This window comes from Sphingomonas sp. TF3 (assembly GCF_003985085.1).
Lineage (GTDB): Bacteria > Pseudomonadota > Alphaproteobacteria > Sphingomonadales > Sphingomonadaceae > Sphingomonas.
The window spans coordinates 1-99,728 of the sequence record NZ_RWKS01000016.1; the positions used below are offsets into that span (position 1 = coordinate 1).

Below are 99,728 nucleotides of genomic sequence, written 5' to 3' on the forward strand. Positions count from 1 at the left end.
CTTCATTGTTGCACGCTATGCTTGCAGCATGACCCACAACGCTGAACTGGAAGCCGGGTCTTCGTCGGTATTCATCCGGTCGGCGCTGCCCATGTTAATAATCAGCGTGTGGGGGATGATGTCCCTGACCGCGATATTCACTGATACCGGCCAAGAACTTTATCTCCCAAAGAGCTTGGAAAGCTGGTCCTATGTGATTGGTACCGGCCTAGGCTTGTTGTGTCTCGTTCGCGGCCTTCGTCAGCGGCCGCTCAATTTCAAGCTTGCCACGACTACCGTAATATTTTCAATTCTGACCGCCGCTATCTGCTCGATGATGACGCTGGGCGTCCTGCTTCGTATCCGCGAGGCGATTGTCTTCCGGGGTGATCATCTGGTCACCTATGGAAGTGAACTTCGTGTCTGGAGCGCATCAATCAGTCATGGTCGGGGCGGGCCCAACTATAACATCGTCCTTCGTGACTATCCTGGCATGTTTCAAATCCCCGAAAACGATTATCTTTTGGCATTTGGCGCAGTAGAGCGCCTCCATCCTGACGGCTATTGTCTAAGGATGATCGTTCAACGCGCCGGCAAAGCGGCACGCTTCATCGCCAATGACGGCTATTCGTTGCCTGGAGGAAGTCTCCAACGCTGTCCAGCATCTGTTGGCTGATCTCTTACATGCCTCACGGCTAAGTCTGAACGGCCGTTTGTTTTCTCCAAACACCATCGTTTTCGAGAAAGGCGGCAGTTTGGCAATGTCGGCTATTGCCGCCTGCCTTTCCGAAAGCGGTCGGGCTGGAATCCACCAAACCCAGCCGTTCGAGAGCCGAAGCAACAATCACCCCACGGGCAACCTAGCCTGTCCTACATCCCCGCATTGTGCCACGCTCGCGGCATGCCACGCACCGTCCGTTGCCCACGCCACAGCGCCGCCGTACCTGTCGCCCCCTTGCGCGGGGCGCAAAAGAGCGGGGACGTAGCGTGGACTTTGTGGACTTCCGCACCCGACTCGCCTGCGGCCGATCCTGTTCGGCGCGATGCTGGCACGCGGGAAGCAGTGTGCACGCTCGCCCTGGCCAGTCGGCTTCGTACACTACGCCCCACCCGTCACCCCGGCCTTGTGCCGGGGTCCACCGGTGTCCGCTACGATCGCCAGCGAGAGCGCGGCGCGGTGGATGCGGGGACAGGCCCGGCATGACGGTGGCGGTGACGGTGACGGTGGCGGGGACGGCGCGACAGGCGGGTCGCGTTGCGCTACGGGCGCACCCACATCTTCACACCGCCGACCCAGGTCTGCTCAACCTTGGTCGCGCGCAGTTCGGTCGGCGAGGCGAGCAGCGGGTCCCGATCGACGATGATGAAATCGGCGCGCTGCCCGACGCCCAGCCGCCCGAATTTGTCCTCGGCAAAACCGGCATAGGCCGCCGCGCCCGTAAACGCCCACCACGCCTGCTCGCGCGTCACGCGCTCTTCGGGCCGCCAGCCACCAAAAGGCTGACCATCGGCGTCCTGGCGGGTGAAGGCTGCAGCCCAGCCCGCAAACGGATCGGGCTTTTCGACCGGATAATCCGACCCGAACGCCAGCGTCGCGCCATTTTTGAGCATCGAGCCCCAGGCATAGGCACCGCTCAACCGATCCGGCCCAAGCCGCGCCTCCGCCATAGTGCGATCACTGGTCTGGTGCGTCGGCTGCATCGAGGCGACGATGCCGTTCTTGCCGAAGCGCGGCAGATCGGCTGGGTCGACGATTTGCGCATGTTCGATCCGCCAGCGCCGATCGCCTTTATAGGTGTCGACCATGTCGTCGATCGCATCGAGCACTTCGGCATTGGCGCGATCACCAATGGCGTGGACCGCGACCTGATAATGGTCGAGCGCGGCGCGACTCATGTAATTGCGCAGCACGTCGTCCGAGAGGAAGCCAGCGCCCGATTGCCCGGGGGCGTCGCTATACGGCTTTTTCAGCCATGCCCCGCGCGACCCGAGCGCGCCATCGGCATAGAGCTTCACGCCGCCCATGCGCAGCTTGTCGCCATAGAGCCACGGCGTCGGCCCTGCCCCGCCGATACGGATGGCGGTGTCCACGCCCATGGCGTAGCTCATGATGCGCACGCGCAAATTGCCCACATCACCGACACGACGATAGGCAAGCCAGTCGTCCATGCCGGTCCCCATATCGGCGGTCGCGGTGATGCCATAGCTCAGCAAAATGTCCTGCGCCTTCAGGAAGGCGAAATCGCGATCCTTGGGCAGTGGCTGCGGCACGACCTTTTCGACCAGCGCCTGCGCCGCGTCGACGAACACGCCATTGGGCTGCAGGCCGGTCTTTTCGATGCGGCCGCCGGGGGGCGATACCGATTTGGCGGAAATGCCGGCCGCCTTCAGCGCCGCGCTATTGCCCCAACTGGCGTGACCATCGGCGCGCGACAGCCAGACCGGGCGATCGCCGACCACGGCATCCAGATCGGCCGCAGTCGGGAAGCGACCGAGACCCCACACTTCCTGGTTCCAGCCGCCGCCAATGATCCACTTTTTGTCGGGATTGGCCGCCGCATAGGCCGCAATCCGCGCCTTCGCCTCGTCCAGCGACTTGGCCGCCGACAGATCCAGCTCAAGCGCGCGAAAACCCAGCTCCATCACATGGCCGTGCGCGTCGATGAAACCGGGCAGCAGGACTTTGCCATGTTCGTCGGCGCGCCAGTCCAGCTTGACCGGGCGCTTCTCATTATCGGCGAGCAGCTTCACCACCTTGCCATCGGGCGAAATCAAAACGCCGGTGAAGCGCACCACCTTGCCATTTTGGTCGAGCGTGATGCCGTTGACATTGTCGACCAACGCGTCGGCAAACGCCGTCGTCGGCAGCGAAAGTGCGGCGAGAAGAAGCGCTGCACGGCGGGCGAAGGGGGAGCTTTGCATGGACACGGCGATAAGCAATGTTCCTTCGCCGCGCCAGATGGTCTAGGCGCGCTGCCAACTCCGTTCGAGCCGCGCATCGTGTGGCCCTGTCATTCGCGTGACGCGGAGCAAAGCAGATCAGCCCTTGGACACGTCCAGGGAAAACGGAAGATAGAATGGCCACGCACACCCGCCCCGCGCCCGAAACCCTCCCCGTCACTCTGGCCGATGTCCAGGCCGCTCACGCGCGCATTGCCGACCAGATCGTGCGAACCCCGACCTTCATCAGCAAGACGCTGTCGGAGCTGACCGGCGCAACGGTGTATCTGAAGTTCGAGAACCTCCAGTTTACCGCCGCCTATAAGGAGCGCGGCGCGCTCAACACGCTGCTGCAATTGCCTGCAGGAACCAGCGGCGTGATCGCCGCATCGGCTGGCAATCACGCGCAGGGTCTGGCCTATCATGCCAACCGGCTCGGCATTCCCGCTACCATCGTGATGCCAACCAACACGCCGACGGTGAAGGTGACGCAGACCGAAGGGCACGGTGCTACCGTCGTGCTATTCGGCGACACCTTCGACGCCGCTTATGCGCATGCGCGCGAGCTGGAGGTGGAGCGCGGGCTCACCTTCGTCCACCCGTTCGACGATGCGCGCGTCATCGCAGGCCAGGGCACCGTCGCGATCGAAATGCTCAAAGATGTGCCCGGCATCGATACCTTCCTCACCCCGATCGGCGGCGGCGGGCTGATTTCGGGCATGGCGGTGGTCGCGGCGGCGGCCGACCATCCGATCGAAGTCATCGGCGTCGAGGCCGAATTGTTCCCCTCCATGTATAACCGCATCAACGGCACCGACATGCCGTGCGCCGGCGACACGCTCGCCGAAGGCATTGCCGTCAAGGAACCGGGCGCGATCACGTCGAACATGGTCCGCGCTTTGGTCGATGACATCGTATTGGTCAGCGAACGCAGCCTGGAGCAAGCGGTCAGCCTGCTGCTGCAAATCGAAAAGACCGTGGTCGAGGGTGCCGGAGCCGCAGGCCTTGCCGCCTTGCTGCAGCATCCCGAACGTTTCGCGGGCAAGACTGTCGGCGTCGTCCTGTGCGGCGGCAATATCGACACGCGTTTGCTGGCCAACGTCCTGCTCCGCGACCTGGCGCGGTCGGGGCGACTGGCGCGACTGCGCATCCGCTTGCAGGACCAGCCCGGCGCACTGTTCAACGTCGCGCGGATTTTCGATGCCGAGCGCGTCAATATCATCGAAATCTATCACCAGCGCGTGTTCACCACGCTGCCGGCCAAGGGGTTGATCACCGATGTGGAATGCGAAACCCGCGACCGTGCGCATCTCGATCGGTTGATCGCCGCGCTCCGCGTCGGCGGCTATGAAGTGAGCACCGTCGAACTGGCGTGACGAGTGGAATCGGGCGTGCGACCAACCGCACGCCCCGGCCTTCCGCAACGGACCTCAACACTGCATTATAGGTGGATCGCGCACGGTCCGTCGTTTTCGGCGTCGCGTTAACCACCATTGTTGGTAAAGCCGCTTTTCATCACGTTCCATCCGATTCATAACGGGGCCACGAGCCGCCACAGCGACGGCGCGCTCCCTGGTTCAAGGAACGATACGCGGTGACAGCGCCATTTCGCTTTCCAAGGTTTTTCGTCACCAGCCCTTCGCCGTGCCCGTATTTGCCCGACCGGCAGGAACGGAAGGTCTTTACGGAGCTTCGTGGGGAACAAGCTGGCGACTTGAACGATGCGCTGAGCCGCATCGGTTTCCGCCGCAGTCAATCGGTTGCCTATCGACCGAGCTGCGCGGGCTGTTCCGCCTGCGTATCGGTTCGGGTGGTGGCCGCCGGTTTTGCCCCCAACGCCACCCAGCGCAAGCACCTGCGCCGGAACGCCGATCTGGAAGTCGCCGCCTGCCGCCCATGGGCAACCGACGAACAGTATCAGTTGCTCCGACGTTATCTCGCCGCCCGGCATCCTGGCGGCGGCATGGCGGATATGGACGAGGGCGATTATGCCGACATGGTCGAGCATTCGCCCGTTAACAGTTTCATCGTCGAATATCGCGAGCCATCGATACATGGTGAACGCGGCAAGCTGATCGGTGCGTGCCTGACCGACCAGCAGGCCGACGGGCTTTCGATGATCTACAGCTTCTTCGATCCCGAGCATGCCGAGCGCCCGGGACTCGGCACCATCATCATCATGGACCACATCCTGCGCGCACGCGCGGCGGGCTTGCCCTATGTCTACCTTGGCTATTGGGTTAAGGGGTCGCAGCGCATGGCGTACAAGGTCCGCTATCAGCCGATCGAAGCGCTCGGCCCGAGTGGTTGGTCCCTGTTGGTCGACGAAGAGGCGACTTACCGGCCACCGGCCGAACGCCATGCAGTCTCGGATCACCTCGCCAGCGCCCGCTGATCCTGGCGGTCGCTGACGCTATCCTATTGGCCGCTGCGATCGACGTGGAGATCGACGTCCAGCATCTCCTCACCTTCGCCAAGCCGAGACCCGGCCACCGGGGCGGCTCCGGCCGAATCGAGCGCTACTGCCACTCGGGCATAGGCTTCGTCCGCGCTGAGGCCGGTACATGGGTCAAACGCGACCCAGCCCAATCCCGCCACATGCGCCTCCGCCCAGCCGTGGGGAGCCGGACGCCCGGCTCCAACCACACAAGCCGGGCTATACCCTGAGACATAGCGGGCCGGGACGTCGAGCGTGCGCGCCGCCGTGATGAAGACCTGCGCCATATCGCGAGCACTGGCCTCCCCTTGCGAAAAGGCTGCAATCGCACTCCGCCCGGCCACCGCGCGCCCGCGATCGAGCGCGAAGCGGCGATGGACGGCAAGGTTCAACGCATGAAGCCGGGCAACCGGATCTGGCTCCCGAATTGCTCGCGCGAAGGCGACAATCTCTGCATCAGGCGTCGTCAGGGGCGTGGTCCGGAGAAACACTGCGGGCGGTAACGGCTCATGCGCGCCATGGACGACCCCGTTGGAGGGGTTGGTCAGCACTTCGCCGGACACTGCAATTTCGATGCTTTCGATCGGCCCTTCGACATAGAGCATCGTCGTGCGATTGCCGAAGCCGTCGCGGCCGTGCCGCAGGCGGGCATCGCAATCGACATGCAGGTTCCAGCTCGCGACGGATTGGTCATGCGTGCCATCGGGAATCAGGCGGAGCAACTGCGTCAAGCGCGCCTGCGGGCTGGAAAAGCGATAGGTCGTGCGATGATCGACCGACAGCCGCATCAGGTGAACTTGAACTGGCGGCCGACCGCCATGTGCAATTGGTCGTTTTCGGCAATGAAGCCTTGCAGAAACTGGTGCAGCCCCTGCGCGATCACGTCGCCCGAGCGCAGCCGTTGCAGGCGCTGCTGCCGCGCCCGTGCCATGCGGTCGGCCTCGCCGTGGAGCCCGGTGCGCTTGGCAAGCAGATTGAGGATCTCGACCGCTTCCTCGACCGACGCGGCGAGACTGCGGGGGAGTTCGGGCCGGGCGATCAACAAATCGATGACGTTCGCCGGTCGCAGGCCTTCGGAATAGAGCCAGCGATACGCCGTGACAGCCGACACCGTCTGCAGGATGGTTGTCCATTGGTCGCGATCAACCACGCCACCGACGCGTTCGCCCTCGGGCAGCAGGATGTGATATTTCACATCGAGCAGGCGGGCGGTATTGTCCGCGCGCTCAATTGCCTGACCAAGGCGGATGAACCACGTCGTCTGGTTGCGCAACATACGATGGACCGCGCCTTCGAAGCCGCGCGTTTCCGCCTTGATCGCCTCGACGAGGTTGAGCGTCGCCATCGCCCCGCCCTGCCCCTGCGCACCCGGACTGGTGCGGTGGTCGAAAATCAACCAGGCACGGTTGATCCCGGTCCAGGCTTCCTTGGTGAGGGCGGTGCGGACCGCGCGTGCATTGTTGCGGGCCATGTCGATCGATCGGACCATCGACCCCGGGTGGCTGGAATCGAGCGTAAGAAACCGCGCGACATGCGCTTGGGTAATCGACCGCCCGGTTTCGGCAAAGGCGGCGTCCGTTTCGGTCACTGCCAGCGCCGACGCCCAGGCCGCCTCCCCCGCCGGACGCGGAGACAGGACGTCCAGGCGGACCGTCGCCTCCACCAGACGCGCGATGAAATCGGTCCGCTCGACATAGCGACCCAGCCAATAAAGCGATGAGGCGGTACGGCTCAGCATCGGCCACCCGCCTTCGCCGACGTGCGCGTCCGCGCCGGGCTCACGCGGCCTGCCCCTGCGATTGGGTCAGGAACTCGGCAGGCTGCACGCCGTCATCCATCAATACGAAGCTGTCTTTCGTGCCCCCGCCCTGCGAGGAATTGACCACTAACGATCCTTCCTTCAGCGCAACCCGGGTCAGGCCGCCAGGCACCACTTGAACGCCCTTCGATCCGGTCAACACGAATGGCCGGAAATCGACATGGCGCGGCGCAAGGCCGATTTCCGTCATCGTCGGCACCGTCGACAGCGCCAGCGTTGGCTGCGCGATATAGCGGTGCGGCTCTGCCATCAGGGCGGCACGAAACGCCTCGATCTCGGCCTTGGTGGCCGTCGGCCCGACGAGCATACCGTAGCCTCCCGAACCATCGACCAGTTTCACCACCACATCCGCCAGATTATCGAGCACGTATCGAAGCGCCTGCGGCTCGCGGCACCGCCAGGTTTCGACATTGGGGAGTTTCGGATCCGCTCCCGAATAGAATTTCACGATCTCGGGCATGTAGGAATAGATCGCCTTATCATCGGCAATGCCATTGCCCGGCGCGTTCAAGATCGCGACATTGCCCGCCGCATAAGCCGCGATCAGCCCCGGCACCCCCAGCATCGAATCCGGCCGGAACACCAACGGATCGAGATAGTCATCGTCAATGCGACGATAGATGACATCTACCTTCACGCGCCCCGCGATCGTGCGCATCCAGACGATATCGTCATCGACCACGAGATCGGCCGCCTCGACCAGTTCAACCCCCATCGAGTCCGCCAGGAAGCTGTGTTCGTAATAGGCCGAATTATAATGTCCCGGCGTCAACACCACGCACACCGGCGCGGCGACGCCCTGCGGCGCGACCGATTTCATCGTCTCGAGGAGGCGATCGGGATAGGAATCTACGGCGGCGACGCGAAAATCGCGAAACAATTCGGGACACAGTCGCAGCATCGCCTCGCGATTTTCCAGCATGTAGCTGACGCCCGAGGGCGTGCGCGCATTGTCCTCCAGCACGAAGAAATCGTCGGGCCCGGTTCGCACCAGATCGATCCCGCAAATATGCGCCCATACGTCGTGCGGTGGTCGGATACCGGCAATTTCGGGCCGGAACTGCGGATTGCCGAAGATCAAATCCGGCGGCAGCACGCCTTCGGCCAGGATCCGACGCTCACCGTAAATGTCGTGCAGGAATGCGTTGATCGCCTCAACGCGCTGCACCAACCCATCCGAAAGCCGCGCCCATTCGCTGGCGAGGAAGATTCGCGGCACGATGTCGAACGGGATGATGCGTTCGCTTGCATCGCTATCCCCATAGACCGCAAAAGTAATGCCGAGTTGTCGAAAGGTTGCTTCGGCCGACTGTTGCCGCCTGCGCAATTCCGCATCGGGCGTGCTCTCGATCCAGTTCCCAAGCGCGGCCAATTCTGCGCGGGGCGTGGCCGACCCAGCCTGCCCCATGATTTCATCAAACGCTGACCGCATCCCCATCTAACGGTAAAGCCCCCAAAACGCCGCGGGTTCCATGCTGCGACGGATTGCTGCGCCGCACAAGGGGGCAAAGCGTCAGCAAATACCGATTGGTTTCTGACAGCGAAGCGTTCGTTCAAATTGAGTAGAACGACTCTGATGCCAAATCCCGTTTTTCGTGTTACTCGCTTACCAACGACATGGACGAGGGAAAGCCCGTCTTCGGGATTAGCGATACCGTGCCAAAATTCATGTTGCTTCATGAACACTGCGGAACATGTGATCCGTGCAATATTTTGGAAGATCTCCCCATTAAAACTATGCGCGCTTCCCACGAACGGAGACTTGATGACATCGCATTCATGGCGGTGTCGTTACTTGACTGCAGCTTGGCGATGATCACCGACGCCAGCGAAAACAAGCGCGTACTCGCATGTGCCGTGCGGGGCGACGGCGAGAATTCATTTGCGATCAATGACGCGCCGCAGCGGTGGCTCGACCCGGTAGACGCCGAGCGGGTCGGCCTTCTCTTTTATTGCGGCTTCCCGCTCCGGACCGCGGCGGGCGACAATATCGGCCACCTTGGCGTATACGATGTCGAACACCGCAAGGTTGGGCAGATGGAGCTCGACATGATGCTGCGGCTTTCGCGTATTGCCGCTGCACTTTTGGAAAGCGTCGGCGGTGCGTTAACAGCTGACCTTGTCGATTAGACCCAACAGGTGCTGGCCCCGCCGCGTGATCAATGCACCGATCACCCGCGGCTCTGGATCGGCACCAAGTACCATGGCATCGTAAGAAATAAATCCGTGGTCGTTCAGATATTGAACGGTATGCACGAAGTCGCGATCCGTAACGCCTCCTGACGCAAGAGGAAGTGCGCCCGGCAGCAGCATCGCAGAATTCGGCCAACGGTCGGTCAGCGCACTCAGCACCTCGCGCGCAAGGGGTGCAGCATCATGGATCGATGTCAGGCCTTCGGTCATACCACGAACCCTAAGCCCCGTTCGCCCGCATTAACGAACGTTAAGGTTGGGTGAAAATGCGCGGGAAAGGTTAAAAAAGAGTTAACTGAGCACGACACCTGCAACCCCACATCCACAAAACAATAAATGCGATATAGTAATGCAAATCATCGTGCTGGATGATAGGCAAAAAACGACCATGGTCGCCGTACTTTATATCGCACTATTTCGTCGGTAGACTGGCAAGCAGAGCAGAGGACAAAACTTGCGGCAGCACCTGTGGCTGGCCCGTTCCAGGACCATAATAAAGATATAGCGGCACGCCCGCCCGGTTATGCGCTTCGATAAAGCGCCCCATCACCGGATCACCGTTGGTCCAATCTCCAATTAACACCGCAACATTGTGCGCAGCGAAAGCGGCACGGGTAGTGTCGGTTTCGATTGCCGCTTTTTCATTGACCTTGCACGTGAGGCACCAGTCAGCGGTGAAGTAAACGAAAACAGGCCGCCCGGCCTTGCGCAAGCTCTCCAGCCGGGCCTCGCTAAACGGCTCCGCACCCCCCGGCTGCGCCGCAGTGGTGGCGGCCCGGTCCGGATGGCGTCCGTTGACAGACCAGGCACCCACGATAGCGACGCCGAGCAGGAGCAGTGTCGTCACGACACCAAAGCCCAGCCCCGCGCGCTGCCGTTGCCCCGCCACCCACAACACGATCGCGAGAGCCAGCGTGAACACGAGTCCCAGAGCAAGGGCATCGACCCCGGCCTCTTTGCCCAATACCCAAGCCAGTGCGATGGCGGTGAGCCACATCGGCACCGACAAGATGCGCCGGAAGGTCTCCATCCACATCCCCGGCTTGGGCAAGCGCTTGCGCAGCGCAGGCACGAAACCGAGCGCGAGAAACGGCAAGGCAAGCCCAAGCCCAAGCCCGGCGAACACCGCCAAAGCGGCCGGCCATGGCAGAACCAGCGCCGCGCCCAATGCTGCGCCCATAAAGGGTCCGGTACAGGGCGTCGCAATGAAGGCAGCCAGCGCGCCAGTGGCGAAGGCACCGCCCGCCCCACCGCTGCGGTTGACGAACGCTGGGGTGGGAATTTCGAACAAACCGCCCAAGTTGAGCGACAATGCCACGGTCAGCAGCAGGAGCAGCACAATCGCGCGCGGATCCTGCAACTGGAACGCCCAGCCCACCGCCGTACCGCCTGCGCGCAAGGCCAGAATCGCCGCGCCCAAACCAACGCAGACTGCAACCACGCCGCCGGTATAGGCCAAGGCTTCATGCCGTGCCGCGCGCTCGTCGAGATGACCCCGCGCCAGGCTCAGCGCCTTGAGGCTCAGGATCGGAAAGACGCACGGCATGATGTTGAGGATCAAGCCGCCCAACATTGCCCCGGCAAAGGCAATCGCCGTCGCCAGCCACACATTGTCCCTCGACGCGGACGCCGTCGAGGCAACCGATGCAACGTTGCCCGCCGCTGCCGTGACCAATAGCCCCTGTTGCGCACCGATCTGCAACACGCCCTTTAGCGACGCTGCGCCCGCGCCAGCGGCCGCCTTGGTTTCCACCACCAGCCGGTCGCCATCCCGCACCACGCTCTGCGGCTTGGCATAGTCGATCATCCCGGGCGTAATCGGGTAAAAATAGGCGTCCTTCGCTACCGCCGCTCCCGCCGGATACGGGATGGCGATGCGAATGGTGCCCCCGGCAATCTGAAAAACACTTTTCGCATCGAGCGGCCGCGGAACGGCGCGGTGCCACGCATCGAACTGCGCCTGCGCTTGCGCGGAGATCACCCCGTCGCCAACGGTCAGTGCAATCGCCAAATCCGCCGTCTCGGGGACGCACACCGTCGCCGAGCACACCAGATAATTGACATGCAGCTTGACCGGCAGGGCCGTCCCCTGCGCCAGTCCTGCAGGCACGCTGAGCGTGACCAGCGGTGCATAGGGTTTGTCGAACACGTAGTTCATCAAATCGGCCACCACGAGCCGTCCGGGCACGGGATAGCTCGGGTCGCTGACGGTCACGCCCTTGGGCAACGACCAGTCCAATTTGGCAGGGAAGCCCGCGTCGCCGGGATTTTCCCAATAGCCGTGCCAGCCTGGTTGCGGGACCGTGGCCAAAGCGAGCGTCACGTTGGACCCGGCGGCCGGATGCTCGGTCTCAGCCACCAGCGTCATCGTGAGATGCCGCCCTCCCAAGCCCGCATCGGGGGCTGCGGGCTCGGCTTGCGCCGCGCTCAACCCCAACACCGCCACCACCGTCACCATCGCGTAATGAAACCAGCGCATCGACCATCCTTGTAGCTCGCGCGCACCAAGGCCATAGCAGCGCGCGCGGTCAAGCCTGTCGATAGCGGAGATTATCATGAAACGGTTCGTATCAAGTCTTGCCCTGTCGATAGCGCTGCTTAGCGCACCAGTCGCGGCCAAGGACGCACCGCCAGCACCACGGACCGCCAATGCTGCCCCGCCCAAGCTGATCGTCGTGATCTCGGTCGACCAATTTTCCGCCGACCTGTTCGGGGAATATCGCAAATCCTTCACCGGCGGCTTCGCCCGGCTGCAGCAGGGTGGCGTGTTCCCGAGCGGGTATCAAAGCCACGCCGCAACCGAAACCTGTCCCGGCCATTCGACGATCCTCACCGGTTTCCGCCCCGAACATACCGGCATCATCGCCAATAACTGGACCGACCTTTCGGTCGCCCGCGCCGACAAGCAAGTCTATTGCGCCGAAGACGAGACGGTGCCCGGTTCGACCTCGGCCAATTATACCGTGTCCGACAAGCATTTGCTCGTCCCCACGCTTGGCGAGCGGATGAAGGCGGCCAATCCTGCGGTGCGCGTCGTGTCGGTCGCGGGCAAGGATCGCGCGGCAGTGATGATGGGCGGCCATACTGTCGACGAGCTGTGGTGGTGGAACGGCAAGGCTTTTGTCAGCTATGCCGGTCGCGCCACTCCCGCAGTTGTCGTCCGCGCCAATGAAGCGACCGCTGCCAATATCGCCCAGCCACAGGCCGCGCTGGAGGTCCCGGAGGTGTGCAAGGCACACGACCGCGCAGTGCCCGTTGGTGCAGGCAAAACCGTAGGGGCGGGGCATTTCGAGCGGGCCGCAGGCAGCGCCGGTGCCTTCCGTGCGTCCCCCGCCTTTGACGGTGCGATCGTCGCGCTCGCAGCGGGCCTGGTGCAGGATATGAAGCTCGGCCAGGGCCCGACCACCGACATCATTGATGTCGGAGCGTCCGCCACCGACTATATCGGCCACACTTATGGCACTGAGGGTGCCGAGATGTGTATCCAGCTCCAGCAGCTTGACGCGACCCTCGGCTCGTTCTTCAGCGTGCTCGATGCGACCGGCGTCGATTACGAAGTCGTGCTGACCGCCGACCACGGCGGCAACGACATCCCCGAACGCGAAATCGACGCCGGACTGCCCAACGCGGCCCGCGCCACCGTCGCGCTCGCGCCCGCCGTCGTTGGCAAGGAAATCGGGGCAAAGCTCGGCATCGCCAAGCCGGTGCTGTTCGGCGATATACCCAATGGCGACGTCTATATCGCCCAGGACATTACCCCCGCCCAGCGCAAAGCCGTGCAGGACGCCGCGATCGCCTATTACAAGGCCAACCCGCAGGTCGCCGAGGTCTTCACGCAAGCGCAGATCCTCGCCATGCCAAGCCCCAAGGGACCGCCCGAAAAATGGACGCTGCTGGAACGTGCCCGGGCATCGTACAAGGTTGGCCGGTCGGGCGAATTGATCGTCTTCCTCAAACCGCTTATCACCCCGATCCCCGATCCGACCAAAGGCTATGTCGCGACCCATGGCAGCCCCTATGATTATGATCGGCGCGTACCGATCCTGTTCTGGCGGAAGGGCATGACCGGTTTCGAACAGCCGACAGGCGTCGAGACGGTCGACATCCTGCCGACGCTCGCGCACCAGATCGGCCTCACGCTGACGGGCCCGAAAATCGACGGCAAATGCCTCGATCTGGCGGCAGGCGGAGTGCCCTGCCGCTGATGGACAGGAGCGGGGCCGAGCTGGCGACGATCCGCGACCTGGATCGCTATTGGGCGGAGGCAACCTTTCGTGCGCCGAGGAGCCTTTCCCGGATACAAGCGCGGATCTTGCTCGACGTGCTTGGCCTTGGCGTCGAACAGACCTCGGTCTACCTTGGCCACCAGCCCGATTACGCGACCTTTCAGGCATGGGTACTCGCAACCGCGGGGCCGCCCGATGCCGATCGGGTGGAGCGTTATCACGCCTGGCTCGATAACGCTCCGCCGCCCCACGCGACGGCGGAGCGCCTCGCCAGAGTCGAGGCAGCTCCGGATGTGCTGGATGCGGACGACCTTGCGCAGTGGGACGCACTCGGCTTCGTGATTCTGCGCGGCGCGCTGTCCCCGGACGAGGCCAAGGCGTGCGAAGCACTGTTATGGCAGCAAGTCGGGGGAACGCCCGATGATCCGACGAGCTGGTATGCTCCCCGCACGAACGGCATCATGGTGCAATATTTCCAGCATCCCGCCCTCGACGTCGCGCGCACCGCGCCGCGCGTGCATAAGGCCTTCGCTCAGCTCTGGGGCACGGCCGATCTGTGGATGACGGTCGACCGGATGAGCTTCAACCCACCCGAGCGCCCAGGCTACACCTTTCCCGGCCCGCATCTGCACTGGGACGTCAGCCTCGCCCAGCCGATCCCGTTCGCGACGCAGGGCATTCTCTATTTGACCGACACGCGCGCCGATCAGGGCGCGCTACAGCTCGTCCCCGGCTTCCACCACCGCTTTCCCGACTGGCTCGATGCACTGGGCGACGCCGATCCGCGTCTGGTCGATATTGGCGCGGAAGCAATCACCATCCCCGCTGCTGCGGGCGATTTGATCATCTGGCGACAGGATTTGCCGCACGGTGCCAGCCCCAATGCGAGCGACCGCCCGCGCATGGCGCACTACGTCAATATGTACGCGCCAACCCTCACGTCGCACCCAGTCTGGCGTTAGCGCACCTCGTACAGGCGGATCCCCGCGCCCAGCCGGTTCGCCCCCACTGCCAGTTGCTCGCCGCTCATATTGGCGACGAAGGCGGGGTTGGTCGGGGCGTTGGGCGCAAGGCTCGCATCATTGCCCTCCACGCGCAGCCCCGCCGAGGGGTAGGTCTTGGCCTCGGCCGACACCACGATCATCCCCGAATGGTTTTCCTTATTCGGCCCCTGGACGAAGGTGTTGCGGGTGATCAGCCCGGTCGCGCCCTCGGGCAGGTCGATCATGTAATTGGTCTTGCGGCCCTGCGTATCGTCGAAGCTGTTGTCGGCGATGGTCACCTTGGGCACGCGCAATTTGACGTAATGCCCGCCGGTGCCGCGCTCGAAGCGCGAATTCGTCACCACCACCGATCCGCGATTGGCCAGATAGATGCTGTGCGAACAGCTCGGGCTCTCATCACACTGGCCGAGCCCGGCAAAGGTCGAATGGTCGATCGAGATCTTCTGCGCGACCGGCTCCCCGCCGAGAATGCCTTCCTGGCTGTCGAGGAACATCGCGTTGCGCACCACCAGATCGCCCATTTCGGTGCGGATGCCCGCGCCATTGCCATCGGCGACGCGCATCTTGCGGAACACGATGCCATCGACGGTCGAGCCCTGCCCGCGCAGCACGAACGCTGCCTTGCCCTCGCAGGTCGTGCCCTCGAAGATCGCGGTGCCCGGCGTCACCGCCTTGAAGGTGATATGCCCGCCCGCCTGCACGGTGCATTGGTGATAGACCCCCGGCGCGATCAGGATCGTAGCCGTCCCCATCCGCACCGATTGCACCGCCTCGTCGATCGTCTGGAAGCCTTGCCCCGTCTCGGCAATGGTAAACGGCGCGCGCGCCTGCTGCGCGGCGGCGGGGGTGACGAAGGCAAAGGCGAGCAGCGGAAGAATGCGGCGCATGAGTCAGGGCTCCTTTGCGGGGTGGGATGCCCGCCCGCCCGCCGCAGGGGAAGGTATATTGAGGGTTAACCAGCGAGCGCGGCGCGCTTTTCAAAGACCACCTCGACGCCTATGGAGACTGCGATTCGGGGGGAACAGCATGCTGACCGAGACCACCCAAGCGTTGCCACCACGCTATGTCTCGCCCGCCGGGCCGCCCTCGGCTTATGCGATGCTCACCCGCGCGCTGTCCGATCCGGCCTCGGTCATCTCCGACGCAATCTATTCCGACTGGTCGCTGAAACTACCGGGGCCGCGCTCGCCCGTCGTGGTGTCGCACCCGGATGCGGTGCGGCAGGTGTTGCTCGACAAGGACGGCGCATTCGGGCGCAATCGACAGTTGCGTCTGCTGATGCGCCGCGCCTGGGGAAAGGGTCTCGCCGCCGCCGAGGGGGAATCCTGGGCGCGCCAACGCCAGGCCGCAGCGCCCGCGTTCAAACCGGCGGCGGTGCAGTCCGCCGTCCCCGCAATGGCCGCAGCGGCCGAACGAGCTGCGAGGTCCTGGTCGACCGAAGCGCCGATCGACGTGTCGGTCGCCTTGGCGCGGATCGTCACGGAAATCGTGATGAGCACCTTGCTAACCGGGCTGGACGATGCCGATCTGGATGCGATCGCAGCGGATGTCCCGCCCTTCATCCGTGCCGCGGCGCATTTCGGCTTGCTCGATCTGCTGCCGGTCCCGGATGCGTGGATTGACCGGCTCCGCGGCATGGGACGCGGGGGCCCTGAGCAACGCTTGCGTGCGGTGGCCGCGCGCCTCGCCGCTGCGCGCGCCACGCCGCCCGATCGCGTGCAGGATATTGCAGCGCTGATGCGCGGTGCCGGGCCGCTCGCCGACAATCTGCTAGGCTTCCTCCCCGCCGGGCTGGAGACGACCGCGCAGGCAGCGGCTTGGGGCCTGTATCTGCTGGCGCTCTACCCGGAGTGGCAGGAAGCGGTGTATCGCGAAGCGCTCGCGGCCGATGCGACGGACCCGACCCTGCCGATCGGCCGCCAGGTCGTGCAGGAAACGCTGCGTCTCTATCCGCCCGGCCCCATTCTGGTGCGCGCGGCGCTACGGCCCAGCGAATTACAGGGCCACCGGCTCCATCCCGGGCAAGTCGTAATCCTGCCGGTGTTCGCGATCCATCGCCATCGCCAGCTGTGGGATCGCCCCGATGCGTTCGATCCCGACCGCTTCGCGCCCGGTGCCGCCTATGATCGCGGCGCATTCTTGCCCTTCGGCGCCGGGCCACGCCTGTGCATCGCCGCCGCCTTCGCGCAGACCGAGATCGCCGTGATGATGGCGGTGTTGCTGCGCCACTTCCGCTTCACGCCCGCCGCGCCCGAGCCAGTGATCAGCCTGAAGACGACCACCCATTCGCTGACGGGCCTGCATGTGATCGCAACGCCACGGCGCGGCTAGATCAATCCAGATTCGGCCGCAGCCAGCGCGTTGCGGTGGCGAGGTCAACCCCGCGCCGCTCGGCATACTCCTCCAACTGGTCGGGCCCGACGCGCGCCACGCCGAAATATTCGGCTTGCGGGTGCCCGAAATAGAAGCCCGACACCGCCGCCGTCGGCAGCATCGCGAAGCTGTCGGTCAGCGTGATACCGGTCGCCTCGGTCGCGCCAAGCAGCTCGAACAGCATCGGCTTTTCGCTATGATCGGGGCAAGCCGGATAGCCCGGTGCCGGGCGGATGCCGCGATACTGCTCACGGATCAGCGCTTCGTTGGTGAGTTGCTCGCCCTCGGCATAGCCCCACAAGGTGGTGCGGACATGCTGGTGCATCCGCTCTGCAAAGGCCTCGGCCAGGCGGTCGGCCAGTGCCTTCAGCAGGATGTCCGAATAATCGTCATTGTCGGCCTTGAAGCGCGCGAGATGCGCCTCGATGCCGTGCCCGGCGGTGACCGCGAAGCCGCCGATCCAATCGCCATCGAAATCGATGAAATCGGCCAGGCACATATTGGCCCGCCCCTCGCGCTTGGCGATCTGCTGGCGGAGGAAGGGCATGCGCACAGCTTCTCCCCTCCCGCTTGCGGGAGGGGTTGGGGGAGGGGCTGGTGTGCCATCGGACGGACCGTTCGCGGACAGCCCCTCCCCTAGCCCCTCCCGCAAGCGGGAGGGGAACACAATAACATCATCCCCTTCCCGCCGGCACGGCCACAGCCCCGCCACGCCCTTCGCCGTCAGCCACTTCTCCGCAATGATCTGGTCGAGCATCTTCTGCGCATCCGCAAACAGGTTGCGCGCGCTTTCCCCGACGATTTCGTCATCAAGGATCGCCGGGTAATTCCCCGCCAATTCCCAGGCGCGGAAGAATGGCGTCCAGTCGATCAGCTCGCGCAGGTCGGCGAGGTCCCAATCCTCGAACACATGCACGCCGGGCTGCTTGGGTGCGCCCGGCTTCAACGTCATGTCCGCGACAAAGCCATTGGCGCGCGCGGTCTCGATCGGGATCAGCTCGCTCTGCCCCTTATTGGCGCGCGCGATGCGGACCGCTTCATATTCGTCCGAGGTCTTCTGCACGAATTCGTCGCGGATCGTGTCGCTGACCAACGTCGAGGCGACGCCAACCGCACGGCTCGCGTCGAGCACATGCACCACGGGCCCCTTATAGGCAGGCGCAATGCGCAGCGCGGTGTGCACCTTGGAAGTGGTCGCCCCGCCGATCAGCAGCGGCATCGTCATGCCAGCGCGCTGCATTTCCTCGGCCACCGTCACCATCTCGTCGAGCGACGGCGTGATCAGCCCCGACAGGCCAATCATGTCGGCGTCATTCTCGTTCGCGGCCTTGAGGATGTCCGACCAGGGCACCATCACCCCCATGTCGACCACGTCGAAACCGTTGCACTGCAACACCACGCCAACGATGTTCTTGCCGATGTCATGCACGTCGCCCTTCACGGTCGCCATGATGATCTTGCCCTTGCCGCGCGCGCCTGGCTCCTTCGCCGCCTCGATGAAGGGCAGCAGATGCGCCACCGCCTTCTTCATCACGCGCGCGCTTTTCACCACTTGCGGCAGGAACATCTTGCCCGATCCGAACAGGTCGCCGACGACGTTCATCCCGTCCATCAGCGGCCCTTCGATCACCTCGATCGGACGCGCGAAGCCCTGGCGGGCTTCCTCGGTATCCTCGACCACATGCAAGTCGATGCCCTTGACCAGCGCATATTCGAGCCGCTTGTTGACCGGCAGGCCGCGCCACTCCGCCGCCGCTTTCTCGGCCACCGCATCGGTGCCCTTGAAGCTTTCCGCCATCGCGATCAGCCGCTCGGTCGCGCCCTCGTCGCGGTTGAGGATCACATCCTCGCACGCGGTGCGCAACTTGGGGTCGATCGCGTCGTAAATGTCGAGCTGCCCGGCATTGACGATCGCCATGTCGAGCCCGGCGGGGATGGCGTAATAAAGGAACACCGAATGCATCGCGCGGCGCACCGGCTCATTGCCGCGGAAGCTGAACGACAGGTTGGAGAGGCCACCCGAGATATGCGCGTGCGGGCAGCGCGCCTTGATGTCGCGACACGCCTCGATGAAGTCGACCGCGTAATTGTTATGCTCCTCAATCCCCGTCGCCACCGCGAAGATGTTGGGATCGAAGATGATGTCCTCCGGCGGAAAGCCGATGCCCATCAGCAAATCATAGGCCCGCGCGCAAATTTCGAGCTTGCGCGCGCGCGTATCGGCCTGGCCGACGGTGTCGAACGCCATGACGACGACGGCGGCACCGTATTGCATGACCTTCTTGGCCTGGGCGAGGAACTGCTCTTCCCCTTCCTTCATGCTGATCGAATTGACGATCGGCTTGCCGCTGACGCACTTCAGCCCGGCCTCGATCACCGACCATTTCGAGCTGTCGACCATGAACGGGATGCGCGCAATGTCGGGCTCGGCGGCGATCAGCTTGAGGAAGGTGACCATCGCATATTCGGCGTCGAGCAGACCCTCATCCATGTTGATGTCGAGCACCTGCGCGCCACTCTCGACCTGCTGCCGCGCGACTTCCACCGCCGCCGGATAATCCCCCGCCATGATGAGCTTCTTGAAGCGGGCGGAGCCGGTAACGTTGGTGCGCTCGCCGATGTTGACGAACTGGGCGGTGGAGGTGGTGGTCATGGGTGTTTTTTCTTCTTCTCCCTCTCCCCGCTGGCGGGGAGAGGGTCGGGGAGAGGGGCAGTATTGGGAACGGGCCGTCGATCACTGCCCCTCTCCCGCCTTCGCTTCGCTCGGCACCCTCTCCCCGCACGCGGGGAGAGGGAGAATTGTTATGCCGCCATCGTCATCGGCTCCAGCCCGGCCAGCCGGGTCACCACCGGCGGCACCGGCATCACGCGCGGTGCGAGCCCCGCCACGCCCTCGGCAATCGCCTTGATGTGCGCCGGCGTCGATCCGCAGCAACCGCCCAGGATGTTGACCTGGCCCGCGCTCGCCCATTCGCCGACCAGCCCCGCCGTCGTCGCCGGGGCTTCGTCATATTCGCCCAGTTCATTGGGCAGCCCGGCATTGGGATAGACCATGATGAGGGTATCGGCGATGCCCGCCAGCGTGCGCACATGCGGGCGCAACTGCTCCGCGCCGAACGAGCAATTGAGCCCGATCGTCACCGGCTTGGCATGGCGCACGGCATGCCAGAACGCCTCGACCGTATGCCCCGAGAGATTGCGGCCAGAAAGGTCGGTCAGCGTCATCGACAGCATGATCGGCACATCGCGCCCCAGCGCCTCTCCCGCTTCCAGCGCCGCCATGATCGCCGCCTTGGCGTTAAGCGTGTCGAACACCGTCTCGACCAGGATGAAGTCCGCCCCACCCTCGATCAGCGCATCGGTCTGTTCGCGGTACACGCCCTTCAGATAATCGAAGTCGATCTCGCGAAAGCCCGGATCGTTGACGTCGGGGCTGAGCGACAGCGTCTTGTTGGTCGGCCCGACGGCCCCTGCAACAAAGCGCGGGCGGCCGTCCTTGGCCTGATATTCATCCGCCAGCCGCCGCGCGAGCCGCGCGCTCTCGACATTGATCTCGCGCACCAGATGTTCGGCGGCATAATCCGCCTGGCTGATGCGGTTGGCCGAGAAGGTGTTGGTCTCGGCAATATCCGCCCCTGCTTCGAAATAGGCGCGGTGGATCGCCTCGGGCACCGCCGGCTTGGTCAGCGCGAGGATGTCGTTATTGCCCTTCTGGTCCTTGGTCAGGCCCAGGTCGCCCGCATAATCCGCCTCCGACAGCTTCCAATTCTGGATCTCGGTGCCGAACGCGCCATCGGTGATCAGGATGCGCTTGGCCGCTTCAGCCAACAGGGTTTCTCGTGCCGTCATCGTCTAATCCTTCTCCCCTCCCGCTTGCGGGAGGGGCAGGGGGAGGGAATGTCTCGGGAGGGACCTGACAGGCCCTCCCCTAACCCCTCCCGCAAGCGGGAGGGGAATGTGTTACGCCGCCGCAGCCGCCGCCACGGGCTTAGCGCGCAGGCCCAATAGGTGACATATAGCAAAGCTCAGCTCTGCGCGGTTGAGCGTGTAGAAATGGAAATTGCGCACATCGCCCGCATACAGCTTGCGGCACAGTTCGGCGGCGAGCGTCGCGGCGATCAGCTGCCGGCTGGCGGGATGATCATCAAGCCCCTCGAACAGGCGCCCCATCCACGGCGGCACCACCGTGCCGCACATCGCCGACATGCGCACGATGCTCTGGAAATTGGTGACGGGCATGATGCCGGGCACCATCTCCGCCGTGATCCCGGCCGCCGCCGCCCGATCGCGGAAACGGAAAAAGGTTTCGGGCTCGAAGAAGAATTGCGTGATCCCGCGCGTCGCGCCTGCATCCAGCTTGCGCTTGAGATTGTCGAGATCGTCCGCCTGGTCGCGCGAATCCGGGTGGCATTCGGGGTAAGCCGCGACCGAAATCTCGAACGGGTGCAGCCGCTTCAGGCCAGCCACCAGATCGGCGGCATTGGTATAGCCTTCGGGATGCGGGACAAAGCCCCCTGCCCCCGGCGCATCGCCGCGCAACGCCACGATATGGCGCACGCCCGCTGCCCAATATTGCTCGGCAATCTCGTCAATCTCGGCGCGCGACGCCTCGACGCAGGTCAGGTGCGCTGCCGCCGCCATGCTCGTCTCGCGCTCGATCCGCGCGACCGTGGCGTGGGTGCGGTCGCGCGTCGTGCCGCCCGCGCCATAGGTGACCGATACGAAGCTCGGGCCGAACGGCTCCAGCGTGCGCACCGTCTCCCACAGCGCCTCTTCCATCTTCTCGGTCTTGGGCGGGAAGAATTCGAACGACACCGCCGCATCGCCTGCCAGATCCGCGAACAGCGGGGCCTCGAGCGCGCGCCGCGCCTCCTCGAGCTGGTTCACCGAAATCGTCATGCCGCCATCGCCTTATGTACCCCGGAACGCTGGGCATCGCGTTTGCGCGCGAGCCATAATTTCACCGTCAGTTCCCCGCCTTCCAGCCGCTCGGTCCGCTCGGGCGCGAGATCGGCGGCGGCGAACCATGTCGCCATTTGTTCATCGGCAAAGCCCAGGCGGGTATGCCCGTCCTTCGTCCGCAACTCCTCGCGGTCGTGCGCCGCGAAATCGGCGATCAGCAACCGCCCGCCCGCCTTCAGCACGCGCGCCGCCTCGGCGATCGCCGCACCCGGCTGCTGCGCGAAGTGCAGCACATGGTGCACGATCGCCACGTCCGCCGCGCCATCGGCCAAAGGAAGCGCATAGAGATCGGCCTGCCGCAATTCCGTATTGTCCAGCCCCCGCTCGGACAGTTTCGCGCGCGCCAGCCGCAGCATTTCGGACGAGCGATCGATCCCCAGCGCCTGCTCGGCGCGTCCCGCAAACAATTCCAGCATCCGCCCGGTGCCGGTGCCGATGTCGATCAACTGGCCGATCGGCGCATCGCCCAGCACCGCCGAAATCGCCGCCTCGACCTCGCTTTCGGCGATATGGAGCGAGCGGATCGCGTCCCACTGTCCTGCATTGGCCTCGAACCACAAAGCCGCCGAGGCAGCGCGATCCGCACGCACCGCCGCCAGTCGCGCGGAATCGGCCACCGCCCAATGATCGGGCTGAAGCGCCGCCCACGAATCCAGCGCCTCCAGCACCGGGCCGACGGTGGTGCCGCCGCCCAACGCTACGAACACCCAGCTGCCCTCCTTGCGGCGCTCGGCCAGACCGGCATCGCACAGGATTTTGACATGGCGGCTGACGCGCGGCTGGCTTTGCCCGAGCACCTGCGCCAATTCACCAACCGATAGCTCCATAGAGCGCAGCAGGGCCACGATGCGCAGCCGGGTCGCGTCGGCAAGCGCGCGAAAGATGTCGAGAGCGATGGTCATTGGCGGCAACATATAAAGATATCTTTATATGAGGTCAACGCGCTTCGAGCCCTTCCTCCCGCGCGATATGCGCGTCCCGTGGCGGGCCGCCCCTAGCCCTTTAGAACGGCTTGAGTGCAACAAGATCAGCCAGATGGAGTTGAAGGGGCAACGCCCATCCTTTACCGTTGCAGTCCATCTTCCGAAAGCCAAGGGTAATCACGATGACCAAGTCGCTCGCCATTCTGCCACTGGCTGCTCTCCTCGCATTCGGCGTATCCGGCTGCAGCCCGAAGGCGCAGAACGAGGTTTCCGAGGCAGCAAACGCCGTTGCTGCCGACGCCAATGCGACCGCAGCGCAGGCTGTCGACGATACCGACGCCGCGCTCGGTGCCGCCGAATCGCGGATCGACAATGCGGGCGCGGTGCTCGGCAACAAGGCCGACCGGGTCGCCGACAAAACCGGCGCAGCATTGAAGGATGTCGGCAACGAGATCCAGGATTGATGCGGACGCCCTTGCTTTTCGCGCTGCTGTTGCTGGCGGCTTGCTCGGGCAAATCTCCCTCCGGTGCAACCGCAGGGGAAGACAAGGCGCTCGACACGGCCGCCGCCTCGCTTGACGCCAATAGCGCCGACGCCAATGCCGCGATCATCGTCGATGACGATGAAGGCGGCAACGAAACCGACTCCGGGGACCACTGATCATGACCACTCTACGCCGCCTTGGCGCGACCGAACTCCATATCGCGCCGCTCATATTGGGCGGAAACGTCTTCGGCTGGACCGCCGACCAGGACACCAGTTTCGCGGTGCTCGACGCGTTCGTCGCGGGGGGCGGCACGATGATCGACACCGCCGATGTCTATTCGGCGTGGGTGCCCGGCCATAAAGGCGGGGAATCGGAAAGCGTGATCGGTGCCTGGCTCAAAGCGAGCGGCAAGCGCGAGCAAGTGCAGATCGCCACCAAGGTCGGCATGCTGCCGGGCGACGGCGGCGAAAAACTCGCCCCTGCGCGTATCGCAGCGGCATGCGACGCGTCGCTCCAGCGGCTGGGGGTGGAGACGATCGATCTCTATTTCGCGCATCAGGATGACGATGCCGTGGCGCAGGAGGACGCGCTCGCGGCCTTCGCCAAGCTGATCGACGCGGGCAAGGTACGCGCGCTTGGTGCGTCCAACTTCCACGCAGCGCGGCTGAAATCGGCCAATGACGCCGCCACCGCCCACGGCCTGCCGCATTATCATGTGCTGCAGCCCGAATATAATCTGGTCAGCCGTCACAAGTTCGAAGGCCAGCTTCAGGATTATTGCGTCGAACATAATATCGGCGTGGTGCCTTATTACGGCCTCGCCTCGGGCTATCTGACCGGCAAATATCGCAGCGCCGCCGATTTCGGAAAAAGCGTGCGCGGCGGGCGGATGCAGGCGTTCATGGATGGGACCGGCCCTGCCGTGCTTGATGCGATGGACGCGATTGCCGAGGAAACCGGTGCTTCACTGGCGCAGATCGCGCTGGCCTGGCTTGCCGCCCAGCCCGGCGTCACCGCACCGATCGCCAGTGCCACCAGCGTTGCGCAAGTCGAGGAGTTGATCGGGGCGATGGACCTGACGCTCAGCACCGACCAGATCGACCGGCTGACCAACGCGGGGGTGTAAGCCCAACCCGTTGCCGTCACCCCGGCCTTGTGCCGGGGTCCACCGCTGCGCGCGGATAACGGTTCAGAAATCCGTGCCAGGGTGGGTGCCGGGACGAGCCCGGCATGACGGAAGAGTAGAACCCCGCTGCGGCAAAGCCGCGTCGTCGGACGGGGCTGCAGGCCCCGCCGGCCGGGCCTGCCGCGGGCGCGGCGGAGCTTTGCTCCGCCTGCTGCGTCAGGCCGCGAACTGGTTCATCGTATTGTGCGCGCCACCGGCCTTCAGCGCCGCTTCGCCCGCGAAATATTCCTTGTGATCGTCACCGATGTCGCTGCCCGACATGTTCTGGTGCTTCACACAGGCGATGCCTTCGCGGATTTCCTTGCGCTGCACGCCCTTCACATAGCCGAGCATCCCCGCCTCGCCGAAATACTCCTTGGCGAGATTGTCGGTCGACAGCGCCGCGGTGTGATAGGTCGGCAGCGTGATGAGGTGGTGGAAGATCCCGGCGCGCGCTGCGGCATCCTTCTGGAAGGTGCGGATACGCTCATCGGCTTCATCGGCCAGCGGCGTGCCGTCATACTCGACCGACATCAGCTTCGCGCGATCGTAAGCCGACACGTCCTTGCCCTCTCCCGCCCAGGCATCAAACACTTGCTGGCGGAAGTTGAGCGTCCAGTTGAACGACGGCGAATTGTTATAGACCAGCTTGGCGTTGGGCACGACCTCGCGGATGCGGTCGACCATGCCCGCAATCTGCGCGATGTGCGGCTTCTCGGTCTCAATCCACAGCAAGTCCGCACCATGCTGGAGCGAAGTGATGCAGTCGAGCACGCAACGGTCCTCGCCGGTTCCGGGACGGAACTGGAACAGGTTGGACGGCAGCCGCTTCGGCCGCAGCAGCTTGCCATCACGGTTGAGGATGACGTCGCCATTGCGCGCGGTCGCCGGGTCGATCTCCTCGCAATCGAGGAAGCTGTTATACTGGTCGCCGAGATCGCCCGGTTCCTTCGACACAGCGATCTGCTTGGTCAGCCCCGCCCCGAGCGAGTCGGTGCGCGTGACGATAATGCCATCCTCAACGCCGAGTTCGAGGAAGGCGTAGCGACAGGCGCGGACCTTCGCGAGGAAGTCCTCGTGCGGCACGGTCACCTTGCCATCCTGATGCCCGCACTGCTTCTCGTCGCTGACCTGATTCTCGATCTGCAACGCGCACGCGCCCGCCTCGATCATCTTCTTGGCGAGCAGATAGGTCGCCTCGGCATTACCGAAGCCCGCGTCGATGTCGGCGATGATCGGCACGACATGCGTCTGATAGCCGTCGATCGCGTTGAGCAGACGATGCTCGTTGACTTCGTCGCCAGCAGCGCGGGCGGCATCGAGCTCGCGGAACATCATGCCGAGTTCGCGCGCATCGGCCTGGCGCAGGAAGGTGTAGAGTTCCTCGATCAGCGCCGGAACACTAGTCTTTTCGTGCATCGACTGGTCAGGCAGCGGCCCGAATTCGCTGCGCAACGCGGCAACCATCCAGCCCGAGAGGTACAGATAGCGACGCTCGGTCGATCCGAAATGCTTCTTGATGCTGATCATCTTCTGTTGGCCGATGAAGCCGTGCCAGCAGCCCAGCGACTGCGTGTATTTGGCCGGATCGGCGTCATACGCCGCCATGTCGCGGCGCATGATCGCGGCGGTGTAGCGCGCAATGTCGAGCCCGGTCTGGAAACGGTTCTGCACCCGCATCCGCGCGACGCTTTCGGCGTCGATGCCGTCCCAGGTGCCGTTCTGGCTCTGGATGAGTTTGGCGGTGTGGGCGATAGCGGTCTGGTAGGTCACGGCGAACATCCTCATCGGCTGCGATGTGGATGATGTAGGCAAGTTTACAGAACTATTTGACCAAGAATCGTCATAAATTGGCGTTTCGCTGTTAATTAGCGAGATACATTTTTGTAATTATGAAATATATTTACAACCCGTCAGTCAGGGCGATCTTGGATCACGCTCGGCGTCGGGCGCCCCCGTACATAGGCCTGGGCCGGGCTTGCGATGGGAAAGCCCGCCGCCGTCGCCGCCGCTAAAATGCGCCGGATATTTTGATAACTGCCGACACTCACCGCGACGCTACTCGGCAAATTGAGCCACTCCTCCGAAACCAGCAAACCACCGCGCGCCTTTTTGACCCGACCGTCGGCCACCAGCCGCTCCACCCGACGCTGCACCGTCGCGTATGGAAGGCGCAGGGTACGAGCCAGCGCACTCACCCTGAGCGGACGACGCAGCGAATCGGGCGGGACGCGGAATTGATCCGCGTAACGCCGGGCCAATTCGGGATCGTAGGTATAGGCGCGGGCGTTTGCGCACAGGATGGTCGAATACAGAACAAGATTGATCCATTCCTGGTGCAACCCCCGATTGTTATCGGCAACGGCGAGCATGATGTCGGCAGCAGCCCGCACCCCGACCGCCGGATGATACAGGCTCGTCACGCGCTGCGACGGCATCGGCAGGTCGAATGCCTGCAAATCCTCGACCAGCCTGACAAAGGCATCGTGCGCCGTCATCGACATTTCGACCATTTCGGGGCGTTGCAAGCCACTGGCAAGCGCCACCACCCCGCTTGGCGTGCGCGCCACCACCTCTTGCGCGATCAGCGCATTGACGTGGCGACGCACGGTCTCGAACGGACGTGAAAGCGATGCCGCCAAGGAATTGATCGAGATCGCGCGGGAATCGGGCGGATCGGCGGCGGAGTCCATGCCGTCGATCGGGGTTGCCGCACTCTGACGCGCGATCAAGGTGAAGATCACAAACCGATCCAGATCCCCGTCAAAGCCGCGCAGCCCCGCCTGGACAATGGTCGTCTGCATCTCGGCCAGAAAACGGGTAACCAGCCGTATCGGCGGAACCGCCCCGAAATCGCTTTCCGCCTCTCCCATGATCGTGCCTCAGTCCCCGCCAAAGGTAAACGCGCTCACGCCGCGCTCGCGCTCGTTGATCGCCAATGCTCGACCGACCGGCGGCAGCGATCGCTGCGGACAACCGCCGCGCCCACATGCGCGGCAGCCAAGCCCGATCGGCGTGGCCTCCCCCTTCAAGTCGAGTCCCCGCGCCACCACCAACGTACCGGCATGCTCCGCCGCCACGCCCAGCCCGACCGCGAATTCCGCCGGCACCGCGCCGTAGCGCCGCCCCTGCGGCGTAACGGTCCGCGCCATCGTCAACCAGCGTGCACCACCCTCCAGCTCGATCAATTGCACCGCCAGCACTCCCGGTCGATCGAACGCGGCGTGCAACCGCCATAGCGGGCAACGCCCCTCCGACTCCGCCAGCGGCGATCCGCTCGCCCCTGAAAAGCGCTTCGACACCTGCCCGGCGCGATCGATCCGCACCAGGAAAAACGGCAGCCCGCGCGCACCAATGCGCTGCAAAGTGGTCAGCCGATGCGCGACCTGCTCGAATCCGGCGCCGAAGCGGCGTTGCAGAAGTTCAATATCGTATCCCGTCGCCTCGCACGCGCGCAGGAAGCGCGCATACGGCATCATCAACGCCGCCGCGAAATAGCTGGCAAGGTGGCGGCGATACAGGCGTTCCGCGTCGCGATCGGTAAAGCCTGCCCCCTTGGCCAGCCCATCGATTTCGCCACGCGCCTCGATCTGGGCGAGTTGATAGGCCGCCCCGAACACGCGCGACGCCGGGTCGAGCATTTCGGAGAGCTGCAATTGCCGCGCGTGGAGATCGGTGCGGCGCAGCAGATCGGGCATGACGTCCACCGGCAATACGCGAATGGTGAGCTGATGCTTCACCCGCAACCGCTCGGCAATCGCTCCATAGAGATCGCCCGCGCCGAGGCGCAATTCATCGGCAAGCCCTTCCGCCAGCGCATCCAGATCGGCGAAATGGCCACGCCATCGTTCAATTTCGCGGCGCACCTCGGCAATCGGATCCGCCGCCCCTGCCTCGGCCGAGCCCGCCGCCCCGATCCGGTCGAACGCGCGCGCAAACGCTTCCGCCCCGCCCGGTGCGCCCGCCAGCCATTCCTCGATTTCATTACGGTCGATTTCCAGGTCGGCGAACATCGGGTCGGCGAGCCGTCGCCGGAGTGCTGCCTCCCCCCCGCCGGGTTCCCCCGCCGCCAGCGCACGCGGGTCGAAATCGAAACTCTCCGCCAGCTTGACGATCAACGATGCCGATAAAGGCCGCTGGTTCTTTTCGACCAGATTGAGGTAGCTCGGGCTGATCGTCAGCATTTCGGCCATGGCCGCCTGCGTCAGTCCGGCCTGCCGTCGCAAACGACGGATAGCGTGCCCAGCGAACAATTTGCGATCGGCCATGCTTCTGCGTCCCTCACGATGCGGCGCGCCCCAAGGGAGCCCCCCGATCATCATGCCGCAACCTGTCATATATTTACAAGGGGACTCCGAATTTACGCAGATAAGTAACGCCTTTACCGAATGGCGGGCGCATCCCCCCTGTTCGGCGCGGGTCTTTCCTCTCTATTGCGCCGTCAACGGATCGGCAGCTTGTCAAAAGCTCGACCGTTCGCAGAGGCTTGAGAGTTTCCTGGGGAGGAAAGGATGCCCGCCATGCACATGCGTGGCGGGCATTTCCTATTCTACTTCCTCATTGCTGCGACGAAGACGCTTTTGCAGCAGCCGAATCAGCGTGACGATACCAATCGTTGCCCATGCAATGTTGAGCGTGGTCGAGGGCCACGCCCCGTGCCAGCCGCTATTCAAAACAAATCCGGCCGCACCGACGACGTTCATCCATTGGAACGCTGCCGACTGGCCGGACAGTTTGCCGGTCGAAACCAGCAGATAGGAAGCGAGGATGAGCAGCGCCGCTGCCCATCCAATCGCCTCGATCGCCGTCGTCACGACAGCATCGGCATTACGCCGCCAGCTTGCGCAGCACGTACTGCAGGATGCCGCCGTTGAGGAAATATTCCAGCTCGTTGACGGTATCGATCCGGCAACGCGTCAGGAAGGTTTCGACCGTGCCATCGGCGCGGGTCAGCGTGACCTCGACATCCTGGCGCGGGCGGATGTCCGCGACCTTCATGATCGTGAAGCTTTCCGAACCGTCGAGCTTCAAGGTCTTGCGGTCGACACCCTCGGCGAACTGCAGCGGCAGCACGCCCATGCCGACCAGGTTCGAGCGGTGAATGCGCTCGAAGCTTTCGGTGATGACAACGCGCACGCCGAGCAGATTGGTGCCCTTCGCCGCCCAGTCGCGCGACGAACCGGTGCCATATTCCTTGCCCGCGATGACGATCAGCGGAACGCCGTCTGCCTTGAAGCGCATCGCCGCGTCGTAGATCGGCATCGTCTCGCCCTTGTACGAGGACATGCCACCCTCGACGCCGGGGACCATCTCGTTCTTGATGCGGATATTGGCGAAGGTGCCGCGCACCATGACATTGTCGTTGCCGCGACGTGCGCCATAGGAGTTGAAGTCGGCGCGCGCGACCTGACGCTCCATCAGCCATGCACCCGCCGGGCTGTCGGCCTTGATCGAACCGGCCGGCGAAATGTGGTCGGTCGTGATCGAATCGCCCAGGATGGCGAGAGGACGCGCCTCGACAATGTCCTGCACCGGTGCCGGGGTCATCGACATGCCCTCGAAATAGGGCGGGTTGGCGATGTAGGTCGATGCAGGCGGCCACGCATAGGTGTCCGAACCGACCACATCGATCGCCTGCCACTTCTTGTCGCCCAGGAAGACGCTGGCGTAGCGCGACTGGAACATGCCGCGGTCGATGTTCGCGTCCATCACTTCACGGACTTCGGCGTTGGTCGGCCAGATGTCCTTGAGGTAAACGTCGGTGCCGTCGGTCGCCTGGCCGATCGGGGTGGTGGTGAAGTCCTCGGTCACCGTGCCCTTGAGCGCATAAGCGACGACCAGCGGCGGCGAGGCCAGGAAGTTGGCGCGCACGTCAGGCGAAACGCGGCCCTCGAAGTTGCGGTTGCCCGACAGCACCGAGGCGGCGACGATGTCATTGCCGTTGATCGCCGCCGAAATCGGCGCAGCGAGCGGGCCCGAGTTACCGATGCAGGTGGTGCAGCCATAGCCGACCAGGTTGAAGCCGACCGCGTTGAGGTCTTCGGTCAAGCCAGCCTTGTCGAGATAATCGGTCACGACCTGCGAGCCGGGTGCCAGCGAGGTCTTCACCCACGGCTTGGGCTTGAGGCCGAAAGCATTGGCCTTGCGCGCGACCAGACCGGCGGCGACCAGCACCGACGGGTTGGAGGTGTTGGTGCAGCTCGTGATCGCCGCGATCACCACGTCACCATCGCCAATGTCATGGTCGCGGCCTTCGACCGGAACGCGCTTGGCGGTGGCGTGGCTGTAGACCTTGGCGAGATCGGCGTTGAAGGTATCGTCGACCTCGGTGAGGATGACCTTGTCCTGCGGGCGCTTGGGGCCAGCAAGCGACGGCACGACGTTCGACATGTCGAGCTCGAGCGTGTCGGTGAAGACGGGGTCCGGCGCATCCGCCAGACGCCACATGCCCTGCGCCTTGGCATAAGCCTCGACCAGCGCGATCTGTTCATCGGTGCGGCCGGTCAGGCGCAGATAGGTGAGCGTCGCGTCATCGATCGGGAAGAAGCCGCAGGTCGCGCCATATTCCGGTGCCATGTTGGCGATCGTCGCACGATCGGCGAGGCTCAGTGCGTCGAGGCCGGGGCCATAAAATTCGACAAAGCGGCCGACCACGCCCTTGGCGCGCAGCATCTGCGTGACGGTCAGCACCAGATCGGTCGCGGTGATGCCCTCGGCGAGCGAACCGTGCAGCTTGAAGCCGACGACTTCGGGGATCAGCATCGACACGGGCTGGCCGAGCATCGCAGCTTCCGCCTCAATCCCGCCAACGCCCCAGCCGAGCACGCCCAGGCCGTTGACCATCGTCGTGTGGCTGTCGGTGCCGACGCAAGTGTCGGGATACGCGATCGTCCTGCCGTCCGGCGACACCGACGACCACACCGCCTGCGCGATGTTCTCGAGGTTCACCTGGTGGCAGATGCCGGTGCCAGGGGGCACGACCTTGAAATTGTCGAGCGCCTTGGAACCCCATTTCAGGAACTCGTAACGCTCATTGTTGCGCTGATATTCGAGCTCGACGTTATCCTCGAACGCCTTGGGCGTGCCGAACTCGTCGACCATCACCGAGTGATCGATCACGAGGTGCACCGGCACCAGCGGGTTGATCTTGGCGGCATCGCCACCAAGCTTGGTGATCGCATCGCGCATCGCCGCCAAATCGACTACGCAGGGCACGCCGGTGAAATCCTGCATCAGCACGCGCGCGGGGCGATACTGGACTTCGCGGTCGGATTTGCGCTCCTGCTGCCAGTCGATGATCGCCTGCAGATCCTCGGTGGTGACGGTAACGCCATCCTCAAAGCGCAGCAGGTTCTCGAGCAGCACCTTCATCGAGAAGGGCAGACGGCTGATATCGCCGAGCTTTTCCGCGGCGGCAGCGAGGCTGAAATAATCATACTGCGCGCCGTTCACGTCGAGCGTGGTGCGAGTGCCGAGGGTATCCTGGCCAATGGCGGTCATATGCAGCGGGTCCTTCCCTATGGGGCCTAACGGGGCGCGGCGGGGAGGCGGCGAAAAGCCGCGCGGGCGCGCCCAGTATGGGCGAATGCAAGAGTCGCGAGGGGCGATAGCAGCGAGGGGAAGCTTGGGGAAGGGCACGAGGCCACGCCCAGCGTCTAAAAGGTTGCGCGCTGAGCGATCGATCCCCCGCTCGCCCCGCCGTCCTCAACGCCGTCCTTAACGCTGCATTGCCTTATGATAGATCATGGCGGGGGGGCTGCTTTGCTGGTAGGAGCGCCGGACGACACGAGCGCGCCGGCGCGCTTTGGTCCGAAGTGGGGTAAAAGCGTGACAGAGCAAGCACTCGTCCTGGACGATCGCGTAGTTGCAGCCGATGCTCCTGTTGAAACGGCTCCACTCGAAATCGCGAACCCCGCCGCGCTGTCCGGCGCTTCCATGGCCGCGCTGGCGGCGACGCTGGCGCTTGCCGCGTGCGGAGACGGCGGAAGCGGCGGCGGCGCCACCGGAGGCTCCCCCACCCCCACGCCATCGACGCCCACACCGACCCCGATCGGAGCGGCCGCCGCCAGCCGCTTTCTGGGCCAGGCGACGCTCGGTGCGACCAAGGCGGAGATCGCAAACGTGCAGTCGGCCAGCTACGATGGCTGGCTGACCGCGCAATTCGCGCTGTCTCGGTCGACACGCCACTGGGACTGGCTCGTGGCCAATGGCTATTCGGCCGCAACCTTCATCAATTCGCTGGCGGGGTTCGACCAGACGATCTGGCGGCAAATGATCGTCGAACCCGATCAGTTGCGCCAACGCGTCGGCATCGCGCTGTCGGAAATGTTGGTGATCGGCGTCGACGCGCTCAACCTCAACTGGAAGCAGTTTGCCGGCGCGGCCTATTTCGACGTGCTGCTCGACAATGCCTTTGGCAATTTCCGCACGCTGATGGGCGCGATCACCACCAATGCGGCAATGGCGACTTTCCTGACCTTTCTCGGCAACCGGAAGGCAAACCCTACCACGGGCTCTCAGCCCGACGAAAATTATGCGCGCGAACTGATGCAGTTGTTCACGCTCGGCCTGTATCAGCTCAATCCCGACGGATCGGTCAAAACAAACGCGGGAAAGCCGCTCGAAACCTATGGCCCAGCCGATGTATCGGGGTTGGCGCGGGTATTTACCGGACTCAATTTGGCATCGTCCGACAGCACGACGCCGGAGCGTTACCGCGTGCCGCTGGTCATGACGGCGTCGCAGCACGAAACCGGTGCATCGACGTTTCTCGGCACGACGATCCCGGCGGGAACCGAGGGAATGGCCGCCGTCAACCTCGCGCTCGACGCGATCTTTGCGCATCCAAACGTCCCGCCCTTCGTCTCCAAGCAATTGATCCAGCGGCTCGTCACTTCCAACCCCTCGCCCGCTTATATCGGACGGGTATCCGCCGTGTTCGCCGACAATGGAAAGGGCGTTCGCGGCGATTTGAAGGCCGTGATCCGCGCGATCCTGCTCGATACCGAAGCCCGCGATTCTGCGGCCTTGACCAGCGCGACCGCTGGCAAGTTACGCGAACCCGTGCTGCGGCTGGTCGGTTGGGCACGCGCCTATTCCGCGACGTCGCCGTCCAATGCCTGGGCGATCGGCGACACGTCGAACCCCAATTCGCGGCTCGCCCAATCGATCGGACACAGCGCGACGGTCTTCAATTTCTTTCGTCCCGGCTATGCACCGCCCAATACCGCCATCGCCAGCGCGGGGCTGGTCGCGCCGGAATTTCAGATCACCAACGAGCTGAGTGTCGTCGCCTATATCAATTACATGCAGGCGCTGATCGCCAATGGCACCGGCGACTTCAAGGCGGACTACACCACGATCCTGACGCTCGCGGCGGACAGTCAGGCGTTGATCGACGAGGTCAACCTCGTGCTCGCCAATGGGCAATTGAGCAGCGCGACGGTTGCGGCAATCAAAGCCGCGGTCGACAGCATCGCCAATACCGGTGCGACCGGCCCCAGCAACCGCGTGATGACCGCCATTTTGCTGACGATGGCCTCGCCCGATTATCTGACCTTCAAGTAAGGATCGCGCCATGACCAGCGACCAATCCCGCCGCGCCTTCCTCAAACGCTCCGCCGCGCTCGGACTGGCAGGCAGCGCCATGCCGTTCGTCACCAGCCTCGCCGCGATCGGCGAAGCTGCTGCAGCCGTTACCAGCGATTACAAGGCGCTGGTCTGCGTGTTCCTCTATGGCGGTAACGATTACGCCAACACGTTGCCGCCCTATGATCAGGCGAGCTACGCGCTCTATCAGGCTGCCCGCAGCAACATTGCGCTCGATCGCGCGGCGCTGGCCGCCACCGTGCTGAATCCCGCGACCGCGCTTGCCGGCGGCAGACAATATGCGTTGGCTCCGACGCTGTCACCGCTGCTGCCGCTGTTCAACGCAGGAAAAATGGCGGTCGCGCTCAATGTCGGCACGTTGGTCCAGCCGACGACCAAGGCGCAATATAGCGCCAATTCGGTGCCACTGCCGCCGAAGCTGTTCAGCCACAACGACCAGCAAAGCTATTGGCAAGCCTCCAACCCCGAGGGCGCGACCTCGGGCTGGGGCGGTCGCATCGGGGATCTGCTCCAAAGCGGCAATGGCTCGGCGACGCTGACCTGCATCAACGCCACCGGCAACGCTGTATTCCTGACCGGCAAGACCGCGATCCAATATGCGGTTGGCACCGGTGGGCCGATCGCATTGTTGAACAATGGCTCAACCCTGTTCGGGTCGAGCACGGGCGCAAGCACGCTGCGCACGCTGATGGCCGCGTCGCAAACCAACATCTTTCAGGACGAGCACGCCAAGATCAGCAAGCGCGCACTCGATACCTATGCCCAGGTCAATGCTGCGCTCGCTAGCGCGCCTGCCGCCAATTTCCCGCTTTTCCCCACGTCCAACAGCCTTGCCGATCAGCTCAAGATCGTCGCGCGGCTCATCTCGGTCTCGTCGCAACTGGGCGCCCGGCGGCAAGTGTTCTTCGTGTCGCTTGGCGGGTGGGACATGCATGATGCGCTGGTCGCCAATCATCCCACTCAGACCACGCTGCTCGCAAACGCGATGCGGGCCTTTTACGACACAACCGTCGCGATGGGCGTGGCCGACAAGGTAACCACTTTCACCGCCTCCGATTTCGGGCGGACGCTGGTGTCGAACAACGACGGATCCGATCACGGCTGGGGCAGCATGCATTTCGTAATGGGCGATGCTGTACGCGGGCAGCGCTTCTATGGAACGCCGCCCGCAATCGGCAATGGCACGGTCGACGACGTCGGCCAGGGCCGGCTGCTGCCGACGATCGCGGTCGACCAATATGCCTCGACGCTCGCCAATTGGTTTGGCGTTTCCGCGACCGACATGCGCACGGTCCTGCCCAATATCGGCAATTACAACAGCTCGTCGTGGAACCTAGGGTTCGTCTGACGGACGGAATCAAAGGAGCGAGCCTAAGGCGGCAGTTGCGCGTTTGGTGATTAACGCCCAGCAACGGTCGCGGCGGCAACAGGAGATTCGCATGCGCAAATTCGTGATCGCGGCAACTGCATTGACAACATTCGGCCTCACCGGCTGCGATACGCAAAAGACTGTCGCCGTCGGCGCGTCAGTCGCGGAGGGCGCGCATGCGGTGGCGCAAATCCGCACGCCGGACGGTGCCGATGTCGGTCGCGCGACCGCGACCGAAGTGACGGGTGGCCTGCGACTGACGCTCGATGTGCACGATCTCACGCCCGGCACGCATGGGGCACATGTGCATACCGTCGGGCGCTGCGACGCCCCCGACTTCGCCAGTGCAGGTGGCCATTGGAACCCGGCGGGCACCAAGCACGGCTCGATGAACCCCCAGGGGCCGCATGAAGGCGATCTGCCCAATCTCATCGTCGGCGCTGGTGGGCGCGGGACGATCGGCATCTTGCTGCCCGGCGCAACGATGGCTGGGCTGCTCGACACCGATGGCTCGGCCATCGTCGTCCATGCCAAGCCGGACGATTTGATGACCGACCCGTCGGGCAATAGCGGGGCGCGGATTGCCTGCGGGGTCTTCAGCGCGGGCTGACGCGCGCCTAGGCGATCACCTCTCCCGCAGCGCGCGCCCGCGCCTCACGATTGGCTTCTGCCCGTGGCACCAATCGATACGCTGCGATGGCCGCGCCGATCGTGATCGGTGCGGTCAGCAGCAGCGAAAGCACGCCGGTGGTAAGACTGCCCGACAGGGTCGAAACGCGCCCGGCAATATAGGGGCCCATCGCCAGGCCAAGCAGCGTCGTGCCGATGAAGAACGCGCCCGTTGCGGTGCCACGCATGCGCGGCAATACCAGATCCTGCATCGTCGCCCCTGCTGCACCCAGCGCCGTACTCGAACACGTTGCCGCCACCAGTAACGCGGAGACGAAGATCGAAACGTCCCCGCTGCGAAACGCGATGACGATGAAGGGCAGCGGCACGATCGCGCCGAACAGGATGACCATGATCCGTCCCGCCGGAAAGCGCCGCCGTAGTCGGTCAGCGACAATGCCGCCCACCGTCACCCCGACAAAACCCCCAAAGGCCAGCGTTCCGCCGATCCACCCGCCGGCTTGTTGGATCGTCACACCCAAGGTGCGCATCGCATAGGGTGCCGCCCACAGGCTGACGCCGTAGCTGACAAACGCGTTCAAGCCATAGGCAATGACGACACAGAGAAATGCCGGATTGGCGATCACCAGCGTATAGGTCGGCAAATCGCGGCGCTTCAGCGCGCTGGCCCAGGAAAAGACCGCATATGCCCCTAGCCCGACGGCAGTCCATTGCGGCCACGGTTCGCCAAAGTGGCGCAACACCGCGATCGCGCCTGCCACCACGCCAAGCGCAAGCACGTTGATCGCCAACGACCGCCCCCCGCCACGCGCCGCGCCAATCAGCGTGAACGGAGGCACGATGGTGAGCAGATCGGCCAGCAAGGCGCGGAACGGGGCCGGATGCCGTTCGGGCGGCGGCAGTCCCTCCACCGCACCGCGCACTGGCTCGCGCAGTGTCGCGACCAGCAGCGCTAACAGTAAGCCCGGCAGCCCCACGGCGATGAACGCGGCTTGCCACCCGTGCAACCCCAGCGGTCCGCCGGCCGGATAGGTTGCGTTCCAGCGATGCACGACGAGCCCTGCGATGCTGAGCGAAACCCCGCCTCCGACATAGAGGCCGGACGAGTAGATCGCGAGCGCGGTGGCACGCAACTTCTTGGGAAAATAGTCGGAAATCAGGGAATAAGCCGACGGGCTTGCCGTCGCCTCGCCAATGCCCACGCCGACTCGCGCCGCAACCAGCATTCCTCCCGAGCGCGCAAAGCCGGACAGCGCGGTCATGCTCGACCACAGCACCAGGCCTGCGGTCATCAACCGAACCCGGTGCCAGTTATCCGCTAACCGGCCGAGCGGGATGCCGAACAAGGAATAGAACACCCCGAACGCCGTGCCATATAGGAAACCAAGATCCTCATCTTTCAAATGCAGGTCGCGCTTGATGTCTTCGGCGAGGATCGAGATGATCTGCCGATCGACAAAATTAAGCACGTAGACCAGGAAAAGAATGCCGAGAACGTAATATGCATAGGCTGACGCGCGCGGCGGCGCGATGCCCGGTGGGGTCGCCATTCGATCAATCCTCTCGGCAGTTTCTGCTCTGCTCGGCAGCCTAGCAGAGCATACCGAGATTACGAAAGTGCTTTCACGTTGGGGCCGCATTCCTGTCGATCGGTCGTCGGCGATCTGCGCGACGGCGGGATCGCACGGTTGCGGGATTGGCTTGAAAACCGCGCTGTAAAGGCCGATATTGCCGTCATCTGACATATGGTCGGTGTTTAGGAGCTTCTCGCAATGGCAAACTGGTCTGATCCCCGTCCGAATGCTTCGGCGTTCCCGGCGGCTGGGACCGTCGGCACGGCGGCATTCGATGCCGGCCTGCGCAGCTATATGCTTTCGGTTTACAACTACATGCTGTCGGGCATCCTGTTGACCGGGTTGGTCGCCATGTTCTTCTCATGGGGCGGCCTGGATTCGCCTGCGGCGCACATTTTGATCGGTGGCGGTCCGCTCGCCTGGATCATCATGCTGGCACCCTTGGGCTTCGTTTTCGCCATGAGCTATGGGGCCGCCCGCATGGCACCCGGCACGCTGCAGGCGATGTTCTGGGGCTTTGCGGTAGCGATGGGCCTGTCATTGTCGACGGTGTTCCTGCGCTACACCGGCACGTCGGTTGCACAGGCCTTCTTCGCGACGTCGGCCGCTTTTGCGGGGCTTAGCCTTTACGGCTACACCACGAAGCGTGACCTTTCGGCGTTCGGCACCTTCCTGGTCATGGGGTTGGTCGGCCTGATTGTCGCAATGCTGCTGAACGTGTTCTTCCAGTCAGGCCCGCTCGCGCTGGTTATCAGCATCGTCGGCGTTCTGCTGTTCGCTGGTTTGACCGCTTATGATACCCAGCGCACGAAGAGCGTCTATGCCTATGTCGCCGGAACCGAAGACGAGCAGCGCACGGTGATCATGTCGGCGCTGACCCTCTATCTCGACTTCATCAACATGTTCCTCTTCATCCTGCGGATGTTCGGCAACCGCAACTGATCGACGCGATACGCGACGCACCGGATCTGTCCGGTCTGGGCCCGATAGAATGTCTATCGGGCCCTTTCTTTTGCCGAAGGGTCCGTGATGCGCCTCTCGATCGATGTGACGTTGAATTATGCGATCGACGGTGCCGCCGACGTGCTGTTGCTGATCGAAGCTGCAAAAGGCCCCGATCAGCGCCTTTTGACGCAGGATTTCACGGTGTGGAGCAACACGCCGTTACGCGCGGTGCCCGGCGAAGAGGGTATTGGACAACGGTGCTGGCTTCACGCGGAAGGATCGTTTCACGCCGAATATCGCGCGACCGTGGAGATCCTGCGCCAACCGCGCGATTTCGCCGAGTTGGGCGACACGCCGATCCGCTTGATGCCGCCCGAAACCATCCCCTATTTGCTGCCTAGTCGGTACTGCGAATCCGATCGTTTGGAAGGCTTTGTCGAACAGGAATTTGGCGGGCTGTCGGCAGGCCCATTGGCGAGCGCGCTGGTCGATTGGGTGGCAGGCCACCTCACATATGCCAGTGGCACCTCCAGCGGCACGACCACCGCGCTGATGACCTTTGCCGAACGCCGCGGCGTCTGCCGCGACTACGCGCACCTGCTGGTGGCACTCGCGCGCGCTGGCGGCATTCCGGCCCGGTGCGTATCCGCCTATGCCCCAGGCGTCGACCCGCCCGACTTCCATGCCGTCGCCGAATTGTGGATCGATGGCGACTGGCATCTGGTCGATGCCACGCGCATGGCATCCAGCGCCGAACTGGCCCGCGTTGCGGTTGGCCGCGATGCCACCGACATCGCTTTCATGACGGTGTTTGGCCGCGCCACGATGAACCAGCAGCGCGTGACCGTCACCCGCCTGCCCTGACGGAACACTGTCCGCGCTCCGCTCGTTTCAGAGCCATTGCAGTCAGGAGAGCGACGATGCCGCACGATACCAAAATGATCGACGAGAAAGCGCTCGACAGCTTGTCGATCGCCCCGGGAAGCCCCGAAGAGAACGAACAGATCCATCATCCGCGCCAAAATGCGGGCCAGGACGAGTCGATTGCCAAGCGCCTCGAGCGCGATCCGACCAGCCCGGACGCGGTGCTCGATAACGCGCTCGACGAATCGATGGACGCTTCGGATCCTCCTGCGACGACCAAACCGGGCGATAACGGCGCGGCCCCCAAATCGTCCGGCTATGATCAGGACGCGGAGGCCGCGATTATCGCGGATCGCCGATAATCCTTAGCGGCGGTCCCGCTTCGCCTAAAAATGTTGCGCGATCGCCGCACCTTTCAGAATTTTCCATCATTGGACCAGATTCGCCACCTCGCGTGTTGCGCTGCAACAAAATCTATGGTCGCTTACTACTATTGGACGATCGCGCGTTAACCATGGAGTAAGCCACGAAGCGCATGATCGCCCAACTGCACTTTTTGGGCGCGGGGTGATGTAATGGGTTCTCGAATGAAGCCGGCGAATGGTGCCATGACATTGGCGGAAATGAAGGAGTTTGCTGGCTTTTCGTCGGCAACGCAGCGTTATGTCCGGCGCTCTCTGGACATCGGTCTCGACCGAGATGACGCGATGGCACGCTGGTCGAGGGACGTTGTCGAAGCGGCGAGCATCCGCGCCCAAGTTCGCGTCTACACACGCCTGCCCGACATCCGCGCAATGATCCCGGACGACAGTGGCCTGGATTCGGTGGAGCCGCTTTTCGCGCCGCTGCTGACCATTACGGCCTTCGATCTGGGCCAGGGGCGGCTGACGACCTTTTCCGCCTATCGCTTTCTGTACGAGCGCCTGGTCGGTGCGGAAATTCGTCCGTGGCTACCCGCAGCCTTCTGTGCTGCCGCAGCGCTGCCGCATCTGCATCCCGACCTGCGCCGCAAATTGCTGCAGTCGATCAGCGAGGCGGCGGCGACCGCGTCGGGCTGGTCGAACCGCCAGCCAGCCTTTTTCCCGAAATGGGTGGAAAAGGTCGATATTACCGCCCTGCCCAACTGATCCTGCCCAATGGATCATCGGCGCGGTCCAACCGGACCGCGCCGCACCTCATTTGTAAGCGGTGACACGGCCCTTCTGGTCGAGCACGTACAGCGTATTGTTGGACACGACCGGCGGCAGCGTGAACGGGGCCTTGGACTCAATCACCGTGCCGACCTTGCCATTTTCGACCGACGCCGAGACGATCTGACCGAGCGAATTGGTCAGCACCAGCCGCCCGCCCGCCAGCACCGGACCGAACCAGGTGACCGGATTGGCCTTCTTGCTGTCCTTGATCGTGCCGTCCTTCTTGCGCTTCTCGCTCTTGAAATGCTGCAACTGACTGATCCAACGGACCTTTCCGGTCGCGCGAGCGAGGCAAACCAGACGAGCATCGTCCGTCACCAGGAACACCCATTCGCCGGCCACCCACGGGGTGGAGATGCCAGCGAAATTCTGTTCCCACATGCGCTGGCCCGAGACGATTTCGAGCGCGACCATACGCCCGCCCTGCCCGACCGCGAACACGACACCGCGATCGATGACGGGATCGGCGTCGATGTCCGCCAGCGACGACACCGAAGTCGAGATGGTCGAACGCGACAGCGCGTCCTGCCAGAGCGTGCGGCCATTCTCATAGCGATAGGCGTTGAGCTCGCCCGACGAGAAGCCCGCCACCACGGTACCCTGGCTGACGGCCGGCGCGGCCACGCCGAACACGCCTTGCGTCTCGATCGATCCCGACTGCGTCCATACGACAGCGCCATCGGCCTGCGACAAGGCGTACAGCTGGTTGTCCTGGCTCAGAATATAGACTTGGCCATTGGCGACGGTCGGCGCGCCGCGCAGCGGGGCACCCGGCTTGACGCGCCACAGCACCTTCCCGGTCGCGGCTTCGAGCGCGACGACATCGCCCAGGCCATCGGTCGCAAAGACCTTGCCATCATCGAAGCTCACGCCGCCGCCAAAGCGTGCGCCGCGCGTCTTCTTGTCGATCTTGCCCTTATGCGTTTCGGCGATGTTGGTGGACCAAGCAGCCGCCCCCGTCGTCGACGAAAAGGCGTGAATCGTCGCATCGACATCGATCGCGTAAAGGCGACCGTCAGCGACGACCGGTGCCGCGCCGAGCCGCTGACGATTGCTGCCGCCGTCAATCGAGGCGCTCCACGCACGCGACAAGGACGAGCCGAGGCTCAACTGGCCAAGCGACTTGGACGCGCTGCCACCGGGCTGCGCCCAGCTGTCATTGGGGGCTGCGGGCGGCACAAGCACATCGACGCCGGCAATGGTCTTGTCGGCGAGAACGTCATGCTCGCCGGCCAAGATCGCGATGCGCTGTCCCAGCACCGGCGTCTTCTTCTTGCCCTTCATCGAGGCGCAGCCGCTGAGCGCGACAGCAGTCACGGCCACGACGAGAAAGCGGTTGGTCATCTTCATTGCGATTTCTGTTCCTTAGCCTCGGTGACGGCATCCACACCCAATACGCCCGCCATCTGAACCGCGCGTTGCCGCAGAGTCTCCTCCGTGGTCGGATCGCGCGCGATCTGACCGTACAGCACGCCCGCGAGATCCCGCCGATTCTGGCGGAGATAGGAAATCGCGACAAGCTCTCCGGCATTGCCGAACCAGGGATTGCCCTTAACAGCGATCCCGCGCAGCCGCGCTATGACGACGTCAGGCTTCAGCGAGTCAAACTCGGCAGTGGTCTGGCGGATCAACGCGACGTCGCGGAGCGGCTGGCCGATCGACGTATCGCCCGCGACCTGTGCGAACTTCGCGGCGGCCCCGCGCAAATCCTGCTTCTGCAACAGCAAATCGGCTTGGCTCATCAACGCCAGCGCGCGGTAGCCGCCGATATTCGAGGTCGCCAGCGTGGTCAGCTTGGCATTGGCCGAATCGATGCGGTTGCTGCCCATGTCTTCATAGGCCTTTGACAGTGCTTCGCCCTGCTCGCCCGCGACCGATTGCTCATGCGATTGCCACAGCAACCACCCGCCAAAGCCAAAAAGCGCGAGCAATACGACGGCAATGGCGGCGATGCCGTAGCGCCGCGCGGCCTTGGCCAGTTGATCGCGACGCAGTTCCTCGTCGACTTCACGCAGGAATGCGGCATCGGTATTCGGCGGCACAGCCAAGGGGGAAACTCCATCGGATCAGGGCGGGGAGGCGCGGACCTTAGCCGCGCCGGAAGACAAACAAAAGCGCTCAAAAAATCGGGCGGAACTCCTAAGCGGCGTCAGTCCTTTGGGGCATAGATTTGCTCGGCACCGGGGAAGGCGCGCGACCGGACATCCGCCGCATAGGTTTCAACCGCGGCGGAAATACGGCCTGCAAGGTCATCGAATTTCTTGACGAAGCGGGCTGTGCGATCGAACAGGCCGAGCATATCCTCCGCCACCAGCACTTGCCCGTCACACTGCGCCGAGGCACCGATGCCGATCGTGGGACAGGCCACCGCATGGGTGATTTCAATCGCGATCGGCTCGACCACGCCCTCGATCACGATCGCAAACGCCCCGGCCTCCGCGACGGCGCGGGCGTCGGCGACGATCTTGTCCGCTTCGGCCTTGCTGCGCCCGCGCGCGCCATAGCCGCCGAGCGTGTTGACCGCCTGCGGCGTGAGCCCGACATGGCCCATAACGGGAATACCGCGTTCGGAGAGGAATTTGACGGTGGGGGCCATTGCCTGCCCGCCTTCGAGCTTCACCGCCGCCGCGCCGGTCTGCTTGAGCAGATACGCAGCACTTTCAAACGCCTTTTCGGGCGAGGCCTCGTAGCTGCCGAACGGCATGTCGACCACCACCACCGCATGATAACTGCCGCGCACCACCGCCGCGCCGTGCGCCGCCATCATCTCCAGCGTGACCGGCACGGTGGAGGGCAGGCCGTACACCACCTGTCCTAGGCTATCCCCCACCAGCAACATGTCGCAATGCGGATCGAGCAATTGCGCGGTGCGCACGGTGTAGGCGGTCAACATCACCAGCGGCTCCGCCCCCTTGCGCGCGCGGATCGACGGCACGGTGAGGCGCTTCATCGGCGCGGGGGTCGGGTTGGCGCGACTGGTCGCGGTGTCGAGGGTGAAGGTCGTGGACATGGCCCAACCGGGTAGCCGATCGCGCGACGCCGCGCCAGCTTTCGATATTTCGAACGTTCTATAAAATTGACTCTATGTAAAATATTATTTACCTAAAGTTCATCGAGTCGTACAGGAGGTTGACAGTGTTTTTCATGAGAACTGCCGCAAAGTCTGCGACGCTGGTTGGCAAGGCACCCAGCGGATCACGATCGATCGCGATGCCCGATCGTCGCCGGGGGAACTGACATGGCATTTCGCGAAAAAACGGCGTGGCTGACGCTTGCCTGTATGCTTGTTGCGTACAGCGTCTATTTCGGCTGGGTTCTGCTGGCACCCCACGGCCCCGATCCCCGCCCGATCACGATCGTGTGGTGGTTCGGCGGCATAACCGGCGTACAGGTCGTCGTCGTCATCATCGGCAGCATCCTGCTCGCGGTTCAGGCGAGGCGGGAGGCGCAGGCCCGTCCCGACGAGCGCGACCGCGCCATCGCCCGCCGTGGCGCGAGCACAGGCTATTATGTGCTGATGGTCGGGATGATCCTGGTCGGCGTGGTGATGCCTTTCACCGATTCACGCTGGAAGATCGTCAATACGGCCTTGCTCGCCTTGGTGATCGCGGAGACCGTGCGATATGGCATCATCGTTGCCAGCTATCGCCGAGGCTGGCATGGCTAAACCGCTGATTACCAATCACATCCGGCTGTTGCGCTTCATGGCCGGGGAAATGACGCAAGCCGAGCTGGGCGAGAAGATCGGCCTGACGCGGCAGACGGTTGCGGCAATCGAGGCCGGCAAATACTCACCGACGCTCGAGGCCGCGTTTCGCATTGCGCAGGTGTTCGGCAAGCCCCTGGACGAGGTGTTCCAATGGGAGGGGTGACGGGCGCTATTCGACCGTGACGCCCTTCCAGAAAGCGAAGCGGTCCTTGATCTCGGCGGCCTTCGGCTTGGGGTCGGGATAGAACCACGCCGCATCGGCGTTGCGTTTGCCGTCGACCACCAGCGACTTGTAGCTCGCCTCGCCCTTCCATGGGCAGAAGGAGTGCGTGTCGCTGGCTTCGAAATAATCGGCGACGATGCTGTCGGCGGGGAAATAATGGTTGCCCTCGACCACCACCGTATCCTCGGACTGGGCGATCACGGCCCCGTTCCAGCGTGCAGTCGGCATGGCGGTCTCTCCTTAAGGCTTGAGAGTCATTAGATAGGTATCGGGCTTGAACCCCGCCAGCAGCACAGCGTCGGATTCGAGGCCAGATTCGAGAATCGGGCGTTTGATCGCCGAGGGCTTGGCGAGCATGATCGCAATCGCCTTCTCGGCATCAAGATCGGTCTTGTCCCCCTCGGGCAGCGCACGGAAGGTCTGGCCGCCTCGGTTGAGCACCACCTCCCACCCAAGCCGATCGACCCAGCGGCGCAGCGCCACCTCATCGACACCCTGCTTCTTATAATCGTGAAACGCATAGTCGACGCCATGCTCGACGAGCCATGTGCGCGCCTTCTTGACCGTGTCGCAATTGGGGATTCCGTAGACGGTGGCTGGCATGTTGGTCTCGTGGCTTGTTGCGAGGAATGCTGTGCTCTTAGCTGGGGATGGCGCGCAATGCAGCCGGTTTTGGCGCGGCCCGAACCGGCGTTGAACTTCACCGCAAACACGCCGGAAACTCACAGGCGTTCACCTTATCCGACGTCGGAATCGGCGCGCTCCTCATCCTGAAGCTAACGCACCTTGGACAAGGAGATCAGCTTATCCACGATCATTTCATGGTCAGATGTCCCAAGGTGGCCGAATTTTCCCGCTTGCAACGTCCTGCGTCCTACAAATTCTATTGCGTAAAGGTGGGTCGCGAACCGTTCATTCGGTCTCGCCCGCTGCACGCCATCTTCATCCAGCCAAATACTTGCCCCGGATGTGTCCGAGAGACAGTCCGGGGTTTCACCAACGCAAAATTTCGAGTCTTCCAGCCCGTAACGCCAGAACCCCCGCCAGCGGCGGGCCGGCGTCATACTATAACACTGATCCACTTGTTCAGGGATAGCCTCGAATCCACCGAAGCGAAGTAGGTCGAGACAGCGCTCGGTCATCCCGGGCTCTGCCGCCCGTATCTCCGCGATCTTGGCGTCGGAAAGCTTCGGTTTCGGCTGTCGACATGCGGTAGCGGCGCTCAAGAGGGCCATAAGCAAACAAAGCCGAGGCCATTTCCAAGTCACGTGCAATAGTAAATCGAATAGCGAAAATCGACAACGCGTATCTTCGATCGAGAGCTGACATTCACTCTACTCACCGTGGCACGTCACAATTCGTCGCCTTCCTCCGCCAGAAACCGCCCCAGCACCACGACATCCTGCCGCGCCAGCCCGAACGCTTCGTAAAAGCCGAGCGCGGCGGTGTTGTCGCCGCGGACCATCAATTGCAGCTTGGGCGCGCCACGCTCGCGCAGCCAGCGTTCCGCCGCCGTCATCAGCGCGCGCCCGAGGCCGGAGCGGCGTGCTGCGGGCGCGACCGCGAGATAATAGACCCAGCCGCGATGGCCGTCGAAACCGACCATCGCGCTGCCGGTGAGGCCGCCCTTACCGCGTGCCACCAGGACGCTCGACTGCGCCTCCCGCAGCGCGAGCGCGAAGTCGCTGGCGGGGTCGTTCCACGGGCGGGTGAGGCCGCAAGCGTGCCACAAAGCGATCACGGCGGGGGCATCTGCGGCGGTGGCGGGTTCGATCTCGGGTGTCATGGGGCCTGTCATGCGCGGCGGTGGCGCTGCGTCAAGCATTGGGCCGTGGCGGGCGCTGAGAGGGGTGCTTAGACACGCTCAGCACGAACGGGTGGAAGGGGGGCGCGAACGGTCGGGCACAATCCCCCCTGTGTGGCACTCCCCCACTCCCGTTCGCCCTGAGCCTGTCGAAGGGCCCTCGCCACACACGCAGACCATCCTTACGGCGAAGGTGCTTCGACACGCTCAGCACGAACGGAGGGAGAAGCACAGGCGACGCCCCTCACCCAGCCCTGCGCACCACATCGATGATCGGGCCTTGCGCCCCCGCCAGCACGCGCGCTTCGATCCCGTAAGCCGCGCGCAGCACGTCCGGCCTCAGCGCGTCGACGGGCGCGCCGTCGGCCAGCACCGCGCCCGCCGCCAGCACCACGACGCGATCGGCTAGGCGCAGCGCCATCGTCAGATCGTGCAGCGTCACCACCACCCCGGCCCCGGCCAGCGCCATCACGCGGAACAGCCCCGCCACGTCTAGCTGATGCGCGGGGTCGAGCCCCGACAGCGGCTCATCGGCCAGCAGCCATTCGGGCTCCCCGGCCAGCGCGCGGGCGATCAGGACGCGGGCGCGTTCGCCGCCCGACAAGCTCGTCACCACGCGGCCCGCAAAGTCGCTGACCCCGGCCAGCTCCATCGCCTGAGTCACCGCCGCCGCATCGGCACTGCCGCCACCGCGCGCGCCCAGAAAGGGAATGCGCCCAAGCCCCACCAACGTCCGCGCACCCACCGCCCAGGCGATTTCCGGCGTCTGCGGCAAAAAGGCGAGCCGCTGGGCGAGCGCGCGCGGCGGCATGGCGGTGACCAGCTGACCGTCGAGATGCGCCGCGCCGCTATCGGGCGTGCGCAGCCCGGCGAGGCAGGCGAGCAAGGTCGATTTGCCCGCGCCATTAGGCCCGACGATCGCGGTCACCTGTCCCGCCGCGAGCGTCAGGTCGATGCCCGCCAGCACGCTGCGCCCGCCCAGCGTCACCCGCACATCCTGGCACGACAGCACGCTCATGCGATCCTCCGCCGGAGCGTTAGCAGCAGCGCCAGGAAGAACGGCCCGCCCAACGCCGCCATCGCCACGCCGAGCTTCACCTCGCCCGCCGCCGGAGTCACGCGCACGAGAATGTCCGCTGCCAGCACCAGCACCGCGCCGCCGAGCGCGCTGGGGGCGAGCAATGCCCCCGGCCGCGCGCCGACCAGCGGGCGCAGCACATGCGGCACGACCAGCCCGACAAAGCCGATCACCCCGCTCACTGCCACCGCCGCGCCCGTCGCCAGGCCCACACCCAGCGCGAGCGTCCAGCGTGTCCGCGTGAGCGAAATGCCGAGCGAACGTGCGCCCGCCTCGCCCAGCGTAAGCGCATCGAGCGCGCGGCCCGTCGTCAGCAACAGCGCGGCCCCGGCGAGGATGAAGGGGGCGGCCAGCCGCACTTCATCGACGCTGCGATCCTGCAGCGATCCCATCAGCCAGTCGACGATCTCGCCCACCGCCCAGGGGCTCGGCGCGAGGCTCAAAGCGAGCGAGATGCCCGCACTCGCCACGATATTGAGGATCGCGCCCGCCAGCACGAAGGTAACGAGGCTCGACCGGCTGCCCGAGAGCAGCAGCAGCAGCCCCACGCCGATCAACGCGCCCAGCATCGCCGCGCCGGGCAGCACCCAGATGCTGGCGAGCGTCGCGCCATAATAGAGCGTCAGCACCGCACCCAGCGCCGCCATCGCCGACACGCCGAGCACGCCGGGATCGGCCAGCGGATTGCGCGTATAACCCTGCAGCGCTGCGCCCGACAGGCCAAGCGCCGCACCGATCAACATGCCAAGGATGGTGCGCGGCACCCGAAGATCGGCGATGATCGCCCAGCGCGGATCGCTGCTCGCGACATTCCAGGCCGACAGCGGCACCCACACCCGCCCCGCAATCAAACTGAGCCCCGCCAGCACGGCGAGCAGCACCAGCAGCCCGGCATAGAGCGCGATCCGCCGCAGCATCATGCCCCAACCACGCTTTGCCGCGCGCGCACCAGCGTGGCGAGCGCCGGGATCATCACCGGCCCTCCGCAATAGAGCAGCCGCTCGGGGAACACCGCGCGCCGCATCCCGCCGGCGACATGCGCCAGCGCCGGATGCTGCATCACCCGCTGCGCCCATCCCGGCGCGCCCGCGCTGGCCTCGCCCGACAGCAGCAGTTGCGGCGGATCGGCGACCAGCAGTTCGAGCGGCACGTTGCGCGACTGGGTGAAGCCATAGCGCGTGATCGCGTTGCTGAGCCCTGCGCGGCGCATCAGTTCGTCCATCAGCGTCCCCGGCCCCGAAGCGAAGCCCCCGGCCATGAACACCAGCGCCGAGACGGCGCGCGTGCCCGGCGGCGGCGCGGCGGCGCGGAGCGCGGCCTCGATCCGCGCGACGATGCGCTCGCCGCGCGCGCTTTCCCCCACGGCGCGCGCGACATCGCGGACTTGGGCGATGCTGGTGGCGATGGTTTCGGGCACATCGAACAAAGCGGTGTTCAAGCCGCTGCGCGCAAGCGTCTGCCGCGTCGCCAGCGGCATCAGCTTTGCGCCCAACACCAGATCGGGCGCGAGCGCGATCACTTCCTCCGCGCTCTCATAGGTTTTGGGCAGCGTGCGCGCGAGGGCTGCGATGGTCGAGCCATTGGCCTCGCTCGCCCAATGGCTGAGCGCCGCGATCCGGCGGCGGTCGACCAGTTGCACGAGGATGACATCGAGGCAGGGGTTGAGCGAGACGATCCGTTGCGGACGGGCGGGCGTGGGCGCGGCGGCGCACAGGGTTGCGGCGCACAGGCCGGTGACGACGGCGCGGCGCGACGGCGCGATCGGTGCTGCCCGCGAGGAACCGGGGCGCGCATGGGCAATCACTACATCCCTACTCATCGACCCCCCGCTCCTCCGCGCGCAACGATCGCGCTGTCCGGCGAAGGACGGGAAGCGCACGATACCAGTGCACCTGCGCTTTAGCCCCCACCTTTATCAAACGAAATCGTTCTGCCGCGAACGCAGCAGAACGCTCGTGGTCAATAAGGCGGTGCCACCACCGCGCGTTGCCGCGCCGCCGCATCCGCCCACCAGGTCAGATCATCAGCGAACCGGTCGAACCCCGCTTCCAGCGCCGCACCGCCGCCCCCGATCGGCTGCGCCGCGGGGTCGAGCGTTGCACTGATAGGCCCAATAGAGAGAGTGCTCGATACCACGACCATGCCCATTTCCGCCAATGTCGGGTGCCAAGCCTGCGCGGCGCGCACCCCGGACAACCGCCCCGCCGAATAGCTGGCGATCGCGGCGGGACGCCAGAACCATTCCTCAAGGAAATGGTCGGTCAGGTTCTTGAGGCCCGGCTGCACGCCCCAATTATATTCGCCTGTGACGAACAAAAAGGCGTCGGCTTCACGGATCTTGGCTGCCAGCGCAGCCATCGCCGACGGTGCCTCAGCGGGGGTATATTCCTTATACATGCGATCGAGCATCGGCAGCCCGACCGCCTTTGCGTCGATCAATTCGGCGTCGACCCCGCGCGCCTGAAAGCGTCGGACGAGATAATCCGCAAGGCGAATGCCCATACGGTCGGAGCGGTACGAGCCATAAAGGACGAGCAGCTTCTGCATCGCCCCGCTCAATCGAAACGCGGAGCAGCGGGCGGATCGCTGGCGGGGAAACTTTCCTCGAGACCTTCGTCGATCAGCTCTTCCTCATGGTCCTCGGCCGGCACATCGGGCGTCGAGTCGGGGTTGGGGTCAGGGTCGGACATCGAAGTTCCTTTCACGGCGAACATAACCGCACAACGCGGCGCGATCTTGGATAGACGCAACATCCGCGCACGAAAAAGCCGGACGGGGTACCCCGTCCGGCTTTTTTTCTCCTGCGAAGGACCGTGGTTCAGCGACGGGCGTCGAGGCTCCACGCTCCGCCACCCAGCGCGATGACGTTGAGCAGGCCACCGGCAATAGCGACGTTCTTGAAGAAGTGGATGAACTGGTTCTGGTCGCCAAGCGCGCTGTGGAAGGCGAGCGCGGTCGCGATCGCGAACACCGCCAGCACCGACGCCACCAGACGCGTGCGATACCCAAGGATGAGCGCCACACCACCGAGCAATTCCACGACCAGCGCGATCGCCAAGCCGACTTGCGGCAAGGGCAGGCCGACCGACTGGATATAACCAATCGTGGCGGCGGGCGCGGCGAGCTTGGACAGACCGCTGAGGACGAAGATCGCGGCAATCGCGGTACGGCCGACGAGCGGAAGCGCAGCGGCGCTGGTCGAGGGGCGGGCAGTTGCACCGAGTGGTAGGGTAGCCATGGGAAATCTCCTTTGGGGCGGACCAATCCCGCCGTTGCCGCAAAGATGGCACTGCCCCTCCCCCTCAACCAGTGGAATAAAATTGTATCGTTCGTTCGAATTATTAGAAATGTCGGCTGCGCGCACGAACGGGTGTCGCAGATAGATGCTGGTCGCATCACGGCGATCCAAGACCGTTCTCGCCAATGTGGCTAAACAGAGCTCATGGGAACGCTATTCAACAATTTGGAACGTTCTGACCGATTTTATACGTCTGCCGCTGACGTCGTGAATTCGCCATCTCTTGCCGGGTCGCCACAGGAGGTTCCGATGTCGTCTTTGCTCCCACCGCCCGTCCTCAACAATCGCGAATGGTCTGACGTCGCCGACGCGCTGCGCGAAGCCGATGCCTGCGGATGTGCGCCGCACTTCTTCCGCAAGCGCAGCGCCGATGTGGCCGCCGATCCGCGCCGCGAGGCGGTCCGCCGGTTCGTCTGCACGACCCGCCGCCGCTGCACCCCGGCCCGCGACCTCGCGGATGGCCTGTCGACCCATGGTTTCAACCCAGCGCAGATCGACGCGATCGCGCTGCTGTCGCTTTGAAGGGATCGTAGCATGGCCACAGCCACCGCCCGGATCGGCACAGAATTCTACCGCACCGCGATCACGACCGGGCACCATATGCTGACCGCCGATGAACCCGCCAGCCGTGGCGGCGCAGACGCCGGCCCCGCGCCGTACGACCTGCTGCTGTCCGCTTTGGGGGCCTGCACCGCGATCACGCTGCGCATGTATGCCGATCGCAAGGGCTGGCCGATCGAAACGCTCGACGTGGCGCTGCGCCTGGTCGGCGGCCCAGATGGCAACCGTGTCGAACGGCTGCTGACGATCGTCGGGCCCGACACCGCCGCACAGACCCGCCTGGCCGAGATTGCCGAGCGCACCCCCGTCACGCTGACGCTGAAAAGCGGCATCGCGATCCACACCACGCTTTCCACTCCGACATTGTAAGAAAGGTTCCTCCCATGACCATCACCGCGACCGCAACGCCCGGCAAATCGCTGATTTCGCCTACCGACCACACGCTCGTACTGATCGATTTCCAGTCGCAAATGGCGTTCGCCACCAAATCGATCGGTGCCGAATTGCTGCGCAACAATGCAGCACTCATCAGCAATGCCGCCAAATCCTTCAACGTGTCGACGATCCTGACGACGGTTGCCGAAAAGAGCTTTTCGGGCCCGATGTTCGACGAGATCAAGGACGCATTTCCCGGCCAGGCAATGCTCGACCGCACCAGCATGAACACGTGGGAAGATGCCGCCGTGATCGACGAGGTCAACCGCATCGGCAAGACCCGCATCGTGTTCGCCGGGCTGTGGACCAGCGTTTGCATCGTCGGTCCCGTGGCCTCGGCGATCGACCAGGGCTTCGATGTCTATTTCATCGCCGATGCCTGCGGCGACGTTTCGCCCGAAGCGCATGAGCGCGCGGTTCAGCGAATGATCCAGCTTGGCGCGACGCCGATGACGTCGGTGCAGTATCTGCTCGAACTGCAGCGCGATTGGGCACGGGTGGATAGCTATGAGTCGACCACCGCCATCGCCCGTAAATGGGGCGGAGCCTATGGGCTGGGCATCACTTACGCCAAGACGATGTTCGGGGCTTCCGAAGGCCAGCACGGCTGAGGATGGCGCGTCGGGGCGGGTCCCAAGCCCCCCGCCCGCCCCGATGCTGCAGGCTTTACCGCTCCAGCAGGAAGTGACCTAAATGAAGCCATATCTCATCTCGCTCGCCGTCGGCTTGCTGGTTGGGCTGATTTACAGCCTGCTTGGCGTGCGTTCGCCCGCACCGCCCGCCATCGCCCTGGTCGGGTTGCTCGGCATTCTCGTCGGCGAACAAGTCATTCCGCTCGTCAAGCGCGTCAGCTCGGGCGAAGCGGTTGCCTTCCTGCGCGCCGAAGCGGCCGAACATGTCTTTGGCCGCCTGCCCGGCGACCACCCCGACCAGGACGCATGAACGACCTCACCCGCCGCCAGACGATCGCCGGGGCGGCGATCGGCACCTTTGCCGCCCCGCTTTTCGCAAGGATTTCGCCCATGCCCCCCACCGACCTCATCCTCGTCAACGCCAAGGTCACCACGCTCGACCGCGAAAACCCGCAAGCGCAGGCGATCGCGATCCGCGACGGGCGTTTCCTGGCGGTCGGCAGCGAAGCGGAGGTGCGCGCCGCCGCCCCGCACGCGAGCGTGATCGATGCCAAGGGCCGCCGCATCATCCCCGGCCTGATCGACAGCCACATGCACATCATCCGCGGCGGGCTGAACTATAATATGGAGCTGCGCTGGGATGGCGTGCCGAGCCTTGCCGACGCGCTCGCCATGCTCAAGCGCCAGGTCGACATCACCCCCGCGCCGCAATGGGTGCGCGTGGTCGGTGGCTTTACCGAGCATCAATTCGCCGAAAAGCGCTTGCCGACCATCGCCGAACTGAACGCGATCGCGCCCGATACGCCGGTGTTCATCCTGCATCTGTACGACCGCGCGCTGCTCAACGCCGCCGCTTTGCGCGTCGTCGGCTATACCAAGGACACGCCCAACCCACCGGGCGGCGAGATCGTGCGCGATGCGGCGGGCAACCCGACCGGCCTGTTGCTGGCACAGCCCAATGCGACGATCCTCTATTCCACGCTCGCCAAGGGCCCCAAGCTGCCCCCCGAATATCAGCTCAATTCGACGCGCCATTTCATGCGCGAGATGAACAGCCTTGGCGTCACCGGCGTGATCGACGCGGGCGGCGGCTTCCAGAATTACCCCGATGATTATGCGATCATCGAGCAGTTGCACGCCGACGACCAATTGACCGTGCGCATCAGCTACAATCTGTTCACGCAAAAGCCCAAGGAGGAGCTGGCCGATTTCAGCGGCTGGGTGAAGCAGGTGACGCCCGGCCAGGGCGACGACAGCTATCGCCACAATGGTGCGGGCGAGATGCTGGTCTATTCCGCCGCCGATTTCGAGGATTTCCGGGTCGAACGCCCGGACATGCCGGCAAACATGGAGGGCGACCTCGAACCCGTCATCCGCTTGCTCGCCGAACATAAATGGCCGTGGCGGCTGCACGCCACTTATGACCAGACGATCGGCCGCGCGCTCAATGTGTATGAGAAGGTCGCGCGCGACATTCCCTTCACTGGGATCAACTGGTTCTTCGACCATTGCGAGACGATCAGCGACCGCAATATCGACCGCATCGCAGCCCTCGGCGGTGGCATCGCGATCCAGCATCGCATGGCCTATCAGGGCGAATATTTCGTCGAACGCTATGGCGCAAAGGCCGCCGAGCGCACTCCGCCAATCGCCAAGATGATGGCCGCCGGATTGCCGGTCGGGGCGGGCACCGATGCGACGCGCGTCGCCAGCTATAACCCCTGGGTGTCGCTCAACTGGCTGGTGACGGGCAAGACCGTCGGCGGCCTCGGCCTCTACCCCGGCGTCAACCGCCTGAGCCGCGAAAAGGCGCTGCGGCTGTGGACGCATGAGAACACGTGGTTCTCGAACGAAGTCGGCAAAAAGGGGCAGATCAAGGTCGGCCAGCTTGCCGATCTCGCGGTGCTGTCGGCCGATTATTTCAGCGTGGCCGAAAGCGAAATCCCGCATTTGCGGTCGGTGCTGACCGTGCTCGGCGGCGCGGTGGTCTATGGCGAGGGCGACTATGCGCCGCTCGCCCCGGCCTTGCCCCGGCCGATGCCCGATTGGTCCCCGGTCGCGACCTTTGGCGGCTATCACCGCACCCCCGACACCGCCGCCAAGCTGGCGAGCGCCTGCGGATGCGCGAGCGGTTGCGCGGTCCACGGCCATGACCATGCCGCAGCCCTCGCCACCAGCGCCCCCACCGCCGACGTCCAGACTTTCTGGGGTTCGTTCGGCTGCGGCTGCTGGGCCGTCTGATGCTTTTCCCACGGAGACACGCCATGAAACGCCTGCCGCTCTTCCTCGCCGCGCTGATGCTCGGCACCGCCCCCGTCGCCCCTGTCGCCCCTGCGCTGGCGCGCGAAGCCGTCACCGCCGATTATGCCGTCGGCCCGCAATATGACACGACGCACGTCTATGTCGCGCCCGAGGATTTCGATCGCTTCGTCACCAGCCTGATCGCTACTTTCGGCGGCACGACGACCAAGAAGGGCGCGTTTCAGGTCACCCCGACCACGAGCAAGACCTGGTCGCAACTGGTGCTGACCCAGGCGGGGTCGGTGTCGGTGTTCGGCTTCACCACGCCCATCCCCTACCCCTTCGGGGTCGAGCGTAACGGCTATCTGGTCAGCGACATGGATGCGGCGGTCGATGCGGCCGTGGCATCCGGCGCGGCGCGGCTGATCACCACCTTCCCCGATCCGATCGGGCGCGATGCCGTCGTGCAATGGCCGGGCGGCGTGAACATGCAGCTCTATTGGCACACCACCAAGCCCAATTATCCCACGCTGGTGACCGTGCCCGAAAACCGCGTCTATCTGACCGCAGACCGTGCCGATGCCTTCGTCAAAAGCTGGACCCGCTTTGCGCACGCCAGGACGGTGTCGGATGAGAAGGCCGCGCCCGGCGTCGAGATCGGCCAGCCGGGCACTGCCTATCGCCGCATTCGCCTGACCTCGGGCTATGGCGACATGACGGTGATGGTTTCCAACGGCCAACTGCCCTGGCCCTATGGCCGCGACATGACCGGCTATGCCGTTGCGGACCTTCCCGCCACGCTCGCCAGGGCGCAGGCGGCGGGCGTCGAGACGCTGGTCCCGGCGCATGCCGAAGCCGATCGCCAATCGGCGATCGTGCGCTTCCCCGGCGGCTATATCGCCGAAATCCACAGCCAGACCGCGCGATGACCGGGCACGAAACCCCACGCTTCGTCACCGCGATCCTCGATTGGCCACCGACCTGGTTCGTCGTGCGGCTGGCGTTGCTCAGCGCCTATCTCATCGGCGGCGTGGCCAAGCTGGGCAACTGGCCCTCGGCGGTGGCGGAGCAAGTGCATTTCGGCGTGCATCCGCCCGAACTGACCGCAGCGCTGACGCTGCTGGTCGAACTGGTCGGATCGATGCTGATCCTTTGGGGGCGTTTCGTCTGGCTGGCGGCGGGCGCGCTGGGCGTGTTCACCTTGCTTACCGCCTTCATCGCCAGCCCGTTCTGGGCGATGCAGGGGCAAGCGCGCTTCATCGCGACCAACGACTTTTTCGAGCATCTCGGCCTGGTCGCCGCGTTCGTTATGGTGGCGATGGTCGCGGCGCGGCGGCGCTGAGGTGCGCCGCGCCGGTGTCCTGGCCACGTTCGCGCTCGTCACCGTCAGCCCGGCGGCGGCGCAATCGAGCGACGCCTGGAAACCCCCGACGCTGACCACGACACGCTATGACGAGGATTGGTCCACGCTCGCCGACCCCGCCCAACGGACAGGGCATTGGACCGAACAGTTCAACTATATCCCGCTCGGCACCGACAGCTACGCCTCGACCGGGCTCGAGTTGCGGTTGCGCAACGAGACCTATCACAACAACCTCTGGGGCGGTGCCCCGGCCCCGAATGACAGTTATCTGTGGTTGCGCGCCATGCCTTATGCCGATCTGCATGCCGGGCGGGTTCGCGCTTTCCTCGAGCCGATCGCTGCCTATGCGATTGGCGTACGCCCGAGCAATTCGCCGATCGACCAGACCCGCACCGATCTGCTGCAGGGCTTTGTCGACGTGCGGCTGGGCGAGGCGCATACCGGGGACCAGGACGCCATCGGCCTGACGCTGCGCGCCGGGCGACAGATGCTGTCGCTCGGCACCGAGCGGATGGTCGGCACGCGCTACGGCCCCAATGTCCCGCTCGCCTTTGATGGATTTCGCGGACTTGCCTCGCTTGGCGGCGCGACGCTCAGCCTGATCGCCGTGCGCCCGGTCGAACCGGGCCTCGGCAGTTTCGACGATCGTCGTTCCCGCACCCGCGCGCTGTGGGGGGCCTATGGCTCGGTCAAACGCCCACGCAGCGGGGTCGATCTCTACTATTTGGGCTATCGCAACACCCAGGCGACCTTCGGCGGCGTGACGGCGCGCGAGCTGCGCCACAGCATCGGCGCGCGCTGGTTCGGCGATGTCACCACCTGGCATTGGAATGTCGAGGGCGTCGCGCAATTCGGCCGCTTCGCCGATGGCTCGATCGGCGCGTGGACGCTTGGCAGCGAGGTCGGGCGGCACTTCCCCAAGATCCGCTTCGCCCCCGATCTGCAAGTCCGCCTCGATTATGCGAGTGGTGACGGCAACCCCAATGACCACCACCTGGGCACCTTCAACGCGCTCTTCCCCAAGGGCAAATATTTCGGCGAGCTGTCCCCGGTCGGACCGTACAATCTGATCAACCTCAACCCGCAAGTGTCCGGCACATTTGGCAACGGTGTCACGGCGAGCCTAGCCGGCATGGCCTATTGGCGTGCCTCGCTGGCGGATGGGGTGTATGATATTCCTGGTCGGCTGATCCGCGCGCCGGGCACGTCGCGCGCGCGCTTCATCGGCAAGGAGATCGAAGCGACGGTTGCATGGCAGGCGACGCGCGAGCTGAGCTTTTCCGCCTCGCTCTCCGCCTTCGCGCCCGGCACCTTCATCCGCGAGACAGGCCCCGCGCGGACGATCACGATGCTGGGTCTTGAAAGCGACTTCCGTTTCTGAAGGATGATGACAATGGCCACCCCCACGCCTCCCCAACCCGCTCTGTTGCCGCCGCTGTTGCTGTTGCTCTCCTTCACCACCGGCCTGGTCGATGCGACCAGCGTGCTCGGCCTGGGCAAGGTGTTCACGGCGAACATGACCGGGAACATCGTGTTTCTGGGTTTTGCCGCGGCGGGCACGCCCAGCTTTACCGTCGCGCCCTATCTGATCGCGATCGCCACCTTCATGCTCGGCGCGTTCCTCGCCGGGCGCACCGGGCGCTTCCACACCAACCGCCCGCTGCGCCACTGGCTGCTCTGGTCGGCGCTGATCGAAGCGGTGCTGCTCGTCGTCGCGGCCGTCATCGCGATCGGCTTCGATCCGGCGACGCTGACGCCCGAATGGCAGTTGTTTGCGATCATCGCGCTGACGGCGGTCGCAATGGGCTACCGCAACGCCACGATCCGCCAATTGAAGGTGCCCGACCTGACGACCACGGTGCTGACGCTCACGATCACCGGCCTCGCCGCCGATTCGACGCTGGCGGGCGGCAGCAACCCCAATTGGGCGCGGCGAATCGCGGCGGTGGTGGCGATCTTGCTGGGCGCTGCGCTCGGTGCGGTGCTGGTGCGATACGGGCTGGCTGTGCCGCTCGCAGTGGCCGGGGCGCTGATCCTGGGCGGGACGATCGCCTGCACGCTGCATCCCGATGCGGGCAAGCCGCTGGGAGCGTGAGCCACGCTCACACGTCGGGAACGCCCGGAAGCTCGGCATCCTCGCGGCCCTGCGCGACGAACTGGTCGAGCAGCCAGGATGCCGCCGGGCCGGGCGGCACGTCACGCCGCCAGATGCCGGAGAAGCGATAGATCCCGCCCGGCTGTTCGGGCATGGCCAGCCGCACCAGCGTCCCCGCGACCAGATCGCCCGCGATCAGCGGCAGCGGCATGTTGCCCCAGCCGATCCCCTCGCGCAGCAATTCATGTTTCGCGCCGAGATCGGCCAGCCGCCAGGTGCGCGGGCTCATCACCGCAAAGTCGCGCCCCTCGGTCAAGGGCGAGCGATCGGTGAGCACGAGTTGCACGAAATCGCGCCCTGCGCCGGGCAGAATCGGCGTCATCCGCGCGAGCGGATGGTCGGGCGCGGCGACCGGCACCATCTGCACCGATCCCGCCGTCACCGCTTCGATCCCCACACGCCCCGCCGCCAGCGGTCCGGAGATGCCGACCACCGCTTCCCCATCTTGCACCAAAGCGACCACTGCTCCCAATGCCTCGACATGCAAGCGCAGCGTGACCGTGGGGTAAGCGGCAGCGAAGGCGCGCAACACCTTGCCCAGCCGCTGCGCGGGCAGCATCACGTCCACCGCCAGATGCACCTCGGCCTCCAGCCCGTCGAGCAGCCCCTTCACCTTGGCGCGAAGACCGTCGATGCCCTGCGCCACGCTGCGCACCTCGGCCAGCACCGCGCGCCCGGCCTCGGTCAACTTCGGCTTGCGCGTGCCTTCCCGGTCGAACAGCAGCACGCCCAATTGCGCCTCGAGATTGGCGATGCCATAGCTGATGACCGACACCGCGCGGTTGAGTTTGCGCCCGGCAGCGGCAAAACTGCCGGTATCGACCACGGCCAGAAACACGCGGAGCTGGTCCAGGGTTGGCGTACCGGGATTGTGCATATCAACTTTCTCGAACGTTTCGATGCACTTTATCCGACTGAGCAGCGAAGTCGAGCCGCTCTATATCCCTGTCATCGACGGACGGACCGGCACCCTGCCAGTCCACCGCAGCACAGGAGTTTGCGCCATGATCGACCTTCGCCCTTATGCCAGCCTCGGCGGTGCCAATCACGGTTGGCTCGATGCCAAGCACCATTTCTCCTTCGCCAATTACTACGACCCGGCGCGCACCAATTGGGGCAATTTGCGGGTGTGGAACGACGACACGATCGCCCCGCAGACTGGCTTCCCGCCGCATCCGCATCGCGACATGGAGATCATCACCTATGTCCGCGAAGGCGCGATCACGCATCAGGACAATCTCGGCAATCTCGGCCGCACCGAGGCGGGCGACGTCCAGGTGATGAGTGCCGGCACGGGCATCACCCATTCCGAATATAATAAGGAGGATATCACCACCAGGATCTTCCAGATCTGGATCCAGCCGACGCGCGGTGGCGAGAAGCCAAGCTGGGGTGCCCGCCCCTTCCCCAAGGGCGATCGCGCCGGACAGTTCGTGGTGCTGGCGAGCGGCTTTGCCGAGGATGGCGATGCGCTGCCGATCCGCACCGACGCCCGCGTTGTCGGTGCCACGCTCAAGGCGGGCGAGACCGCCGAATATCCGCTCGGCAAGGATCGGCGCGGCTATCTCGTCCCCGCGACGGGCGCGATCGAGATTGACGGCGTGCGCGTCAACGCCCGCGACGGTGCGGCGATCCGCGATGAAGCGGTGCTGCGGGTAACCGCGATCGAGGATAGCGAGATCGTGCTGGTCGACGCCGCCTAAGGAAAGATGGCCGCCGGGGTTGCTGCCCCGGCGGCCATTACCGGCGGTTAGAATGCGGCGGAAACGCTGAACACCACCTTGCTGCCCGCAATCGACGATCCGTTCTTGGTCGAGGAGAAGTTGGGCAGCAAATAGGCCGATTTCGCGCGGCTGATGTCGGTGTCGACATAAGCGACGCCCAGCGTCACCGGGCCGACCACATAATCGACCCCCAGCAGCCAGTCCCAATAGCTCCCCGTCGGTGCCACGCTGGTGCCATTCGGCCCCAGTCCCGGATTGCCCTTGGAATAGCCGAGATGCGCCTTGGCGGTGACGGGCGTGCCCGGAATGCCCGCGCTGCCATCGCCCCACAGATAGAGATTGTCCTGGGACTGCCCGCGGCTTTCGGCCGTGTTGGAGAAATTGCCCAACGCCTTCTGCTTTGGCGCATAGGCGACACCCGCCAGCAAGGTTGCAGGACCAAGCGTGCCGCTCACTTTGACATAGGGTTCGGCGAAATCGGTGAGAGCGGCACCTCCGGGATACATGTACCAGGTCAGCCCGACATCGATCGTGCCGCCAGCGAGCGGGCGCTTATAGCCGCCGACCAGATCGAGCTCGAGATTGGCACCGCCAAAGGTGCCCCAGCCGGCAAGGTTCGAGGCCCAGGTGCTGGCGTAGAGGCCACTTTCGTGGGTGACGGTGATGCCGCCCTGCAGCGCGATCTGTTTGTCGGATTGGGACACGCCCCGGAAGCGATAGTCGGAGACGAGCGCGACGCTGCCCGATACCTTGAACGGCGGTGGCGGTGCGGTGTCTCCGCCCGTGTCCTGCGCGACGGCGGGGCTGGCGATCAGCGCGAGCGCGGCGGCGAACGTGAATCGATACATGGGATCCCCCTTTGAAGTGGTGGTGGGTTCCCGCCCGCGGTCCGGTGCCGCCGCTCCTCTCATCGCCGGATTGGGGGATGCGATGGGGAGCGGTCGACCTCGGGAGTTCTGGTGTAGCGTCGCGGTGGTGCCGCGATCTTGCCGCTTTGTAACGAAGCGTTGCTTGCTACGCGGTCATCGTGGCGAGCTTGTAGGACGCACCGGTCAATTCGACCGGATGCCCGGCCGCACGCCGCCGCGCGAGCCACTCCTTCATCAGCTCGGCGCAGGTGTGGTCGACCTTGGTCAGCCGCGATACGTCGAGGCAAGTCGGCCCGTCCATCGGCAGCGCATCCAGCGTGTCCGACAATTTGGGCAAGGTCACGAAGGTCGCGCTGCCCGCCAGCGCCATGCAGCGCCCTTCAGTCTCATCGGGCATTTCGACCTTCAGGCCCAGGCGACGCACATGCGGCACCAGTTCCAGCAGTGAAAGCGCAATGCCGACCAGCACGCCGGTCAACAAATCTTCCGCGACCACCACGACCAAGGTCACCGCCCAGATCAGCGCTGGCAACACGCCATAGCTGTGGAACAGGTGACGGACGTGCGCGAGACTGACCAACCGAACCCCGGTCACCACCAGGATCGCGCCCAGCGCCGCCATCGGGATTTCGCGCAGCAGCCACGGCAGCAACGCGACGAAGCCCAGAATCCAGATTCCGTGCAGCATCGTCGAGAGCCGCGTCGTCGCGCCCGCCTGCACGTTGGCCGAGCTGCGCACGATCACGCCGGTCATCGGCAAGGCGCCCGCCACGCCGCACAGCAAATTGCCGATGCCCTGCGCGCGCAGTTCCTTATTGTAATCGGTGCGCACGCCATTGTGCATCCGGTCGACCGCCGCCGCCGACAGCAGCGTCTCCGCGCTGGCGATGAAGGCGATGGCAAGCGCTGCGACGATGATCGACGGGTCGATCCACTTGGCCAGGAAGTCCGGCGCGGGCAGCGCGACGGCGGCGACGATCGATTGCGGCACATCGACGCGGTCGATCGTGAGGCCGAGGCTGAACGCGGTCAGCGTGCCGACCATAACGCCGACGAGCGCTGCTGGCACTTGCTTCAGCGCAGCCGGGCGGAAGCGTTCCCAGCCCAGCATCGCCGCGATCGTCAACAGGCCGATCATGAACGCCTGTTCGACGCCCGAGACGTTGGTCGCCGACAACCCGAACAAACGGCCGGGAATGGCGAGCAGATTCTGGATGCCGCTCGGCAAGGGCCGCGCATCGAACAGCACGTGGAACTGGCCGACGACGATCAGCACGCCGATCCCGGCGAGCATGCCGTGGACGACGGCGGGCGAGATCGCACGGAACCAGCCGCCGACCTTGAGGATGCCGGCAATAAGCTGGATCAGCCCGGCGAGAATCAGGATCGGTCCCAGCGCCGACAGGCCCTTGTCACGGACCAGCTCGAACACGACGACGGCAAGGCCAGCGGCGGGGCCGCTGACCTGCAAGGGGGAACCGGCGAGCGCCCCCACGACGATGCCGCCGATGATGCCGGTGATCAGGCCTTTTTCAGGCGGCACACCAGACGCGATGGCGATGCCCATGCACAAGGGCATCGCCACCAGAAACACGACGATCGACGCGGTAAAATCCCGCGAAGCCACTGCCAGCGTCGGCAATTTGAAACCGGCGAAGCTCATTCAGCCGCCTCCAGATAGGATACGCCCGAAGCAAGGCGCTGCTGCGCGGGCAAGGCGACCGGCATCGGGCGATCGTCGCGGATCTGCTCGAAGCGCCCGGTGCCGCCGTCGAGCGCGAACACCGCGCCCTGGTGAATGTCGAAGAACCAGCCGTGCAGCGCCAGCTCGCCGCGCGCGATGCCCGAGGCGACCGCCGGATGCGTGCGCAGATGCGCGATCTGCACCACGACGTTTTCCAGCGCCGCCGCGCGCACCTGATCGTGGCCGTCAAGATCGGGATAGGCATCGCTCACCACCGAATGCGCCGCATGGCTATGGCGCAACCACGCCGCCACATTGGGCATGGTTTCCAGCGACGACGGGTTCATCAACGCCTTCATCGCGCCGCAATCGGAATGACCGCAGACGATGATGTCGCGCACCCCCAGCGCCATGACGGCATATTCAACCGTCGAGGTCACACCGCCATTGGCGTTGCTGAACGGGGGAACGATATTGCCGGCATTACGGCAGACGAACAGATCGCCGGGGGCGGCCTGCAGAATTTCCTCGGGCACCACGCGCGAATCCGCGCACGACACGATCAGCGCTTTTGGCCGCTGGCCGTTGACGGCGAGGTTCGCGTAGAGCGCGCTCTGATTGGGGAACACCGACTTCTGAAAGTCGAAGACGCGACCGATCAGCTCGTTCATGAACCTGGCTCCTGCTTGCACCGCGCGGGGGCTGCGCGGGCTTCACAGGATCAGATACGAACTGCGTTTTGCTGCAACGCGGCACTTTTGTAAGGAAGCGTTTCCGATCAACGTGGCAGGCGGATTTCCGCACGCAGGCCGCCTTCGGGCAGATTGGTGAGGCGTAGCGCGCCGCCTTCTAGGTCGACCAGTCGCACCACGATCGCCAGCCCCAGCCCCAGCCCCAGCGTATCGCGCCGACGCGCGGTATCGAGCCGGACGAACGGCTCCAGCACGCTCTGCAAGGCGTCTTCCGGAATACCCGGCCCGTCATCCTCGACCCGCAAAATTACGTCACGCGCAGTGGCGGAGAGCGCGATCGTCACCACCGATCCGTGGTGCAGGCCGTTCTCGACCAGATTGGTCAGCGCGCGCTTCATACCGAGCGGTCGGAAGCGATGCTCGAGATGCGATGGGCCCACATAATGCACCTCGCGCCCGTGATCCGCAGCATCGTCGGCCAGCGTCGCGCACAGCACGGCGAGATCGGCCAGCACGGGTTTTTCGGGGTCATCCTCGCCACCGAGAAAGGCAAGCAGCGATGCGACCATGGCATCCATCTCGGCCACGTCGCCCAAAATTTCGTCGCGGAGCGGCTCGACCGAGACGCCCTCCGCGCGCAACCGCAGCCGCGCCAGCGGGGTGCGGATATCATGCCCCACCGCCGCCAGCGCCTGGGTCCGATCGGCGATCAGTTGCTGGATGCGCGCCTGCATCCGGTTGAACGCGGTGATGACGCGGCGCACCTCGCCCGGCCCCTCCTCGACCAAGGGCCGCGGCTCGGCGGTGCCGAAGCGGTCCGCCGCATCCGCCAATTGCCGCATCGGGCGCAGCGTCCGCCCGATCAGCGCACCGCCAAGCACCATCACGCCGCCCGCGATGGCGAAGGCGATCAGGATGCGACTATACGATTCGTCCAGGCTGTCGATCGGCTCAACCGTGCGGAAATGCAGCCAGCTCCCATCGGGCAGCGCACTCGCCCCCGCGACATAGGCATCCTCACCGATCGTATCGAGGTGGAGCCGCAAATCGCCTGAGCGCAGCACCGGTTCCCAGCTGAGCACGCGCGCGCGCATCTGGGTAAGCGCGGGGTCGGTCGGCGCGGGCGCGGTGGCGCTCCATGCCATCGTGTAATGCGGGGTCGACAGGCGCCGCGCCATCGCCGGGCGCTCGGCCACTGGCGTATCCATCGTCAGCCGCCGCGCGATCACCAGATGTTCGGCCAGCCGCCGCCCGACATCGTCGCGCACCGAAAACTGGCTGGCGCGCTCGTACAGCACGGCATTCATGGTAAATTCGACGAGCATCGCGAGCAGCAGGATCGCCACGACCCGCCCGATCAGCCCGAGCGAGGGATGCACGAAACGCCTCAAGAACGCTCGACCGTGGTGTTGAACATATAGCCGACCCCGCGCACCGTCACGATCGGCGGCGCGCTGCCCTCGGTCGTCAGCTTGCGGCGCAAGCGGCTGACCAGCACGTCGACGCTGCGATCGGTGCTGTCCCCCATACGCGTGCGCGACAGTTCGATCAGCCGTTCGCGCGCGATCACGCGGCCGGCATGGTCGAGCAGGCTGACCAGCAGATCGAACTCCGCCCCGGTCAGATCGACCACCGCGCCGCTCGGTGCCTGCAATTCGCGCCGCGGCAAGCTGACCGTCCAGCCGTCGAAGCGGCGCACGCCTTCCTCGCGATCCTGCGTGTCGCGCGGGGCCTCGGTCCGGCGCAGCACGGCGCGGATGCGCGCGGTCAGTTCGCGCGTGCCGAACGGCTTGGCAAGATAATCGTCCGCCCCCAGCTCCAGTCCGACGACACGATCGGTTTCGCTCGCGCGGGCACTGATAAAGATGATCGGCACATTGCTCTTCTGCCGCAAGCGCCGGCACAGCTCGATACCGTCAGTGCCCGGCAACATGATGTCGAGCAGCACCAGGTCGACCGGCCCGGCGTCCATCGCCAGCCACATTTCGGGCGCGGAGGCGGCGGGGCGGACGGTATAGCCATGCTCCTGCAACGCCCGCGTGGTCAGCGTGCGTAGCGCGGGGTCGTCCTCGACCAGGACGATAGTGGGGGCAGTCGTCATCGGCGTGGGGTCAGGCAAGGTTTCATGTGTCCGTTTCGGTAGGGACGCGCTTCAGCAGCGTCAACGCACACAGCGGTCCGAGCGATCCTACCCCGATCCCCAGCAACATTTCGTCACACAACAGCCAAGACCCGGCACGATTGCGATCGCACCCACGACATGCCGCCCCCCGGTCGTGCCGGGGAGCGGCCGTCATCTTCACGCCGTGGCGTGGACCTTGGCGACGCTCGGCACCAGCGCGAGACCGATCGGACCTTCCCCGGCATACATCATCGTGCCGTTCAGGTTCGCACCGTCGCCCTTGGCGCTGATCGCGACGACGCCCTGCTTGCCGCGGCAGCCGAGCACCCATTCACCACCCGGATGCCAGGGTGCGTCGTTGCCGCCCCATTGGTTCACCACGCTGTAGGTGTTGGCCATCGTGCGCGTGCCGCGGAAGCCGATCGGACCTTCGCCCTTATAGGTCATCGTACCCGTCAGCGTCTTGCCATTGTCGTGGCTCGACACTTCGAGGCCAACCACTGGCTGGTCCGGCCGGCACCCGATCACCCACTGGCCGCCCTGATGCCACGGAGCCCCGCTGCCGCCCCATTGATTGGTGGCGTTGAAGGCGAGACCGGGAGATTTGGTGCCCTTGACGCCGATCGGGCCTTCACCCGAATAGGTCATCGTGCCCGTCACCGTCTGACCGTCCTTGGACGTCAGGTCGAACGCCACCGCATTCTGGCCATCGCGCGCGCCGAGCAGGAACAGGCCCGCATCGTGCCACGGGGCGTCGTTGCCACCCCATTGGTTTTCGGCCTGGTAGCAATTTTCGGTCACGCGCGTTGCGCGCAGGCCGATCGGCCCCTCACCCTGATACGTCATCGTACCGGTGAAGCTCAGTCCGCCATCGCCGGATTGAATATGGAGTGCGGTGGGCAATTGGTCTGCGCGGTTTCCGATGTTGAGCACCCCACCGTCGTGCCACGGTGCGGACGAACCGCCCCACTGATTTTGGATATTGTAGACGGTCATAGTCGACATCCTTTCCTAGGGTTACGGATTAAAACCGATTTTTATCGCTTTTTTAAAAAGGTCACGCGTTAACGCCACGGGCTATGCGATAGCCGTGGGATATCAAATATACTCTATTTGAAGCGGACTGGCCTGCCGATATCACGAGTCGATCAAGCACGTATTAATTACAGCATATTCGTATTTCGCTCAAGTATATTGTCCGATCTATAGGCGATCTTATTGACGGCCTATTGCGTCAGAGCGATGCGACGACGCCGGGCCGCGACCAGTCTCGCCGCCGCTGATTGTCCAGTAAATGGTCGGCCCCGCATCCGCGCCGACACCCCCGACTGCGCGATCCTCTCGGGGTACGCTCCTTCTACACATTGGCGTCACGAACCAAGGATCGGGAAAGTGGACCACGCCACACCCTCGCAAACGGCCACGGCCGTCACGCAATCTGGTGTGTTGGTTATATGGCACACTTCTCGCATGGACTCCGAAGCGGGCGGCGGCAAATCCATGCCCCGGTCGCTTGGAGATCCGCCATGAGCCTGACCGCACACCTGATCGCACTCGCCGCCGTCGCCGCGTCACCGCACTCTGCGCCACGCCGAAGCACCATCACCGAAACCTACCGGGTAACCTACAAAGCGGACCGAGATGTCTATTGCATTCGCTTCTTCGCCGACGCGTCGCCCGCCGACCCGCGCCCGGGCACGCCGCCCGACCCGTGCCGCACCCGCGCCAACTGGGCGAAGGACGGCGTTCACATCACGGATCCGCAACGCACCGCCGCGCCCCTTTGAGACTGGGCCGGAACGACGGTGCGGCTGGTTCGCCTCGCAAGATCAAACCGCCGCACCGCCCCCAACCTTTGCGTGTCTCGCCAGCCGCAGCGCCGCCAGCGCACCGAAGCACGCCAGTTGCGCCGCCAGCACCGCCAGCGCACCCGACACTTCGCCAAGCGTCGCACCCATCTGGTTGAGCGGCACGAACAGATGGGTCGCGGGCGTCACCGGGATCGTCCACGCCAACGCCTGCACCCATAAAGGCATCGCCACCAGCGGCCAGGCGAAGCCCGACAGGAACACAAACGGGATCGAGGTCGGGATCAGCAACTTCAGCGCATCGTCGCCGTTGCGCACCAGGCTGCCGACCAGCATCCCGAGCGCCGCCACCGTGGCCGCAAACAGCGGCACCACCAACACCAGCGCCGGGATATTCCCGCCATGGGGGATATCCTGCAGCCAGAATACCAGCCCGAAATACAGCCCGCCCGCCAGCGTCCCGATGGTGGCGCAGCCCGCCCACACCCCGGCGAAAGCGCGCGCGCCCGGCACCCAAAGCCCCTTGCGCCGCCGCTCGGCAATCAGCCGCGCCACCGCGAACAGCAGCGTCTGTTCGAGGATGACATTGGCGACCGCTGGAAAGACATAGTCGCGATAGCCTTCGGTGGTGTTGAACAACGGCCGGGTGACGACCGACACGTTCGACAAGGCCTGGATTTGCGGCACCCCGGCAAGGCGCTGCTGCACGGTCGCGGTGATCGCACCGGCGATACTCTTGCCCACCGCCTCGGCGCGCAGCAAATACGCGCCGTTCAGCCACAAGGCGATGCCGGTGCCGGGCCGCGCCTGCATCAGCCCGCTCGCCAGCCCGCGCGGCAGCAGCAACACGCCCTCCACCTTACGCGCCCGCACCAGCGCCGTGGCGGTCGCCATGTCGGGCGCTTCCTCGGCAATCGTTACCTCGGGCGCGGCGTCGAGCTGACGCACGATCGCGCGCGACAGCGCGCTATGATCGGCATCGACCACCACGATCGGCAACCGCTCGACCACCTGATGGGCATAAGGCGCAGGATAGTAAAAGGCGTAGAACAGCACCGAGATCACGGCGACCGCGACCAGATCGCGCGTGCGCAGGATCTCCAGCAGTGCGCCTTCGAAAGCCTGGCGAAAGCTCATGCCGCGCGCCGCATTTGCCGGCGGATCACCAGCAGCGCCGCGCCGCCCGCGACCAGCGGCACCAGCGCCAGCACCGCCGCCTGCCGACCCCAGGTCGCGAGGCTAACCCCGATCGTCTGATCCATCTCCAGCGCCACATAGTGCGTCAGCGGCAGCACGCTGCTCCACACCCGCGCGAACAGAATACCGCCGTTGAGCGGCAACGACGCGCCCGAATAGGCCAGCGCCGATCCAGCATAGATCACACTCGCCGACAGGCTCGTCGCGACTTCGCCCGTCAGCGCGATCAATAGCGCCGACATCGCGGCGGTGGCGGTGAACAGCAGCACTCCGCCAACCGCCACCAAGACGATCTCGCCGCCGAAGCGATACCCCTGCCCCAGCGTCAGCCACAACAGCCACAGGCACAGCCACAGCGTGCCGATCACGACATGCGGCAGGAAACGCCCGACCAGCGCCGCCGCAGGACTGCCGACCCGCCGCGCCCACACGGCCAGCGATCCGTCCTCCAATTCCCGCCCCAGCGATGCCGCCGTCGTCACCGCGATCAGCAGATGCAGCAGCGCCGGGCCGATCAGCAGCCCGAGATACCATTCCAGGCTCGCGCCGGGATTGCCGAGCACGGTCACCTCAACCCCCGGCGGCGGCGCGTGGAGCAAGGCGGCCCCACTCAAACCGGACTGCGCAAGCGCATGACGCGCCAGTTCGGTGGTGACCGCCAATTGCAACCGCGTGGAGGCGAGCGCGCCGGTCGACAGAAACGCCGTCTGGTAGAAGATCTCGACCGAGCGCGGCGCGGCGCGGGCGCGGCCATCACCCAGCCCGGCGGGCAGCACCACCACCGCCACCGCCTGTTCGCGCCGCACCGCCGCGAACGCCTCGGCCAGATCGCTGCCGACACCGGCCACACGCACCGTATCCGACGCCGCGATCGCGCGGATCACCGCGCGCGACACGGCGCTGTGGTCCTGGTCGACGATGCGCACGCCCAGCCCCTGCGGCACGCCCGCAAACAGCATCCCGCCCATGACGAGCAGGAACAGCAGCGGCACCAGCGTTAGCAGCGCCAGATCGAAGCGATCGCGCGCCAGATGCGCCAGCTCGGCCCCGAGCGCGCGGCGCAGCCCGATCATCGCGGCCAGTCGAACAGCACGCTCATCCCCGGCCGCAGCCCCGGCACGCGCTCGGCCGGGCGCAGCTTCACCGAAAAGGAGCGCACGTCATAGCCGCTCGACTGGCGTGTCGCGCGGATCGTGGCAAATTCGGCCTCGGGCGCGATATAGGCCACGCGGAAACGCACATCGCGGTTGAGCGCGGGGACGTGCCCCGTCAGCACGCGCCCCACGGCCAGCCCACCATATTGGCTCTCGCGCACCGTGATCGCGACCCAGGGATGATCGATGTCCGTCACTTGATAGGCGGGCAGGATCGGACTGACGATCTCGCCCGGTTGCAACAGCTTGCGCGCCACTTCGCCCGCGATCGGCGAGACCAGCTTCGTCTCCGCCACCAGCGTCTGCGCGGTCGAAAGGCCCGCCTCGGCGATGCGCACCTGCGCGGCGGCGGCTTGCTTGTCTTCGCTGCGCGTGCCCGCCAGCGCTTTCTCATATTGCAGCCGCGCCGCCTCGGCCGAACGCATGCTGCTGTCGCGCGCGGCATGCGCCTCGTCGCGGCGCTGCGCGGCGATCACGCCCTCGGCATAGAGCGTATCGGCGCGCTTGCTCGATGTGGCGGCGAGGTTCGCGGCAGCCTGCGCCGATTGCCAGATCGCGCGCAGCGACCCGACATCCTCACTGCGCGCGCCCGCTTGCGCCACCGCCTGCAGCGCCCGCGCGGTATCGAGCGCGCCTTGCGCCTGGCGTTCGGCATTGCCGAGTTCGGGGCTGGACAGCGTCGCCAGCACTTGCCCCGCCGCAACGCGCGCGCCCTCATCGACCAGCAGCCGGTCGACCCGCGCCAGTGTCTTGGTCGCGACATTGACGCTGTCGGCCTCGACCATGCCCTGAATCTGTTCCGGCGCCGGGCGGCTCGCGAGAAACAGCCCGACCACAACGATCACCGCGACCACCGCCAGCCCGACATAGAGCAGGATGCGCGCGCGGCGGCTGGGGGCCGGGGTTTCGGATGCGGTATCGGTCATTGCCCGGCTCCATAGACAAGGCGCTGGTCGGCGCGCGCGAGATAGCCGCTATATTCATCCAGCCGCCCGGACGACGCCAGCAGCCCGGCCAGCGCCAGATCATATTCATAGGCCACCGAAATGCGCTGCGCCTCGGCCGCATCCAGCGCCGCCTGCGCCGCGATCACCGGCGTCGCCGTCCCCTCGCCCTCGCGAAACGCGACCGTCTGCACCCGCAGATTCTCGCGCGCGGCGGTGATGCTGCTGTCGAGCAGCACGAACGACCGCCGCGCCGCCTCGACCAGATTATACGCGCGCATCGTCGCGCCGGTCGCGGTCTTGCGCGCTTCGGCGGCGGTGTCGGCGGCAGCAGCGGCGGTCGCGCGCGCGGCGTCCTCGCTATGCTTGCGCCCGATATTGGAGAGGATCGTGTAGCGCACGCCAACGCCGACGGTCCAATCGGGTTCGATCGGCAAGGCATTGGATTGGTTGAAATTATATTCGCCAAACGCATAAGCCTGCGGCAGCCGCTGCGACCGCGCCAGCGCCACGCCCGCATCGGCGACTTGCCGCCCGCCATCGGCGGTGCGCGCCTCGGGCGCATTGCCTTCATTGCCGAGAAACGCCTGTGCCGGCGCAAGCGGGCGCGTCTGCACGAACAGCGCCGTGGTCGGCGCGACGCCCGTCTCCAGATCAAGCAGCCGCGCCAGATCGTCGCGCGCGCTGGCATAGGACAGATCGGCGCGCTGATAGACGCGCTCGGCGGTGTCGCGCGCCACCTCCACTTCCAGCGTGCGCGCGTGGGGAATGACGCCCGCCGCTTCCAGCTTGCGTGAATCCGACAGCACCGCGTCGAGCGCATCACGGCTACGCCGCGCGGACTCGAGCAGCCCGGCCGCCGCCTGTTGCCCGAAATAAGCGCGGATCAGGTCGATCCGTGCGAGGTTGAGCGCCTGCGCGCGCCGCCCCTCGGCCATCGCCACCCCGCCTTGCGCCGCGCGCTGGATCGCCGGGATCGCACCGCCGGTATAGAGCGGCAACGCCCCCTGCACCGTCGGGCGCAGCACATCGTCGCGGAAGCGATAGCTGAGCTGGTCGGGGATCGCGTTGAACAGCCCCGGCAGCGCCTGCGACAGCCGCCCGCTAATGTCGGCGGCGATCTGCTGGTAAGCGGGCGGCACGCTCGCGGGCAGCGCCGCCAGGAACGTCTGCGTGTTGCCCAGCGTCGTCGCCTTGGGGCCGCTCACATCGACCGACAGGCTCTTTTGATATTCGAGATATTGCACCGATGCGGTGACGATCGGCCGGTGCAGCGTGCGCACCGCATCCGCCGCCGCGCGCGCCGCCTCGACACCGTGATCGGCGGCGCTGATGGTGTGCGAGCTGCGATCATAGCGCGCCTGCGCCGCATCGAAGCTGAGCGCGGTCTGCGCGGAAGCACCCGACGCACCAGCCGATATCAGCGCAACCGCGATCGGCCATCGCCCGATTCCTGCCATGCGCCCTGCCCCCGAAGCCATTGGTCGAGGGTAGCGCATACCAACGCGCCAAAGGCGACGCCATGTCTAAAAGCCAAGGCCTTATGTCAGCGCCTCGCCCCGCCCGACCGTCGCGCCCGCTGCGCGCGGATCGCCGCGACCAGCGCGCGGTGGCGGCTGCGCTCCACCCGCACGGAGGCAGCGACGCGCTTGCCCTGCACGATCAGCACCAGCCCGATCAGCGCCAGCCCAAAGGCCGGCAAAGCGAGCAGACTGCCGCCATCCAACCGATCGGCGAGCCCAATGCCAGCGGCGAACAGGAAGGCGACCGCCCCGACCCCGCGCCACGCCAGATCCCGCTGCGTCATGCCGCTACCGCCGGTTCGGCGATCAGCGTGCGCCCGGCGCATTCCACCGCATGCACGGCATCGCAACTGCACCCCGCCGCGCCGTGCCACAGCACGATGTCGGCGGGGAAATCGGCCTCGTCGCCAAGCGCGCTCGCCAGATCGCGCGTCTCGAAGGTCAGCCCGATCGCCGGATCGCGCACCCCGTTTGCCGCGACGCGCGCGCGCTCGACCAGCGCCTCGGCGTCATCGATGCCCAGCACCTCGATCGCGGTGAAGCCCAGCATCCGCGCATGCCGCGCCGCGCACAGCAGCAGCGTACCCGTGCCGCAATCGGTATCGATGATGCGCACGCTGCAGCGTTTCGTCGCCCGCAAGGCCGACAAGGCCGCGGCGACCGCGGGCCAGCGCGCATCGCGGCAACGAAAGCGGGGGGCTGTGGCCGCGCGACGCGGCTGCGTCCGCAAACGCCGCCGGGGGCCGCCAATGCTATGTTCGGGAAGGTGGGTCATGATGGCAGCGGAATGCACCCTCGTGCCGTAAAAAGTCCCCGGCGATCGCACCCCATTCCCGTGAAGAATCCATAAAGCGCGCCGATCGAAAGCCCCCACGCCGCCCGCGATTGACAATGCTGCAGTGCGGGAGCAATCGCCCGACGTCGGCCGAATCGCCGACACTCAGGATCAAACAAGCAAATGCCAAGCGACAGTAGTCGACAATATGCGCCGTCGGGGGCGCCCGGCCGAGCCTGATCCGATCAGTCTCGCCCCGGGTGGCCGTCGACGGCCGCCCGTGTGAGGTGAGACAATGCGTGAGATGCCCCAGATTGCCCGGGGTGTGCGGCCCTTTTCGCGCTACTGGCGCGTCACGACGCCGAGCTGGGCCGACGCCATCGCTTTCCTGCTGCTCGCCGGACTCGGCGTGCTCATCGTGCGTGGCGCCGAGGGCGTCGCGCAGCCGCTGTCGCAGCTCCGGCTCGATCCGGTCGCGCTCGATCCATGGAACCTGCCCGCTTATGCTCTGCGCACCACGCTGCGCATGTTTGCGGCGCTTGCCGCGTCGCTGGTCTTCACCTTCGTCGTCGCGACGCTCGCCGCCAAGAGCAAGCGCGCCGAGATGGTCATCGTGCCTGCGCTCGACATCCTGCAATCGGTGCCGATCCTAGGCTTCCTGACCTTCACCGTCACCTTCTTCATGGGGCTGTTTCCGGGGCAGCAATTCGGCGTCGAACTGGCGGCGATCTTCGCCATCTTCACCAGCCAGGCATGGAACATGGCGTTCAGCTTCTACCAGTCGCTGCGCTCGGTGCCGAGCGACCTGGAGGAAGTGTCGCGCGGTTTCGCGCTGTCGCCGTGGCGGCGCTTCATCCGCCTGGAACTGCCGTTCGCCACGCCGTCCTTGGTGTGGAACGCGATGATGTCGATGTCGGGCGGCTGGTTCTTCGTCGTCGCGTCCGAGGCGATCAGCGTCGGCAACACCCGGATCATGCTGCCCGGCATCGGATCGTGGCTGGCACTGGCAATCGACCGGCAGGATTTCCACGCGGTTGGCTGGGCCGTCGCCGCGATGGCGGTGGTGATCCTGCTCTACGACCAACTCGTCTTCCGCCCGGTCGTCGCCTGGGCGGATCGCTTCCGCTTCGAACAGACCGCCTCGCAGGACGGCCCGCAAAGCTGGGCCTATGACCTGTTCCGCCGCACCAAGTTGCTGCCGGTGCTGTTCGCCCCGTTCACCGCGCTCGGCCGCTTGCTGATGGCGGTCGACCGCCGCCCCGCCCGCGCCGGGCGATCCGAACGCCGCGAGACGCGCAGCCCGCTCGGCCAGATCCTGTGGCTGGCGCTGGTCGCCGCCGCTTTGCTCGCCGCCGCCTGGCTGGTGATCGGCTATGTCGCGCATCATCTGATGTGGCACGATGCCTTCACCGCCTTTGGCCTTGGCCTCATCACCATGGCGCGCGTGCTGGTGCTAATCGCGCTGGCGAGCCTTATCTGGGTGCCGATCGGCGTGTGGATCGGCCTGCGCCCGCGCTGGGCGGAACGGTTGCAGCCGGTCGCGCAGTTCCTCGCCGCCTTCCCCGCCAACGTGCTGTTCCCCTTCGCCGTGATCGCGATCGTGCATTGGCATTTGAACATCGACATCTGGCTGTCGCCGCTGATGGTGCTGGGCACGCAGTGGTACATCTTGTTCAACGTCATCGCCGGTGCCAGCGCCATCCCCAACGATCTGCGCGAGGCGGCGGGCATGTTCGGGGTCAGCCGCTGGCAATGGTGGCGCACGCTCGCCATCCCCGGCATCTTCCCATATTATGTCACCGGCGCGCTCACCGCTTCGGGCGGATCGTGGAATGCCAGCATCGTCGCCGAGGCGGTGTCCTGGGGCAGCGAGCGGCTCGAGGCGCACGGCCTTGGCACCTATATCGCCAGGGCCACCACCGCCGGAGATTTCCCGCGCGTGACGCTGGGCATCGCGGTGATGTCGATCTTCGTGATCGGCTTCAACCGCTTCCTGTGGCGGCCGCTTTATGCCTATGCCGACCGCCGCCTGCGCCTCGCCTGACCTTCGACCTTCAAGAGACTGGACCCGGACCATGGCCACCCTCGCCCGCACCGCCACCGCAAACACGCTGCTGAAAGTCGAACACCTCACCCACCGCTACGGCAAGGTCGGCAGCGGCGGTCTGCTCGTGCTCGACGATGTCGACCTGACGCTGCGCGAAAATGAAGTGGTCGGGCTGCTCGGCCGCTCGGGCTCGGGCAAATCGACGCTGCTGCGCTCGATCGCCGGGCTGATCCGCCCCGATGAAGGATCGATCGACTTCGTGCCGGACGAAAGCGGTGCCGCGCCCAGCGTCAGCATGGTGTTCCAGACCTTCGCGCTCTTCCCGTGGCTGACGGTGCTGCAAAATGTGGAACTGGGGCTGGAGGCGCAGCGCGTCCCCGCCGAGGAACGCCGCACCCGCGCGCTCGCCGCGATCGATTTGATCGGGCTCGACGGCTTCGAAAACGCCTACCCCAAGGAATTGTCGGGCGGGATGCGCCAGCGCGTCGGCCTGGCGCGCGCGATCGTCGTCAACCCCTCGCTGCTGCTGATGGACGAGCCCTTTTCCGCGCTCGACGTGCTCACCGCCGAGACGCTGCGCACCGATCTGCTCGATCTGTGGGCGGAAGGGCGCATGCCGATCAAGTCGATCCTGATCGTGACGCACAATATCGAGGAAGCGGTGCTGATGTGCGACCGCATCCTCGTCTTCTCGTCCAACCCCGGCCGCGTCGCCGCCGAGATCAAGGTCGATCTGCCACAACCGCGCGACCGGCTCGACCCGCCGTTCCGCGCCCTGGTCGATGACATTTATGCCCGCATGACCGCGCGCGCCGCACCCGAACCGGCGCGCGACGGCGTGTTCCCCGGCACCGGCATCCAGATGGTGCTGCCGCGCGTCTCGACCAATTCACTCGCGGGGTTGATCGAGGAAGTCGATGCCAGCCCGTTCAACGGCCGCGCGGCGATGGCCGATCTCGCCGACCAGCTCCAGCTCGAAATCGACGATCTGTTCCCGATGGCGGAAACGCTGCAATTGCTGCGCTTTGCCGAATTGCAGGGCGCGAATATCCAGCTCACCCCCTCGGCCCGCCGCTATGCCGAGGCCGATGTCGACACGCGCAAGGCGCTGTTCGCGCAAGCCCTGCTCGCGCACGTTCCGCTCGCGCAGCACATCAAGCGCATCCTCGACGAACGCGCCGGCCACGCCGCCCCCGCCCGCCGCTTCCGCGACGAACTCGAAGACCATATGTCGCCCGATTATGCCGAGGAAACGCTGCGCACGGTCACCCTGTGGGGCCGCTATGCCGAAGTCTTCGCCTATGACGAAGATGACGACCGCTTCTCGCTGGATGACGCGGTATGAGGGTGAGGAGGGGTGGTGCGAGAGGGCTCGCCGAGGTGAGGGTCCGGACTACCCGGTCAAGCGGATCGCACTAGCGACCAGCTTACGCCGTTCAGTGGTAAGCCGCAAATGGCCGCATATGCTAGGTTCTGCCATTCGCCTCGTCGGACTAAAGGAGGCTAAGTTGCTGGGGGGGCTCGTTGAGCGAGGCTCGAAACAGGTTCTGTTTCGTGGCTGCATTTCTGAAGAGCCGATAGGTCGAGATATTCGGGCGGCCCTTTACGAACTCGGCCAACCGCCGCTCCGCCTCAGGGATTAGAGGGCTCACCTGGTCGAAATCGAAGATGTCGATGTTGGCGCGGTCCGCGAGTTTCCTGACCGCGAAGGCCAGATGATATAAGCCCTCGACGATCCACGCAGATTCGATTTCCTGCTCCGCGACCAGCCTTGACGCCCTGCGCGCTTCCTGCAGCTTGGCGCGGCGATGCTTCTCGATTTCGGTATAGAGGCCCCACACCGCTATCACGCGCTTCGCATCCATCTCCGAAGGATCGAATACCAGCGGGAAATACTCTCCGAATATTCGATCCGAAGCCGTCTTCGCCTTATCGGGCTCAGCGCGCACGTAGGCTAACCAGACCTGCCCTAGCTTCAGGGCATCTATGCGCCTGCTTTCGTCGATCTTGTAATGCTGGTCGCGCTTTCGATCCAGATGCCACCCGTGATTCAGCAGCGACGCCTCGAGGCGGACGAGCACGGGATCGTTCGATCTCAGGTCACGGCTCCGTATCGGAGTCTGGCTGTTCGTTGCCTCCGCGACCTTCGCATAGAGGCTCTTGTCCTGCGTCTCAATAATGCGGACGAGAAGCCGAACGCGCTGCACGGAAGCGAAGCTGGTTCGTGACGCCTGGAAGAGCGCGTGCGACGTCTGACCACCGTTTACCACCTGAGGGTTCAGAAGGCGCAAAGGCGCATTCTTGAAGCCAGGCTGATAGCTAAACCGTTCGCAGACAATCGTAATGCCGTTGTTAAAATACCAGAACATGCCGGCTTCGTTGGACACGGCGGTATCGTAGATGCGCCGATTTATGTCGTTCTGTTCACCGAGGTAGACGCGGACGTTCTCCTCAAACAGATCGGGATCGAGCTGCGTTGGCTTGGTGGGATCTGTCAGCGCCGCAATAAACTCGTCGCCGCAGACCGTCCCGATGACAGCCCGTACGTTGCCGTCCGTGCGCTCATATACTTGCTCCTCTACGATCCGAAGGTGGATCTCCCGTTCTGTTGCTGTCCGGTGCGAGACCGTATCAGACAGGGAATCGAGATCGGCCTCGTGGAGCTGGAAGAACTTGAACCGGGCAAGCGATGATTCAAAGCGAGCCTTGTGGTCGGGGATGAGCCGCTCCCCATTCGAGCAAAGGTGAACTTCGACCTGACATGCCCCCGAATTCACGAAGTCCCAAATGTCCAACACCTTCTGCCGCAGCAGCGGATTGCATGTGTCGAGAAAGCCGTCGACCTGTCCGAAGCAGTCCCCGATGAAGGAAAGGAGCTTGTCAATCTCCGTAGATGGAAAGTTGCGGTTGCTGCCATTAAATTTGCTGTGACATTTAAACTGGAAGAGATGGATTACACGGCGCCCGAAGCGCTCGTCGAGATAGACCGCGTCAACGCCCCTGTCCTCCCCTCCATCGGTGATCGATCCCCTCGCTTCATCGAAGTCGATGCGCAATAGGGATGTCACGCAGAGAAGGGAGAATGCTTCCCGCCGGGTTTCGAGATTGAGAGTCTTCTCAATCTGAGCGGCAGCCGCGTCTACGTTTCCCCAGTCAAGAAGTGTTGCCATGGAATACCTCTTGCCCTGTGGCTCCGCCCGGTTCAACCTTTCCGCCGATATGGCGCGTTAGCCGCCACGACGGGCTCCCCTGCACGGTGCCGAAAGGCGCCAGACAGCACCCTGCCACGCCGGCCGTTGTCGGCCAGGGCTGGACGCTCACCTCGAAGTGATAACCAATTGCCCGAACCAGAAGCGACCACACATTAACGCCGCCTCGACAGGGGATAACGCTATATGGACCGAAAAATAACCCATTTACAAACACCAATTAATCGTATATTAGACATCACCGTCTCCACTAAGACAGGCGAATGCGATTGAAAGGAAAACCAAGTGGGAAGAATAACTGTTCGAGAATTTGAACAAAAAGTTCGCGAGAAGGAAGAAGTTACCTTAGTAATCAGGGCACCTAGCGGTACAATGGTCGAAGATTATGATTTCGACAGATGCGCTGCCTCAGGGACATCTATCAGCAGTTGGCTTGAGACGCGCGTTAAACCACGCGTTGGTGAATTTGAATACGACGTAGTAAGTCCAGATTATGTTGTTTCGACGCCGCATGGCAGGACAAAAATGGGCACTCTACGGGAAAAATATGAGAGATAATGCTTTTCTGCGGGCCCCGCCCCGGTAGCAATGGCGGGTCCCTCTGCCAATTCTGATCATCAAACATCCTCGACCCGGAACTATCCTCAACTGCCCCAATCAGGGAACTGCCGCTTCGTCCTACTCACGGTCGATCCAAAAATAGCCCTGCCGCCGCCATCTTACCCGTCATCGGAGGGCCCCACCCACCCCACCAACAAAATCGCACACCCCGCTCGTGCGTCCGCGCGTGGCTTCGCTATAGCGCCCCCGATGACTCTCCTCGAACCGCATCTGAACGACCTGAAGGCGCTCGACTCCGCCGCTCGGCTCCGCCGCCTGCAACCGCGCACCGGGCTGGATTTTTCGTCCAACGATTATCTCGGCCTCGCCCGCGCGCAGCGCTTACGCAACGCGGTGGCGGCGGCGCTGGCGCGCGGGGTTTCGATCGGGTCGGGCGGGTCGCGGCTGCTGCGCGGCAACGATCCCGAGCATGAAGCGCTCGAAGCCGAGGCCGCGGCCTTTTTCGGCAGTGAAGCGGCGCTGTTCTTCTCCAGCGGCTATGCCGCCAATGCCGCCTTGCTGTCCACGCTGCCGCAGCGCGGCGACCTGATCGTCCATGATGCGCTGATCCATGCCAGCGCGCATGAAGGCATGCGCCTCGCCCGCGCCGAAAGCGTCGCCACGCCGCATAATGACGCGGGCGCGGTCGATCAGGCGATTGCCGAGTGGCGGCGGCGCGGCGGCACGGGTCGGGCGTGGATCGCGGTCGAAAGCCTCTACAGCATGGATGGCGACCGCGCCCCGCTCGCCGATCTGGCGGCGGTCGCGGCGCGGCACGCGGCGATGCTGCTGATCGACGAGGCGCACGCGACCGGCGTGTTCGGCCCCGACGGGCGCGGCCTCGCCGCCGATCTGGAGGGTGCCGAAAACGTCATCACCTTGCGCACTTGCGGCAAGGCCTTGGGCTGCGAAGGCGCCTTGCTGTGCGGCCCGCGCACGATGCGCGATTTTCTGGTCAATCGCGGGCGCGCCTTCATCTTCTCGACCGCGCCCTCCCCACTCATGGCAAGCGCGGTGCGCGAAAGCCTGCGCATCCTCGCCGACGAGCCTGAGCGCCGCGAGCGGCTGAGCGCGCTCACCGCCTTTGCCGAGCGCACGCTCGCCCCCTGCGGCGTCACCCCGACCGGATCGCAGATCCTGCCGCTGGTGATCGGCGCGGACGCGCCCACCATGCGGCTGGCGGCGGCGCTGCAGGCCGCCGGTTTCGATATTCGCGGCATCCGCCCGCCCACGGTGCCGCCCGGCACCGCGCGGCTGCGCGTGTCGCTCACCCTCAACGTCGGCGAAGCGGAAATTGCCGCGCTGGCGGAGACGCTGTTGGAGTTGATGTAAGTGAACCCCGAAACAATCGTCATCACCGGCACCGACACCGATGTCGGCAAGACCGTGTTCGCCGCCGCGCTGACCGGTGCGCTGAGCGCCCACTATTGGAAGCCGGTGCAGGCCGGGCTAGACCCCAGCGCCGACCGCGACAGCGTCGCCACGCTCTCGGGCGTGCCCGCATCGCACATCCTGCCCGAGGCCTATCGCCTCGCCACCCCCTGCTCGCCCCACCGCGCCGCCGAAATCGACGGCGTGACCATCGACCCGCTGCGGCTGACCCCGCCCGAGGTGAACGGCCCGCTGGTGGTGGAGGGTGCCGGCGGCGTGATGGTGCCGGTGACGCGCGATCTGGTCTTTGCCGATCTGTTCGCGCGCTGGGGCTGCCCGGTGGTGCTGGTCGCGCGCACCACGCTCGGCACGATCAACCACAGCCTGTTGTCGATCGAGGCGCTGCGCCAGCGCGGCGTGCCCATCCTCGGCATCGCCTTTGTCGGCGACGAACACCCCGACAGCGAAGCGACCATCGCGCAACTGGGCGGCGTGAAGCGGCTCGGGCGCTTGCCCCGGCTCGACCCGCTAACTGCGGAGACGCTGGCCGCGGCCTTTGCCGCCCATTTCAACGTGGCCGATTTCCAATGAGCAATTCCCCGATCTGGCACCCCTTCACCCAGCACGGCCTTGGCGAGCCGATCCCGCTCGTCACCCACGGCGAAGGCGCGGCGCTGTTCACCGAGGACGGCCGCCGCATCATCGACGGCATTTCCTCCTGGTGGGTGACGACGCACGGCCATTGCCACCCGCGCATCATGGCCGCGATTGCCGATCAGGCAGGCAAGCTCGACCAGATCATCTTTGCCGGCTGGACCCACGAACCCGCCGAGACGCTCGCACGCGGGTTGCTGGAGATCATGCCGCCCGCGCTCACCCGTATCTTCTTCTCGGATTCGGGCTCGACCAGTGTCGAGGTCGCGCTGAAGATGGCGCTCGGCTTCTGGGCCAATCGCGGCGCGGCGCGCCACCGCATTCTGGTGATGCAGCACAGCTATCATGGCGACACGATCGGCGCGATGTCGGTCGGCGCGCGCGGCGTGTTCAACGCGCCTTACACGCCCTTGCTGTTCGACGTCGGCACCATCCCCTACCCCGCCGCCGGGCATGAACAAGCCATGCTCGATGCGCTGGAGGCCGCGTGCCGCTCCGCCCCCGCCGCGTTCATTGTCGAGCCGCTGGTGCTGGGCGCGGGCGGGATGCTGTTCTACCCCGCCTGGGTGCTGGCCGAGATGCGCGCGATCTGCGCCCGCCACGGCGTATTGTTCATCGCCGATGAAGTGATGACCGGCTGGGGCCGCACCGGCACGCTGCTGGCGTGCGAACAGGCGGGTGTCGTCCCCGACATCCTCTGCCTGTCCAAGGGCCTGACCGGCGGCGCGGTGCCGCTGGCGGTTACAATGGCGAGCGAGGGCGTCTACGAAGCGCATCTCTCGCCCGACCGCGCGCGGATGTTCTTCCATTCGTCCAGCTACACCGCCAACCCGATCGCCTGCGCCGCCGCCAACGCCAACCTCGCCATCTGGCGCGAGGAACCCGTGCGCGACCGCATCGCCGCACTCGCCACGCGGCAACGCCAGCGGCTTGACGCCCTCGCCACACACCCCGGCTTTGCCAACCCGCGCGCGCTCGGCACGATCGCGGCGGTGGATATCGAAGATCGTGAGGATGCAGGCTATCTCTCGCACCGCGCCCCCGCCCTGCTTGCGCATTTTCGCGAGCGCGACCTGTTGCTGCGCCCACTCGGCAATACGGTCTATGTGATGCCGCCTTATTGCATCGACGACGCCGATCTCGACCGGATATATGCGGGGATAGCGGACGCGGCGAAAGCAACGGCTGACCCCGGATAGGCCCTCGATCCGTTAGGGCAGGAAGCGTCAAATGACGTTGGGAATCGCCAATATGCGCGCGGACATCGCGCGCATCAGGCGCAGACCGTTTCTGTCAGGAGCCCGCGCGATGAACGCCGCAATTCCGCAAAGCCCGATGCCGCCGCTGCTGGCCGACGCCGTTGCGGCAACCGCAGCCGCGAGCTGATCCATCACGCCGATCCGCGCCTTGATGCTGGGCATGCCAAAGCCGATCTTCTAATCTCGACCGGTGATCCACCTGCCGGATCAAGCAAATCGGATGAAACGCCATGACCGTTCGCTTTTTGAAGTCTGCCGCAGTGATCGCCAGCCTGGCCGTCGCACCGGTCGCTTACGCCCAGAGCGCAGCCCCCACGGCGGCCTCCACTCCGGCCGATTTCTACAAGATGAAGCTCGGCCATTTCACCATTGTCGCGCTGTCCGACGGCACGATCGCCCTGCCCACCGATCAATTGCTGGTCGAGCGGACGCCGGGCGAAGTGAAGACGATCCTGGCAGCCGCCAACGCGCCCACCCTCCAGACGACCTCGGTCAACGCCTATCTGATCGACACGGGGTCGCGCCGTATTCTCGTCGATAGCGGCAGCGGCAGCTATTTCGGCCCTTCGCTGGGGCGCGCGATCACCGCGCTGAAGGCGGCCGGCTACAAGCCCGAGGATATTGACGAAGTGCTGATCACGCACTTGCATCCCGACCATGTCGGCGGCCTCGCGGTCGGCGGCGCGCGCGTCTTCCCCAATGCGACGATCCGCATGGCGCAATCGGAATACGACTTCTGGCTCGACAAGGGTAACCTGACCAAGGTCGACGGTTCGGTCCAATCGTCCTTCGACGCGGCAGCCGCTTCGCTCGCGCCCTATAGCGCAGCAGGCCGCGTCAAGCCGTTCCGGGCGGGCGAGACGATCGATACCGGTGTGACGGCGGTGTCGCTGCCCGGGCACACGGCGGGACACACCGGTTACCGCGTCGAGAGCGACGGCAAGACGCTGCTCATCTGGGGCGACGTGATGCACGTGGCGGTAGTGCAGTTGAAGGACCCTGCGGTGACCATCAAGTTCGACCTGTCGCAGGCCGACGCCTCCCGCTCGCGCGCCACGATCATGGCCGACGCAGCGAAGCGCCACTATCTGATCGCGGCGGCACACCTGCAATTCCCTGGCATCGGGACGCTCAGCAAGTCGGCGCAGGACTGGCAATGGACGCCCGTTCCGGCCACGCCCCCCGCCAGCGCGCAATAGTCGGAACGCCGCGGCACCGGCCGATCGCATTTTCCCGGCGCAGCATGGTGGCAACCTCCGGAGAGCCACCATCTCGCCCCACCAACGGAGACTATCATGGCCTATGTAACCAGCGCAGACGGCACCCAGATCTATTATAAGGACTGGGGCCCCAAGGATGCCCAGCCGATCGTTTTCCACCACGGCTGGCCGCTGTCGTCGGACGATTGGGACGCGCAAATGCTGTTCTTCCTGGCCAATGGCTACCGGGTGGTCGCGCATGACCGTCGCGGGCATGGGCGATCCGAGCAGTCGGTCGGTGGTCATGACATGGACCATTATGCCGCCGACGCCTCCGCCGTCGCCGAGCATCTCGATCTGAAAAATGCGGTGCATATCGGCCATTCGACCGGCGGCGGCGAAGTCGCGCGCTATGTCGCGAAGTTCGGCCAGCCGCAGGGCCGCGTCGCCAAGGCCGTGCTGGTCAGCGCAGTCCCGCCGCTGATGCTGAAGACCGACGCCAATCCCGGCGGCACGCCGATCGAGGTGTTCGACAGCTTCCGCAGCGCGCTTGCCGCCAATCGCGCAGCCTTCTTCCACGATGTCGCGGCGGGGCCATTTTACGGCTTCAATCGCGATCACGAAACGACGATCCAGGCCGTGATCGACAATTGGTGGCGCCAGGGCATGATGGGTAGCGCGCAAGCCCATTATGAAGGCATCAAGGCCTTTTCCGAAACCGACCAGACCGAGGACCTGAAGGCCATCACCGTCCCCACGCTGGTGCTGCAGGGCGATGACGATCAGGTCGTGCCCTATACCGATGCCGCGCTGCTGCAGGTGAAGCTGCTGCAAAACGGCACGCTGAAGATCTATGAGGGCTATCCGCATGGGATGCTGACCACCCATGCCGATGTCATCAACCCCGATCTGCTCGCCTTCGTGCGCGCCTGAGCTCCTGGGTTGATCACACGGGTGGACGATCGACGACCAGCGATCGACGATCGTCCACCCGCGCTCCGGCCGCGCTATTGCGGGAGCGTAACGGATCGGGCATCGCGACGGCCGTGACAGACACCGTGACCCGAACAGCATCCCCTTGCCCATGAGCGGCCGCGTCCGCGTCCTGTTGCTCGCGGCGCTCATGGCGTTGGTGCTACCATGGTTCCCGCCGGTCGCCGCGCAGGGGCCAAGTCGAGCGCCCGAACAATTCCATCACAGCAGCTGGACAATCGAGGATGGCGCACCGCCCGATATCTGGGCGATCGCACAGACGGCGGACGGTTTCCTGTGGCTAGGCACCGGCGGCGGCCTCTATCGATTCGACGGGATCCGCTTCGAGGAAATCCGTCCGCGCGTCGGCAAGCTGCCCAGCCGCAACATCACCGCCTTGCTGGCTACTCCAGACGGCGACCTGTGGCTTGGTTTCTACAATGGCCAAATCGCTCGTCTACGGGACGGAACGCTAACCCGCTTCGGTGCGGCCAATGACTCGGTCGACCGTTTGATACGCGGTCCCGATGGGACGATTTGGGCGGCCTTCTGGCGCGGCCCCAGGCACCTTGCGCGCTTCGACGGTGCGCGGTGGCACTGGATTCCCGCCGACCGCCGGATTGTCCCCGGCAAGCTTGGCAGCGTGGTCGCGGCGCATGACGGCACGATCTGGGCGACCACCGACCGACAAATCCTGCGTCTCGGACCCGGTGAGCGTGTCCTTACCCCCGTAGCATGGGCCCGACCGGGCGACAGTCTGGTCGGAACGCACAATGGCGGTGTCGCCCTCGCCCGGGCTGGCGTGTCGCGCCTTGGCAAGCCATTCGATCGAGAGCCGCTGCCCGGGCTGGAACCGCTCTCGCTGCCGCAAGGCACGCCCGGCATCAAACGCGCCCTGATCGATCACCAAGGCGCGATCTGGTGGACGGGCGGGAATGGCGGTGTCAGCCGCCTGCTGCCCCCTGCCGTCGGCACATCCGCCCGCGTCGAACATTGGGAAGATCGGCAAGGCCTGAGCGCCAATGCCGCGGTCCCGCTGTTTGAGGATCGCGAGGGCGCGATCTGGGTCGGCACCAATCTGGGACTGGACCGCTTTCGGCGCGCGCGCGTGGTGCGAGCCGATGCCTTTGGCCCCTCCCCTTACAAAGCCTATCTGCAGACCGCGCTGGCCGATGGGACGATCTATGTCGTCACCCGCACGCAAACGCTGTCGCGCGCCGCAAGCGATGGCTCGCTCCATCCCGTGTTGCACCTGGCCTTCGGCCCGGCAATGATCGCTGCCGATGGCAATCGGCTGATCGTCGAACAACGCGGCAGGCTTTTCGGCTTGCAACGCGATCGATTGGTCACGCTGGGTTTGCCTGCGCTCCCCGGCAAGGTGTTGACGTGGTCGCGTGACGGCCACGGGACCCCGACGATTGCCGTGCGCGGGCAAGGCGTGCTGCAACCCTACCGGGGTGGATGGCGGATGCTCCCCATCACAGGTGTTCCGACGGTCGACCGCAGGCTCGAAATCCCGTTCATCGGACCGGTCGGCCGTTGGTTCTACGCCGATGACCGCCTGATCGGGTGCGTAGGCACGGTATGCAAACCGATTGCAGCAGACGTCAATATCGGCAGGGTCAACATCGTCGTGCCAAGCGATACGGGCCAGGGGCCGGTGCTCGTCGGGGGCGACAGCGGCCTCGCCATCGGGAGTGGCGACCGGTTTCGCAGTTTGACATCGGATCGCTTTCCCGTGCTCGTCGGCATCACCGGCATAGCGCGCGGCGCGCGGGATATCGTGTGGATCAGCGGGCTGCGCGGCGTTCTGCAAACGACGCAAGCGGCGCTCACCAGCGCGCTGTCCAACGGACGACCATTGGCCTACCGCCTGTTTACAATGGCGGACGGCGTACCGGGGGCCGCACAGCAGGATGCAAGCTACTCGACCGCAATTCGCAGCGGAGACGGACGGATCTGGCTTGCTGCCAGCCACGGCATTGCCTGGATCGACCCCGGTCGCCTGGAACCCAATGCTGCCCCCCCGCCAGTGCTGATCCGTTCGGTCACTGCCGATGGCAAGGAGGTTGCGCCCGCAGCACAGATTGCGATCCCAGCCGGCACGCGGCGCGTGCAAATCGATTATGCCGCGCTCAGCCTGCTCGATCCGGATCGCGTGCAATTTCGCTACCGCTTGACGGGCGTCGATGAGGATTGGGTCGATCCCGGCTCGCGGCGCCAGGCAACGTACACCAATGTCGCGCCGGGGCATTGGACCTTCCAAGTGATCGCCGCCAATGCCGACGGAGTCTGGAACCAGCGCGGAGCCTCGATCGAGCTGACGGTAGCGCCCACCTTTTACCAGACGTGGCTCTTCCGACTGGCGGTAGCAGCCACCGCGTTGCTGCTGCTTGCCGCGCTGTACCGCATCCGCAAACGGGCGATCGAGGATCGCACGCGCAGGCTGATCGCGGCGCAGGTCGCCGAGCGCGAACGGATCGCGCGCGAGTTGCACGACACGCTGCTGCAAGGCATGCAAGCGATGATGCTGCGGTTCCAGGCCGTCGGCAACATAATGGCACCGGGTAGTCGCGCGCACCGCATGCTTGAGTCGGCCCTGGAACGGGGCGACGACGTCTTGCTGGAAGGGCGCGATCGCGTGCTCAACTTACGGACGGAGAGCAGCGCGACGCTGCAGGCGGCGCTGCAAGCAATGGCCTGTCAGATCGGCGATGGTCTTTCGATCGAAATTATCGAGCATGGCCTGCCCCGCAAACTCTGCGACCCGATCATCGATGAGCTGGCGGCGATCGCGCGCGAAGCCCTCACCAACACGCTGTGGCATTCGCAAGCAACCCAGGCGATCGTTTCGCTCGACTTCGCGCGGTGGGTATTGCGCCTGTCCATTCGCGACAATGGCTGTGGCTTTAGCGACAGGATCCTCGCCCAGGGCGCGAAACCGGGCCATTTCGGCCTGCCTGGCATGCGCGAGCGCGCCGACAAGCTGGCCGCCGCGCTGACCCTGTCCAATCTCGAAAGTGGCGGGGCCGAGGTGGTCGTCACCGTTCCGGGGCGGATCGCTTATGCCCGGCCCCGCTCGGTCATCCAAAGGGCGACCAATGCGGTGGTTGCCTGGATCCTGCGCCTGCGCGGGTCCTTCCGCCGGGAACGCCATTCGTAAAGCATCGCTGCCGGGCGCCATCACGCCATCGCACGGAAGAAACAGACTATTTCCTTGACCTTCGCCGCACGGCACTACGCACGATAACGCCAAAACACCGCATTTTTGTACAAGCTATTCGGCTGTTGCGCACCCATTCTCCGCCGCACCGGGCCTTGTTCGCTTACCGGTAGCCCCACCTCCAGAACCTTTCCCGATCGCGTGAGTTTCCTATATGGACGACCCGACATCCTCGAACGACGCGATGCCGATCGGCGAATGGGCGGGGGTTGGCATTGCCGTCGCGCCGACCGATGCCGTCACCGCCGCAGTCGATTTGGCCGCAGCTGGGGTGTTCACGCACGAGTTGTCGCCAGATGGCGCGGTCGGCGGCCTGCGCCACCTCGACAAGGCTGTCGGCGGTGCGGTGATGCGGTTGCGCGGCGATGGCGTGTTCAGCGCCGCCCCTGGCGAGATCCTGGCGCTTTCGACGCCGCGCTTGCCCGTAGCCGCCTCCACCATTCTGCTTGTCGGCATGGGCGATCCCGAATCATGGTCGCCCGCCGTTCTGGAAACGGCGATGAGCGCAGCGACGAGTGAAGCGCTGCGACGGGGTGCCGTATCCGCATCGTTTGCACCGAGCTTGCTCGATAGCGGTATTGCGGTCGTCGACTCCGCCGGAGTGGCGATGGCGATGCTCAGAGGCCTGCTGGCCGCGCTGAACGCCTATCCGGTCCGTTTCGATCTCAAGCTGTGGATCTTCTGCACCGGGGCCGCGCACCTGACCGCCACCCATGCTGCATTCGTGCGCGCTTATGCCGACCTTGCCCGGGCCTGATGCCGCTTCGGCAAGCCCCTTGAACAACGGGACAAGAGCGCCGATCATGCGCTCGCCTCCTCACCCTGGAACCGTTTGTCTGCCGCTCTCCTCGCCGATCCGTATTCTCGTCGTCGACGACCACCCGTTCCTGCGCGAAGGCGTGCGTGCGGTCGTCGAGACGCAAGCCGACATGCGGGTGGTGGGCGAGGCCGATAGCGGTGCCGACGCGGTTGTTCGATATCGCGAATTGCTGCCGGACATCGTCTTGATGGACTTGCAACTACCGGGTCTGAGCGGCGACCAGGCGATCGCCGCGATCCGGGAACGCTCACCCAAGGCGCGCATCATCGTACTGACCACCTATTCCGGCGACGCCCATGCGCTGCGCGCCCTGCGCGCCGGGGCGGCGGGGTATCTGCTGAAGAACAGCTTGCGCAAGGAATTGCTGCAGGCAATCCGGTCGGTTCATGCCGGCGGCAAGCATCTCGACGCCGATGTCGCCACCGACATCGCGCTCCATCTGGTCGCGGACGCCCCCAGCGAACGCGAAATCAGCGTTCTTTCGCTTGCCGCCCAGGGCAATTCCAACAAGCAGATCGCGGCCAAACTCGGCGTATCCGAAGACACCATCAAAGCGCATATGAAGGCGATCTTCGCGAAACTGGGCGCATCTGATCGCACCCACGCCGTAACGATCGCCGCCAAACGTGGCCTGATCGACCTGTAGCGCAAGCGTAACCCGGCCCCACCCGAAAGGGGGGCATTCTGGCTACCCCTTAGGGATTATCACTCTCGCGCCAGCGGCTTACGCTGCCCCCATGCTGCTTAGCGACCCTCGAAGCCATGAGCCTTCCGGTGCTTGCACAGGCGGACTTTGGTCTTCCAACCCCGCCGAACTGATCGATTACGCGCGCCGTACCATCGAACATGATCCGCACGCAGCGCGCCGCTATCTGGATCGACTGGCGCTGGTGCTTGGCAACGGCGAACCGCGGCCGATCGAGGATCTTCTCGTCCCCGCGCTTCCCGTCGAAGCCAATGCCAGCTCCATCACGCGGGGCGGTCTCGCGCCCTGGCAGTTGCAGCGCGTAAGCGACTATGTCGAGGAGCGCCTTGGCGACACCATCGTGCTGGACGGCTTGGCTGCGGTCGTGCGCCTCAGCACCGGCCACTTTTGCCGCGCCTTCAAGGTCACCGTGGGCGAGACCCCACACGCCTTTCTGATACGCCGCCGCATTCGGCGCGCCCAAACGCTCATGCTCACCACCAAGGAATCCTTGAGTCACATCGCCTGCACCTGCGGGCTCACCGACCAGGCGCATCTTACCCGCCTGTTCCGGCGCATGGTCGGCGACACGCCGCTTTCGTGGCGGCGCACCTGGGCCCACATGTTCGAACGGGGTGAGCTCAACGCCGCTGCTGCCTGATTCAGGATAAGGCCTAAAAGCCGCCACAGCCCCGTCGCGAGACCGGCTCCGCGCGCAACGATCTTAAAAGCAGATGGTCCTCAGGCCTTTACCCGCCCGCGACCCGCCAGGTGAGACGAAATCCCGATCTTTGAAGTTTATCTTTACAGTTTAACTTCAAATATCTAAAGGCACCGATATGTCAGCACCGACACCCGATTCCGACATCGCCCAGGCAACGCAACTGGCGCACGATCTTCGCGGGTTGATGGGAAAGCTCAAACGTCGGCTGCGCGAACAATCGAATGTCGGCGACCTGACCCCATCGCAAACCGCCGTGCTGCTTCGTATCGAGAAGGATGGGCCCGCCACGACATCGCACCTTGCACGAGCGGAAGGGATGCGACCGCAGTCAATGGGGGCGGTCATTGCCGCGCTGGAAGAGGCTGGTCTGGTACAAGGCGCGCAGGACCCACGCGATGGACGACAAACGCTGCTGTCGCTGACCGACGCCTGTCGGCAATGGGTCGCTGCGGGTCGCGCGGCACGGCAGGACTGGTTGTTCCACAAAATCGAGGCGCGGCTTTCCCCGCAAGAACAGGGCCAGCTGGCGGCAGCCATCGCCCTGCTCCAGCGCCTCGTCGATGACTGAACAGGCATTCGCAAAGGGATACCCATGGCACTGACCACGCTCGACCCGAAGACTGCTTTGATCGTCGTCGATTTGCAGAAGGGCATCGTCACCTACCCTGTCGTCCATTCGATCAAGCAGGTCATCGACCGCAACCGTGCGTTGATCGAGGCATTCCGCGCGCGCGGATTGCCGGTGGCGCTGGTCAATGTCACCGGCGGGGCACCGGGGCGAACCGAGCGGCCGCAGCGCGACATGAGCGCATTGCCGGCCGATTTCGCCGACCTTGTCCCCGAACTCGGTCTCCAGCCGAGCGATATCCTCGTCACCAAACAGAGCTGGGGTGCCTTCGCCGGTACCGATCTGGACCAGCGACTGAAGGCGCTGGGCGTTACACAGGTCGTCATCTGCGGCATTGCCACCGCCACCGGCGTCGAGGCCACGGCGCGCCAAGCGTATGAGAACGGCTTTAACGTCACGCTCGCCATCGACGCGATGAGCGACACCCGCCCCGAGGCCCACGATTACAGCATCCGCAATGTGTTTCCCCGGTTGGGCGAGACGGGGTGCACCGATGACATCCTCTCTCACCTGGAAAGGTGCTGCTGATGACATGGCTTCACCTCCTGTCCTACTTCTTCGGCGGTGCCTTTCTGGCGAACGCGATCCCGCATTGGGTGAGCGGCGTCACCGGGCGGCCGTTCCAGAGCCCGTTCGCCACGCCGCGAGGCGAAGGGCTGTCCTCCTCTACTGTGAATTTGCTGTGGGGCTTTGCCAATCTGGTCCTGTCCTATCTGCTGGTATGCCGGGTCGGCACCTTCGACCTGCGTGACACGCTCCAGGTGACCGCCTTTGGCCTCGGAATGCTGGCGCTCGGCTTGTTCTGCGCGTGGCATTTCGGCCGCTTCCACGGAGGCAACGCGCCGGAGCAGCCATGAGCGCGCCCGGAACCCAGGTCTTCCGATCGCTCGGCACCTTCAACTACCGCGTCTGGATCACCGGGTCTTTCGTTTCCAATGTCGGCACGTGGGTGCAACGCACTGCACAGGACTGGCTGGTGCTGACCATCCTCACGCATCACAGCGCCGCCGCAGTCGGCATCGTGATGGCGCTCCAGTTCGCGCCGCAGTTCCTTTTGCTCCCCTGGACCGGCTCGGCTGCCGATCACCTCGACCAGCGCACGTTGCTGATCGTCACACAGGCAACGATGGGCAGTCTGGCCCTGGCGCTCGGCATACTCACCGTCAGCGGTGCCGTCCAACTGTGGCACGTCTATGTGTTTGCCTTCGCGTTCGGCTGCGCGGCCGCGTTCGACGCACCGGTGCGACAGGTTTTCGTCGCGCAACTGGTGGGGGATACGCATCTCGCCAACGCGGTTGCGCTGAACTCGACCGCGTTCAACGCCGCCCGCATGATCGGTCCGGCGATATCGGGCATCGTCATCGCAGCCGTCGGAACCGGTTGGGCCTTCCTGTTAAACGGCGCGTCTTTCGTCGCGGTGCTGATCTCGCTCGCTGGCCTGCGCACGGCCGAGCTGCATGTGCGACCTCGGGCAACACGAGTAAGCGGAAGCTTTGTCCAGGGCCTTCGCTATGTCCAGGCGCGCCGCGATCTCAGGGCGATGCTGTTGATGCTGCTGCTGATCGGGACGTTCGGCCTGAACTTTCCCATCTTCATCTCCACCATGGCCGTCGGCGTGTTCCACGCCGATGCGCGCGCCTACGGCCTGTTGTCCTCGATCATGGCGATCGGGACCGTTGCAGGCGCATTGCTCAGTGCCGGGCGGCAGCGTCCGGGCTTCACCGCGCTGCTGGCGGGCGCAGCCGTCTTCGCGGTGGGATGCGCCCTGGCCGCGATCGCGCCGACCTATTGGCTCTTTGCCGCTGCTTTGGCGGTGACGGGTGCCGCCGCCCTGACCTTCACCAACACCAGCAACAGCCTGATGCAATTGTCGACCGAGCCAACCATGCGTGGGCGCGTCATGGCGCTGCGGGTTGGTGTCGCCTTGGGTGGAACGCCGATCGGTGCGCCGATCGTGGGATGGGTCGCGGACCATCTCGGCCCGCGCTGGGCACTGGGCGTCGGCGCGGCCTCCGGCCTCGCCGCCGTGATCGTTGCAATGCTGTTTCTGGCGAACGACCGAACCCCAGCGGGGCGATCTCCACCGTCGCTTCCGGAAGGATCGTCGGAAGCATCAGCCGCATAATGCTGAACGGCACGGCCGACTTTGGCGCGCCTGTTCAGCGCGCAAGCAACCGGTCACCCCCGATGCTGCCGCCGAGCTCCGCGCGTCATTCCCATTCGATTGTTTCCTGCCCTCATAACGATTTGAATTTACTAGGCAAAAAATTTTTCACGACTCCCTATACCGTCAGCCAATCCGTCAAAACCTCGCGCTCCTGAAAACATTGGATTTTTCGGCTGCTTTCGCGAAACGCACCTTCCGCCATCTATCGCCGAACACGGTGCAGGAAGCCCACCCAACATCGATCAAGTCCGCCCCGCCGTCTGCACGCTACAGTACGATGGGTCATCGCCCATACCTCACTGGCTATACCGTCATCGCAGCCCAAAGCTATTCAACTCCCGCTCAGAGATTTAGATCTCGCACGGCGACGAACGCCCGGTTCGTTTCGGCAGCACGGCGTTCCTTCGCTTCTAAAACCGCGATCAATGAGACCTTGCGCGAGAGGACCTCATAGAGGTCGAGCCCGTCAGCGCATATCAGATTGGTTTGCCGCCCACGCGAGAACGCTTCGAGCCCCTCGGTCGTGAAGCCAGAATTGCTAACGAACAGTCCACGCGACCACGACGCCTTTCCGCCGACTTTGCCCGAAAAGGTCATCAGATCGGCGAAGCCAATCTGAGGCCCGTGCCATTTCGCTTCCACCAGATAGGTCTGTCCATGCAGCTTGAAACTGCCATCGATCTGCTCGCCGACGAGACGGAACGAGCCGCGCGGCGCGAGCCCAAAGCCGGCGAACAGCTCGTTGAGGAAGCCTTCGAATCGCAGACCTCGCGTCTGCGGGTCGAGCTTGGTGATCTCAACGAGCAGCGTCGCGAGTTCCTGGGCCTTTGCCTCACTCAAAGTCGAAGACGCCTGCGGCGCAGGTTCCCCCGCCTTCGCCGAGCCGAAGCTGCTGAGGAAGCTTGAATCAAGCAACTCGGGGATTTTGAACTGGACGCCCGGAAGGAGAATGTTCAGCCGATCAATTTCTTCGCGGCTCAGGGGATTTCCCTTACCGCGCCGGTAGGTCATCGCCTGTCGGACGATCGCCACGATTAGCTTGGTGAAACACGACCGGCGCTGTTCGAGCGTCGCGGCCAAGAGCTGCACGATCGCCGGCCGCTTGCTGCCTGCGACCCACAGATCGCCAACACCAGCCTGCGCAGCGGCAAGCGGAAACGCGGTTCTGTTGTTTCCGCTTCCGGGGAGAAAATCATAGAGAAGGTCCGCCAGGTCTTCGACCGCCTGGGCTTCACGAAACGACATCATAACCTACCAGCCCTCGGGTTCCTTCATCCCCGCCTCGAGTTCATCCAGATGCGGAAGCGCGCGCCAATGCATCCTGCCGAGGTCTGCCAACACCTCATTGCGGTAAGATCCGACGAATGACGTGTCCCGGATCGTCATAGAATTCATGTGGCGACTCTCAATCTAGCAAGATTGTAAGCTTCATGCTACACAATCCCAAGATCCGTAGCACGAAGAAGGCAGGCGAACTGCTGTTGCGGAGCGCAGCCGCCAGGACGGGCTCCTTCGGCTGCTGAACGTGTGGGGGCAAGCAGTGATCCTGACGGACAACGAGACCAAGGTCGACCTTCTCAACAATGAGGCGATCGCAGCGACCATCATCAAGCTCTTGCGCGACCGGCCCGATCAACCGGTGACTGTTGGTGTCCATGGCGATTGGGGCGCCGGCAAGTCTAGTGTGCTGGAGATGATCGAGGCGGGCTTCGAGGGGGAAGCGAAGGTCCTGTGCCTCAAGTTCAATGGCTGGCGTTTTCAGGGATTCGAAGACGCTAAAATTGCGCTTATCGAAGGCATCGTCACAGGGCTCATCGAAAAGCGCCCCGCTCTCACTGCGGCGGGCGAAACGGTCAAGGATGTCTTTCGCCGGATCGACTGGCTCAAGGTGGCGAAGAAAGCTGGTGGGCTCGCGTTCACCGCCTTCACCGGAATTCCGACTCCTGATCAGATTCAGGCCATCGTCGGCACCTTGGAAGGCTTCCTCGCCGATCCGGCAAAGCTCGCGACCAAGGATAATCTCGAAGCCGCCGTCGAAGGCGTGAAAGGCCTGTTGAAGCCGAAGGGTGAAGGCGACTCGACCAACGTTCCCGAAGAGATCAACGCATTCCGGAAAGCCTTCGACGATCTTCTCGACAAGGCGGGTGTCGCGCAACTCGTCGTCCTGATCGATGACCTCGATCGCTGCTTGCCCGACACCGCGATCGAGACCTTGGAGGCGGTCCGTCTCTTCGTCTTCACGTCGCGCACTGCCTTTGTCGTCGCCGCCGACGAGGCGATGATCGAATATGCGGTGCGCAAACACTTTCCCGATCTGCCGGACAGTACCGGTCCGCAGACATATGCCCGGAACTACCTTGAAAAGCTCATCCAGGTGCCCTTCCGAATTCCTGCGCTGGGGGACACGGAAACGCGCATCTATGTCACTCTCCTCCTTGTCGGCGCCGAACTCGGCGACAACGACCCGGCGTTCAATGACTTGATCAAGGTCGCTCGTGAACGGCTTAAGCGCCCGTGGACCTCCGGTGCGCTCGATGCTGCCACCGTCAGAACCGCTCTCGGGGACAAGGCTTCGCGCGCCAACAATGCCTTGGCGCTCAGCGATCAGATCGGACCGATCCTCGCTAACGGAACCAAGGGCAATCCGCGTCAGATCAAGCGATTCCTCAACACGCTCGTCTTGCGGCAGCGCATCGCCGAAGCGAGAGGGTTCGGGGATGACGTCAAGCTGCCGGTGCTCGCAAAACTCATGCTCGCCGAGCGGTTCCTGCCCCGCCTCTTCGATCAGATCGCCGCAGCCGCCGCGGCAGCAGCAAATGGCAAATGCCCGGACCTGTCAGCACTCGAAGCGGCGGCGACCGCCAAGGATGACGCAAAAACTGCGGCCAAGCCGGAGAAGGCCGCTGCCAAAGGCGACGAGGCCCTGAAGTCGACGCCAAAACTGGAAGCCGTGAAGTCGACTGAGAGCGCGCTCTTGAGCGAATGGCTATCCTCGCCTGCGATCAAAGCTTGGGCGGCGGTGCCAACTGCGATCGGTGGCGAGGATCTTCGCCCCTACCTCTTCGTCGCAAAGGACAGGAAGGATTATTTCGGCGCCGCCTCAGTGCTCGGCCACCTCGGTGCCGTGGTCGAACAGCTCTTCGGCGCAAAATTCGCGGTTCAGGGCCTCGAAGCCGATCTCAAGCGCCTGGCCCCACCTGAAGCTGCCCAAATCTTCGAAGCTGTGCGCGGTCGCATCGTCGGTGGGGACAGCTTTGACACTGAGCCGCCTGGCGCGGCTGGCTTGGTGGTTCTCGTAAAAGCTCATCCGACCCTGCAGGCCAATCTCGTCGATTTCCTCGAAGCGCTCCCGCGAGATCGTCTCGGTCCATGGGTCTGCGGCGGCTGGGAAGGTGTTCTTAAGGACGACGATGCGACCCAACGCTTCGACCGCCTCCTTCAGACCTGGGGTAAAGAAGGTGGCGCGATGCTCAAAGTGGCGGCCACGGGTGTTCTTCGCACCCGCCAGGGAGCCCGCTGATGGGCACCTCCAGCGCATTCGGCGGCCAGGGCGGCAGGACGCCCCTCGTCCCGAGCTGGCTAGGCGATGACGGCGCACCGCCTGCCGCTCCAGACGGAGCTCCGCCCGATGGTGGACCACCAGACAGTCCGCCCGCGGAGGCGCCAGCAGACGGTGCTCCACCAGCCGCTCCCCCGGCGCCGCCGGCTCGCCCGCCCATGCCGCCGGTAGCCGATCCCGCGCGCTTCTCAGCGGCTCGCAACAACTTCTCGCGTTTCGCTGGTTCGGGCGGCAGCGATCGCAAGAGCCTCGGCCGAGCCGTGTCGCACTATGTGGGCTCATCGGCAGGTGGGGCGCGCACCGCGGCCGTGAGGATGGGATCGGCGCGCGGCGCAGGCAGCCGCTTGCTTGGCTTCCTGTCGGACGCCGTTGCACGCGGCGCGACCGAAGCGCTTCGCGCGCTCAACCTCGGCGCTCTCGCAGGCCGCCCTATCGAAGAAATCTTTCTCGGCCTGGCGGACTATGTGTGTCCTGACGGCGGTTCGATCGACGAAGGCATCGCACGCGAAGCGTTCATCGAAACCATCACGGACCTCGCCGGTGCAGGCATTGCTGACCTCGATGGCCTCACCGCCGATCAGATGCAGACCGTGTTCGAGCTGTATGCGACCAACGCGATCGAAGCACGGCTCTGCAACGACATCGGCGCGAAGACGATCACCCTGCCGTCGGATAGTCGCGAAGCCGCGCGCGTGCAGGCGCAATTGAACGACTTCATTCGGCGCGGGGTGGCTGATGCGCTCACGGTCGCCCGCGCCGCGGCTGCCGCGCTGACGCCCGATCGCGTGCTCCAGTTCGTCGGGCGCATCTACGAGCAAGCGTTCGGGATCTTGCAGATCATGGGCGATGCGGAGGCGGACGGCGCATGAGGAGACACGTCATCATAGGCCGATACGGCCCCGGCGACCGCGGTCGCTTTCCCCTTGGCGATGAGGAGGTCGAAACCCGCCTCGACCTAGTTGTCGGCGAGCGAACACTCGATCACGGGATCGGACGCGCGATCGGCGATCTGTCGCGGCTTGGCGTTCATCCTTCAGAGATCGGCGTCGACATCCTGGTTCTGGCCGCCCACGTCCACGCTGCTGACACACGCATTTCGCGGGCGAGTGAATCGCAGGATGGCTGGACCCGCGAAATCCGGCTGATCGTCCCGGTTTCCGATCCCGATCGATGGACAGCCGTCGCGCCGACCTTCGTCCGGATGCTGAACTTTCTCACCGGCGACCGCTGGTCGATCGCGTTTCGCGCCCGACCGCGCCGTTTCGTCAGGGTCGCTCCCGAACACCCTGCTCGGCTTATTGGTCCTCCCTTCGACGATCTCGCCCTCTTCTCGGGCGGCCTCGACAGTCTCATCGGCGCGATCGACGCCCTTGAGAATGGCCGTACACCGCTTCTCATTAGTCACGCTGGCGAAGGTGCGACCAGCGATGCGCAGTCCACCATCTTCGACACGTTGAAGACCCACTATCGAGGCCGCGCCTTCGATCGCTTGCGCCTCTGGATGGCATACCCGGATGGCTTCGTCCGGGGTTCAGGCGGAGAGAATACGACCCGCGGCAGGTCGTTCCTGTTTTTCGCCCTCGGCGTCTTCGCTGGAAGCGGACTTGAGCGGGCGTTCACCTTGAAAGTGCCCGAGAACGGCCTCATCGCCGTCAACGTGCCGCTCGATCCATTGCGCCTCGGCGCACTAAGCACGCGCACGACCCATCCTTTTTACATCGCCCGTTGGAATGACGCCCTCCATGGGCTCGGCCTGAACGGCAGGATCGAAAATCCCTATTGGGATAGGACCAAGGGCGAGATGGTCGCAGCCTGCACCAACGGCGCATTATTACGTCGCCTCGTCCCCTCATCGCTATCCTGCGCGGCTCCGACCAAGGGACGCTGGCAGGGTCTCGGCACACAGCATTGCGGCTATTGCCTGCCATGTCTCATCAGACGGGCAGCACTCGTTGCCGGCTTACGCCCCGATCCAGATCCCACCGTCTACACGGTCGATGACCTCACCGCCCGCGCGCTCGACACACGCCAATCAGAAGGTGTCCAGATTCGCTCTTTCCAGCTTGCGATCGAGCGGCTTCGCGCCCGGCCGGCACTGGCGCCGATTCTCATCCACAAGCCGGGGCCACTCTTCGATGAATCGCCAGCTCGGCAAGCTGCTCTCGCTGGCGTCTACCGGCGCGGCCTTGAAGAGGTTGGAGCTCTCCTGGCAGGTGTGAGGACGCGGCCGGGATGACCGAGAATGCTCAAGCCGTCGGTGTCGATTTCCACTGCCATCTCGACCTCTATCCCGACCATGAGGCCGCGATCGCGAGGGCAGAAGCAGCTCGGATCTACACCCTGACCGTCACGACGACGCCAAAGGCCTGGGCGCGCAATCATGAACTCACGCGTCATACCCGCTTCGTGCGCGCTGCGCTCGGCCTGCATCCGCAGCTCGTCGCGGAGCGCGCCGGCGAGTTCCCGCTATGGGAGCGTCACCTGCCTGAGACACGCTACGTCGGTGAAGTCGGTCTTGATGCCGGCCCGCGCTTCTACAAATCGCTGGATACCCAAAAGCATGTGTTCCGTAGCGTCCTTGAGCGATGCGCAGAAGCAGGAGGCAAGATTCTCACTGTCCACAGTGTGAGGAGCGTTCCAGCGGTGCTCGATATGATCGAACAATATCTCCCGCAGGATCGCGGCACCGTCGTGCTTCACTGGTTCACCGGAAGCAAAAGCGAGGCTCGACGTGCGGCGGCGCTCGGCTGCTATTTCTCCGTCAATGCCGAGATGACCCGCTCGGATCGCGGCCGTTCCCTCGTCTCCGACTTGCCTATCGATCGCATACTGACGGAGACAGACGGCCCTTTCACTCAGGTTGACGGTCGTCCCAGCGAGCCCGCGGACGTGAAAACCACGGTCGCAGCGATCGCCGACGTCCGGAGGGTCCCGGTCGATGCCGTCACGACAGCGGTAAGATCGAACCTTCGTTCTCTGCTGAGATGAGGTCCTCAAAGGGCCTAGATAAATTGTAATCTTCGTGCTACATATTCGGTCGATCTGTAGTGCGAAGGTGTCAAAATGCCCACTCCACACAACCCTCCTGCTGCGGTGCGGCGCGCGCTGCGCAAGCTTGGGGCGGATATCCATGATGCCCGTCGACGCCGACGGCTGCCGATGGCGGTCGTAGCCGAGCGCGCCTTCACGTCTCGCTCCACGCTGCAAAGGGTCGAAGCCGGGGACACCAACGTCAGCGTCGGCATTTATGCCGGCGTCCTGCAGGCGCTCGGCCTCCTGGACGGCCTGAGCCAGGTCGCCGACATCAGCAACGACAGCGTCGGTCAGGCGCTCGCCAGCGCCGACCTGCCCAAGCATGTCCACCTCAAGCGGCCAACCGGATCGTCCCGCGATGGCTGACTTCGAGGTCCATATCGATTTGGACAGCCGCACACGCCCGATCGGACTGGCGAGGAGCAATCGCGTCCGGGGCACCGAGACCATCCTCTTCGAGTATGACGGCGCATGGCTTGAGGACCCAGACCGCTTCTCGCTGGAGCCAGCTCTTGCTCTGACCCGCGGCGCCTTCGCCCCTCCTGCCGGTCTTGCGACGTTCGGCTCCATCGGCGACTCAGCTCCGGATACCTGGGGCCGGCGCCTCATGCAGCGCGCCGAACGCCGTCTTGCCGATCGAGAAGGCCGCGCGGTTCGCACGCTTGTCGAAAGCGACTACCTACTCGGCGTCGCCGACGAGACCCGGCTTGGCGCACTCCGCTTCCGCTGGGTCGGCGAAGAGATTTTCCAAGCGCCGATCCGCGCGGGCGTTCCTGCCCTAATCGAGCTTGGCCGGTTGCTCCAGATCACCGAACGGATTCTCCGGGACGAGGAAACGGATGAAGACCTACAGCTCATCTTTGCCCCAGGCTCCTCTCTTGGCGGTGCCCGACC

At 64.8% G+C, this 99,728-nt stretch carries 95 protein-coding genes and 1 pseudogene; 51 read left to right on the forward strand and 45 right to left on the reverse strand.

The annotated features are described in order from the left end of the window. Positions 1-655: hypothetical protein (locus tag EJC47_RS14420; protein ID WP_221885177.1), on the forward strand; the 655-nt coding region annotated here is incomplete at its 5' end. Between the two features lie 584 nt (positions 656-1,239). On the opposite strand, the gene EJC47_RS14425 is transcribed toward EJC47_RS14420, so the two are convergent. Further along, positions 1,240-2,901 carry an amidohydrolase gene (locus tag EJC47_RS14425; RefSeq protein ID WP_126848661.1) on the reverse strand — a complete coding sequence of 554 codons (1,662 nt, stop codon included), beginning with the start codon at positions 2,899-2,901 and terminating at the stop codon, positions 1,240-1,242. Positions 2,902-3,056: 155 nt separating this feature from the next. Here EJC47_RS14425 and EJC47_RS14430 point away from each other — a divergent pair, with 155 nt between their 5' ends. Continuing rightward, complete coding sequence (locus EJC47_RS14430; protein ID WP_126848662.1) at positions 3,057-4,295, forward strand: threonine ammonia-lyase; 1,239 nt, start codon at positions 3,057-3,059, stop codon at positions 4,293-4,295. A 218-nt stretch (positions 4,296-4,513) separates the two neighbouring features. After that, complete coding sequence (locus EJC47_RS14435) at positions 4,514-5,314, forward strand: arginyltransferase (protein ID WP_033963963.1); 801 nt, start codon at positions 4,514-4,516, stop codon at positions 5,312-5,314. A gap of 23 nt (positions 5,315-5,337) precedes the next feature. Here EJC47_RS14435 and EJC47_RS14440 read toward each other — a convergent pair whose 3' ends face one another. Genes EJC47_RS14440 through EJC47_RS14450 form a run of 3 tightly spaced genes read right to left on the reverse strand, consistent with a single transcriptional unit; the run spans position 5,338 to position 8,613 of the window. Continuing rightward, positions 5,338-6,144, reverse strand: a complete 807-nt coding sequence (locus EJC47_RS14440; protein ID WP_033963964.1) for a transglutaminase family protein — start codon at positions 6,142-6,144, stop codon at positions 5,338-5,340. Continuing rightward, a complete protein-coding gene (locus EJC47_RS14445; RefSeq protein ID WP_033963965.1) occupies positions 6,144-7,094 on the reverse strand; it encodes an alpha-E domain-containing protein in 951 nt (316 codons plus the stop codon). The genes EJC47_RS14440 and EJC47_RS14445 overlap by 1 nt, the downstream gene beginning before the upstream one ends. Before the next feature lie 40 nt (positions 7,095-7,134). Continuing rightward, positions 7,135-8,613 (reverse strand): circularly permuted type 2 ATP-grasp protein, encoded by a 1,479-nt coding sequence (locus EJC47_RS14450; RefSeq protein ID WP_033963966.1) that lies wholly within the window; start codon positions 8,611-8,613, stop codon positions 7,135-7,137. 374 nt (positions 8,614-8,987) lie between these two features. Between EJC47_RS14450 and EJC47_RS14455 the strand changes: the two genes are divergently transcribed. Next, positions 8,988-9,305: a hypothetical protein gene (locus EJC47_RS14455; RefSeq protein ID WP_126848663.1), complete on the forward strand. Its 318-nt coding sequence runs from the start codon at positions 8,988-8,990 to the stop codon at positions 9,303-9,305. Here EJC47_RS14455 and EJC47_RS14460 read toward each other — a convergent pair. Together EJC47_RS14460 and EJC47_RS14465 are read right to left on the reverse strand one after the other, a co-directional pair. After that, complete coding sequence (locus EJC47_RS14460; protein ID WP_033963969.1) at positions 9,282-9,578, reverse strand: hypothetical protein; 297 nt, start codon at positions 9,576-9,578, stop codon at positions 9,282-9,284. The genes EJC47_RS14455 and EJC47_RS14460 overlap by 24 nt on opposite strands. Positions 9,579-9,780: 202 nt before the next feature. After that, positions 9,781-11,847 carry a protein-disulfide reductase DsbD family protein gene (locus EJC47_RS14465; RefSeq protein ID WP_126848723.1) on the reverse strand — a complete coding sequence of 689 codons (2,067 nt, stop codon included), beginning with the start codon at positions 11,845-11,847 and terminating at the stop codon, positions 9,781-9,783. Positions 11,848-11,923: 76 nt separating this feature from the next. Between EJC47_RS14465 and EJC47_RS14470 the strand changes: the two genes are divergently transcribed. Next, positions 11,924-13,573: an alkaline phosphatase family protein gene (locus tag EJC47_RS14470; protein ID WP_126848664.1), complete on the forward strand. Its 1,650-nt coding sequence runs from the start codon at positions 11,924-11,926 to the stop codon at positions 13,571-13,573. Further along, on the forward strand, positions 13,573-14,556 hold the full coding sequence (locus EJC47_RS14475; RefSeq protein WP_126848665.1) for a phytanoyl-CoA dioxygenase family protein: 984 nt from the start codon (positions 13,573-13,575) through the stop codon (positions 14,554-14,556). The genes EJC47_RS14470 and EJC47_RS14475 overlap by 1 nt, the downstream gene beginning before the upstream one ends. On the opposite strand, the gene EJC47_RS14480 is transcribed toward EJC47_RS14475, so the two are convergent. Continuing rightward, positions 14,553-15,485, reverse strand: a complete 933-nt coding sequence (locus EJC47_RS14480; RefSeq protein WP_126848666.1) for a right-handed parallel beta-helix repeat-containing protein — start codon at positions 15,483-15,485, stop codon at positions 14,553-14,555. The genes EJC47_RS14475 and EJC47_RS14480 overlap by 4 nt on opposite strands. A gap of 139 nt (positions 15,486-15,624) precedes the next feature. Between EJC47_RS14480 and EJC47_RS14485 the strand changes: the two genes are divergently transcribed. Continuing rightward, positions 15,625-16,929, forward strand: coding sequence for a cytochrome P450 (locus EJC47_RS14485; protein ID WP_126848667.1), 1,305 nt, complete (start codon positions 15,625-15,627; stop codon positions 16,927-16,929). A 1-nt stretch (position 16,930) separates the two neighbouring features. Here the strand turns inward: EJC47_RS14485 and metH are convergent, their stop codons facing one another. From metH to EJC47_RS14505, 4 genes are all read right to left on the reverse strand, one after another. Further along, complete coding sequence (gene metH, locus EJC47_RS14490; RefSeq protein ID WP_126848668.1) at positions 16,931-19,624, reverse strand: methionine synthase; 2,694 nt, start codon at positions 19,622-19,624, stop codon at positions 16,931-16,933. Between the two features lie 149 nt (positions 19,625-19,773). Then, a complete protein-coding gene (locus EJC47_RS14495) occupies positions 19,774-20,820 on the reverse strand; it encodes a homocysteine S-methyltransferase family protein (RefSeq protein WP_126848669.1) in 1,047 nt (348 codons plus the stop codon). A gap of 111 nt (positions 20,821-20,931) precedes the next feature. Continuing rightward, the gene (gene metF, locus EJC47_RS14500; protein ID WP_033965083.1) at positions 20,932-21,870 is read right to left on the reverse strand and encodes a methylenetetrahydrofolate reductase [NAD(P)H]; all 939 of its coding nucleotides are present in this window, start codon (positions 21,868-21,870) and stop codon (positions 20,932-20,934) included. After that, positions 21,867-22,835, reverse strand: coding sequence for an ArsR/SmtB family transcription factor (locus EJC47_RS14505; RefSeq protein ID WP_126848670.1), 969 nt, complete (start codon positions 22,833-22,835; stop codon positions 21,867-21,869). Before EJC47_RS14505 ends, metF begins: the two co-directional genes overlap by 4 nt. 203 nt (positions 22,836-23,038) lie before the next feature. Here EJC47_RS14505 and EJC47_RS14510 point away from each other — a divergent pair, with 203 nt between their 5' ends. From EJC47_RS14510 to EJC47_RS14520, 3 genes are read left to right on the forward strand one after another with little or no spacing between them, the layout of a single operon-like run. Then, positions 23,039-23,320, forward strand: coding sequence for a hypothetical protein (locus EJC47_RS14510; protein WP_010403519.1), 282 nt, complete (start codon positions 23,039-23,041; stop codon positions 23,318-23,320). Continuing rightward, on the forward strand, positions 23,320-23,517 hold the full coding sequence (locus tag EJC47_RS14515) for a hypothetical protein (protein WP_033965078.1): 198 nt from the start codon (positions 23,320-23,322) through the stop codon (positions 23,515-23,517). Before EJC47_RS14510 ends, EJC47_RS14515 begins: the two co-directional genes overlap by 1 nt. Before the next feature lie 2 nt (positions 23,518-23,519). Beyond that, the gene (locus tag EJC47_RS14520; RefSeq protein WP_033965076.1) at positions 23,520-24,470 is read left to right on the forward strand and encodes an aldo/keto reductase; all 951 of its coding nucleotides are present in this window, start codon (positions 23,520-23,522) and stop codon (positions 24,468-24,470) included. A gap of 216 nt (positions 24,471-24,686) precedes the next feature. Here the strand turns inward: EJC47_RS14520 and EJC47_RS14525 are convergent, their stop codons facing one another. The 5 genes from EJC47_RS14525 to acnA form a co-directional block, all read right to left on the reverse strand. Beyond that, on the reverse strand, positions 24,687-26,282 hold the full coding sequence (locus EJC47_RS14525; RefSeq protein WP_126848671.1) for an isocitrate lyase: 1,596 nt from the start codon (positions 26,280-26,282) through the stop codon (positions 24,687-24,689). Between the two features lie 140 nt (positions 26,283-26,422). Further along, positions 26,423-27,382 carry a hypothetical protein gene (locus EJC47_RS14530; RefSeq protein WP_033965074.1) on the reverse strand — a complete coding sequence of 320 codons (960 nt, stop codon included), beginning with the start codon at positions 27,380-27,382 and terminating at the stop codon, positions 26,423-26,425. Between the two features lie 9 nt (positions 27,383-27,391). Beyond that, the gene (locus tag EJC47_RS14535) at positions 27,392-28,777 is read right to left on the reverse strand and encodes a helix-turn-helix domain-containing protein (RefSeq protein ID WP_126848672.1); all 1,386 of its coding nucleotides are present in this window, start codon (positions 28,775-28,777) and stop codon (positions 27,392-27,394) included. 276 nt (positions 28,778-29,053) lie between these two features. Beyond that, positions 29,054-29,323 carry a CBU_0592 family membrane protein gene (locus EJC47_RS14540; RefSeq protein ID WP_033965071.1) on the reverse strand — a complete coding sequence of 90 codons (270 nt, stop codon included), beginning with the start codon at positions 29,321-29,323 and terminating at the stop codon, positions 29,054-29,056. Positions 29,324-29,336: 13 nt separating this feature from the next. Then, the gene (gene acnA, locus EJC47_RS14545; RefSeq protein ID WP_126848673.1) at positions 29,337-32,009 is read right to left on the reverse strand and encodes an aconitate hydratase AcnA; all 2,673 of its coding nucleotides are present in this window, start codon (positions 32,007-32,009) and stop codon (positions 29,337-29,339) included. A 327-nt stretch (positions 32,010-32,336) separates the two neighbouring features. Here acnA and EJC47_RS14550 point away from each other — a divergent pair, with 327 nt between their 5' ends. The 3 genes from EJC47_RS14550 (at position 32,337) to EJC47_RS14560 (ending at position 36,097) form a co-directional block, all read left to right on the forward strand. Then, positions 32,337-34,076 carry a DUF1800 domain-containing protein gene (locus EJC47_RS14550; protein WP_249340866.1) on the forward strand — a complete coding sequence of 580 codons (1,740 nt, stop codon included), beginning with the start codon at positions 32,337-32,339 and terminating at the stop codon, positions 34,074-34,076. Positions 34,077-34,086: 10 nt separating this feature from the next. Continuing rightward, entirely contained in the window at positions 34,087-35,466 is a 1,380-nt protein-coding gene (locus tag EJC47_RS14555; RefSeq protein ID WP_033965329.1) for a DUF1501 domain-containing protein, read from the forward strand. A 91-nt stretch (positions 35,467-35,557) separates the two neighbouring features. Next, the gene (locus EJC47_RS14560) at positions 35,558-36,097 is read left to right on the forward strand and encodes a superoxide dismutase family protein (RefSeq protein WP_126848675.1); all 540 of its coding nucleotides are present in this window, start codon (positions 35,558-35,560) and stop codon (positions 36,095-36,097) included. A 7-nt stretch (positions 36,098-36,104) separates the two neighbouring features. Here the strand turns inward: EJC47_RS14560 and EJC47_RS14565 are convergent, their stop codons facing one another. After that, a complete protein-coding gene (locus EJC47_RS14565) occupies positions 36,105-37,667 on the reverse strand; it encodes an MFS transporter (RefSeq protein WP_126848676.1) in 1,563 nt (520 codons plus the stop codon). A 222-nt stretch (positions 37,668-37,889) separates the two neighbouring features. Here EJC47_RS14565 and EJC47_RS14570 point away from each other — a divergent pair, with 222 nt between their 5' ends. The 4 genes from EJC47_RS14570 (at position 37,890) to EJC47_RS14585 (ending at position 40,627) form a co-directional block, all read left to right on the forward strand. Next, on the forward strand, positions 37,890-38,633 hold the full coding sequence (locus EJC47_RS14570) for a Bax inhibitor-1/YccA family protein (protein WP_033965334.1): 744 nt from the start codon (positions 37,890-37,892) through the stop codon (positions 38,631-38,633). Positions 38,634-38,720: 87 nt separating this feature from the next. Then, positions 38,721-39,500: a transglutaminase-like domain-containing protein gene (locus EJC47_RS14575; RefSeq protein ID WP_171010549.1), complete on the forward strand. Its 780-nt coding sequence runs from the start codon at positions 38,721-38,723 to the stop codon at positions 39,498-39,500. A gap of 56 nt (positions 39,501-39,556) precedes the next feature. Then, positions 39,557-39,862 carry a hypothetical protein gene (locus EJC47_RS14580; protein ID WP_033965336.1) on the forward strand — a complete coding sequence of 102 codons (306 nt, stop codon included), beginning with the start codon at positions 39,557-39,559 and terminating at the stop codon, positions 39,860-39,862. Between the two features lie 213 nt (positions 39,863-40,075). Continuing rightward, positions 40,076-40,627: a hypothetical protein gene (locus EJC47_RS14585; protein WP_033965337.1), complete on the forward strand. Its 552-nt coding sequence runs from the start codon at positions 40,076-40,078 to the stop codon at positions 40,625-40,627. Between the two features lie 48 nt (positions 40,628-40,675). Here EJC47_RS14585 and EJC47_RS14590 read toward each other — a convergent pair whose 3' ends face one another. From EJC47_RS14590 to panB, 3 genes are all read right to left on the reverse strand, one after another. After that, positions 40,676-42,043, reverse strand: a complete 1,368-nt coding sequence (locus tag EJC47_RS14590; protein ID WP_126848678.1) for a PQQ-like beta-propeller repeat protein — start codon at positions 42,041-42,043, stop codon at positions 40,676-40,678. After that, on the reverse strand, positions 42,040-42,735 hold the full coding sequence (locus EJC47_RS14595) for a tetratricopeptide repeat protein (RefSeq protein WP_312845348.1): 696 nt from the start codon (positions 42,733-42,735) through the stop codon (positions 42,040-42,042). Before EJC47_RS14595 ends, EJC47_RS14590 begins: the two co-directional genes overlap by 4 nt. Positions 42,736-42,842: 107 nt before the next feature. Beyond that, positions 42,843-43,703, reverse strand: coding sequence for a 3-methyl-2-oxobutanoate hydroxymethyltransferase (gene panB / locus EJC47_RS14600; protein WP_126848680.1), 861 nt, complete (start codon positions 43,701-43,703; stop codon positions 42,843-42,845). A gap of 228 nt (positions 43,704-43,931) precedes the next feature. Here panB and EJC47_RS14605 point away from each other — a divergent pair, with 228 nt between their 5' ends. Then, positions 43,932-44,360, forward strand: a complete 429-nt coding sequence (locus EJC47_RS14605) for a DUF2178 domain-containing protein (protein WP_126848681.1) — start codon at positions 43,932-43,934, stop codon at positions 44,358-44,360. Beyond that, the gene (locus EJC47_RS14610; RefSeq protein ID WP_126848682.1) at positions 44,353-44,565 is read left to right on the forward strand and encodes a helix-turn-helix transcriptional regulator; all 213 of its coding nucleotides are present in this window, start codon (positions 44,353-44,355) and stop codon (positions 44,563-44,565) included. The genes EJC47_RS14605 and EJC47_RS14610 overlap by 8 nt, the downstream gene beginning before the upstream one ends. A 6-nt stretch (positions 44,566-44,571) precedes the next feature. Here EJC47_RS14610 and EJC47_RS14615 read toward each other — a convergent pair whose 3' ends face one another. The 9 genes from EJC47_RS14615 to EJC47_RS14650 form a co-directional block, all read right to left on the reverse strand. Then, positions 44,572-44,853: a DUF427 domain-containing protein gene (locus tag EJC47_RS14615; RefSeq protein WP_126848683.1), complete on the reverse strand. Its 282-nt coding sequence runs from the start codon at positions 44,851-44,853 to the stop codon at positions 44,572-44,574. Positions 44,854-44,865: 12 nt separating this feature from the next. Beyond that, positions 44,866-45,228, reverse strand: a complete 363-nt coding sequence (locus EJC47_RS14620) for an arsenate reductase (protein ID WP_126848684.1) — start codon at positions 45,226-45,228, stop codon at positions 44,866-44,868. Positions 45,229-45,976: 748 nt separating this feature from the next. Further along, the gene (locus tag EJC47_RS14625) at positions 45,977-46,411 is read right to left on the reverse strand and encodes a GNAT family acetyltransferase (protein ID WP_126848685.1); all 435 of its coding nucleotides are present in this window, start codon (positions 46,409-46,411) and stop codon (positions 45,977-45,979) included. Positions 46,412-46,673: 262 nt separating this feature from the next. Then, complete coding sequence (locus tag EJC47_RS14630) at positions 46,674-47,447, reverse strand: ABC transporter ATP-binding protein (RefSeq protein WP_126848686.1); 774 nt, start codon at positions 47,445-47,447, stop codon at positions 46,674-46,676. Then, complete coding sequence (locus EJC47_RS14635) at positions 47,444-48,427, reverse strand: FecCD family ABC transporter permease (protein WP_126848687.1); 984 nt, start codon at positions 48,425-48,427, stop codon at positions 47,444-47,446. Before EJC47_RS14635 ends, EJC47_RS14630 begins: the two co-directional genes overlap by 4 nt. After that, positions 48,424-49,326, reverse strand: a complete 903-nt coding sequence (locus EJC47_RS14640; RefSeq protein WP_126848688.1) for an ABC transporter substrate-binding protein — start codon at positions 49,324-49,326, stop codon at positions 48,424-48,426. Before EJC47_RS14640 ends, EJC47_RS14635 begins: the two co-directional genes overlap by 4 nt. A 140-nt stretch (positions 49,327-49,466) precedes the next feature. Then, positions 49,467-50,054 (reverse strand): NADPH-dependent FMN reductase, encoded by a 588-nt coding sequence (locus tag EJC47_RS14645; RefSeq protein ID WP_126848689.1) that lies wholly within the window; start codon positions 50,052-50,054, stop codon positions 49,467-49,469. An 8-nt stretch (positions 50,055-50,062) separates the two neighbouring features. After that, the gene (locus tag EJC47_RS21385) at positions 50,063-50,197 is read right to left on the reverse strand and encodes a hypothetical protein (RefSeq protein ID WP_260591593.1); all 135 of its coding nucleotides are present in this window, start codon (positions 50,195-50,197) and stop codon (positions 50,063-50,065) included. A gap of 128 nt (positions 50,198-50,325) precedes the next feature. Next, positions 50,326-50,745: a DoxX family protein gene (locus EJC47_RS14650; protein WP_033966559.1), complete on the reverse strand. Its 420-nt coding sequence runs from the start codon at positions 50,743-50,745 to the stop codon at positions 50,326-50,328. 309 nt (positions 50,746-51,054) lie between these two features. On the opposite strand from EJC47_RS14650, the gene EJC47_RS14655 reads away from it, so the two are divergent. From EJC47_RS14655 to EJC47_RS14695, 9 genes are all read left to right on the forward strand, one after another. Continuing rightward, positions 51,055-51,327: a hypothetical protein gene (locus tag EJC47_RS14655; protein ID WP_126848690.1), complete on the forward strand. Its 273-nt coding sequence runs from the start codon at positions 51,055-51,057 to the stop codon at positions 51,325-51,327. A 12-nt stretch (positions 51,328-51,339) separates the two neighbouring features. Then, positions 51,340-51,735, forward strand: a complete 396-nt coding sequence (locus EJC47_RS14660) for an OsmC family protein (protein WP_033966555.1) — start codon at positions 51,340-51,342, stop codon at positions 51,733-51,735. Between the two features lie 14 nt (positions 51,736-51,749). Next, a complete protein-coding gene (locus EJC47_RS14665) occupies positions 51,750-52,412 on the forward strand; it encodes a hydrolase (RefSeq protein ID WP_033966554.1) in 663 nt (220 codons plus the stop codon). Between the two features lie 82 nt (positions 52,413-52,494). Continuing rightward, positions 52,495-52,743 (forward strand): XapX domain-containing protein, encoded by a 249-nt coding sequence (locus EJC47_RS14670; RefSeq protein ID WP_033966553.1) that lies wholly within the window; start codon positions 52,495-52,497, stop codon positions 52,741-52,743. Continuing rightward, positions 52,740-54,674, forward strand: a complete 1,935-nt coding sequence (locus EJC47_RS14675) for an amidohydrolase (RefSeq protein WP_409574488.1) — start codon at positions 52,740-52,742, stop codon at positions 54,672-54,674. The genes EJC47_RS14670 and EJC47_RS14675 overlap by 4 nt, the downstream gene beginning before the upstream one ends. A gap of 23 nt (positions 54,675-54,697) precedes the next feature. Then, on the forward strand, positions 54,698-55,603 hold the full coding sequence (locus EJC47_RS14680) for a glyoxalase (protein WP_126848691.1): 906 nt from the start codon (positions 54,698-54,700) through the stop codon (positions 55,601-55,603). Next, positions 55,600-56,016 (forward strand): DoxX family protein, encoded by a 417-nt coding sequence (locus EJC47_RS14685; RefSeq protein ID WP_126848692.1) that lies wholly within the window; start codon positions 55,600-55,602, stop codon positions 56,014-56,016. Before EJC47_RS14680 ends, EJC47_RS14685 begins: the two co-directional genes overlap by 4 nt. A 1-nt stretch (position 56,017) precedes the next feature. Beyond that, complete coding sequence (locus EJC47_RS14690) at positions 56,018-57,418, forward strand: alginate export family protein (protein WP_126848693.1); 1,401 nt, start codon at positions 56,018-56,020, stop codon at positions 57,416-57,418. A gap of 12 nt (positions 57,419-57,430) precedes the next feature. Continuing rightward, on the forward strand, positions 57,431-58,132 hold the full coding sequence (locus EJC47_RS14695) for a YoaK family protein (RefSeq protein ID WP_126848694.1): 702 nt from the start codon (positions 57,431-57,433) through the stop codon (positions 58,130-58,132). Positions 58,133-58,139: 7 nt separating this feature from the next. Here the strand turns inward: EJC47_RS14695 and EJC47_RS14700 are convergent, their stop codons facing one another. Beyond that, positions 58,140-59,069: a LysR family transcriptional regulator gene (locus tag EJC47_RS14700; RefSeq protein ID WP_126848695.1), complete on the reverse strand. Its 930-nt coding sequence runs from the start codon at positions 59,067-59,069 to the stop codon at positions 58,140-58,142. A gap of 127 nt (positions 59,070-59,196) precedes the next feature. Between EJC47_RS14700 and EJC47_RS14705 the strand changes: the two genes are divergently transcribed. Further along, the gene (locus tag EJC47_RS14705; protein WP_033966568.1) at positions 59,197-59,895 is read left to right on the forward strand and encodes a pirin family protein; all 699 of its coding nucleotides are present in this window, start codon (positions 59,197-59,199) and stop codon (positions 59,893-59,895) included. A gap of 47 nt (positions 59,896-59,942) precedes the next feature. Here EJC47_RS14705 and EJC47_RS14710 read toward each other — a convergent pair whose 3' ends face one another. The 6 genes from EJC47_RS14710 to EJC47_RS14735 all read right to left on the reverse strand — a co-directional run bounded on the left by EJC47_RS14710 (position 59,943) and on the right by EJC47_RS14735 (position 66,279). Then, the gene (locus EJC47_RS14710; protein WP_126848696.1) at positions 59,943-60,764 is read right to left on the reverse strand and encodes a TorF family putative porin; all 822 of its coding nucleotides are present in this window, start codon (positions 60,762-60,764) and stop codon (positions 59,943-59,945) included. Positions 60,765-60,930: 166 nt separating this feature from the next. After that, positions 60,931-62,448, reverse strand: a complete 1,518-nt coding sequence (locus EJC47_RS14715) for a SulP family inorganic anion transporter (RefSeq protein ID WP_126848697.1) — start codon at positions 62,446-62,448, stop codon at positions 60,931-60,933. Continuing rightward, positions 62,445-63,140, reverse strand: a complete 696-nt coding sequence (locus EJC47_RS14720; protein ID WP_010403597.1) for a carbonic anhydrase — start codon at positions 63,138-63,140, stop codon at positions 62,445-62,447. Before EJC47_RS14720 ends, EJC47_RS14715 begins: the two co-directional genes overlap by 4 nt. Positions 63,141-63,247: 107 nt before the next feature. Further along, positions 63,248-64,552 (reverse strand): ATP-binding protein, encoded by a 1,305-nt coding sequence (locus EJC47_RS14725; RefSeq protein ID WP_033966547.1) that lies wholly within the window; start codon positions 64,550-64,552, stop codon positions 63,248-63,250. Beyond that, positions 64,549-65,262 (reverse strand): response regulator, encoded by a 714-nt coding sequence (locus tag EJC47_RS14730; protein ID WP_033966545.1) that lies wholly within the window; start codon positions 65,260-65,262, stop codon positions 64,549-64,551. Before EJC47_RS14730 ends, EJC47_RS14725 begins: the two co-directional genes overlap by 4 nt. Positions 65,263-65,460: 198 nt before the next feature. After that, positions 65,461-66,279, reverse strand: coding sequence for a lectin OAA family protein (locus EJC47_RS14735; protein WP_126848698.1), 819 nt, complete (start codon positions 66,277-66,279; stop codon positions 65,461-65,463). 530 nt (positions 66,280-66,809) lie between these two features. Between EJC47_RS14735 and EJC47_RS14740 the strand changes: the two genes are divergently transcribed. Continuing rightward, entirely contained in the window at positions 66,810-67,070 is a 261-nt protein-coding gene (locus EJC47_RS14740; protein ID WP_126848699.1) for a hypothetical protein, read from the forward strand. Between the two features lie 42 nt (positions 67,071-67,112). Here EJC47_RS14740 and EJC47_RS14745 read toward each other — a convergent pair whose 3' ends face one another. The 6 genes from EJC47_RS14745 to EJC47_RS14770 form a co-directional block, all read right to left on the reverse strand. After that, on the reverse strand, positions 67,113-68,228 hold the full coding sequence (locus EJC47_RS14745; protein ID WP_126848700.1) for an ABC transporter permease: 1,116 nt from the start codon (positions 68,226-68,228) through the stop codon (positions 67,113-67,115). Then, on the reverse strand, positions 68,225-69,361 hold the full coding sequence (locus EJC47_RS14750; protein WP_126848701.1) for an ABC transporter permease: 1,137 nt from the start codon (positions 69,359-69,361) through the stop codon (positions 68,225-68,227). The genes EJC47_RS14745 and EJC47_RS14750 overlap by 4 nt, the downstream gene beginning before the upstream one ends. Further along, positions 69,358-70,368: an HlyD family secretion protein gene (locus tag EJC47_RS14755; RefSeq protein ID WP_126848702.1), complete on the reverse strand. Its 1,011-nt coding sequence runs from the start codon at positions 70,366-70,368 to the stop codon at positions 69,358-69,360. Before EJC47_RS14755 ends, EJC47_RS14750 begins: the two co-directional genes overlap by 4 nt. Then, on the reverse strand, positions 70,365-71,846 hold the full coding sequence (locus EJC47_RS14760; RefSeq protein ID WP_126848703.1) for a TolC family protein: 1,482 nt from the start codon (positions 71,844-71,846) through the stop codon (positions 70,365-70,367). Before EJC47_RS14760 ends, EJC47_RS14755 begins: the two co-directional genes overlap by 4 nt. A gap of 86 nt (positions 71,847-71,932) precedes the next feature. Continuing rightward, a complete protein-coding gene (locus tag EJC47_RS14765) occupies positions 71,933-72,193 on the reverse strand; it encodes a hypothetical protein (RefSeq protein WP_126848704.1) in 261 nt (86 codons plus the stop codon). Further along, positions 72,190-72,525 (reverse strand): class I SAM-dependent methyltransferase, encoded by a 336-nt coding sequence (locus EJC47_RS14770; RefSeq protein ID WP_260591594.1) that lies wholly within the window; start codon positions 72,523-72,525, stop codon positions 72,190-72,192. Before EJC47_RS14770 ends, EJC47_RS14765 begins: the two co-directional genes overlap by 4 nt. A 463-nt stretch (positions 72,526-72,988) precedes the next feature. Between EJC47_RS14770 and EJC47_RS14775 the strand changes: the two genes are divergently transcribed. Continuing rightward, a complete protein-coding gene (locus tag EJC47_RS14775) occupies positions 72,989-74,728 on the forward strand; it encodes an ABC transporter permease (protein WP_126848725.1) in 1,740 nt (579 codons plus the stop codon). Between the two features lie 31 nt (positions 74,729-74,759). Further along, complete coding sequence (locus EJC47_RS14780; RefSeq protein ID WP_126848706.1) at positions 74,760-76,076, forward strand: ABC transporter ATP-binding protein; 1,317 nt, start codon at positions 74,760-74,762, stop codon at positions 76,074-76,076. A 148-nt stretch (positions 76,077-76,224) separates the two neighbouring features. On the opposite strand, the gene EJC47_RS14785 is transcribed toward EJC47_RS14780, so the two are convergent. After that, positions 76,225-77,901, reverse strand: coding sequence for an AIPR family protein (locus EJC47_RS14785; RefSeq protein ID WP_126848707.1), 1,677 nt, complete (start codon positions 77,899-77,901; stop codon positions 76,225-76,227). A gap of 849 nt (positions 77,902-78,750) precedes the next feature. Between EJC47_RS14785 and EJC47_RS14795 the strand changes: the two genes are divergently transcribed. The 3 genes from EJC47_RS14795 to EJC47_RS14805 are packed head-to-tail and all read left to right on the forward strand — an operon-like array spanning position 78,751 to position 81,764. After that, the gene (locus EJC47_RS14795) at positions 78,751-79,872 is read left to right on the forward strand and encodes an 8-amino-7-oxononanoate synthase (RefSeq protein ID WP_126848708.1); all 1,122 of its coding nucleotides are present in this window, start codon (positions 78,751-78,753) and stop codon (positions 79,870-79,872) included. Further along, complete coding sequence (bioD, locus tag EJC47_RS14800) at positions 79,873-80,502, forward strand: dethiobiotin synthase (RefSeq protein WP_126848709.1); 630 nt, start codon at positions 79,873-79,875, stop codon at positions 80,500-80,502. Then, positions 80,499-81,764 (forward strand): adenosylmethionine--8-amino-7-oxononanoate transaminase, encoded by a 1,266-nt coding sequence (locus tag EJC47_RS14805; RefSeq protein WP_126848710.1) that lies wholly within the window; start codon positions 80,499-80,501, stop codon positions 81,762-81,764. Before bioD ends, EJC47_RS14805 begins: the two co-directional genes overlap by 4 nt. 27 nt (positions 81,765-81,791) lie before the next feature. Here EJC47_RS14805 and EJC47_RS21040 read toward each other — a convergent pair whose 3' ends face one another. Then, on the reverse strand, positions 81,792-81,986 hold the full coding sequence (locus tag EJC47_RS21040) for a hypothetical protein (RefSeq protein WP_185867680.1): 195 nt from the start codon (positions 81,984-81,986) through the stop codon (positions 81,792-81,794). A gap of 68 nt (positions 81,987-82,054) precedes the next feature. Here EJC47_RS21040 and EJC47_RS14815 point away from each other — a divergent pair, with 68 nt between their 5' ends. The 10 genes from EJC47_RS14815 (at position 82,055) to EJC47_RS14860 (ending at position 92,200) form a co-directional block, all read left to right on the forward strand. Continuing rightward, positions 82,055-83,023, forward strand: coding sequence for an MBL fold metallo-hydrolase (locus EJC47_RS14815; protein ID WP_126848711.1), 969 nt, complete (start codon positions 82,055-82,057; stop codon positions 83,021-83,023). Positions 83,024-83,119: 96 nt separating this feature from the next. Then, positions 83,120-83,956: an alpha/beta fold hydrolase gene (locus EJC47_RS14820; protein WP_126848712.1), complete on the forward strand. Its 837-nt coding sequence runs from the start codon at positions 83,120-83,122 to the stop codon at positions 83,954-83,956. A 151-nt stretch (positions 83,957-84,107) separates the two neighbouring features. Beyond that, entirely contained in the window at positions 84,108-87,158 is a 3,051-nt protein-coding gene (locus EJC47_RS14825; RefSeq protein WP_126848713.1) for a sensor histidine kinase, read from the forward strand. A 214-nt stretch (positions 87,159-87,372) separates the two neighbouring features. Beyond that, positions 87,373-87,975, forward strand: a complete 603-nt coding sequence (locus EJC47_RS14830) for a M17 family peptidase N-terminal domain-containing protein (protein ID WP_052192307.1) — start codon at positions 87,373-87,375, stop codon at positions 87,973-87,975. A 46-nt stretch (positions 87,976-88,021) separates the two neighbouring features. Next, on the forward strand, positions 88,022-88,684 hold the full coding sequence (locus tag EJC47_RS14835; protein WP_171010545.1) for a response regulator transcription factor: 663 nt from the start codon (positions 88,022-88,024) through the stop codon (positions 88,682-88,684). Positions 88,685-88,775: 91 nt separating this feature from the next. Then, positions 88,776-89,384 carry a helix-turn-helix domain-containing protein gene (locus EJC47_RS14840; RefSeq protein WP_033964653.1) on the forward strand — a complete coding sequence of 203 codons (609 nt, stop codon included), beginning with the start codon at positions 88,776-88,778 and terminating at the stop codon, positions 89,382-89,384. Positions 89,385-89,562: 178 nt separating this feature from the next. Beyond that, positions 89,563-90,015, forward strand: coding sequence for a MarR family winged helix-turn-helix transcriptional regulator (locus tag EJC47_RS14845; protein ID WP_126848715.1), 453 nt, complete (start codon positions 89,563-89,565; stop codon positions 90,013-90,015). Between the two features lie 24 nt (positions 90,016-90,039). Next, positions 90,040-90,603 (forward strand): isochorismatase family protein, encoded by a 564-nt coding sequence (locus EJC47_RS14850; protein ID WP_126848716.1) that lies wholly within the window; start codon positions 90,040-90,042, stop codon positions 90,601-90,603. Continuing rightward, positions 90,603-90,932, forward strand: a complete 330-nt coding sequence (locus EJC47_RS14855) for a hypothetical protein (RefSeq protein WP_126848717.1) — start codon at positions 90,603-90,605, stop codon at positions 90,930-90,932. Before EJC47_RS14850 ends, EJC47_RS14855 begins: the two co-directional genes overlap by 1 nt. Beyond that, complete coding sequence (locus EJC47_RS14860) at positions 90,929-92,200, forward strand: MFS transporter (protein ID WP_126848718.1); 1,272 nt, start codon at positions 90,929-90,931, stop codon at positions 92,198-92,200. Before EJC47_RS14855 ends, EJC47_RS14860 begins: the two co-directional genes overlap by 4 nt. Before the next feature lie 384 nt (positions 92,201-92,584). On the opposite strand, the gene EJC47_RS14865 is transcribed toward EJC47_RS14860, so the two are convergent. Further along, positions 92,585-93,490, reverse strand: a complete 906-nt coding sequence (locus EJC47_RS14865; protein WP_260591595.1) for a restriction endonuclease — start codon at positions 93,488-93,490, stop codon at positions 92,585-92,587. Positions 93,491-93,782: 292 nt separating this feature from the next. Between EJC47_RS14865 and qatA the strand changes: the two genes are divergently transcribed. The 6 genes and pseudogenes from qatA to EJC47_RS14895 all read left to right on the forward strand — a co-directional run. Further along, positions 93,783-95,762 (forward strand): Qat anti-phage system ATPase QatA, encoded by a 1,980-nt coding sequence (gene qatA / locus EJC47_RS14870; RefSeq protein ID WP_126848719.1) that lies wholly within the window; start codon positions 93,783-93,785, stop codon positions 95,760-95,762. 197 nt (positions 95,763-95,959) lie between these two features. Beyond that, positions 95,960-96,670 carry a Qat anti-phage system associated protein QatB gene (qatB, locus tag EJC47_RS21390; protein WP_312845347.1) on the forward strand — a complete coding sequence of 237 codons (711 nt, stop codon included), beginning with the start codon at positions 95,960-95,962 and terminating at the stop codon, positions 96,668-96,670. Beyond that, positions 96,667-98,037 carry a Qat anti-phage system QueC-like protein QatC gene (qatC, locus tag EJC47_RS14880; RefSeq protein WP_126848720.1) on the forward strand — a complete coding sequence of 457 codons (1,371 nt, stop codon included), beginning with the start codon at positions 96,667-96,669 and terminating at the stop codon, positions 98,035-98,037. The genes qatB and qatC overlap by 4 nt, the downstream gene beginning before the upstream one ends. Beyond that, positions 98,034-98,789 (forward strand): Qat anti-phage system TatD family nuclease QatD, encoded by a 756-nt coding sequence (gene qatD / locus EJC47_RS14885; RefSeq protein ID WP_126848721.1) that lies wholly within the window; start codon positions 98,034-98,036, stop codon positions 98,787-98,789. The genes qatC and qatD overlap by 4 nt, the downstream gene beginning before the upstream one ends. 75 nt (positions 98,790-98,864) lie before the next feature. Further along, positions 98,865-99,200 carry a helix-turn-helix domain-containing protein gene (locus tag EJC47_RS14890; protein ID WP_126848722.1) on the forward strand — a complete coding sequence of 112 codons (336 nt, stop codon included), beginning with the start codon at positions 98,865-98,867 and terminating at the stop codon, positions 99,198-99,200. Then, positions 99,193-99,728, forward strand: a pseudogene (locus EJC47_RS14895) (HipA N-terminal domain-containing protein); the annotation flags it as partial. The gene EJC47_RS14890 and the pseudogene EJC47_RS14895, both read left to right, overlap by 8 nt.

Coding starts and splice junctions, on each gene's coding strand:
- EJC47_RS14470 (WP_126848664.1), top strand. CDS start 11,924: ATGAAACGGTTCGTATCAAGTCTTGCCCTGTCGATAGCGCTGCTTAGC.
- EJC47_RS14730 (WP_033966545.1), bottom strand. CDS start 65,262: ATGACGACTGCCCCCACTATCGTCCTGGTCGAGGACGACCCCGCGCTA.
- EJC47_RS14585 (WP_033965337.1), top strand. CDS start 40,076: ATGGGTTCTCGAATGAAGCCGGCGAATGGTGCCATGACATTGGCGGAA.
- EJC47_RS14605 (WP_126848681.1), top strand. CDS start 43,932: ATGGCATTTCGCGAAAAAACGGCGTGGCTGACGCTTGCCTGTATGCTT.
- EJC47_RS14700 (WP_126848695.1), bottom strand. CDS start 59,069: ATGCACAATCCCGGTACGCCAACCCTGGACCAGCTCCGCGTGTTTCTG.
- EJC47_RS14710 (WP_126848696.1), bottom strand. CDS start 60,764: ATGTATCGATTCACGTTCGCCGCCGCGCTCGCGCTGATCGCCAGCCCC.
- EJC47_RS14675 (WP_409574488.1), top strand. CDS start 52,740: ATGAACGACCTCACCCGCCGCCAGACGATCGCCGGGGCGGCGATCGGC.
- EJC47_RS14745 (WP_126848700.1), bottom strand. CDS start 68,228: ATGAGCTTTCGCCAGGCTTTCGAAGGCGCACTGCTGGAGATCCTGCGC.
- EJC47_RS14795 (WP_126848708.1), top strand. CDS start 78,751: ATGACTCTCCTCGAACCGCATCTGAACGACCTGAAGGCGCTCGACTCC.
- EJC47_RS14785 (WP_126848707.1), bottom strand. CDS start 77,901: ATGGCAACACTTCTTGACTGGGGAAACGTAGACGCGGCTGCCGCTCAG.
- EJC47_RS14755 (WP_126848702.1), bottom strand. CDS start 70,368: ATGACCGATACCGCATCCGAAACCCCGGCCCCCAGCCGCCGCGCGCGC.
- EJC47_RS14695 (WP_126848694.1), top strand. CDS start 57,431: ATGGCCACCCCCACGCCTCCCCAACCCGCTCTGTTGCCGCCGCTGTTG.
- EJC47_RS14530 (WP_033965074.1), bottom strand. CDS start 27,382: ATGGGAGAGGCGGAAAGCGATTTCGGGGCGGTTCCGCCGATACGGCTG.
- EJC47_RS14505 (WP_126848670.1), bottom strand. CDS start 22,835: ATGACCATCGCTCTCGACATCTTTCGCGCGCTTGCCGACGCGACCCGG.
- qatC (WP_126848720.1), top strand. CDS start 96,667: ATGAGGAGACACGTCATCATAGGCCGATACGGCCCCGGCGACCGCGGT.
- panB (WP_126848680.1), bottom strand. CDS start 43,703: ATGTCCACGACCTTCACCCTCGACACCGCGACCAGTCGCGCCAACCCG.
- EJC47_RS14670 (WP_033966553.1), top strand. CDS start 52,495: ATGAAGCCATATCTCATCTCGCTCGCCGTCGGCTTGCTGGTTGGGCTG.
- EJC47_RS14830 (WP_052192307.1), top strand. CDS start 87,373: ATGGACGACCCGACATCCTCGAACGACGCGATGCCGATCGGCGAATGG.
- qatB (WP_312845347.1), top strand. CDS start 95,960: ATGCCGCCGGTAGCCGATCCCGCGCGCTTCTCAGCGGCTCGCAACAAC.
- EJC47_RS14565 (WP_126848676.1), bottom strand. CDS start 37,667: ATGGCGACCCCACCGGGCATCGCGCCGCCGCGCGCGTCAGCCTATGCA.
- EJC47_RS14815 (WP_126848711.1), top strand. CDS start 82,055: ATGACCGTTCGCTTTTTGAAGTCTGCCGCAGTGATCGCCAGCCTGGCC.
- EJC47_RS14655 (WP_126848690.1), top strand. CDS start 51,055: ATGTCGTCTTTGCTCCCACCGCCCGTCCTCAACAATCGCGAATGGTCT.
- EJC47_RS14720 (WP_010403597.1), bottom strand. CDS start 63,140: ATGAACGAGCTGATCGGTCGCGTCTTCGACTTTCAGAAGTCGGTGTTC.
- EJC47_RS14620 (WP_126848684.1), bottom strand. CDS start 45,228: ATGCCAGCCACCGTCTACGGAATCCCCAATTGCGACACGGTCAAGAAG.
- EJC47_RS14495 (WP_126848669.1), bottom strand. CDS start 20,820: ATGACGGCACGAGAAACCCTGTTGGCTGAAGCGGCCAAGCGCATCCTG.
- EJC47_RS14510 (WP_010403519.1), top strand. CDS start 23,039: ATGACCAAGTCGCTCGCCATTCTGCCACTGGCTGCTCTCCTCGCATTC.
- EJC47_RS14850 (WP_126848716.1), top strand. CDS start 90,040: ATGGCACTGACCACGCTCGACCCGAAGACTGCTTTGATCGTCGTCGAT.
- EJC47_RS14615 (WP_126848683.1), bottom strand. CDS start 44,853: ATGCCGACTGCACGCTGGAACGGGGCCGTGATCGCCCAGTCCGAGGAT.
- EJC47_RS14465 (WP_126848723.1), bottom strand. CDS start 11,847: ATGCGCTGGTTTCATTACGCGATGGTGACGGTGGTGGCGGTGTTGGGG.
- EJC47_RS14715 (WP_126848697.1), bottom strand. CDS start 62,448: ATGAGCTTCGCCGGTTTCAAATTGCCGACGCTGGCAGTGGCTTCGCGG.
- EJC47_RS14840 (WP_033964653.1), top strand. CDS start 88,776: ATGCTGCTTAGCGACCCTCGAAGCCATGAGCCTTCCGGTGCTTGCACA.
- EJC47_RS14555 (WP_033965329.1), top strand. CDS start 34,087: ATGACCAGCGACCAATCCCGCCGCGCCTTCCTCAAACGCTCCGCCGCG.
- EJC47_RS14820 (WP_126848712.1), top strand. CDS start 83,120: ATGGCCTATGTAACCAGCGCAGACGGCACCCAGATCTATTATAAGGAC.
- EJC47_RS14650 (WP_033966559.1), bottom strand. CDS start 50,745: ATGGCTACCCTACCACTCGGTGCAACTGCCCGCCCCTCGACCAGCGCC.
- acnA (WP_126848673.1), bottom strand. CDS start 32,009: ATGACCGCCATTGGCCAGGATACCCTCGGCACTCGCACCACGCTCGAC.
- EJC47_RS14645 (WP_126848689.1), bottom strand. CDS start 50,054: ATGCAGAAGCTGCTCGTCCTTTATGGCTCGTACCGCTCCGACCGTATG.
- EJC47_RS14660 (WP_033966555.1), top strand. CDS start 51,340: ATGGCCACAGCCACCGCCCGGATCGGCACAGAATTCTACCGCACCGCG.
- EJC47_RS14860 (WP_126848718.1), top strand. CDS start 90,929: ATGAGCGCGCCCGGAACCCAGGTCTTCCGATCGCTCGGCACCTTCAAC.
- EJC47_RS14855 (WP_126848717.1), top strand. CDS start 90,603: ATGACATGGCTTCACCTCCTGTCCTACTTCTTCGGCGGTGCCTTTCTG.
- EJC47_RS14535 (WP_126848672.1), bottom strand. CDS start 28,777: ATGGCCGATCGCAAATTGTTCGCTGGGCACGCTATCCGTCGTTTGCGA.
- EJC47_RS14735 (WP_126848698.1), bottom strand. CDS start 66,279: ATGACCGTCTACAATATCCAAAATCAGTGGGGCGGTTCGTCCGCACCG.
- EJC47_RS14625 (WP_126848685.1), bottom strand. CDS start 46,411: ATGACACCCGAGATCGAACCCGCCACCGCCGCAGATGCCCCCGCCGTG.
- EJC47_RS14890 (WP_126848722.1), top strand. CDS start 98,865: ATGCCCACTCCACACAACCCTCCTGCTGCGGTGCGGCGCGCGCTGCGC.
- EJC47_RS14580 (WP_033965336.1), top strand. CDS start 39,557: ATGCCGCACGATACCAAAATGATCGACGAGAAAGCGCTCGACAGCTTG.
- EJC47_RS14520 (WP_033965076.1), top strand. CDS start 23,520: ATGACCACTCTACGCCGCCTTGGCGCGACCGAACTCCATATCGCGCCG.
- EJC47_RS14610 (WP_126848682.1), top strand. CDS start 44,353: ATGGCTAAACCGCTGATTACCAATCACATCCGGCTGTTGCGCTTCATG.
- EJC47_RS14775 (WP_126848725.1), top strand. CDS start 72,989: ATGCCCCAGATTGCCCGGGGTGTGCGGCCCTTTTCGCGCTACTGGCGC.
- EJC47_RS14765 (WP_126848704.1), bottom strand. CDS start 72,193: ATGACGCAGCGGGATCTGGCGTGGCGCGGGGTCGGGGCGGTCGCCTTC.
- EJC47_RS14445 (WP_033963965.1), bottom strand. CDS start 7,094: ATGCTGAGCCGTACCGCCTCATCGCTTTATTGGCTGGGTCGCTATGTC.
- EJC47_RS14455 (WP_126848663.1), top strand. CDS start 8,988: ATGATCACCGACGCCAGCGAAAACAAGCGCGTACTCGCATGTGCCGTG.
- EJC47_RS14750 (WP_126848701.1), bottom strand. CDS start 69,361: ATGATCGGGCTGCGCCGCGCGCTCGGGGCCGAGCTGGCGCATCTGGCG.
- EJC47_RS14705 (WP_033966568.1), top strand. CDS start 59,197: ATGATCGACCTTCGCCCTTATGCCAGCCTCGGCGGTGCCAATCACGGT.
- EJC47_RS14835 (WP_171010545.1), top strand. CDS start 88,022: ATGCGCTCGCCTCCTCACCCTGGAACCGTTTGTCTGCCGCTCTCCTCG.
- metH (WP_126848668.1), bottom strand. CDS start 19,624: ATGACCACCACCTCCACCGCCCAGTTCGTCAACATCGGCGAGCGCACC.
- EJC47_RS14575 (WP_171010549.1), top strand. CDS start 38,721: ATGCGCCTCTCGATCGATGTGACGTTGAATTATGCGATCGACGGTGCC.
- EJC47_RS14475 (WP_126848665.1), top strand. CDS start 13,573: ATGGACAGGAGCGGGGCCGAGCTGGCGACGATCCGCGACCTGGATCGC.
- EJC47_RS14440 (WP_033963964.1), bottom strand. CDS start 6,144: ATGCGGCTGTCGGTCGATCATCGCACGACCTATCGCTTTTCCAGCCCG.
- EJC47_RS14805 (WP_126848710.1), top strand. CDS start 80,499: ATGAGCAATTCCCCGATCTGGCACCCCTTCACCCAGCACGGCCTTGGC.
- EJC47_RS14425 (WP_126848661.1), bottom strand. CDS start 2,901: ATGCAAAGCTCCCCCTTCGCCCGCCGTGCAGCGCTTCTTCTCGCCGCA.
- EJC47_RS14865 (WP_260591595.1), bottom strand. CDS start 93,490: ATGATGTCGTTTCGTGAAGCCCAGGCGGTCGAAGACCTGGCGGACCTT.
- EJC47_RS14485 (WP_126848667.1), top strand. CDS start 15,625: ATGCTGACCGAGACCACCCAAGCGTTGCCACCACGCTATGTCTCGCCC.
- EJC47_RS21385 (WP_260591593.1), bottom strand. CDS start 50,197: ATGTCCGACCCTGACCCCAACCCCGACTCGACGCCCGATGTGCCGGCC.
- EJC47_RS14460 (WP_033963969.1), bottom strand. CDS start 9,578: ATGACCGAAGGCCTGACATCGATCCATGATGCTGCACCCCTTGCGCGC.
- EJC47_RS14515 (WP_033965078.1), top strand. CDS start 23,320: ATGCGGACGCCCTTGCTTTTCGCGCTGCTGTTGCTGGCGGCTTGCTCG.
- EJC47_RS14640 (WP_126848688.1), bottom strand. CDS start 49,326: ATGAGTAGGGATGTAGTGATTGCCCATGCGCGCCCCGGTTCCTCGCGG.
- EJC47_RS14630 (WP_126848686.1), bottom strand. CDS start 47,447: ATGAGCGTGCTGTCGTGCCAGGATGTGCGGGTGACGCTGGGCGGGCGC.
- EJC47_RS14740 (WP_126848699.1), top strand. CDS start 66,810: ATGAGCCTGACCGCACACCTGATCGCACTCGCCGCCGTCGCCGCGTCA.
- EJC47_RS14680 (WP_126848691.1), top strand. CDS start 54,698: ATGAAACGCCTGCCGCTCTTCCTCGCCGCGCTGATGCTCGGCACCGCC.
- EJC47_RS14570 (WP_033965334.1), top strand. CDS start 37,890: ATGGCAAACTGGTCTGATCCCCGTCCGAATGCTTCGGCGTTCCCGGCG.
- EJC47_RS14825 (WP_126848713.1), top strand. CDS start 84,108: ATGAGCGGCCGCGTCCGCGTCCTGTTGCTCGCGGCGCTCATGGCGTTG.
- EJC47_RS14635 (WP_126848687.1), bottom strand. CDS start 48,427: ATGATGCTGCGGCGGATCGCGCTCTATGCCGGGCTGCTGGTGCTGCTC.
- EJC47_RS14590 (WP_126848678.1), bottom strand. CDS start 42,043: ATGAAGATGACCAACCGCTTTCTCGTCGTGGCCGTGACTGCTGTCGCG.
- EJC47_RS14845 (WP_126848715.1), top strand. CDS start 89,563: ATGTCAGCACCGACACCCGATTCCGACATCGCCCAGGCAACGCAACTG.
- EJC47_RS14760 (WP_126848703.1), bottom strand. CDS start 71,846: ATGGCAGGAATCGGGCGATGGCCGATCGCGGTTGCGCTGATATCGGCT.
- EJC47_RS14430 (WP_126848662.1), top strand. CDS start 3,057: ATGGCCACGCACACCCGCCCCGCGCCCGAAACCCTCCCCGTCACTCTG.
- EJC47_RS14780 (WP_126848706.1), top strand. CDS start 74,760: ATGGCCACCCTCGCCCGCACCGCCACCGCAAACACGCTGCTGAAAGTC.
- metF (WP_033965083.1), bottom strand. CDS start 21,870: ATGACGATTTCGGTGAACCAGCTCGAGGAGGCGCGGCGCGCGCTCGAG.
- qatD (WP_126848721.1), top strand. CDS start 98,034: ATGACCGAGAATGCTCAAGCCGTCGGTGTCGATTTCCACTGCCATCTC.
- EJC47_RS14685 (WP_126848692.1), top strand. CDS start 55,600: ATGACCGGGCACGAAACCCCACGCTTCGTCACCGCGATCCTCGATTGG.
- EJC47_RS14450 (WP_033963966.1), bottom strand. CDS start 8,613: ATGGGGATGCGGTCAGCGTTTGATGAAATCATGGGGCAGGCTGGGTCG.
- EJC47_RS21040 (WP_185867680.1), bottom strand. CDS start 81,986: ATGCCCAGCATCAAGGCGCGGATCGGCGTGATGGATCAGCTCGCGGCT.
- EJC47_RS14480 (WP_126848666.1), bottom strand. CDS start 15,485: ATGCGCCGCATTCTTCCGCTGCTCGCCTTTGCCTTCGTCACCCCCGCC.
- EJC47_RS14665 (WP_033966554.1), top strand. CDS start 51,750: ATGACCATCACCGCGACCGCAACGCCCGGCAAATCGCTGATTTCGCCT.
- EJC47_RS14560 (WP_126848675.1), top strand. CDS start 35,558: ATGCGCAAATTCGTGATCGCGGCAACTGCATTGACAACATTCGGCCTC.